This is a genomic window from Actinomadura sp. 1N219 (assembly GCF_044326405.1).
GTDB lineage: Bacteria > Actinomycetota > Actinomycetes > Streptosporangiales > Streptosporangiaceae > Spirillospora.
The window spans coordinates 54,887-152,796 of sequence record NZ_JBIRAY010000016.1 but is presented as its reverse complement, the minus strand read 5'-3'; the positions used below and the strand labels follow the sequence as shown (position 1 = coordinate 152,796).

89 protein-coding genes, 1 tRNA gene and 1 pseudogene (1 of these 91 cut by a window edge) are annotated in these 97,910 nt (G+C 70.8%); 48 read left to right on the top strand and 43 right to left on the bottom strand.

Annotated features, from left to right (window positions below; all coding sequences use genetic code 11):
- Window positions 1-91: 91 nt before the first annotated feature.
- From ACH35V_RS36220 to ACH35V_RS36205, 4 genes are all read right to left on the bottom strand, one after another.
- Window positions 92-165 (bottom strand) — tRNA-Met (locus tag ACH35V_RS36220).
- Window positions 166-215: 50 nt separating this feature from the next.
- A complete protein-coding gene (locus ACH35V_RS36215) occupies window positions 216-1,262 on the bottom strand; it encodes a PDZ domain-containing protein (RefSeq protein ID WP_395979383.1) in 1,047 nt (348 codons plus the stop codon).
- A 27-nt stretch (window positions 1,263-1,289) separates the two neighbouring features.
- Window positions 1,290-1,721, bottom strand: a complete 432-nt coding sequence (locus ACH35V_RS36210) for a molybdenum cofactor biosynthesis protein MoaE (protein ID WP_395979382.1) — start codon at window positions 1,719-1,721, stop codon at window positions 1,290-1,292.
- A 10-nt stretch (window positions 1,722-1,731) separates the two neighbouring features.
- Window positions 1,732-2,277: a PPA1309 family protein gene (locus ACH35V_RS36205; protein ID WP_395979381.1), complete on the bottom strand. Its 546-nt coding sequence runs from the start codon at window positions 2,275-2,277 to the stop codon at window positions 1,732-1,734.
- 107 nt (window positions 2,278-2,384) lie between these two features.
- Here ACH35V_RS36205 and ACH35V_RS36200 point away from each other — a divergent pair, with 107 nt between their 5' ends.
- Window positions 2,385-5,303: a UPF0182 family protein gene (locus ACH35V_RS36200; protein ID WP_395979380.1), complete on the top strand. Its 2,919-nt coding sequence runs from the start codon at window positions 2,385-2,387 to the stop codon at window positions 5,301-5,303.
- A 50-nt stretch (window positions 5,304-5,353) separates the two neighbouring features.
- On the opposite strand, the gene ACH35V_RS36195 is transcribed toward ACH35V_RS36200, so the two are convergent.
- Entirely contained in the window at window positions 5,354-6,436 is a 1,083-nt protein-coding gene (locus tag ACH35V_RS36195; protein ID WP_395979379.1) for an NAD-dependent epimerase/dehydratase family protein, read from the bottom strand.
- An 89-nt stretch (window positions 6,437-6,525) separates the two neighbouring features.
- On the opposite strand from ACH35V_RS36195, the gene ACH35V_RS36190 reads away from it, so the two are divergent.
- Together ACH35V_RS36190 and ACH35V_RS36185 are read left to right on the top strand one after the other, a co-directional pair.
- Window positions 6,526-7,968 (top strand): zinc-dependent metalloprotease, encoded by a 1,443-nt coding sequence (locus ACH35V_RS36190; protein ID WP_395979378.1) that lies wholly within the window; start codon window positions 6,526-6,528, stop codon window positions 7,966-7,968.
- Window positions 7,969-8,155: 187 nt separating this feature from the next.
- Window positions 8,156-8,719, top strand: coding sequence for an NUDIX hydrolase (locus ACH35V_RS36185; protein WP_395979377.1), 564 nt, complete (start codon window positions 8,156-8,158; stop codon window positions 8,717-8,719).
- On the opposite strand, the gene ACH35V_RS36180 is transcribed toward ACH35V_RS36185, so the two are convergent.
- The 3 genes from ACH35V_RS36180 to ACH35V_RS36170 all read right to left on the bottom strand — a co-directional run bounded on the left by ACH35V_RS36180 (window position 8,701) and on the right by ACH35V_RS36170 (window position 10,815).
- On the bottom strand, window positions 8,701-9,363 hold the full coding sequence (locus tag ACH35V_RS36180; RefSeq protein WP_395979376.1) for a hypothetical protein: 663 nt from the start codon (window positions 9,361-9,363) through the stop codon (window positions 8,701-8,703). The two genes, ACH35V_RS36185 and ACH35V_RS36180, sit on opposite strands and share 19 nt — an antisense overlap.
- Window positions 9,360-9,893, bottom strand: coding sequence for a M48 family metallopeptidase (locus tag ACH35V_RS36175; protein ID WP_395979375.1), 534 nt, complete (start codon window positions 9,891-9,893; stop codon window positions 9,360-9,362). The genes ACH35V_RS36180 and ACH35V_RS36175 overlap by 4 nt, the downstream gene beginning before the upstream one ends.
- 133 nt (window positions 9,894-10,026) lie before the next feature.
- The gene (locus tag ACH35V_RS36170; protein ID WP_395979374.1) at window positions 10,027-10,815 is read right to left on the bottom strand and encodes an enoyl-CoA hydratase/isomerase family protein; all 789 of its coding nucleotides are present in this window, start codon (window positions 10,813-10,815) and stop codon (window positions 10,027-10,029) included.
- Between the two features lie 175 nt (window positions 10,816-10,990).
- On the opposite strand from ACH35V_RS36170, the gene ACH35V_RS36165 reads away from it, so the two are divergent.
- Window positions 10,991-12,322 carry an ABC1 kinase family protein gene (locus ACH35V_RS36165; protein WP_395979373.1) on the top strand — a complete coding sequence of 444 codons (1,332 nt, stop codon included), beginning with the start codon at window positions 10,991-10,993 and terminating at the stop codon, window positions 12,320-12,322.
- 280 nt (window positions 12,323-12,602) lie between these two features.
- Here ACH35V_RS36165 and ACH35V_RS36160 read toward each other — a convergent pair whose 3' ends face one another.
- The 5 genes from ACH35V_RS36160 to ACH35V_RS36140 form a co-directional block, all read right to left on the bottom strand.
- A complete protein-coding gene (locus tag ACH35V_RS36160) occupies window positions 12,603-12,881 on the bottom strand; it encodes a WhiB family transcriptional regulator (RefSeq protein ID WP_395979372.1) in 279 nt (92 codons plus the stop codon).
- A 122-nt stretch (window positions 12,882-13,003) separates the two neighbouring features.
- Window positions 13,004-13,321 carry a hypothetical protein gene (locus ACH35V_RS36155; RefSeq protein WP_395979371.1) on the bottom strand — a complete coding sequence of 106 codons (318 nt, stop codon included), beginning with the start codon at window positions 13,319-13,321 and terminating at the stop codon, window positions 13,004-13,006.
- Window positions 13,322-13,737: 416 nt separating this feature from the next.
- Window positions 13,738-15,558, bottom strand: a complete 1,821-nt coding sequence (locus tag ACH35V_RS36150; protein WP_395979370.1) for an alpha/beta hydrolase — start codon at window positions 15,556-15,558, stop codon at window positions 13,738-13,740.
- Window positions 15,559-15,792: 234 nt separating this feature from the next.
- Window positions 15,793-16,656: an acyl-CoA thioesterase II gene (gene tesB, locus ACH35V_RS36145; protein WP_395979369.1), complete on the bottom strand. Its 864-nt coding sequence runs from the start codon at window positions 16,654-16,656 to the stop codon at window positions 15,793-15,795.
- A gap of 61 nt (window positions 16,657-16,717) precedes the next feature.
- Window positions 16,718-18,784: an ATP-dependent DNA helicase UvrD2 gene (locus ACH35V_RS36140; RefSeq protein ID WP_395979368.1), complete on the bottom strand. Its 2,067-nt coding sequence runs from the start codon at window positions 18,782-18,784 to the stop codon at window positions 16,718-16,720.
- A gap of 147 nt (window positions 18,785-18,931) precedes the next feature.
- Between ACH35V_RS36140 and ACH35V_RS36135 the strand changes: the two genes are divergently transcribed.
- Entirely contained in the window at window positions 18,932-19,213 is a 282-nt protein-coding gene (locus ACH35V_RS36135; protein ID WP_395979367.1) for a mycoredoxin, read from the top strand.
- Between the two features lie 42 nt (window positions 19,214-19,255).
- Here the strand turns inward: ACH35V_RS36135 and nudC are convergent, their stop codons facing one another.
- The 3 genes from nudC to ACH35V_RS36120 form a co-directional block, all read right to left on the bottom strand.
- Window positions 19,256-20,170 (bottom strand): NAD(+) diphosphatase, encoded by a 915-nt coding sequence (gene nudC, locus ACH35V_RS36130; RefSeq protein WP_395979366.1) that lies wholly within the window; start codon window positions 20,168-20,170, stop codon window positions 19,256-19,258.
- Between the two features lie 112 nt (window positions 20,171-20,282).
- The gene (locus ACH35V_RS36125) at window positions 20,283-21,674 is read right to left on the bottom strand and encodes a dipeptidase (RefSeq protein ID WP_395979365.1); all 1,392 of its coding nucleotides are present in this window, start codon (window positions 21,672-21,674) and stop codon (window positions 20,283-20,285) included.
- A gap of 136 nt (window positions 21,675-21,810) precedes the next feature.
- Window positions 21,811-22,422, bottom strand: a complete 612-nt coding sequence (locus tag ACH35V_RS36120; protein ID WP_395979364.1) for a metal-dependent phosphohydrolase — start codon at window positions 22,420-22,422, stop codon at window positions 21,811-21,813.
- A gap of 157 nt (window positions 22,423-22,579) precedes the next feature.
- Here ACH35V_RS36120 and ACH35V_RS36115 point away from each other — a divergent pair, with 157 nt between their 5' ends.
- The 4 genes from ACH35V_RS36115 to ACH35V_RS36100 are packed head-to-tail and all read left to right on the top strand — an operon-like array spanning window position 22,580 to window position 28,045.
- Window positions 22,580-23,734 (top strand): siderophore biosynthesis protein, encoded by a 1,155-nt coding sequence (locus tag ACH35V_RS36115; RefSeq protein WP_395979363.1) that lies wholly within the window; start codon window positions 22,580-22,582, stop codon window positions 23,732-23,734.
- The gene (locus ACH35V_RS36110; protein WP_395979362.1) at window positions 23,731-25,308 is read left to right on the top strand and encodes an IucA/IucC family protein; all 1,578 of its coding nucleotides are present in this window, start codon (window positions 23,731-23,733) and stop codon (window positions 25,306-25,308) included. The genes ACH35V_RS36115 and ACH35V_RS36110 overlap by 4 nt, the downstream gene beginning before the upstream one ends.
- Window positions 25,299-26,972 (top strand): IucA/IucC family protein, encoded by a 1,674-nt coding sequence (locus ACH35V_RS36105; RefSeq protein WP_395979361.1) that lies wholly within the window; start codon window positions 25,299-25,301, stop codon window positions 26,970-26,972. Before ACH35V_RS36110 ends, ACH35V_RS36105 begins: the two co-directional genes overlap by 10 nt.
- The gene (locus ACH35V_RS36100) at window positions 26,969-28,045 is read left to right on the top strand and encodes an alanine racemase (protein WP_395979360.1); all 1,077 of its coding nucleotides are present in this window, start codon (window positions 26,969-26,971) and stop codon (window positions 28,043-28,045) included. The genes ACH35V_RS36105 and ACH35V_RS36100 overlap by 4 nt, the downstream gene beginning before the upstream one ends.
- 8 nt (window positions 28,046-28,053) lie before the next feature.
- On the opposite strand, the gene ACH35V_RS36095 is transcribed toward ACH35V_RS36100, so the two are convergent.
- On the bottom strand, window positions 28,054-28,884 hold the full coding sequence (locus ACH35V_RS36095; RefSeq protein WP_395979359.1) for a maleylpyruvate isomerase family mycothiol-dependent enzyme: 831 nt from the start codon (window positions 28,882-28,884) through the stop codon (window positions 28,054-28,056).
- Entirely contained in the window at window positions 28,881-29,537 is a 657-nt protein-coding gene (locus ACH35V_RS36090; RefSeq protein WP_395979358.1) for a hypothetical protein, read from the bottom strand. Before ACH35V_RS36090 ends, ACH35V_RS36095 begins: the two co-directional genes overlap by 4 nt.
- Before the next feature lie 144 nt (window positions 29,538-29,681).
- Between ACH35V_RS36090 and ACH35V_RS36085 the strand changes: the two genes are divergently transcribed.
- On the top strand, window positions 29,682-31,298 hold the full coding sequence (locus ACH35V_RS36085; protein WP_395979357.1) for an AMP-binding protein: 1,617 nt from the start codon (window positions 29,682-29,684) through the stop codon (window positions 31,296-31,298).
- 22 nt (window positions 31,299-31,320) lie between these two features.
- On the opposite strand, the gene ACH35V_RS36080 is transcribed toward ACH35V_RS36085, so the two are convergent.
- The 7 genes from ACH35V_RS36080 to ACH35V_RS36050 all read right to left on the bottom strand — a co-directional run bounded on the left by ACH35V_RS36080 (window position 31,321) and on the right by ACH35V_RS36050 (window position 42,237).
- On the bottom strand, window positions 31,321-31,629 hold the full coding sequence (locus ACH35V_RS36080; protein WP_395979356.1) for a hypothetical protein: 309 nt from the start codon (window positions 31,627-31,629) through the stop codon (window positions 31,321-31,323).
- 59 nt (window positions 31,630-31,688) lie between these two features.
- Window positions 31,689-32,468 (bottom strand): class I SAM-dependent methyltransferase, encoded by a 780-nt coding sequence (locus tag ACH35V_RS36075; RefSeq protein ID WP_395979355.1) that lies wholly within the window; start codon window positions 32,466-32,468, stop codon window positions 31,689-31,691.
- A gap of 79 nt (window positions 32,469-32,547) precedes the next feature.
- Window positions 32,548-36,063, bottom strand: a complete 3,516-nt coding sequence (locus ACH35V_RS36070; protein WP_395979354.1) for an ATP-dependent helicase — start codon at window positions 36,061-36,063, stop codon at window positions 32,548-32,550.
- A 128-nt stretch (window positions 36,064-36,191) separates the two neighbouring features.
- Window positions 36,192-39,305, bottom strand: a complete 3,114-nt coding sequence (locus ACH35V_RS36065; protein ID WP_395979353.1) for an ATP-dependent helicase — start codon at window positions 39,303-39,305, stop codon at window positions 36,192-36,194.
- Between the two features lie 173 nt (window positions 39,306-39,478).
- Window positions 39,479-39,793 carry an MGMT family protein gene (locus tag ACH35V_RS36060; protein WP_395979352.1) on the bottom strand — a complete coding sequence of 105 codons (315 nt, stop codon included), beginning with the start codon at window positions 39,791-39,793 and terminating at the stop codon, window positions 39,479-39,481.
- Window positions 39,794-39,811: 18 nt separating this feature from the next.
- Complete coding sequence (locus tag ACH35V_RS36055) at window positions 39,812-41,455, bottom strand: S8 family peptidase (RefSeq protein WP_395979351.1); 1,644 nt, start codon at window positions 41,453-41,455, stop codon at window positions 39,812-39,814.
- Window positions 41,456-41,466: 11 nt separating this feature from the next.
- Window positions 41,467-42,237 (bottom strand): hypothetical protein, encoded by a 771-nt coding sequence (locus ACH35V_RS36050; RefSeq protein ID WP_395979350.1) that lies wholly within the window; start codon window positions 42,235-42,237, stop codon window positions 41,467-41,469.
- Window positions 42,238-42,621: 384 nt separating this feature from the next.
- Here ACH35V_RS36050 and moeZ point away from each other — a divergent pair, with 384 nt between their 5' ends.
- Complete coding sequence (moeZ, locus tag ACH35V_RS36045) at window positions 42,622-43,803, top strand: adenylyltransferase/sulfurtransferase MoeZ (RefSeq protein WP_395979349.1); 1,182 nt, start codon at window positions 42,622-42,624, stop codon at window positions 43,801-43,803.
- 64 nt (window positions 43,804-43,867) lie between these two features.
- Window positions 43,868-44,263 carry a nuclear transport factor 2 family protein gene (locus tag ACH35V_RS36040; protein WP_395979348.1) on the top strand — a complete coding sequence of 132 codons (396 nt, stop codon included), beginning with the start codon at window positions 43,868-43,870 and terminating at the stop codon, window positions 44,261-44,263.
- Here the strand turns inward: ACH35V_RS36040 and ACH35V_RS36035 are convergent.
- Window positions 44,260-44,523 carry a hypothetical protein gene (locus tag ACH35V_RS36035; protein ID WP_395979347.1) on the bottom strand — a complete coding sequence of 88 codons (264 nt, stop codon included), beginning with the start codon at window positions 44,521-44,523 and terminating at the stop codon, window positions 44,260-44,262. The genes ACH35V_RS36040 and ACH35V_RS36035 overlap by 4 nt on opposite strands.
- Before the next feature lie 220 nt (window positions 44,524-44,743).
- Here ACH35V_RS36035 and ACH35V_RS36030 point away from each other — a divergent pair, with 220 nt between their 5' ends.
- Both ACH35V_RS36030 and ACH35V_RS36025 read left to right on the top strand, forming a co-directional pair.
- On the top strand, window positions 44,744-45,607 hold the full coding sequence (locus tag ACH35V_RS36030) for a helix-turn-helix domain-containing protein (protein WP_395979346.1): 864 nt from the start codon (window positions 44,744-44,746) through the stop codon (window positions 45,605-45,607).
- Window positions 45,604-45,855, top strand: a complete 252-nt coding sequence (locus ACH35V_RS36025; RefSeq protein WP_395979345.1) for a DUF397 domain-containing protein — start codon at window positions 45,604-45,606, stop codon at window positions 45,853-45,855. The genes ACH35V_RS36030 and ACH35V_RS36025 overlap by 4 nt, the downstream gene beginning before the upstream one ends.
- Window positions 45,856-45,941: 86 nt before the next feature.
- Here the strand turns inward: ACH35V_RS36025 and ACH35V_RS36020 are convergent, their stop codons facing one another.
- The 4 genes and pseudogenes from ACH35V_RS36020 to ACH35V_RS36005 all read right to left on the bottom strand — a co-directional run bounded on the left by ACH35V_RS36020 (window position 45,942) and on the right by ACH35V_RS36005 (window position 51,448).
- Complete coding sequence (locus tag ACH35V_RS36020; protein ID WP_395979344.1) at window positions 45,942-46,295, bottom strand: hypothetical protein; 354 nt, start codon at window positions 46,293-46,295, stop codon at window positions 45,942-45,944.
- A gap of 56 nt (window positions 46,296-46,351) precedes the next feature.
- Window positions 46,352-49,573, bottom strand: coding sequence for an RHS repeat-associated core domain-containing protein (locus ACH35V_RS36015; protein WP_395979385.1), 3,222 nt, complete (start codon window positions 49,571-49,573; stop codon window positions 46,352-46,354).
- Window positions 49,574-49,666: 93 nt separating this feature from the next.
- Window positions 49,667-49,990 (bottom strand): annotated as a pseudogene (locus ACH35V_RS36010) (DUF6531 domain-containing protein); the annotation flags it as partial.
- 999 nt (window positions 49,991-50,989) lie between these two features.
- The gene (locus ACH35V_RS36005) at window positions 50,990-51,448 is read right to left on the bottom strand and encodes a MarR family winged helix-turn-helix transcriptional regulator (RefSeq protein WP_395979343.1); all 459 of its coding nucleotides are present in this window, start codon (window positions 51,446-51,448) and stop codon (window positions 50,990-50,992) included.
- Between the two features lie 51 nt (window positions 51,449-51,499).
- Here ACH35V_RS36005 and ACH35V_RS36000 point away from each other — a divergent pair, with 51 nt between their 5' ends.
- A complete protein-coding gene (locus ACH35V_RS36000) occupies window positions 51,500-52,606 on the top strand; it encodes an ABC transporter substrate-binding protein (RefSeq protein WP_395979342.1) in 1,107 nt (368 codons plus the stop codon).
- A 100-nt stretch (window positions 52,607-52,706) separates the two neighbouring features.
- Window positions 52,707-54,158 carry an APC family permease gene (locus ACH35V_RS35995; RefSeq protein ID WP_395979341.1) on the top strand — a complete coding sequence of 484 codons (1,452 nt, stop codon included), beginning with the start codon at window positions 52,707-52,709 and terminating at the stop codon, window positions 54,156-54,158.
- 13 nt (window positions 54,159-54,171) lie between these two features.
- Here the strand turns inward: ACH35V_RS35995 and ACH35V_RS35990 are convergent, their stop codons facing one another.
- Window positions 54,172-54,861 (bottom strand): sulfotransferase family protein, encoded by a 690-nt coding sequence (locus ACH35V_RS35990; RefSeq protein ID WP_395979340.1) that lies wholly within the window; start codon window positions 54,859-54,861, stop codon window positions 54,172-54,174.
- A 100-nt stretch (window positions 54,862-54,961) separates the two neighbouring features.
- Here ACH35V_RS35990 and ACH35V_RS35985 point away from each other — a divergent pair, with 100 nt between their 5' ends.
- From ACH35V_RS35985 to ACH35V_RS35945, 9 genes are all read left to right on the top strand, one after another.
- Complete coding sequence (locus tag ACH35V_RS35985) at window positions 54,962-56,485, top strand: class I adenylate-forming enzyme family protein (protein WP_395979339.1); 1,524 nt, start codon at window positions 54,962-54,964, stop codon at window positions 56,483-56,485.
- A gap of 98 nt (window positions 56,486-56,583) precedes the next feature.
- Window positions 56,584-58,158 (top strand): NAD(P)-binding domain-containing protein, encoded by a 1,575-nt coding sequence (locus ACH35V_RS35980; protein ID WP_395979338.1) that lies wholly within the window; start codon window positions 56,584-56,586, stop codon window positions 58,156-58,158.
- Window positions 58,159-58,160: 2 nt separating this feature from the next.
- Window positions 58,161-59,228 (top strand): alpha-hydroxy acid oxidase, encoded by a 1,068-nt coding sequence (locus tag ACH35V_RS35975; protein ID WP_395979337.1) that lies wholly within the window; start codon window positions 58,161-58,163, stop codon window positions 59,226-59,228.
- On the top strand, window positions 59,222-60,610 hold the full coding sequence (locus ACH35V_RS35970; RefSeq protein WP_395979336.1) for a cytochrome P450: 1,389 nt from the start codon (window positions 59,222-59,224) through the stop codon (window positions 60,608-60,610). Before ACH35V_RS35975 ends, ACH35V_RS35970 begins: the two co-directional genes overlap by 7 nt.
- Window positions 60,582-61,913 carry a cation:proton antiporter gene (locus ACH35V_RS35965; protein WP_395979335.1) on the top strand — a complete coding sequence of 444 codons (1,332 nt, stop codon included), beginning with the start codon at window positions 60,582-60,584 and terminating at the stop codon, window positions 61,911-61,913. Before ACH35V_RS35970 ends, ACH35V_RS35965 begins: the two co-directional genes overlap by 29 nt.
- 131 nt (window positions 61,914-62,044) lie before the next feature.
- Window positions 62,045-62,731: a response regulator transcription factor gene (locus tag ACH35V_RS35960; RefSeq protein WP_395979334.1), complete on the top strand. Its 687-nt coding sequence runs from the start codon at window positions 62,045-62,047 to the stop codon at window positions 62,729-62,731.
- Between the two features lie 11 nt (window positions 62,732-62,742).
- Window positions 62,743-63,735, top strand: coding sequence for a sensor histidine kinase (locus tag ACH35V_RS35955; RefSeq protein ID WP_395979333.1), 993 nt, complete (start codon window positions 62,743-62,745; stop codon window positions 63,733-63,735).
- A 99-nt stretch (window positions 63,736-63,834) separates the two neighbouring features.
- Window positions 63,835-64,137: a hypothetical protein gene (locus tag ACH35V_RS35950; protein WP_395979332.1), complete on the top strand. Its 303-nt coding sequence runs from the start codon at window positions 63,835-63,837 to the stop codon at window positions 64,135-64,137.
- Between the two features lie 124 nt (window positions 64,138-64,261).
- Window positions 64,262-64,780: a hypothetical protein gene (locus ACH35V_RS35945; protein ID WP_395979331.1), complete on the top strand. Its 519-nt coding sequence runs from the start codon at window positions 64,262-64,264 to the stop codon at window positions 64,778-64,780.
- A gap of 58 nt (window positions 64,781-64,838) precedes the next feature.
- On the opposite strand, the gene ACH35V_RS35940 is transcribed toward ACH35V_RS35945, so the two are convergent.
- On the bottom strand, window positions 64,839-65,753 hold the full coding sequence (locus tag ACH35V_RS35940; protein ID WP_395979330.1) for a Ku protein: 915 nt from the start codon (window positions 65,751-65,753) through the stop codon (window positions 64,839-64,841).
- 112 nt (window positions 65,754-65,865) lie between these two features.
- On the opposite strand from ACH35V_RS35940, the gene ligD (ACH35V_RS35935) reads away from it, so the two are divergent.
- From ligD (ACH35V_RS35935) to ACH35V_RS35900, 8 genes are all read left to right on the top strand, one after another.
- Window positions 65,866-66,840 carry a non-homologous end-joining DNA ligase gene (gene ligD, locus ACH35V_RS35935; protein ID WP_395979329.1) on the top strand — a complete coding sequence of 325 codons (975 nt, stop codon included), beginning with the start codon at window positions 65,866-65,868 and terminating at the stop codon, window positions 66,838-66,840.
- Between the two features lie 27 nt (window positions 66,841-66,867).
- Entirely contained in the window at window positions 66,868-67,776 is a 909-nt protein-coding gene (gene ligD / locus ACH35V_RS35930; protein ID WP_395979328.1) for a non-homologous end-joining DNA ligase, read from the top strand.
- Window positions 67,777-67,902: 126 nt separating this feature from the next.
- Window positions 67,903-69,237 carry a dihydrolipoyl dehydrogenase family protein gene (locus ACH35V_RS35925; RefSeq protein WP_395979327.1) on the top strand — a complete coding sequence of 445 codons (1,335 nt, stop codon included), beginning with the start codon at window positions 67,903-67,905 and terminating at the stop codon, window positions 69,235-69,237.
- Between the two features lie 38 nt (window positions 69,238-69,275).
- Window positions 69,276-69,491, top strand: a complete 216-nt coding sequence (locus ACH35V_RS35920) for a hypothetical protein (protein WP_395979326.1) — start codon at window positions 69,276-69,278, stop codon at window positions 69,489-69,491.
- A gap of 224 nt (window positions 69,492-69,715) precedes the next feature.
- Window positions 69,716-70,345 carry a TetR/AcrR family transcriptional regulator gene (locus ACH35V_RS35915; protein ID WP_131968069.1) on the top strand — a complete coding sequence of 210 codons (630 nt, stop codon included), beginning with the start codon at window positions 69,716-69,718 and terminating at the stop codon, window positions 70,343-70,345.
- Window positions 70,346-70,477: 132 nt separating this feature from the next.
- Window positions 70,478-70,711, top strand: a complete 234-nt coding sequence (locus ACH35V_RS35910; RefSeq protein ID WP_395979325.1) for a DUF3107 domain-containing protein — start codon at window positions 70,478-70,480, stop codon at window positions 70,709-70,711.
- A gap of 128 nt (window positions 70,712-70,839) precedes the next feature.
- A complete protein-coding gene (locus ACH35V_RS35905) occupies window positions 70,840-71,157 on the top strand; it encodes a GlsB/YeaQ/YmgE family stress response membrane protein (RefSeq protein WP_395979324.1) in 318 nt (105 codons plus the stop codon).
- 450 nt (window positions 71,158-71,607) lie between these two features.
- Window positions 71,608-73,179 (top strand): DEAD/DEAH box helicase, encoded by a 1,572-nt coding sequence (locus tag ACH35V_RS35900; RefSeq protein WP_395979323.1) that lies wholly within the window; start codon window positions 71,608-71,610, stop codon window positions 73,177-73,179.
- 78 nt (window positions 73,180-73,257) lie between these two features.
- Here the strand turns inward: ACH35V_RS35900 and ACH35V_RS35895 are convergent, their stop codons facing one another.
- Window positions 73,258-73,938, bottom strand: coding sequence for a glycerophosphodiester phosphodiesterase (locus ACH35V_RS35895; protein ID WP_395979322.1), 681 nt, complete (start codon window positions 73,936-73,938; stop codon window positions 73,258-73,260).
- 69 nt (window positions 73,939-74,007) lie between these two features.
- On the opposite strand from ACH35V_RS35895, the gene ACH35V_RS35890 reads away from it, so the two are divergent.
- The gene (locus ACH35V_RS35890) at window positions 74,008-74,889 is read left to right on the top strand and encodes an alpha/beta fold hydrolase (protein ID WP_395979321.1); all 882 of its coding nucleotides are present in this window, start codon (window positions 74,008-74,010) and stop codon (window positions 74,887-74,889) included.
- A gap of 116 nt (window positions 74,890-75,005) precedes the next feature.
- The gene (locus ACH35V_RS35885; protein WP_395979320.1) at window positions 75,006-75,842 is read left to right on the top strand and encodes a helix-turn-helix domain-containing protein; all 837 of its coding nucleotides are present in this window, start codon (window positions 75,006-75,008) and stop codon (window positions 75,840-75,842) included.
- A 54-nt stretch (window positions 75,843-75,896) separates the two neighbouring features.
- Here the strand turns inward: ACH35V_RS35885 and ACH35V_RS35880 are convergent, their stop codons facing one another.
- Window positions 75,897-77,096 carry an ROK family protein gene (locus ACH35V_RS35880; protein ID WP_395979319.1) on the bottom strand — a complete coding sequence of 400 codons (1,200 nt, stop codon included), beginning with the start codon at window positions 77,094-77,096 and terminating at the stop codon, window positions 75,897-75,899.
- A 79-nt stretch (window positions 77,097-77,175) separates the two neighbouring features.
- Here ACH35V_RS35880 and nagA point away from each other — a divergent pair, with 79 nt between their 5' ends.
- The gene (nagA, locus tag ACH35V_RS35875) at window positions 77,176-78,348 is read left to right on the top strand and encodes an N-acetylglucosamine-6-phosphate deacetylase (RefSeq protein WP_395979318.1); all 1,173 of its coding nucleotides are present in this window, start codon (window positions 77,176-77,178) and stop codon (window positions 78,346-78,348) included.
- A 65-nt stretch (window positions 78,349-78,413) separates the two neighbouring features.
- Window positions 78,414-78,620, top strand: coding sequence for a DUF397 domain-containing protein (locus tag ACH35V_RS35870; protein ID WP_395979317.1), 207 nt, complete (start codon window positions 78,414-78,416; stop codon window positions 78,618-78,620).
- 212 nt (window positions 78,621-78,832) lie between these two features.
- On the opposite strand, the gene fxsT is transcribed toward ACH35V_RS35870, so the two are convergent.
- The gene (gene fxsT, locus ACH35V_RS35865; protein ID WP_395979316.1) at window positions 78,833-81,025 is read right to left on the bottom strand and encodes an FxSxx-COOH system tetratricopeptide repeat protein; all 2,193 of its coding nucleotides are present in this window, start codon (window positions 81,023-81,025) and stop codon (window positions 78,833-78,835) included.
- 672 nt (window positions 81,026-81,697) lie between these two features.
- On the opposite strand from fxsT, the gene ACH35V_RS35860 reads away from it, so the two are divergent.
- From ACH35V_RS35860 to ACH35V_RS35845, 4 genes are all read left to right on the top strand, one after another.
- Window positions 81,698-83,218, top strand: a complete 1,521-nt coding sequence (locus tag ACH35V_RS35860) for a serine/threonine-protein kinase (protein ID WP_395979315.1) — start codon at window positions 81,698-81,700, stop codon at window positions 83,216-83,218.
- Window positions 83,219-83,323: 105 nt separating this feature from the next.
- Window positions 83,324-83,638: a hypothetical protein gene (locus ACH35V_RS35855; protein ID WP_395979314.1), complete on the top strand. Its 315-nt coding sequence runs from the start codon at window positions 83,324-83,326 to the stop codon at window positions 83,636-83,638.
- 42 nt (window positions 83,639-83,680) lie between these two features.
- Complete coding sequence (locus ACH35V_RS35850) at window positions 83,681-84,361, top strand: class I SAM-dependent methyltransferase (RefSeq protein ID WP_395979313.1); 681 nt, start codon at window positions 83,681-83,683, stop codon at window positions 84,359-84,361.
- Window positions 84,362-84,369: 8 nt separating this feature from the next.
- Window positions 84,370-85,428: a hypothetical protein gene (locus ACH35V_RS35845; RefSeq protein WP_395979312.1), complete on the top strand. Its 1,059-nt coding sequence runs from the start codon at window positions 84,370-84,372 to the stop codon at window positions 85,426-85,428.
- Window positions 85,429-85,445: 17 nt separating this feature from the next.
- Here ACH35V_RS35845 and ACH35V_RS35840 read toward each other — a convergent pair whose 3' ends face one another.
- Window positions 85,446-85,949 carry an Imm21 family immunity protein gene (locus ACH35V_RS35840; protein WP_395979311.1) on the bottom strand — a complete coding sequence of 168 codons (504 nt, stop codon included), beginning with the start codon at window positions 85,947-85,949 and terminating at the stop codon, window positions 85,446-85,448.
- Between the two features lie 166 nt (window positions 85,950-86,115).
- On the opposite strand from ACH35V_RS35840, the gene ACH35V_RS35835 reads away from it, so the two are divergent.
- The 4 genes from ACH35V_RS35835 (at window position 86,116) to ACH35V_RS35820 (ending at window position 89,126) form a co-directional block, all read left to right on the top strand.
- Window positions 86,116-86,307, top strand: coding sequence for a DUF1059 domain-containing protein (locus ACH35V_RS35835; protein WP_395957123.1), 192 nt, complete (start codon window positions 86,116-86,118; stop codon window positions 86,305-86,307).
- A 156-nt stretch (window positions 86,308-86,463) separates the two neighbouring features.
- The gene (locus ACH35V_RS35830; RefSeq protein ID WP_395979310.1) at window positions 86,464-87,282 is read left to right on the top strand and encodes an alpha/beta fold hydrolase; all 819 of its coding nucleotides are present in this window, start codon (window positions 86,464-86,466) and stop codon (window positions 87,280-87,282) included.
- A 110-nt stretch (window positions 87,283-87,392) separates the two neighbouring features.
- Window positions 87,393-88,133, top strand: a complete 741-nt coding sequence (locus tag ACH35V_RS35825; protein ID WP_395979309.1) for a sporulation protein — start codon at window positions 87,393-87,395, stop codon at window positions 88,131-88,133.
- Between the two features lie 75 nt (window positions 88,134-88,208).
- Window positions 88,209-89,126 carry an oxygenase MpaB family protein gene (locus ACH35V_RS35820; protein ID WP_395979308.1) on the top strand — a complete coding sequence of 306 codons (918 nt, stop codon included), beginning with the start codon at window positions 88,209-88,211 and terminating at the stop codon, window positions 89,124-89,126.
- 26 nt (window positions 89,127-89,152) lie between these two features.
- Here the strand turns inward: ACH35V_RS35820 and ACH35V_RS35815 are convergent, their stop codons facing one another.
- From ACH35V_RS35815 to ACH35V_RS35800, 4 genes are read right to left on the bottom strand one after another with little or no spacing between them, the layout of a single operon-like run.
- Window positions 89,153-90,055: a RecB family exonuclease gene (locus ACH35V_RS35815; RefSeq protein ID WP_395979307.1), complete on the bottom strand. Its 903-nt coding sequence runs from the start codon at window positions 90,053-90,055 to the stop codon at window positions 89,153-89,155.
- Window positions 90,056-90,057: 2 nt separating this feature from the next.
- Window positions 90,058-90,765, bottom strand: a complete 708-nt coding sequence (locus tag ACH35V_RS35810; RefSeq protein ID WP_395979306.1) for an MBL fold metallo-hydrolase — start codon at window positions 90,763-90,765, stop codon at window positions 90,058-90,060.
- A 10-nt stretch (window positions 90,766-90,775) separates the two neighbouring features.
- Window positions 90,776-91,672 (bottom strand): PHP domain-containing protein, encoded by an 897-nt coding sequence (locus ACH35V_RS35805; RefSeq protein ID WP_395979305.1) that lies wholly within the window; start codon window positions 91,670-91,672, stop codon window positions 90,776-90,778.
- On the bottom strand, window positions 91,665-92,312 hold the full coding sequence (locus ACH35V_RS35800; RefSeq protein WP_395979304.1) for a DUF6758 family protein: 648 nt from the start codon (window positions 92,310-92,312) through the stop codon (window positions 91,665-91,667). The genes ACH35V_RS35805 and ACH35V_RS35800 overlap by 8 nt, the downstream gene beginning before the upstream one ends.
- Window positions 92,313-92,395: 83 nt before the next feature.
- Between ACH35V_RS35800 and ACH35V_RS35795 the strand changes: the two genes are divergently transcribed.
- Window positions 92,396-92,785, top strand: a complete 390-nt coding sequence (locus ACH35V_RS35795) for an NUDIX hydrolase (protein WP_395979303.1) — start codon at window positions 92,396-92,398, stop codon at window positions 92,783-92,785.
- Here the strand turns inward: ACH35V_RS35795 and ACH35V_RS35790 are convergent.
- Both ACH35V_RS35790 and ACH35V_RS35785 read right to left on the bottom strand, forming a co-directional pair.
- Window positions 92,780-94,138: a type II CAAX prenyl endopeptidase Rce1 family protein gene (locus tag ACH35V_RS35790; protein ID WP_395979302.1), complete on the bottom strand. Its 1,359-nt coding sequence runs from the start codon at window positions 94,136-94,138 to the stop codon at window positions 92,780-92,782. The genes ACH35V_RS35795 and ACH35V_RS35790 overlap by 6 nt on opposite strands.
- A 93-nt stretch (window positions 94,139-94,231) precedes the next feature.
- Complete coding sequence (locus ACH35V_RS35785) at window positions 94,232-95,152, bottom strand: HpcH/HpaI aldolase/citrate lyase family protein (RefSeq protein WP_395979301.1); 921 nt, start codon at window positions 95,150-95,152, stop codon at window positions 94,232-94,234.
- Between the two features lie 39 nt (window positions 95,153-95,191).
- On the opposite strand from ACH35V_RS35785, the gene ACH35V_RS35780 reads away from it, so the two are divergent.
- Window positions 95,192-95,695, top strand: a complete 504-nt coding sequence (locus ACH35V_RS35780) for a hypothetical protein (protein WP_395979300.1) — start codon at window positions 95,192-95,194, stop codon at window positions 95,693-95,695.
- 37 nt (window positions 95,696-95,732) lie between these two features.
- On the opposite strand, the gene ACH35V_RS35775 is transcribed toward ACH35V_RS35780, so the two are convergent.
- The gene (locus ACH35V_RS35775) at window positions 95,733-96,638 is read right to left on the bottom strand and encodes an RNA polymerase sigma-70 factor (protein WP_395979299.1); all 906 of its coding nucleotides are present in this window, start codon (window positions 96,636-96,638) and stop codon (window positions 95,733-95,735) included.
- 87 nt (window positions 96,639-96,725) lie between these two features.
- On the opposite strand from ACH35V_RS35775, the gene ACH35V_RS35770 reads away from it, so the two are divergent.
- Window positions 96,726-97,910: the 5' portion of a magnesium transporter MgtE N-terminal domain-containing protein gene (locus tag ACH35V_RS35770; protein WP_395979298.1), read on the top strand. Its footprint extends 123 nt past the window's final position; 1,185 of the gene's 1,308 nt are visible here — the first part of the coding sequence; the start codon lies at window positions 96,726-96,728; the stop codon falls past the right edge of the window.

The window sequence follows — 97,910 nt, the reverse complement described above, 5'->3', positions numbered from 1 at the left end:
CCGGGGGGCCCGGGGGGTCGTCCCCCCCGATAAACGGCGAAGGGTCCGCGGGGAAGGGCGCAAAGCGCCCGACCACACGGACCCAGACCAGTAGCGGGGGCAGGATTTGAACCTGCGACCTCTGGGTTATGAGCCCAGCGAGCTACCGAACTGCTCCACCCCGCGGTGATGTTTTGAGTCTATGGCATGGGGCGGGGTGCTGCGAACGGGGCGGGTCATTTGCAGGTGGGGATGTCGCCTTTGCCGGTGGTGAGGGCGTTGATGGCCTGGACGGTGCCGTGGAGGGTGTCGGCGCGGATGAGGCGGAGGCCGTCGGGGCGGGAGGCGGCGGCGTCGGGGCAGTTGTCCTTGGGGGTGAGGAAGACGGTGGCGCCGGCTTTGCGGGCGGCGATCATTTTCTGCTGGATGCCGCCGATGGGGCCGACTTCGCCTTTGGCGGTGATGGTGCCGGTGCCGGCGATGAAGGTGCCCTGGGTGAGGGAGCCGGGGGTGAGTTTGTCGATGATGGCGAGGGAGAACATGAGGCCGGCGGAGGGGCCGCCGATGTCGCCGACGCTGATGTCGATTTTGAAGGGGAATTTGTACTGGTCGGAGATGACGACGCCGACGGCGGCGCGGTCTCCGTTGGGGGTGGCGACGGTTTTGAGGGTGGTGGTGGCGGGCTTGCCGGCGCGGGTGTAGCCCAGGGTGACGCTGTCGCCGATCTTGTGTTTGGCCATGGTGCCGGTGACCTGGGCGACGTTGGTGACCTTGGCGCCGTCGACGGTGGTGATCTCGTCGCCGGTCTTGAGGACGCCGTCGGCGGGGCGGCCCTTCTGGATGCCGTCGACGACGACGCGGGTGGTGACGGGGATGCCGAGTTCGTGGAGGGCGGCGGCTTCGGCGCTCTGCTGGGAGTCCTGCATCTGGCGGGTGTTCTCTTCGTCGACCTTTTTGGGCGACTCGTCCTCGGGGAAGATCGTCTCTTCGGGGACGATGGCGGTGTCGCCGGCGATCCAGCCGCGGAGGGCGGTGAAGAGGTCGATGCGGCCGCCGGGGCCGCCGCGGTAGGTGACGGTGGTGAAGTTGAGGTGGCCGCCGTCGGGGTAGGTCTGGCGGCCGTCGATCCTGATGAGGGGCTGGCCCTTGTCGTTGGTGCCGAGGGTGTTGCTCGTCGGACCGGGCATCAGCGCGACGTACGGGACCGGCATGGCGGAGCCGATGATGGCGAGCACGATGACTATCACGCTCGCGGCGGTGAGCGTGGCGGCACGACGGGACATGTCCGAAACTCTATGCGGTCGGGGCGGTCAGCACGCGCCGACCCATTCGTCGCCGCCGTCGGCGAAGGTCTGGTGCTTCCAGATGGGCACGTTGGCCTTGAGGTCGTCGATGAGCTGCCGGCAGGCGGCGAACGCCTCGGCGCGGTGGGCGCAGGACGCGGCGGCGATGACGGCGAGGTCGCCGACGCGCAGGTCGCCGACGCGGTGGACGGCGGCGAGCCCGTGGACGGGATGGTCGGCGGCGACCTTCTCCATGACGGCGCGGAGCTGCTGTTCGGCGCCGGGGTGGGCGCTGTAGTCGAGGCCGGTGACGGTCCGGGCGTGGTCGTGGTCGCGGACGGCGCCGACGAACACGGCGATACCGCCGGCGCCGGGTGCGGCGACGGCGGCGAGGACCTCGTCCACGGACAGGGGCTCGTCGCGGACGCCGATCAGCCTGATCACGCTGTCGTGGCTCACGTCAGGCAGGCTACCCACTGGCCGGCTCGCCCGGTTCGTCCGGTTCGAAGGTGGCGGCGAGGGCCTCGGCGAGGGCGGGGACGAGGTCGGGCCCGGCGAGGACCTCGTCGTCGGTGTCGTGGCGGCGGAGCCGGAGCGCGGAGTGCCGGGCGCCGTCGCGGAGCACGCCGACGATCATGCGGACGTCCTCGCGCTCGGGGTGGGACGCGGCGAATTCGGCGGCTTCGGCGTCGTCCTCGGGGATGTCGGCTTCGGCTTCGGGCGGCAGGACGACGCGTTCCATGACGAGGGCGCAGCCTTCGACCGTGTCCGGCCAGGCGATGGTGGCGAGGGCGTCCTCGACGGCGTCGCGGTCGGGAAGGGCGGGCTGCTCCAGCGCGGCGAGGGTGTCGGCGTCGGGCGGCAGGCCGAGCTGGTCGGCGAGGTCGGGCTCGGCCTGGCGAAGTTCGGCGCTGCGGACGAGGGCGTAGAGTCGGGGCGCGGCGTCCCAGCCTTCTTGCGCCGAGTGGCGTTCGAGGTCCAGGACGACTTCTTCGAGGAGGCTCACGGGGCCCATCTTTCCCCCATTCGGCGCATCGACATGCGGGAACCCCCGCGCCAGTCGGTAAGTTGCTTCTACAGCACCGGCGGGCGCCGGTGGCGAGATCTCGATCGGAGGGGTCAGTGACCTTCCGTACTCCCGGCTTCGGGCGCCGGCTCGGTACCGGACGGACGCGGCTGGTGCTGCCTTCTCTGGTGACGCTCGCGGTGCTCCTGATCGCGTTCATGGTCTTCACGGCGACCTACACGAATCTGCTGTGGTACGACTCCATCGGCTTCTCGAAGGTGTACACGACGCAGCTTCAGGCGAGGGTGGCGCTGTTCTTCGGGGCGGGGCTGCTGATGATGCTGCTGGTCGGCGCGAACGTGGCGGTGGCGTACCGGCTGCGTCCCGCGTACCGGCCGCTGTCGGTGGAGCAGCAGGGCCTGGAGCGGTACCGGGCGGTGATCGATCCGCGCCGGCGGCTGATCGCGTGGTCGCTGCTGGGGCTGCTCGGGGTGCTGACGGGGTCGTCGGTGGCGGGCCAGTGGCCGGTGTGGCTGGCGTTCCTGAACCGGACGCCGTTCGGCGTGAAGGACCCGCAGTTCCACAAGGACGTGTCGTTCTACGTCTTCACGTATCCGTTCCTGCGGCTCATCATCGGTGTGGTCTTCGCGATGGTGATCCTGTCGATCCTGGCCGCGGTGATGGTGCACTACCTGTACGGGGGGCTGCGGCTGCAGGGGCCGGGCGACAAGGCGAGCCCGCCCGCGCGCGCCCACCTGTCGGTGCTGTTCGGGCTGTTCATCTTGTTGAAGGCGGTCGCGTACTGGTTCGACCGGTACGGGCTGGTGCATTCGGAGCGCGGCGTGACGACCGGCGCGTCCTATGCCGACGTGAACGCGCTGCTTCCGGCGAAGACGATCCTCATGATCATCGCGCTGCTGTGCGCGGCGATGTTCTTCAGCAACCTGCTGCGCCGCGGGATGATGCTGCCGGGCGTCGGGTTCACGCTGCTGGTGCTGTCGGCGATCCTGCTCGGCGGGGTGTATCCGCTGCTGATCCAGCAGTTCCAGGTGAAGCCGGACGAGCTGGCCAAGGAGCGTTCGTTCATCCAGCGGAACATCCAGTTCACCCGGCAGGCGTACGGCGTGGACGGCGCGAAGGTCGTCCCGTACGGGTCGCAGCCGGTGACGGACAAGACGAAGCTGCAGCAGGAGGCCGACCAGCTCGGCGGGGTGCGCGTCCTCGACCCGGCCGTGGTGGGCGAGACGTTCCAGCAGCGCCAGCAGATCAGGCCGTTCTACCGGTTCCCCGACACGCTGGACGTGGATCGCTACGAGGTGGACGGCAAGCCGATCGACACGATCGTCGCGCTGCGCGAGCTGTCCGGGGCGCCCGCGGCGCAGCGGAGCTGGGTCAAGGACCACCTGGTGTACACGCACGGCTACGGGTTCGTGTCCGCGTACGGGGACCGCTTCGCCGCCGGCAACGAGCCCGACTTCATCACCAAGGACATGCCGGTCTCCCCCGAACAGAAGATCAAGGTGGCGAAGCCGGAGATCTACTTCGGGGAGCGGTCGCCGCGGTACTCGGTGGTCGGCGGGCGCGGCCAGCAGGAACTGAACTACCCGGACAACAGCAAGACGGGGCAGCAGAACAGCACCTACGACGGGGACGGCGGCGTCCCGATCGACTCGTTCCTCAACAAGCTGCTGTTCTCGGCCAAGTTCCAGGACAAGAACCTGCTGCTGTCCGGCGCGATCAACCAGAACGCCAAGATCCTCTACGACCGGTCGCCGCGGCAGATGGTGCAGAAGGCCGCGCCCTGGCTGACGCTGGACGGCGACCCGTACCCCACGGTGGTGGACGGCCGCATCCTGTGGATCGTGGACGGCTACACGACGTCCAACAGCTACCCGTACTCGGAGGAGATGAGCCTCGGCGACGCGACCCGCGACACGATCACCGACACGCGTTCGGCGGTGGCGCGGCAGGCCGACGACCACATCAACTACATGCGGAACTCGGTCAAGGCGACGGTGGACGCCTATGACGGCTCCGTGCACCTGTACCAGTGGGACGAGAACGACCCGATCACGAAGACGTGGATGAAGGTGTTCGACGGGACCGTCCAGCCGCGGTCGTCGATCCCGCCCAAGTTGGAGGCCCATTTCCGCTACCCGCAGGACCTGTTCAAGGTGCAGCGGAAGATCCTCACCCAGTACCACGTGACGGACCCGTCGGCGTTCTACAACGGCGAGGGCTTCTGGGAGGTGCCGGAGGACCCGTCCGCGAAGAACCGGAGGCAGCCGCCGTACTACCAGAGCCTGCGGATGCCGGGCCAGGACGCCAAGTCGTTCTCGCTGACGACGGTGTTCAACCCCCGGGGCAACCCGCAGCTCGCCGCTTTCATGGCGGTCGGGTCGACGCCGGGCCGCGACTACGGGCAGATCCAGATCCTGCAGATGCCGCGCAACGCGCAGCCCGCGGGGCCCGGCCAGGTGCAGAACTCGTTCGAGACGGACACGCAGGTGAAGGCCGACCTGTTCGCGCTGAGACAGGGCGGCACGAAGACCGTGGCGGGCAATCTGCTGACGATCCCGTTCGGCGGCGGGCTGCTGTACGTCGAACCCATGTACACGAAGGCGTCGGGCGGCAAGGAGAGCCAGCCGTACCCGATCCTCGGCAAGATCCTCGTCCGGTACGGCAACGGCATCGCGGCCGCGGACACGCTGGAGGACGCGATGAAGCAGATCCTCGGCACCGCGTCCGCGGCGCCGCCGACGCAGACGCCGCCGGCCCCGGGCGGGCAGCAGCAGCTCAGCGCCGCGGCGCAGAAGGCGATCGCCGATCTGCAGACGGCCGTGAAGGACTACGAGGACGCGCAGAAGAAGGGCGACTATCCGGGCATGGGCGACGCCTGGAAGCGGATCAAGGACGCGCAGGCCGCGCTGGCGGCGGCGGGCCAGGCCAAGCCGGCGACGCCGAGCCCGTCACCGAGCCCGACCGGGACGCAGACCGGGTCCCCGAGCCCCTCCGGCTCGCCGCCGGCGAGCTGATCCCGCCGAGCCCGGGCCGGCCTCGGCGGCGGGCCCGGGGGCGCGCCGGGTCAGCGGCGGCGTTTGCGGGCGCGGCGGATGGCGGCGGCCGCGCCGATCGCGGCGACGGTGGCGCCCGCGGCGGTCGCCATCGTGGCCTCCTTGCCGCCGACGCGGCGTCCGACGACGGCGTGCCGCCCGGCGGTCTCCTCCATCACGGCGCGCAGCGCGGCGGCGTTGTCGTACAGGGGTTTCCAGCCGGCGGCGCGGAGCCGCGCGCAGTCCACGACCCACGGGTAGGCGACGTAGTGCAGGTCGGTGGCGGGCGCGGGCGTCATGCCGAGCCGGTGCAGCCGCTGCGCCATCCCGAAGGTGAGCGCGGCGGGCAGCTCGAAGCTCCGCTTCCCGGTGATCTCGGTGACCTCGTCGGGGCCGAGCCAGCCCTCGCAGCCGACCGTCAGGGGGCCGGTGACGTCCTCGGTGACGACGACGTCCAGCGCGGCCGCGAGGTCCTCGATGTGGCAGAACTGCCAGCCGGGCGTGCTGCCCTTGACCGACAGCAGCCGCGGCGCCTCGAAGTGCCGGGTGATGACGGTGTCGATGCCGGGCCCGGCGAGCGCGGCGGGACGGACGACGGTGACGTCCAGCCCGGGGTGGGTGACGGGCGCGGTCGCGGCCAGCTCCTCCATCTCCAGGTAGTCCCCGGCGATGGACGTGCTGGCCTCGGCGAGCAGCGGCGCGTCCTCGTGCAGCGGGACCTCGTTGCCGGGCTCGGCCCCGTACACCATCGCGGACGTGACGAGGACCACCCGGCGGACCCGGGCGGCGGCGGCCGCGGTGACGACGGTCTGCGCGCCGCGGACGTTGTGGGTGCGGCGGTCGCGGGGGTCGACCTCCGGGGAGCTCTCGACGTCCAGGTTGACGATCACGTCGACGTCCGACAGCCGGTTGGACAGCAGCGGGTCGCGGATGTCGACGACGCGCCAGGTGACCCCGGGCACGTCGCCGCGGTGGCCGTCGATGGCGACGACCTTGCGGATCTCCTGCCGTTCGGCGAGCCGGGCGGCCAGCAGCCGCCCCGCACCGGAGGCGGCGCCGGTGACGGCGACGACCGGGCCCTTGCTACGCCGAGGGCGAACCTTGCCCGTTGCCACGGGGGTGCCCCCTTCCTTGTGTACGCGACCTTGCCGGGACCGGCTAACGTTGCGGATATGAGCCCATCATGCATCCCAGGGGCAAACCGATGAGTGACAACCCGTTCGGCTTCAACCGTCCAGGCGACGGCGACGACGACGACCGGCCCCAGGATCCATTCAAGGGCATGGGCGGCGACATGGCCCAGTTCGCCGACATGCTGCACCGGTTCGCCGACATGATCGGCGGCCAGGGTGCGGGCGGCGACGCCGGCGGCCCCCTGAACTGGGATCTGGCCAAGAACATAGCGCGGCACCAGGTGGTGGAGCAGGGCGACCCGTCGGTCGTCGACAGCGAGCGGCGCCAGGTCGAGGAGGCGCTGCGCCTGGCCGACCTGTGGCTGGACGAGAAGACGACGCTGCCCGCCGGGATCCGGACGCCGCGGGCGTGGAGCCGGTCCGAGTGGATCGAGCAGACGCTTCCGGTGTGGGCGAAGGTGTGCGACCCGATCGCGGCGCGCATGGTCGAGTCGATGGGCGGGGCTCTCGGCGGTGCGGGCGGCGACATTCCCGCTGACATGCAGGCGATGGCTGGCCCGCTGATCGGGATGGTCAAGCAGATGGCGGGCGCGATGGTCGGCGGGCAGGCCGGGCAGGCGCTCGGGGCGCTGGCCCGCGAGGTGACCGGCTCCGCGGACGTGGGCCTGCCGCTCGCGCCGAGCGGCGTCGGGGCGCTGCTGCCCGCGGGCGTCGAGGCGTTCGGCTCGGGCCTGGAGGTCTCCGGCGACGAGGTTCGCCTGTATCTGGCGCTTCGGGAGGCCGCCCACCAGCGGCTTTTCGCGCACGTCCCGTGGCTGCGCTCGCATCTGCTGGGCGCGGTCGAGGAGTACGCGCGGGGCATCACCGTCGACCTGTCGGGCATCGAGCAGGCCGTCCAGGGCCTCGATCTGTCCAACCCGGAGGCGATCCAGGAGGCGCTCGGCGGCGAGATCCAGCTCCAGCCGGAGGAGACGCCGCGGCAGAAGGCGGCGCTGGCCCGGCTGGAGACGGCGCTCGCGCTGGTCGAGGGCTGGGTCGACACGGTCGTCAACGAGGCGGCGGAGGGGCGGCTGCCCGGTTCGGTGAAGCTGGCCGAGGCGGTGCGGCGGCGCCGCGCGACGGGCGGCCCGGCGGAGCGGACGTTCGCGACGCTCGTCGGCCTGGAGCTGCGGCCGCGGCGGCTGCGCGAGGCGGCCGGCCTGTGGCGGACGCTCACGGAGGTGCGGGGCACGCAGGGCCGGGACGCGATCTGGGACCACCCCGACCTGCTCCCGACGTCCGACGACCTCGACGACCCGGACGGGTTCGTCCACGGCCGCGACGAGATCGAGGGCCTGTCCGACCTGGACCTGTCGAACCTCACCAAGGCCCCGGACGAGAACGAAGCCAAGAAGCCCGACGAGAAGCCGGCCGAGAGCGAAGCCAAGAAGCCGGACGAGAAGCCGGACGAGAAGCCCGACGACGAAGACGAGGGCGAACACGGCGGCTCGGGCGACGGCGGGCCTCGCGCATGAGCCTGTCGCGTGAGTCGCACGGGTCGCCGGTGTCGCGCGTGAACGGCTGCCGGTACGGGCCCGGCTCGTCCACGAGGGCGATCAGGCGCCGGGTCGCGCGGGCGAGTCTGTGCTGGCAGCGGCCCGTCGATCAGGAGCGTCGTCGCCGCCATCCCGTCAACTCTCGTTACCCGCGCGTGGGACGCACGTGACGCAGGGCGTCCCGCGAGGCGCTTTGTACGAGGACGCCGTGCGGGTCCTGTCGTCGTGGGAGGCGCCCGACGCCGGGCAGGAGGACGTCCGGCTCGGTTTCCTGCGGCATCTGGAGGAGTACCCGGCGGACGGGATGTGGCGGGAATGCGCGGCGGGGCACATCACCGCCAGCACCGCCGTTCTCGACGCGTCCAGGGGCCGCGTGCTGCTGACCCTGCATGCGAAGTTCAAGCTGTGGTTCCAGCTCGGCGGGCATTGCGAGCCCGGCGACGCGACGCTCGCGGGCGTGGCGTTGCGGGAGGCGACGGAGGAGTCGGGCATCGGGGATCTGCGGCTGCTGCCGGGGCCCGTCCAACTCGACCGGCACGCCGTCCGCTGCCACCCGGACGGGACGTGGCATCTGGACGTCCAGTACGCGGCGATCGCCCCGGCGGACGCGCGGCACACGGTGAGCGACGAGTCGGACGCCCTCGCCTGGTTCCCGGTCGACGGCCTCCCCGAGCCGACCGACGACGCCCTCCGGCGGCTCGTGGCGCGCTGTCAGGAACTCAGCGGGTGACCTTCGAGGAGGGCGCGAGTGTTCTCCCAGCCCTCCAGCCCAGGATCGAGGAATCGCAGGTCAGAGGCGGTGCGGAGGCGGTGCCAGCCGGGCCCCTGCGGGACGAGGCCGGGACGCGGGGCGGCGGCGCGGAGCCGGGCCAGCGCGTCCGGCGTGTCGAGATCGACGTCCTGGAGCGCCGTGGCGAGCCAGCCGGGCAGCGGCAGCCGGGCCGCGAGCGCGACGAGACGACCGCCGGCGCGATCGTCCGATTGGGCGGGGCAGGCGGCGGCCGGGGCGTGGCCGAGGGCGCGGAACAGCTTGCCGATCAGCAGCGGCGGCAGGTCGGGGGCGTCCGGCGCGACCAGCGCGGCCGTCCCGGCGCCGAGCGCGTGCAGCGCCGCGAACGCGCCCGCGAGCGTCGGCTCCCGGACGATCGGGGTGCCGGGCCAGGTCACGGCCTCGGCGTCCGGCTGGTCGGGCGGGTCGAGGACGAGCGCGGACGTCACCAGTTCGAGCCCGGCGACGACCTCGTAGGTGTCTTCCAGCAGCGCGAGCCGGAACGCGCGGGCGTCGACGCCAGGCGGCACGTCCAGCGGGCGACCGGGCAGGGAGAGCACGGCGGCGAACCTCGCCGCAGCGCCCGGGTCGGGCGGGTGGGTCACCCGGCGACCTCGTGCGGGAAGTCGTCCCCGTGGTGGACGCCGTCGTCGGCGACCTCGTCGTCCGGGGCGTCCGCCTCAAGGGGCAGGTGCGCGGCGGCGGCGACGCCCTCAAGGTAGCCGCGGGCCCGGTCGGCCTTCGGGTAGTTGCCGACCAGCTCCCAGAAGTCGGCGCCGTGCCCCGGAATGAGCAGGTGCGCCAGCTCGTGGACGAGGACGTAGTCGACGACCCACCCCGGCATGCCCCGCAAGCGGGTGGACAGCCGGATCGTCCCGTCGTCGGGGGTGCATGATCCCCAGCGGGTGCGCTGGTTCGCTACCCAGCGGACGCTGGTGGGGTCGGCGCGGCCGTCCAGGTAGCGGCGGGACAGCTCCCGGGCCCGCGACTGCAGGTCGGCGTCGCTGGGCCGCCGGCGGCGTTCCCTCTCTTCGAGCCGCTCCAGGATGGTCGCGATCCACTGTTCCTCTTCGGCCTTGCTCAGCCTGGACGGAACCATCACCACCACCTTGTCGCCATCTCGGTAGGCGGACACGGTTCGCCGGCGCCTCGCGCTGCGACGGACCTCAACGTTAGGGGGCACGCCTGAACCGTACTCGAAAATTTGCCTCCACCACAGGGGGTGTTTGACGTCGTCGCAGGTCAGGGGGTCTGTTTTTGACCGACGTTCACTCGCCGGTGAACCGCGGGACGCGCTTGTCCCGCTGCGCCGCGAGCCCTTCCAGCATGTCCCTGGACGACATCGTGACGGGCTGGGCGAGCGACTCCCAGCGCAGCACCGCCTCCATGTCGCCGTGCCCGCCGCCGGAGAGGGCCGCCTTGGTGAGCCGGGTGGCGATCGGGGCCTGCGCGGCGACCCGGCCGGCGACGGTGAGCGCCTCGTCCAAGACCTCGTCGCGGGGCACGGCCTTGTTGACCAGGCCGTATCGCTCGGCTTCGGCGCCGGTGACGACCCGGCCGGCCAGGAGCATCTCGCGGGCCAGCGGCAGCCCGGCGACCTCGGGGAGCAGCCAGGTCGCGGCCATGCCGGGGTGCAGGCCGAGCGCGGTGAACGGGGCGAGGAGCTTGGCGTCGGACGACGCGTACCGCAGGTCGCAGGCCAGCGCGAGGCACAGCCCGGCGCCGACGGCGTGCCCGTTGACGGCGGCGATCGTCGGGACCTCCAGGGCGCGGATCGTCAGCCAGGTCCGGTAGAAGGCCAGCATCCGGTCGCGGAGGGCGGGGACCGCGACGTCGCCCGTGTCCGCCAGCCAGGACAGCTCGCCTCCGGAGCTGAACGCGCTGCCCGCGCCGGTCACGACGACGCAGCGCACGTCCCGGTCGCCGCGCAGGTCCTCGATCGCGGCCCGCCAGGCCGCGGTCATCTCGTCCGACATCGCGTTGCGGCGGTCGGGGTCGTTCAGCGTCAGGACGGCGATCCCGTCCGGACGGCGTTCGGCGAGCAGCGGTTCGGGCATGGCCCGCACCGTACCGCGACGCCCGTCCGGCACCCGCCCGCGGGCCGGGCCGCGGCGTGAGAAAGCGCACACTTACCGCGTCGCCGCAGGTCAGCTCGTTCCACGGTTCTTGACTCCGGCGATACTTGCGGGTGGTTGTGGCGTGAACGACAGTCGATCACCGAGAATGGTCGGCGTGAGCGATCTTCCCCGCCGCGCGGTGACGCGGTCAGCAAAGCTGGCGTCCCTCCCCATCGGCTTCGCTGGGCGCACCGCGCTCGGGATGGGGAAGCGGACGTTCGGCCGCCCGGCCGAGACCGTCGCGCTGGAGATCCAGACGCGGACCGCCGAGCAGCTGTTCAAGGTGCTCGGCGAGCTCAAGGGCGGGGCGATGAAGCTCGGCCAGATGCTGTCGATCTTCGAGGCGGCGCTGCCGCCGGAGATCGCCGGCCCGTACCGCGCCACGCTGACCAAGCTGCAGGAGGCCGCTCCCCCGCTGCCGGTCGCGACCGTCCACAAGGTCCTCGCCGAGTTCCTCGGGGACGACTGGCGCGACTATTTCGAGTCGTTCGACGACCAGCCGGCCGCGGCGGCGTCCATCGGCCAGGTGCACCGCGCCGTCTGGCACGACGGCCGTCCGGTCGCGGTCAAGGTGCAGTATCCGGGCGCCGGGAAGGCGCTGATCAGCGACTTCAACCAGCTCGCGCGCCTCGGCCGGCTGTTCGGCGTGCTGATGCCCGGCCTGGACGTCAAGTCGATGCTCGCGGAGCTGCGGGAGCGGGTGGTCGAGGAGCTCGACTACACGATCGAGGCCGAATCCCAGACGATCTTCCGGGACGCCTACGACGGGGACCCCGACTTCTACGTCCCCGAGGTCATCGCGCAGAACGGCAACATCCTGATCAGCGAGTGGATGGACGGCACCCTCCTCTCGAAGATCATCAGCGAGGGTGATCAGGAGACGCGGAACCACGCGGCCCTGCTGTACTGCCGCTTCCTGCTCTCCGGGCCTAAGCGGTGCGGGATGCTGCACGGCGACCCGCATCCCGGCAACTTCCGGCTGCTGGCGGACGGCCGGCTCGGCGTGCTCGACTTCGGCGCCGTCGACCGCATCCCCGGCGGCTTCCAGCGGCGGCTCGGCCTGCTGCTGCGCATCGGCACGATGGCCGACATCGACGAGGTCGAGGACGCGCTGCGCCGCGAGGACTTCATCCGCGAGGGCGTGGAGATCGACGCCGACTCGCTGCAGGCGTTCCTCGCGCCGATCACTGAGCCGTTCGTGACCGAGACGTTCAATTTCAGCCGCGAGTGGCTGCGCGACATGGCGGCCAAGGTGACGGACCTGCGTCCGGGCAATGTGGTGCGGCAGCTCAACCTGCCGCCCGACTATGTGATCATCCACCGGGTGCTGTCGGCGGGCACCGGCGTGCTGTGCCAGCTGGAGTGCGAGATCCCGGCCCGCGCCGAGTCGCTGAAGTGGGTCCCGGGTTTCGCCGACGACGAGGACGGCGAACTCGTCTCAGGCTGACCGGCGGGCAGTCATATATAGCCGCTGACCGGCGGGAAGACTTAGCGGAGCCCCGCGCATTGATGAGAGGCGCGGGGCCCCGCTTTTCGCGCGTCCCGGTGAGTGGGCCACCTTGGACGCGCTCCAGACGCCCGCAGGGAGGCGATCGTCCGCCAAACCATCCAAGAAGGGCGGACGACGGCCTGCTACCAGCGCGGGCGGGTTCGCCCGACGGCCCGGAGGCGCGGTCCCCATGCGGGGGCCGCGCCTCCGGGGTCGGCGGGAGCCGGCGGAGCCGGCATCAGACGGACACTTCGTCGGGCCGCGGGTGCTTGCGCGGGCGGCCACGCGGCCGCTTGCGCGGGACGATCACGCCGCGGACGAACAGCTCGCCGCCCCAGACGCCCCAGGGCTCCTTGCGCTCAAGCGCCCCGGCGAGGCACTCCTTCAGGAGCGGGCACTCCAGGCACAGGGCCTTGGCGAGCTCGACGTCGGCGGGAGCCTCGGCGAAGAACAGCTCCGGGTCGGTCCGGCACGGAAGAGTGAGGTCCTCCTCGCTTACTGCGAGTGCCCCCTGCATCACAGTCACCCTTGTTCCTCTCGTTGGATCTCAACGGGCGTGTCGGTGGGTTGTCCTGGGCAAAGAAGAAGGCCGCGGATCCGGTGTCTGGATCCGCGGCCTGGGGGCTTGCCGGTGTGGTGCTAAACCGGTTGCCTCCAGGGGTACGGACCCGACAGGTCACCCGTGACGGTGACGCCCACGTGGGCCGTGGCCGGAGCCTGGACGGTCATGTCCTCGAGAAGGTGGCCGAAGACACTGCGTCCCTGGTCCTGGATTCGCTGCTCAAAGCTCAGTTCGCGCAGTTCACGCAGATTCAGGCCGCGCTTGCCGCGCGGGTCGCGTAGGTCGCGCGGTCGCGAGCCGGACGCGTTCGCATAGGCGGACGGCGCGACGGGGATCGAGACGCCAGGGCAGGCGGCGGTCCAGGACGACGCGGATTTCATCAACGTGTTGCTCACCGGACTGCACACCACCCTTCTGGCTTCTCGGGGCCGCACCGGCGGATTCAAGATCCGCACCGGCGGGCCGGTTGATTGCTCGCGATCGAGCGTACGGGGCGTCCGCCGAATCAAGCAAGGCATTTTTGACCTGCGGTTTTGTGGGTGAGTTCACCCTTTTCCCGCGGAACCCGCGACGCCTGGCGAGCGTCGGAGACTCTCGGGATGCCCGTACGAATTGATCATTCTACCCGCCCCCGCGCCGCTTCCGCCGTACCCCGCCGGGCCGGATCCGGCCGCCCGCCCGGTTCGTCCGCCCTCGTCCGCCCGGCCGCCCGGGCTCGTTCGCCCGAGGTCGTCCGCCCGCCGGGATCCGTTCGCCGGACGAGCGGACCGCGACGCCGGGTGGGGGCGGCCCGGCGTCGCGGTCGCTCAGGTCACCGGGTCCCGAGCAGGATGGACGGCGGCACCCGCGTCGCCACCGGCGGCAGCTCGGTGCCCTGCCCGGCGGCGCCCGGCCGGGTCGCCATCGCGCTGGCGTCCGCGGCGCCCCGCGTGTCGAGCGCCAGTGCGGGCTCCGGCTCGAACGGCTGGATGTCGCCCACGCACACCGTCCCTGCGGGCGGCAGCGCGCCGCGGACGAGGTAGTCGTCGACGGCGCCCGTCACGCACGTGGAACTGCCGTAGGCGGTGTGACCCCAGCTGTTGCTGGACAGCAGACGGCTGCCGGGCAGCAGTTTGCTGGACGACACCGCGTCGTTGTAGTTCGTGGCCGGGTCGTAGTAGTTCCCGACGAACAGGACGGGAGCGTTCGTCCGCCGGTTGAAGGGGCCGGTGTAGGCGTCCTCGTCGCGGACCGTCCAGGAGTCACCGGCGCACTGGACGCTGCTCCAGCCCCACGCCCGTCCGAAGTATGGCGCGCGCTTGTCGGACGCCGCCGTCAGCGCGGGCCAGTTCCCGGCCTTCTTCGGGTGCAGCCCGTCGGTGCAGACGACGCTGCTGAACGCGTCGAGCCAGTTGTCGTAGGGGAAGTCCTTGGCGAGGACCTTCTCGGCGGCGTCCTGCTGCTGCTGGACCTTGGCGCGGCGCTCCGCGATACGCGCGGCGAGTGCCTTGCGCGCCGAGGCCGCTTCAGCCTTCTGCGCCGCCGACGAGGCGGGCGAGGTCGCCTTCCACAGGTCGGTGAGGATCAGGTCGATGAAGAAGTAGCCGCCCGGGCTGTACAGCTCGCCGAGCATGAACGCGACGAGGTCGGCGTAGGTGACCTTCAGGCCGTCGATGTCGGCGGGCTTCGCCTTGAGCCGTTCGGCGAGGACGCCGAAGTTCTTGACGGGGTCGCCGAACTCCGCGAACGCGCACGCCTCCTTGCCCGCCTTGCCGCAGCGGACGAGGATCTCCCGCAACGCCTTGTAGGCGCCGTCGGCGGATCGCAGCCGGTCGTCGAGGATCTGGTCCTGCGTCTTCTTGGTGCCGGTCCAGGAGACCGGGTTGATGATGCCGTCCACGGCCACGGCGCGCATCCGGTCGGGGAACATGTTGGCGTAGTACTGGCCGAGCGCCGAACCGTAGCTGAAGCCCAGGTAGGTCAGTTTCTTGTCGCCGACCGCGCGGCGCAGGACGTCCATGTCGCGCGCGACGTCCGCGGTGGACATCGCGCCCGCCAGCTTCTTGCCGGTGGTGGAGCAGCCCTTGCCGAGGGCCGTCGCGGACTTGATGTAGGCCGCCTCCTGCTTGGCGCCCACGGGGAAGGCCACGTCCAGCCCGGTCAGCGCGAGCGCCTGCTCCTTGGTGGACTTGAAGCAGGCGACGTTGTCGCTGAAGCCGATGCCGCGCGGGTCGAACCCGACGACGTCGAAGCGGTCGAGGACGTCCGGGCCGAGGAAGTCCGGTGCCTGGAGGGCCATGCCGGTGCCCTGCCCGCCGGGCCCGCCGGGGTTGACGAACAGGCTGCCGACCCGCTTCTTGGCGTCGCGGGCCTTGACCCGCAGGACGGCGACCTCGGTCGTCGCGCCCTTCGGGTCGTCGTAGTCCAGCGGTAACCGGACGGTCGCGCATTCGGCGGTGCCGTAGCACGGGTACCAGCCGAGTTTCGGCGTGGGGACGCCGTCCACGCGTTTCTTCTCGGCCGGGCTCGTCGTGTCGCCGGCGGGCGCGGCCCGGACGGCGGGGGCGCCGGGATCGGCGAGGGCGGTGACGGCCAGGGCGGGCACGAGCGCCGCGGCGGCGCCGACGGCGAGAATGCTGCTTCTCAGGCGCATGCTTTTCCCTTCTGGGGGGAGCAGTGCCACTCCGCGCACACGGCGGATTGGTCCCCTGATCCTTGTGCCGCGCCTCTCGCAGCGTGATCCACCGGCAGACCCCTCATGCGGTCCCGCGGATCAAACCCCAGGAGGATTGACGCGCGCCGCGATCGCTGGTTCGGCAGGCCCGGAGGCCGCGGCGCGCGGCGGCACGGGCGCGGAAGCCGGGACGGCGGCGCTGTCCTGTTCCGGTCAGTCGCCGGTGACCCGGATCAGGCCCTCCTGCATGACGGAGACGACCAGCTCCCCGGAGCGGGTGAACACCTGGCCGCGGGCCAGGCCGCGGGCGCCGCCGGCGAACGGCGTGTCCTGGTAGTACAGCAGCCAGTCGTCGGCGCGGAACGGCCGGTGGAACCACATCGCGTGGTCGAGGCTGGCGCCCATCGTCTGCTTGTCGCCCCAGGTCAGCCCGTGGTTGAGCAGGACGGTGTCGAGCAGCGTCATGTCCGAGGCGTACGTCATCAGGCACACGTGCAGCAGCGGGTCGCCGGGCAGCTCGCCGTCCACCTTCAGCCAGACCTTCGACTCGGAGGTGACGAGCGACGGGTCCTTCGCCGCCTCCCAGGACAGCGGCGTCGCGTGCCGGATGTCGAACGGCCGCCGGGTGACGAACTCGCGCGCGGCGACCTCGCCGAACAGCGGCGTCATGCGGGTCAGGCCGTCGGGGAGCGTCTCGGGGGCGGGCGCGTCCGGCATCGCGGCCTGGTGGTCGGGGCCGTCCTCGACGATCTGGAACGACGCCGACAGCGTGAAGATCGCCTTGCCGTGCTGGACGGCCACGACGCGCCGCGTGGTGAAGGAGCGCCCGTCGCGGACCCGGTCGACGGTGTAGACGATCGGGACGAGCGGGTCGCCCGGACGGATGAAGTAGGCGTGCAGCGAATGCACGGGCCGGTTCACCGGGACGGTGCGTCCGGCCGCGACGAGCGCCTGCGCCGCGACCTGCCCGCCGAAGACCCGCTGCCGCCGCTCGTCGGACGTGCGGCCGCGGAAGATGTCGTTCTCGATCTGTTCGAGATCCAGCAGGTCGAGCAGCGCCTTCAGCGATTCCTTCACGGCGGCCAGTCTTCCCTATCGGTTCGCGTGATCGGGGTCACGGCATCGGCGTCCCGGCGGCTCAGCAGCCGCACAGGGTCAGGACGGCGTCGCCGTAGCGGTCGAGCTTCACCTTGCCGATGCCGGGGATCCGGGCCAGATCCTCCATCGACTCGGGGCTGTGCTCGGCGATCGCCTGGAGTGTCGCGTCCGTGAACACGACGTAGGCGGGGACCTTCTGCTCCGCCGACACCTGGGCGCGCCATTCCTTCAGCGCGATGAGCAGCTCCTCGTTCAGCTCGGACGGGCAGTCCTCGCAGCGGCCGAGCTTGCGTTCGACGGCGGCGGTGAGCGGGCGCCCGCACACCCGGCACGGCTGCGGGCCCTTGGCGGCGCGGCGCTTCGTCCGGTCGGCGCGGACCGGGGTGTGCGTGGTGGTCTTGCCCGTCAGCCCGCTCAGGAACCGGGACGGGCGGCGGTGCCGCGCCCCGCCCGGCGACCGCGACAGCGCCCACGACAGCGACAGGTGGACGCGCGCCCGCGTGACCCCTACGTAAAGCAGCCGCCGCTCCTCCTCGACCTGCGCGGGGGTCTCGGCGTAGACGATCGGCAGCGTTCCGTCGACGAGCCCTACGAGGAACACCGCGTCCCACTCCAGGCCCTTGGCGGCGTGCAGCGACGCCAGCGTGACGCCCTCCAGCGGCGGCGCGTGCTGCGCGGCGGCGCGTTCCTCCAGTTCGGCGACGAAATCGGCGAGGGCGGCCTTCGGGTTGTCGGCGGCCATGTCCTCGGCGAGCTGAGCCAGCGCGGCCAGCGATTCCCAGCGCGCGCGCGCCGCGCCCGCCCCCTCGGGCGGCTGGTCGGAGAACCCGGCACCGGACAGGACGTGCCGGACGGTCATTATCAAACCCGTCCCGTCCGTTTCGGCGTCGGCGCCCGCCCGCGCCGCGCCGCGCAGCCGCACCACCGCTTCGCGCACTTCGGGCCGCTCGAAGAACCGTTCCGCGCCGCGCAGGACGTACGGGACGCCCGCCGCCGCCAGCGCCGCCTCGAACGTCTCCGACTGCGCGTTGATCCGGTACAGGATCGCGATCTCCCGCGCCGGGACGCCCTCGTCGATGAGCTTGCGGGCCCGCCGCGCCGCGTCGTCGGCCTCGGCGACCTCGTCGTCGTACTCGTTGAACAGCGGCTCGGGCCCGGGCTCGCGCTGGGCGACCAGCTCCAGCTTGTGCCGCCCGCTCCCGGCCTGCTCCATCACCCCGTTCGCCAGCCGGACGACCTGCGGCGTCGACCGGTAGTCGCGGACGAGCCGGACGACCTTCGCGTCCGGATGCTCGCGGGTGAAGTCGAGCAGGTGCGACGGGGACGCGCCGGTGAACGAGTAGATCGTCTGGTTCGGGTCGCCGACGACGCAGAGGTCGTCGCGGTCGCCGAGCCAGGTGTCGAGCAGCATCTTCTGCAGCGGGTTGACGTCCTGGAACTCGTCCACGACGAAGTGCCGGTACTGCTCGCGGACCTGGTTGGCGACCTCCCGGTGCTCGGTGAGGACGGCCGCGGTCAGCTCCAGCATCCCCTCGAAGTCGAGCAGGTTGCGCTCGCGCCTGAGCTGCTCGTACATCGCGTAGACGCGGGCGACGTCCACGACCTCGGCGGGCGCCCGCCGGCCCGCCTTGACGGCTGCGGCCGGGTAGTCCTCGGGGCGGTGCTGGGTGACCTTCGCCCATTCGATCTCGCTCGCGACGTCGCGCAGCTCCGTCCGCCCGAGCGACAGCCGGCACGCCCGCGCCGCGTCCGCCACCAGCCCGATCTTCGAGTCGATGATCTTGGGCGGCTCGCCGCCGACGACGCGCGGCCAGAAGTAGGTGAGCTGGCGCAGCGCCGCCGCGTGGAACGTCCGCGCCTGGACGCCGGGCGCGCCGAGCAGCCGCAGCCGGCTCCGCAGCTCCCCCGCCGCCCGCGTTGTGAACGTCACGGCGAGCACCCGCTGCGGGGACACGACGCCGGTCAGCGTGGCGTACGCGATCCGGTGCGTGATGGCCCTGGTCTTGCCCGTCCCGGCGCCCGCGAGCACGCACACCGGCCCCTGCACCGCCTCGGCGACCGCCCGCTGTTCGGGGTCGAGTCCCTCCAGCACCGACTCAGTCGACATCCCCCCATACTCGCAGCCCGCCCCACCCGTATCGCCACTACCGCCGCCTGTGGATAAGCAGGTCCGTGGATGAGCGGAATGCGCAACGCCTGCCTACTGTTCTGCGATAAGCGGATCGGACGAGCGACAGAGGGAGACGACGCAGCGATGGCGACGCCGACGACCGACCGGGCCAAAGACCCGACCGGCCAGCTCACCATGTACACGACGTCCTGGTGCGGTTTCTGCCGGCGGCTCAAGCGCCAGCTCGCCCGCGACGGCATCGAGATGCTGGAGATCGACATCGAGCGCGACCCCGCCGCCGCCGACTTCGTCATGAGCGTCAACGGCGGCAATCAAACCGTCCCGACGATCGTCTACCCCGACGGCACGGCCGCCACCAACCCGAGCGCGAAGGCGGTCAAGGCGAAGCTCGCGTCGCTCACCTGACCCGCCGCGCCCGCCGCGCGGTCAGACGCGTTCGCCGTGCGGTCAGAAGGGCGGCATGTTCGGGAGGTCGGTGCCGTACCAGCGCATGATGAGTTGGGCGGCTATCGACAGGGGGCCTGGGGCTACCAGGTCACCGTTTTCGATGGAGGTGCGGAGTTCGTCTCGGGTGTACCAGGCGGCGTCGAGGATCTCCTCCGGGTCGGGACGCAACGGGACGTCGCCGTCCGTCCTGGCGGTGAAGCCGAGCATCAGGCTCTGCGGCAGGGGCCAGGGCTGGCTGCCCAGGTAGCGGACGTCCCGGACGGGCAGCCCGACCTCCTCCCGCACCTCCCGCGCGACGGCCTGCTCCAGGGACTCGCCCGGCTCGACGAAGCCGGCGAGGATCGAGCGGCGGTCCGCGGGCCACTGCGGGCCGCGGGCGAGCAGGATCCGGTCGGCGTCGTCGGTCACCAGCATGATCACGGCCGGGTCGACGCGGGGGAAGTGCTGCGAGCCGTCCTCGGGGCAGACGCGCATGTGCCCGGCGGACGCCGTCCGCGTCACGGCGCCGCAGCGCGGGCAGTGGCGGTGCGTCCTGTGCCAGTGCTCCAGCGCCACGACGTGCGTGATCAGGCCGGAGTCGCGGTCGCCGAGGAGCGCGCCGACGCGGCGCAGCCCGGCCGGTTCCGCCCCCTCGATGGCGGGCAGCGGGCCGGACGCCCCGAAGTACACCGTGCCCGACTCGTCCTCGCCGAGGAGCCAGCGGTCGCCGTCCGGCGCCTGCTCGGGCGGGACGAGGACGAGCGCGGGGCTCGGCTCGTACGTCACGAGCGACCGGCCGTCCTGGACGACGACGACGCGGCTCCCCTGGTCGGCCCACGCGGCGTCCAGCCACGCGTCGTCGCGGCGGTTCAGCGCGACGCGGTCGAGGGTTCCGCGCGCGAGCGCCAGCCATTCCAGGGGACCGTCGTCCACCATCCGCCAAGCCCCCGATCACTCGTCGTCACACGCCGTTCCAGGGGAGCATCGTCCACCCCGCCCTTTTCCGGCAACCCGGCCCGGTTTCCGGCGACCCGGTCCGGTGCGGCTTTCAGCGCAGCGCGGTCGCGAATTCTTCCCACATGTACACGGCGGCTTCGGCGCCCTTGAGGAGCAGCGGGATCTCGACCTTCTCGTTCGGCGCGTGGATGCGGTCGCCGTTCAGGCCGACCGCGACGAAGACCAGCGGCGCTTCCAGGATGTCGGCGAGGTCGGCCTCGGGGCCGCTGCCGCCCTCGCGGGTGAACAGGATCTGGGTGCCGAACGCCCGCTCCATGGCGCGGCGCGCGGCCTTGACGCCGGCGGAGTCGATCGGCGAGAAGCACGGCCGGACGCCGCCGCCGCCGAGGCGCACCTCGGCTTCGATGCCGGGCGGGGTCCGCTCGGCGACCCACGCCTCGAACGCCATCTGGACTTTGCGGGGTTCCTGGCCGGCGGCGAGCCGGAACGTGACTTTGGCGTGCGCCTCGCTGGGCACGATGGTCTTTCCGCCGGCGCCGGTGTGCCCGCCCCACATGCCATTGATTTCAGCGGTGGGACGAGCCCAGATCCGTTCGAGTGTGGTGTAGCCCTTCTCTCCGTACGCGACGCGGCTTTCGCCTGCGGCGCGCAGCCATTCGTCCTCGTCGAACGGGAGGCGCGCGAACAGTTCGCGTTCTTCGTCCGTCAGCGGGACGACGTCGTCGTAGAAGCCGGGGAGCGTGACGCGTCCGTCTGCGTCGTGCAGGCCGGCGAGCAGTTCCGCCATAGCGTGGAGCGGATTCGGCACTGCTCCGCCGAACGAGCCCGAATGCAGGTCGTGGGACGGGCCGCGCAGCGTGAACTCGACGTCGGTGAGACCGCGCATGCCGGTGCACATGGACGGGACGTCGGCGTCCCACATGGTCGTGTCGCTGATGACGATGGCGTCGCAGTCGAGCCGCTCCCGATGGGCGCGGAGGAGTTCCGCGAAATGCACCGAGCCCGATTCCTCCTCGCCCTCGACGAGCAGCTTGATCGTCACGGGCGGGGCCTTCCGGCCGGACGCGGCGAGCCCGGCGCGGAGCGCGAGCATGTGGAAGAAGATCTGCCCCTTGTCGTCGGACGTGCCGCGCCCGATGAGCCGGTCGCCGTCCTCCACGGGCTCGAAGGGGGCGGTGTCCCACTCGTCCAGCGGTTCGACGGGCTGGACGTCGTGGTGCCCGTAGACGACGACCGCGGGGGCGTCCGGGTCTTCGGCGGGCCATTCGGCGTACACGGCGGGCAGGCCCGGGGTCTCCCATATCTCGACGGTCGGGAAGCCCTGGCCGCGCAGGTATTCGGCGAGCCATCCGGCCGACCTCCGGACGTCCCCGGCGTGCGCCGGGTCCGCGGAGATGGACGGGATCGCCAGCCACTCCTTGAGGTCGGCGACGAACCGGTCCCTGCCGGCTTGGATGTACGCGACTACGTCGTTCACCTGCATGCCCCTTCGCATGTCGTGCTGTCAGGCAAAGTCTCGTCCGGCCGGGGTTTTCGAGCGCCGCGTGCACGGGCTTCCAGGGGACGAGAAACTCACAGTAAAGGATCCCGTTGCCTAGGTCGCGGCCACGCCTTGATCATCATTGACGATTCAGGAGCGTCAGTTCTGTGAGGATGTTCTTGCGTGCGTGTTGTTCGTAGCGTTCGTGGGCTGTGGGCGTGCGGAAAAGTTTCGGGAGGGCGAGTAGACCGTTGAGCACTTCGGCGCGTCCGGCGCGGAAGAACTCCTCGGGGACGAACGCGTACTCCTCGCGGACGGCGGCCGCATAGGCGGCGTATCGGGCGGGGTCCGAGCCGAGGATCGCGAGGTCGGCGTCGCACAGGACCTGGCCGTCGCGGTCGTCGTCGGCGGGCGCGTGCGTGGCGGTCAGCTCGACCAGGCGGACGACCTGCTCGACGTCCGCCGCCGGGAGGTCGGTGTCGGCGAGCATGCGGGCGGCGAGGCGGGCGCTGCGCTCCTCGTTGTCGGCGCGCTCGGGGTCGTAGACGGCGTCGTGGAACCAGGCCGCGAGGCGGACGGTGCCGGGGGCGTCGGCGTGGCCGGCGAGTTCGTCCACAAGGTCGAGGACGGCGGTGAGGTGCTCGCGCGTGTGGTAGCGGCGGTGCGGCTCGCCGTAGCGGTCGTTCAGCTCCGTCCCGATGTGCCGGGTGTGCGGCCCGGCGAGCGCGACCCACCGGTCGACGAGGTCCATATCCCCATCCTGGCCGATCGGGGTCAGGACACGCGATGTCGTCGTCCTTGCCCATGCGGACCGGCCCCGCCAGTATGGTTACCGCGAGTTAGGCAAGCCTTACCTCACTGACCGTTGTGGCTCACGCACTGGACTCACGCACTGGAAAGGCCGATCCGTGGCCGCCTCTCTCTACCTGGCCGCCGGGAAGACGACCGACTCGGTGACGCACGGTTTCCTGCCCGCCGCCGCGCGTCTGGGCCTGGACGTGACGCTGCTCACCGACCGTCCTGCCGCCCATGCCGGGACGCACGACGGACCGATCGTCCAATGCGACGTCTTCGATTTCCGGGAGGTCGTCGCGGCGGTCGACGGCGTGCCCGCGGCCATCTTTTCCAACAGCGACTTCCTACAGGTGCCTACTGCACTGGCCGCTGCCTATTACGTGCTTCCGGCCAAGGACTGGCGTGCGGCGACCCGTGCGAAGAACAAGTCGCTGATGCGCCGCCATCTGGCGTCCATAGACCCGGTCTTCTCGGCGGACGCCCGTCATGTGCCGGAGGACGCGCCGTTTCCGCTCGTCCTGAAGCCGCGCGAGGGCGTCGCCAGCGAGGACGTGTTCCTCGTACGGGACGCTTTGGAACTGGCCACGCGCGTGGACGAAATCACTGCGCGCCGGGACGACCCGCTGGTGGCGGAGGAATACCTTCCCGGACGTCTCCACACGCTCGAAACGCTCGGTGATGGGCGGGAACTGCGCGTCCTCGGCTCGTTCCGGACGACGCTCTCTCTGCCTCCCTTTTTCGTGGAAGAGCGCCTGGAGTGGGCTGCTCCGCCGCCGGAAACCGCGCAGGTCCTTGAGCAGCTCGACGCGCTCGGCATCGGATTCGGGGCCTGCCACACGGAGTTCGTCGTCCACGAGGGACGCGCGCACATCATCGAAGTCAACTACAGGCTGATCGGCGACCACTGTGACTTCCTCTTAGCCGACCTCTTGGGCGTGCCGCTGTTCGAGCAGACCCTGGCCGTCCATCTAGGTGAATCCCTCGGTAGCTGGGACGGCCGGGACGGCCCCAGTCAGCGGCACGCCATCGCTGAGCCGGTGATCGCCGATCGCTCCGGCACACTGACGGCCGCCCCCGGTTTACTGCAGATGGACGACGGCCCAGTGCGGCTCTCGTATCGCCCTCAGCGCGCGGTGGGAGATGCCGTCGCCGTCACCCGCACGAACCGCGACTACCTCGGCACCGTCCGCGCCATCGGCCCCGGGCCGGACGAGGTGAACGCCGCCTTGGCCCGCTTCCGCGCCGCCCACGACTGGACGATCACGTGACCGGCCATGACATCGAGGGCTCACTGGCCGCCCGGATTCTGGACGCGCTCCTGCGCGAGAACTATGCGGGCCTGCGCCGCTTCATCGATCAAAGGGTGCTGCGGCTTCCCCACCGTTCCGTGCGCCTTCTGCAAGCGTGTCCTGCCTTCCTGTCTGAATTCGTCGTGGACCCTGCACAGAAACTCAGGCTGAGCGACGTTTTCACCGCCGTCCGCACCGTGGCGGACCCGCGGGACGACACCGCCGCATTCGAGCGGGAATGCCTGGACGCGCTGGCGACGACCAAGCTCCACCTCGACGCGCGGCCGGCGGTGCACCGGCGGCTGGCCCGCCTTCCGGACGAGCTGCGCACGGGCCCCGGGACGTTCTACGAGACGCTCGCCGCCTACAACGACCATCCGGTACATCCGACCGGGAGGACCCGCGCCGGGCTGTCTATGGCCGATCTGAGCCGCTACGCGCCCGAGTTCGCGCCGTCGTTCCCGCTGCGCTGGGCTGCGGTGCGGAATCCGGAGCTCGCGGGGTCGCCGCCCGGCTGGTGGCCGGACCCATCCGACGTCGGCCTGGCCCCGGGGTGCGGCGTGCTGTTCCCCGTCCACCCGCTGGCGGTGCGGCAGGTGCGCGAACATCCCGGAGCTACTCTCGCGCCCGACCCCTACCTTCAGGTCGCGCCCACCCTCTCGATGCGGACCGTCGCCGCCGCGCCGCTCGACCACCTGAAGATGCCGGTGCCGACCGCCACGCTGGGCCTCCGCAACCGCCGCACGATCGTGCCCGGCACGCTCCTGGACGGCGCGCTCGTCGAACGCCTTCTGCGCGACGTCCTACAGCGGGAACCGGCGCTGCCCGTCCTTCTCGCCGACGAGCAGACGTACGGCCATGCGCAGGATCCTCTGCTCGGCTATCTCGTGCGGCGTTTCCCGCCCGAAACGGCACGTGCGCACGTCGTCCCTATAGCGGCGCTGCTGGCGGAGGCTCCCGACGGCGGCTACGTAGTCGAACGGTGGGACGTCGAGTCTCTCTTCGACGCCTACCTGTCGGCGCTGTTCTCCTGGAACGTCACGCTGTTCCGGTACGGCATCGCGCTAGAGGCGCACCAGCAGAACGTTGCACTGGTGCTGGGTGATGCCCCGCCGCGGCTTCTGGTCAAGGACAACGACGGGGCGCTCATCAACACGTCCAGGCTCCGCGAGCGGCTCGCTCCGTCCCCCGGCGCGGACCCGCGCGACCTCATCGACCGCCGTATGACGACCAGCGACGACGAGGCGCTCGCGCGCGTCTTCGTCACCATCACGCTGCACCTGTGCGCCGCAGCGCCCGCGTTCGGCCTGGCCGAGCGCGGGCTGCTCCCCTGGCGAACCGGTCTCGCGCTGATCCGCGAACGGCTGGACGACGCGCTCGGCCCTGGCGACGCCTTCCTGCGCTCCCGCACGCTGGACGCCGACGCCCTGCCGGGCAAGGCCATGGTCACCGCCGGAACCCTCGTCGACAAGGCCAGGACAGGCGCGGCCGACATCAACAAGCACTACGGCCCGCCAGGCCCCAACTACCTACTGGACGCGACTTGCCCGTAATCGGAACCGCACCCGCCGCCGTCACCGCCGACTCGGCCGAGTTCGCCGGAGAGGCGACCTCCACCGCGCTGCTCAACTGCCTGATCCGGGAGGTGTGCGCGCCCGAGGAGCAGGTCTGGCAGGACGGCGCCCAGCTCGTCGCACGCCTGCCCCGCGCGGGGGTCGTGCTGCGCACGGGCCTGGCCCGTCCACCGGTGGGCGCGACCTACCGGCTGGCGCCGCCGTACGAAGAGCAGCGCGGGGACGACTGGATCCAGCTCTCCTGGAACAGGCTGGCGAATCTGGTGGCGGGTGAGCTGGAACTGGCGACCGGCCGTCCGAACCCCGAATTCCTCGTCCAGGTGGACGGCAGCCATACGGCGCTGGAGGCGATCATCGCCGCGCGAGGCGAATCTGAATACGATCCCTACATCGACCCTTACATCGGCCCCTACATCGACTCTGAACAATCTCTGGTGGCGGGTCACCGTTTCCACCCGTCGCCGAAGTCCCGCCAGGGTTCGCCGACTGACTGGCTGCAGTACGCGCCCGAGGCCAGGGCTCGTTTTCGTCCGCTGTGGCTGGCCGTCCCGGAACATCTCGTCGCCGAAGAGGGAACTCCAGAGGCGTTCGCATGTCTGGAGACCTACGGGCCCCGCATTCCGCAGGGCCGGAAACTGATTCCCGTCCATCCGTGGCAGTTCTCTCTGCTGGCGGACAATCCCGTTCTGCAGGAGGCTCTGGCGCGGGGTTTGTTGGTCAACCTCGGTCCGTCTGATGCGGAGGCGGTGCCGACGTCGTCCGTACGCACGGCGTACCTGCCGGACGCCGACGTGTTCTGCAAGTTCAGCCTGGACGTGCGCATCACCAACTGCGTCCGCAAGAACGCCTGGTACGAGCTGGCCAGCGCGGTAGCCCTGAACGACCTGCTGCCGCCCATCTTCAGAAAGCTGAACTCCACGCTCCTCGCAGAGCCCGCGTACCGCAGCGTCACACTCGCCGACCGCCGTCTGTACGAGGGCCTCGGGGTGATCCTTCGCGAGGGCGTAAAGACCCTTCCCGGCACACCGCTCCTTGCGGGCGCCCTAGCCGACCCCTACAACACGTTCCTCGCAGACCTGCCCGCCCTAGCGACCCCGGACGGCGCCGAAGCCTGGTGGGACGCCTACGTAGCCCACGTAGCGCCGCCGGTCCTGAGCGCCTACCTCGACCACGGCATCGTCTTGGAACCCCATCTTCAGAATGTCCTCATCTGCGTGGACGGCGAGGGCATGCCCATCCACACCGCGTTCCGCGACCTGGAAGGCACGAAGCTCACCGCGGGCCGCTGGGACCTGACGCACCTTCCGTCCCGGGTCGCCGAAAGCCTCACCTATGCCCCCGACCGGGGCTGGAACCGCGTCGTCTACTGCCTCTTCGTCAACCATCTGACCGAGATCGCGGCCGCGATAGCCGACCTCCACCCGCTCCTTGAGAAAACGCTCTGGCGAACAGCGAGAAGCCATTTCACCGTCCATGACCGCCATCCCCAGATGAGGGCCCTGCTGGCCGGAGTGCCGCTGCCCGCCAAGGCGAACCTCCGGACTCGCTGGTCCCGGTCGGCCGACCGCGGCGCGACCTATGTCACCGTCCCCAACCCGCTCGCCACCGTCCCCAACTCGCTCGCCGCGCCCCGACCGCTATGAAGGAACACGCCCTCAACCTCGACAGCTACCCGGCCTACATCTACGACCTCGCCGGCCTGGAATCCCATATCAAGTCCATTCGCGCCGCCCTTGGCCCGACGGAACTCTTCTACGCCGCCAAGGCCAATCCCGACGCCGAGATCCTGCGGACCATCGCGCCCCATGTGGACGGCGTCGAGGTCTCGTCCGGCGGCGAGCTCACCCACGTCCGGGAGACACTGCCCAAAACTCGCATTGCCTTCGGCGGGCCCGGGAAAACTCCGCAAGAGTTGTCCCTCGCGCTCCACGCCGACCGCATCCACGTGGAAAGCCCGAGCGAGCTGATCCGCCTCGCGGCCGAGGGCTTCGCGAACATCCTCCTCCGCGCGAACCTCCCGCTGAACACACCGGACGCCGCCCTGACCATGAACGGCCCGTTCGGCATGGACGAGGACACCCTCAACGAATGCGCCTATCTACTGGCGGACAACCCTCAGCTCACCCTCCGCGGCATCCACGCCCACCTGGCGTCGGGCCTGGACGCTCCAGCCCTGCTCGACATCGCCGACCAGATATCCGAATGGGCGCTCCCCTGGCTGAAATCCCTCGGAGTGACCAATCCGGAACTGAACGTTGGCGGCGGCATGGCGGTCGATTACACGTCCCCCGATTCGCGCTTCAACTGGCAGGCCTACGGGACGGGCCTGAGCCTCATCCCCGCCAAGGTCCGCGTCGAACCCGGCCGAGCGATAACCGCCTATCACGGCTGGTACGTCACCGACGTCCTGGACGTGAAGACGACCCGCGGCGAGACCTACGTCATCCTGCGCGGCGGCACCCACCACCTGCGGACTCCGGTCACAAAGGGGCACGACCAGCCCTTTCTGGCCCTCACCGCACGCGGCCAGAAAGTCCCGGCCACCCTGGTCGGACAACTGTGCACACCGAAGGACGTCTTCGCGCGCAACGTCCTCGTCCCGTCCCTGATCCCCGGTGACATCATCGCGTTCACCATGGCCGGCGCCTATGCCTGGAACATCTCCCACCACGACTTCCTCATGCACCCGAAACCGGCGTTCCACTACATCCGCTGATCCGGGCGTCAGCCGGGGTGAATGATCGACACGATCTGCAGGGCCGCCTCTCCGAGCGCCCGATCACCTTCAATTCGAGAGCGCTCGATGGCGCGAGCAGGCGTGATGCCACGCGTGCACAACCGCCAAGCCTTGTCAGAGTCGATTTCGATCAGCGCATCAGGCGTGCCGCCGGTTTCTCGCCGCAGTTCCCACCGCTCGCCGCCGCGGACGCAGGCCCAGCCTCCGAACCCGGTAATGACCATCTGAACGACCGTTCCCTCCGGCGCTGGAATGTCCCGCATGGTGTGCGGCAATGCCCGCATGAAGGTATCGAGGACGGGTTCGAGATAGCGCGGTTCCGTGAGCCCTGGCCGTCCGGTGGCGTCGCAGATCTGCTGGTGGTGCGTCCAGTACTCGCTGAAGTCGCGGGCGGCGTCCAGCCACACGGGATGCGAATCCGGACCGGCCCAACTGACCGAACCGCCGACGGCGTCCATATCGACGGTCTGCCAGAACTCCACGACCTGGTCACCGACGGACGAGAGCAGGTCCACCAGGAGAATCGGGCTGAGACGCCGCGCGTCCGTCACCCATTCGTCGTTGATGCGGTCGATGAACTCGGGAAACGGTTCGTCCTCCCGGGGTTGGAGCGTCACGAACCGATCCCGCAACATTGACAAACGGCCCACGTGGTCGCCGAGCACATGGGTGGCGACGTCCTTGACGTCCCATCCCGGGCAAACGGTCGGCCGCGTCCATTCATCGGCCGTGAAATCGCGCAGCAGGTCGATGAAGGCGGCCTGCTGACCCGCGAACAGCGCGCGTACGTCGATCGGCGGGCCGAGCCAGGCGCTCATCCGCGCGGCGCCCCGTGCCAGCGCCAGGACGTGAGGCGCGGACGGCCGGGGAGGTCGGCGCGGCCAGTGGCCCAGAGCAGGGCCGGCCACGGGTCGGTGTCGCGCGGGGCGTCCGGGAACAGCCGTCCGAGCACGCGCGCGCACAGCCCGGCGGGCGGCTCCCACGCCAGGCCGAGGCCCTCCGCCAGGTCATGGGTGTGGACGAGGGTCTCCACCACGCCCATCGCGGCGAAACCCTCCGCGTCCGACGCCCCGAACCCGTGATGCGCGCGGACGTCCGGCGGCGTGACGCGCACCATGGCCACGAGCAGCCCACCGCACGCCTCCAGCACCTGCAGAAGCCCGCCGGGCCCGGCCTCACGGTTCGCGTGGACGGCGTTCGCGGGCCCACCGGGCCGCCGGGCCTCCCACACGAACGGCACCTCGCCGTCCATCGGCGGCGCCTTCGGCCCCAGCTGCGCCGCGTACGCGAAGAGGTCGTCGCTCAGATGCTCCACGGTCTCCCAGCAGTCCCATTCGAGGGACCCGGCCTTGGCGTCCCATGCCTCCGGCGGCGCCTTTCGAAGGGCGGCGACGGCGAGTTGGACGGCCAGGTCGAGATCGTCCGCGGTGACGGAATCGACGGCATCGACGGAATCGGATGGACGCGGCATGATCCGACACTACCCAGCCGGTCCGCGCTCCCGGGAACCATTAATTCGGGGGAAGCACACCCCATATCTCACGGAAAGCCGGGTATGTCGTGTGCCGGGACTCGTCCGCGCGGGCGACGGGTCTTCGGAGGAGAGACGGACGCCGTGCTGCTGCTCGACCGGATGCGTAGCTTCGCGACCCTTGGACTGCGGGCGACCCGCGCCGTCCGCGACGTCGGTGCCCTGCACCCCATGCGACCGGACAGAGCAGCGCGCCTGCTGCTCCCGTACATGCGCTTCGGGCCCGTTCCCGCGACGATCGGCGCGATGGCGGCGCTGCGCTTCCCCGGCCGGACGGCGCTGATCGACGAACGCGGAACGCTGTCGTACCGGGAACTCGACCAGCGAGCGGCGTCGCTTGCAACCGCGCTCCGCGACCGCGCGGGCGGTGACCGGGTCGGCGTCCTGTGCCGCAATCACCGAGGATTCATCGAGACGGTTCTCGCCGCGTCCCGCCTGGGCAATGACGTTGTGCTGCTCAACGCGGACTTCTCCGCCACGCAGCTGGGTGACGTCGCCGAACGCGAAGGAATTGGCCTGCTCGTCCACGATGAGGAGTTCGGCCCGACAGTCGACAACTCCGGATTCAACGGACAACGCCTCATAGCCTGGACGGACGGCGACCCACACGAGCCGTCCAACACGATCGATGCGCTAATGGCCAGCACGCCGGCAGAGCCGATCGCTCCAGAGCAGACCAGCCGCATAATCGTCATGACCTCCGGAACCACCGGAACGCCGAAAGGCGCAAGGCACGATCTGTCGATTTCGTCGTTGCTGCCTGCGGCGCTCAGCCATCTCATGCGCGTTCCGGTCCGGTCGGGCGCGCCCATCGTGATCGCGCCGCCGCTTTTCCACATCCTGGGTTTCGCCTATGCGACGGTCGGGCTCGGCATGGGGATGCCGCTCGTCCTGTCCCGCCGTTTCGACGCGCGGAAGACGCTGGAAACGATCGCCGCCTGCGAGGCGGAGGCGCTGGTGGCGGTGCCGGTGATGCTCCAGCGCGTCCTCGATCTGGAGGAGACGCCGGGAACGCCGTCTCTCCGCGTCGTCGTGTGCGGCGGTTCGGCGCTGCACCCGCATTTGTCGGACGCGTTCATGGGCAGGTTCGGCGACATCCTCATCAATGTGTACGGGGCGACGGAGACGGGCTGGGCCACGATCGCGACTCCCGACGACCTGAGAAACGCACCCGGCACGGTGGGGAAACCGTCCTTCCGCCTCACCATCAAGATTCTGGACGAGAGCGGGCGCGAATTGCCCGCCGGGGAAATCGGCGAGATCTACACCGGAGGCGGAGGCGGCCTGCGGTTCGCGGGATACACGGGCGGCGGCGGCAAACGGGTACAGGACGGCCTGACGAGCACCGGCGACCTCGGGCATTTCGATGAGGCGGGACGCCTGTTCATCGACGGACGCGCCGACGACATGATCATCTCGGGCGGCGAGAACGTGTTCCCCGGCGAGGTCGAGAGCCTGCTCGGCGGCCATCCGGACGTCGCCGAGGTGACGGTGACCGGCGTGGACGACGAGAGGTTCGGCCAGCGGCTCGCCGCGCACATCGTCCGGAACCCCGGAGCGCAGATCACCGAGGACGACGTCAGGGCGTACGTGAGGGAGCACCTGGCCCGCTACAAGGTCCCGCGAGACGTCAGGTTCGTCGAGGAACTGCCGCGCACCAGCACCGGCAAGGTGAAAGCGAACGCCCTGAACAACGACTAGCTAGCAGCACAACCCGCACGCGTCAGGCGGCGCCGGGGCGGGTCTTGGCGGCCATGCAGATGCGGGCGAGGTCATTGAGGGCGTCGGCGCGGCGTTCGTCCAGGGGACGGCGGTCGCCCGGGGCCGCCTCGGCGAGGGTGTCGATGACCAGGGAGAACACGGGCCATTCGGCGGGGCCGATGGCGCCCTGGAAGTCGACGCCGTCCTCCAGGTCGTCCACGTCGAGGTTGCGGGCGAAGGTGGCGAGGGCGGCCTCGGCCGCGACGACGCCGATGCGCATCGCCAGCGCGGCCGGCTCGCGTTCGAGGGAGCGCACGTTCTTAGAACCCATGTTCGACAACCTAGACCACACCGGTGACATTCGTCGAACGTTTGATCGAATCTCGAAACCTATTCGGCGATCGACTGCTGGAAGAGGTAGGAGTGCGTGAAATGCAGGACGCCGTCCGGCTTGCTGGGGCGCATCCCGGTCGCGGGGCCGCCCGCCAGCTCGTCCTCCAGCTCCCGCCTGATCTGGGCGGCGGCGTCGTCGGGCGTCTGCGAGAGCTCCAGCCACGGATCGAGCGGGCGGACGTGATCGAACCGCTCGGCGCGCTTCACCTCGGCCCCCGCCGCCGTGACCAGCTCCGCGATCTGCGATTCCGTGAGGACCGTGCCGTGGGACGGGTCGCGGAGCCGCTCGATCCGGTCGGGGTCGCCGTCCAGCCCGTCCGGACGGGCCAGATCGGCGATGATCAGCGCCGCGCCCGGCCGGCTCACCCGGACCATCTCCCCCACGACCGCCGCCGGGTCGGCGACCTGGTGCAGCGAGAAGCGGGTGACGACCAGCGTGAACGACCGGTCGACGTAGGGCAGCGCGGCGGCGTCGCCGCGGGTGAAGGTGACGTTCGTGAGGCCCGCGTGGTCGGCGCCGCGCTTGCCCTCGGCGAGCATGGCCGGGGTGAGGTCGAAGGCCGTCACATGGCGGACGCGGCGGGCGATCGCGCGGGACACGATCCCGGTTCCGGCGGCGACCTCCAGCACGACGTCCTCAAGGTCGAGTTCCGGTTCCATGAACCGGACGAGCCGGTCCAGATGGAGGGTGAACGCCGTGTTCAGCCAGGGGTCGGCGAATCCCGCGGCCTGCTTGGAGAACTCCCGTACGACCTTGTCGTCATGCGTCACCGTCACGTCGCCTCCTCGGATGGTTGCCCGGATCATCCCCGAAACCACGCACGGTGAACAGGGGTCGGCGTGACACAACGGCGGCTCAGGCGGCTGGGACGGTCTCCAGCAGGGCGGCGAGCCCGTCCGCGTCCAGTAGGTCGGCCGGTCGGACGGTGACGTTGGCGCTGACGTAGTGGAAGGCCGCGCTGACCTGGCCGACGTCCACCCCGGCGAGTTCCGCCCACGCCATCCGGTACGCGGCGAGCTGCACCGACGCGAACCGTGCCTCGTCCCCGGACGGCGGCGAGCCGGTCTTCCAGTCGACGACCTCGTACCCGCCGCCGCCCGCCCGGAAGACGGCGTCCATGCGCCCGCGGATCAGCCGGTCGCCGATGACGGTCTCGAACGGCACCTCGATGTCGAGCGGCTCCCGCGACGCCCACTCCGACTCCTCGAACCGGGAGCGGAGCCGCGCGAGCTGCGCGTCGTCGGCGGCGCCCTCGTCGGCCGCGCCGGGCAGCTCGTCCGGGTCGAGGAGGCGCTGCTGCCCCCAGCGGCTCTCCAGCCAGGCGTGGAACGCGGTGCCGCGCCGCACGTACGGGGCGGGCGGACGCGGCATCGGGCGGCGGATCTGCCGGGCCAGCGCCGCCGGATCGCGGGCCAGCGACACCAGCGACGACACCGACAGGTGCGCGGGCAACTCGACGACGAGCCCGTCGCCGCCGCGTCCCCGGTCGCGCTCGGCGAGCAGCAGTTCGACGTCGCGCGCCCACGCGGTCATGCGGCCCCGGTCGGCGTCGGACAGCCCCTCGTGCCCGGCCCAGTGCCGCGTCCGTCCGGCGATCTCGTCCTCGACCATGCGGGCGGCCTCGACCACGGCCTCGTACCGTTCGCGGGACGTGGCGTCGGAGCCGCCGCGGTCACCGAGCGCGATGGGCCACTGCGCCTCGTCGGGGTCGGCGAGCAGCGGATTCGCCGTGCCCTCCTCCGGCGGGTCGGCCCACACGGCGACGGACCCGGCCCCTGCCATGCAGGTCGCGCGGATCTCCTCCAGGAACGGCGACGGCCCCAGCGGGCGTCCTGACGCACCCCACCAGTAGCCCGTGGCGATGAGCAGGGTGGACGCGCGCGTCACCGCGACGTAGGCGAGCCGCCGTTCCTCACGCAGGTCGCGTTCGGCGCAGGCGTCGTCGAAGGCGGCGAGGTCGTCCTTCTCCAGCCCGTTCAGCGGCGGCAGGTCGGCGCGGTCGCCGCGCAGCATGAACGGCAGGACGCGCGGGTTCGCGGTCCAGCGGGTGGCGTTCTGCGGCGGCGACGGGAAGATCGACCCCTTGGCCGGGGCGCCGTTCTTCTGCGGGACGGACGACAGGCCGGGAACGACGACGACCGGCCATTCCAGGCCCTTGGACGCGTGGACGGTGAGGAGTTTCACGCTGTTGGTCTCGCCAACCCGTCCGGCCTCCAGCCCGAACTCCTCCGTCTCGGCGGCCTTGAGGTAGGCGAGGAACGCGCCGAGCGTCGGGTCTTCGGCGTCCCCGGCGAACGTGGCGGCCGCGTCGATGAAGGCGTCGAGGTCGGCGCGGGCGGTGACGGGGTCGAGTCCGGACCGGGCGGCGACCTCGATGTCGAGGCCGAGCGCGCGTTCCACCTCGCTGACGAGGTCGGGCAGCGGGAGGCCGACCTGCCCGCGGAGCATGCGCAGCTCGTCGCGGAGGCGGCGGAGCCGCGCGCGGCCTTCCGGCGAGTAGGCGTCCGGCGGGCCGAGGTCGTCGAGCGCGTCGACCAGGCTCCCGGTCTCCTGGTTCAGCTCGCTGACGAGCTGCCGCAGCGGATCGTCCCCGGTCTCGGCGGCCTCGGCGGCCTCGGCGGTGCCGCCGGTCTCGGCGGTGCCGCCGGTGTCGGCGGTCTCGGCGGTGTCGGACGGAGGCTCGTCCGGCGGGGTCTGCTGTGGCTGTGCGGTTTCGGGCGGTGTGATGTCGCGGGCGGAGTCCTGGGCGAGGGTGCGGGCGCGGCGTCCGAGGGCGACGAGGTCGCGCGGGCCGAGGCGCCAGCGCGGGCCGGTGAGCAGCCGCGCGAGGGACGCGCCCGCCGTCGGGTCGTGCATGACCCGCATCGTCGCGACGACGTCCTGCACCTCGGGGACGGTGAGGAGCCCGCCGAGCCCGACGACCTCGACCGGGATGCCGCGCGCCTCCAGCGCCCGCCTGATCAGCGGGAACTGCGACCGCTTCCGCGCGAGGACGGCGATGTCGGCGTACTCCAGCGCACTCTCCGGCCCGCCACCCGCCGGAGGGCCGCCTGCGGGCGAGCCGCCGCCTGCCGGAGGGCCGCCTGTCGGAGGGCCGCCGCCTGCCGGGGGGCCGCCGTCCGGGGGCGTTTCGGGGTCGGCGGCCATGAGCCCGGCGATGCGGGCGGCGATGCGTTCGGCCTCGTCCTCGACGGTGTCGAACAGCGCGCATTCGACGCGGCCGCGCCCCTCTCGACCTGCACCGGGGATGAGCCGCGGCACGGATTTCGTCTCCGCCCGCAGCTCCTCCTGGATCTTGGCGGCGGCGTCCAGGATCTGCTCGCCGTTCCGGAACGACCGGCTGAGCTGGACGACGGGCGCGGGCACGGGACGTCCCCCGGCGATTCCGGCCTGCGAAGGAAAGTCGTACGCGAACCGCAGCAGGTTCCCCGCGCTCGCGCCGCGCCACCCGTAAATGGACTGGCACGGGTCGCCGACCGCCGTCACCGGATGCCCGCCCGTGAACAGCGACTTCAGCAGGACGAGCTGCGCCTGCGACGTGTCCTGGTACTCGTCCAGCAGGACGACCGAGAACCGCGACCGCTCGATCATCCCGACCTCGGGATGCTTGTAGGCGATCCGCGCCGCCAGCGCCATCTGGTCGCCGTGGTCGATGACCTCGCGGTCGGCCTTGGCGCGCCCGTACGCCTCGATCAGCGGCATGAGCTGCTCGCGGACGGCCTGCTTGGCGAGGATGTCGCGCTGCGCCTTGAGCGGCTTCTTCACCACGGCGAACCGTTCGTCCAGCCATGTCCCGACCTTGCGGACGTCGTCGGCCGTCCGCAGATGCTCCGACAGGTCCCCGGCCAGTTCCATGACGGCCTTCGTCACGGTGTCGGGCTGCCATTCGATGCGGTCCATAGGCCCGTGGTAGGCGTCGACGACGCGCGAGCAGATCTGCCAGGCGACGGCCGGTGAGATCAGCCGCATCGTCGGTTCGAGCGCCTCGCGCAGGGCGTGGTCGCCGAAGAGCCGCGCGGCGTACGAGTGGTACGTCGACACCATCGGCTCGCCGTCGAACAGCGCTTCGCCGCCGAGCCGTTCCAGCTCGTCCCCGGGCAGCACCTCGCGCAGCTTGTCGAGCCGTTTCCGGACGCGGATACCCAGCTCGGCGGCGGCCTTCCGCGTGAACGTGAGGCCGAGCACGCGCTCCGGCCGGACGAACCCGTTCGCGACCAGCCACACCACGCGCGCGGCCATCGTCTCGCTCTTGCCGGACCCGGCGCCCGCGATCACCGCCATGGGCGCCATCGGCGCCTCGATCACCCGGGCCTGCTCCTCCGTCGGCTCCGGGATCTCCAGCAGCCGGGCCAGCTCTCCCGGCGTGATCACCCCACTCCCCCCGAGCTGTGCGTCAACGTGCCCGCCCTCGTCAAGGCGGACGGATCAGCAGGAGCGTACAGAACCCGCCGCCGCTAGTCGCCGACCTGGCCGTGGCTAGTCGCCGATCGGGCCCGTGGCTAGTCGCCGACCTGGCCGCCTTCGTCGTGGACCGGGCAGCAGGAGCGTACGGGGCACGTCCGACACTTGTCGTTGGCCCTCGCTTGGAAGACCTCGCCGGCCATTCCGGTCGCGACGATCTCGACGAGCTTCTTGGGCCATTCGGGGTCGTCGTCCTCGGACGGCGGCGGCTGCTCCTGCTCGCGCGCCTTGGCGGTGAACGCGGCCTTGCCGACCTGGACGAGCTTGGCACCGCCGGGCTCGATCAGCCCGTGCCGCTCGAACGCGCCGAGCATCACCGCGTACTGGTAGACGCCGAGCTGCGGGTGGCGCGCCAGGTCGTCCTTGGGGACGGCGGTCGAGGACGTCTTGATGTCGATGATGACGGCGCGGCCGTCCTCGTCGCGTTCGGCGCGGTCGATGCGGCCCTTGATGACGACGCGGCCGAGGTCGACCTTGAACGACTCCTCCAGCGCGACGACCTCGTTGGGGTTGTCGCGGTGCCACGTGAGGAACTTGTCGACCATCCGGCCGGCCTGCTCGCGCTGCTTCTCGGAGTACCAGGAGCTGCGGAATTCGAGGTCGTTCCAGATCTCGTCCAGGCGTTCGGCGACGTGGACCTCGCTGACGCCGTCGTCCGCGCCCGCCAGTTCGGCGACCGCATGGATGACCTTGCCCATGGTGCTGTATTCGTTCGGCCCGCCTTCCTGCGCGCCCACCGCGGATGCGAGCAGCCAGCGCAGCCCGCACGTCGTGAACGCCTCGACCTGGGACGGGGAGATCGTGATGGGCTCGTCCTCGGCGAACGCGGGCCCGGAGTCAGACAGGGCGGTGATGGCGTACCAGTTCTCGGGTTTCGCACCGCGCACGCCCGCGCGCGCTAGGCGCGCCAGGTGTCCGGCGGCGGCGCGCCGCAGCGGTTCCGGACGGGACGGGTCCGCGACCACGGAACGGAGGTCTGCGACCAGCGCGGACAGCGAAAGCCACCGAGTCTTCTCGTCCAGTTGCGATTGCTCGATGGCGCCTGGGAGGAGTTCGTTCAGGAAGCGTGACGGCCGTTCCTCGGTGTCGTCCCCACCCACGGCCGTGACGACGAGCCGTTTCCGGGCTCGGGTGACGGCCACGTAGAACAGTCGGCGTTCCTCGTCCAGCATTTTGGCCGCCATGGACGCACCGGCCGCAGCGTCGCCTTCTGGCTCGGCCCCTGCGGCGTGCTCGACCAGCTCTTCAATACCGAGCAGTGAGCCACGGAGGCGTACGTCCGGCCAGACACCCTCCTGGACGCCGGCTACTACGACCACGTCCCATTCCAGTCCCTTGGAGCGGTGCGCAGTAAGGATCCGGACGGCTTCGCCCTCCGGCGCCTGTTCGGCCAGAGTGTCACCGGCGATTTCCTGGGATGCGATGTTGTCGACGAACAATTCAGGCCCCGCCTGGGGAAGCCGGTCGACAAATCGTGCCGCATGGTCGAACAGGGCGACGACGGCGTCGAGGTCACGGTCGGCTGCCGCTCCGCGCGTCCCGCCCTTGACGCTCTGCTCCAGCAGCACGTCCGCTTGCCCGCTCTCCTGCCAGACGGCCCACAGCACGTCCTCGGCACTGCCGCCGTCGTGGACGCTGCGTCGCGCTACATCGATGAGGTGCGCGACCCGTTCGGCAGGCGCTCGCACCCTTTCGTGGACGAGCACAACTTCGCGCGGGTCGTTCACCGCCGCGACCAGAAGCTCCCCTAGGGGACGCTGCCCTCCCGACAATTCCTCCAGGTCGCGCAACGCCCTCTTCAACCGACGCATGGCCAACGCGTCGGCGCCGCCTAGCGGGCCCGTCAGCAGGTCTTCTGCAACGACCTCGTCCAGGAAGCCTTTCTTCAACGCCGCCCTTAGCAGAACGAGGAATGGACGAACGGCGGGCTCACTGATGAGGGGAACTTCGTCTCCCGCCACCACCACGGGCACTCCGGCCTGGGCGAGAGCCCGTCGCAGCACTGGGACCTGCCTTACGGCGCTGCGCACGAGCACCGCCATACGCGACCAGGGAATGCCGTCCAGGAGATGTGCGCGGCGCAGTTCGTCCGCGACGAGCGCCGACTCCTGGCTCTCGGAGTCGGCGATCACGGCGCGCACCTCGCCGTCTTCCAGCTCCTCCACGGGACGCAGCGCGCGATGCTCGGCCGCCCCCGCCGACCCGGCGGGCAGGCGCCGGGCGATCCGCCGCGACGCCGCCAGAATCTCGGGCCCCATCCGGCGGCACGTCTGAAGCGCCACGACCGACGCGGGCTCGCCGTCCAATGTCTGGAATCGGTTCGGGAACTCTTGGATGCCGCGCACGTCGGCACCACGGAACCCGTAAATGGACTGATCCGGGTCACCGACGACGATGAGATCACGGCCGTCACCGGCGAGGTAATGCAGGAGGGCTTCCTGCGCAGGGTCGGTGTCCTGATATTCGTCCACGAACACGATGTCGTAGGCGTCCTGCTCCCGGATCCGTACTTCTTCGTCCGCGAGCATGCGTGCGGCCACGTGAATCAGCTCGCCGTAGTCGTACGTCGGGACGGGATCGAGCGCGAACCGATCCGCATACCGCTCCATGAATTCGCCTATTGCAGGCCAGTCATCACGTCCGCGCATACGTCCGAGCGCAACGAGGTCTTCGCCGAAGACATCCCGCTCGACCGCGCGCAAGGTGAAGTCACGCAATTCTTCGGCGAACCCACGCGTAGCCAGAGCGGCCCGCAGTCGTTCCGGCCAGCCACGGGCGCCGTCCGCCAGTTCGCCCTCCAGGAACCGCCGCACTTCCAGAAGCTGCTCCGGCCCAGACAGCAGGCGAGGCGCTTGCTCTTCGTCCAGGACGGCGTCCCGGCGGAGCAGCGCGTAGGCGTAGCTGTGGAAGGTGAGCGCCAGGGGCGTGCGCGTCGTCCGGTGCAAGCGGCCGGTGATCCGCTGCCGCAGCTCCCCCGCCGCCTTGCGGCTGAACGTCAGGACGAGGACGCGCTCCGGGTCCACGCCGCGGTTCTCGATGCGGTCGACGACGGCCTCGACGATCGTGGTCGTCTTCCCGGTGCCCGGCCCCGCCAGCACGAGCATCGGCCCGCCGGCATGCTCCACCACCCGCCGCTGCTGCTCGTCGAGCACGGGCGGGACGCTCCGCGCGGGACCCGCGCGGCGCACGAGACGGTAGGAAGCAGACGGCACAACAGTTCATTGGAACAGATCACCGGGGCGGTTCTGACCACAACGCACGCATGTCGCCCAAGAAACACCGCGCGGCGCGAGGCGGCGGACGCGTCAGGACCGGTCAGGACGGGTCAGGACGGCTCCGGCCCCATCCAGCGGGCGCGGGACATGTCGACGCGGCGGCCGTCCGGGCGCAGCGGCGTGCCCTCGGCCCGGTACTGCTCGTGCGCCTCGATCTCGTGGCCGCTCGGCGGGCTGCCGTCCGCGCGGATCACCCGCCACCACGGCACGGCGCCCCCGTACAGGGACATCACGCGTCCGACCTGCCGGGGCCCGCCCCGTCCGACCAGCTCGGCGACATCGCCGTAGGCGAGGACGCGACCGGGCGGGATCCGCTCCACCGCGTCCAGGACGGCCTCGGCGTACTCATCGGGTTCAGACCACATCCGGCGATTCTCGCGGTCTCAGGGAGGCGGCAGGGGCGGCAACGACCCAGGCGGCGGCCCCGACGACCCGGGCCGAGACTCAGACCCCCACGGCGGCGGCTCGGACGGCCCAGAGGGCCCGCTCGGCCCATGCGGCCCGTTCTGCCCATGCGGCCCGTTCCGCCCATGCGGCGGTGGACCATTCGGCCGGGGCGGCGGCGGACCGCCCGGCCCGGATGACGGCGCTGAGCCCGGCGCGCCGCCGTAGGGCGGAGGATGCGGCGAGCCACCCTGCGGCCGCCCAGGGGACGAGAACATGCGGGGACCGGCACCCATCGGCGAACCCATCGCCGAGCCGGGGCCCGGGCCTGGGCCCAGCGGCGGACCACCGGCGAGCCGGGGATGGCGGCGGCGGAACGTGATCGCGATCGCGGCGGCCGTGACCGTCCCGCCGATCCCGGCGAGCACCAGCCCGATGATCAGCGGCTGGACCCAGCCGGGCCGCTCGATGACCTCCACCGGCTCGGGGTCCTCCTCCCCGAAGCGCTGCCCGGACGACTTGCCCGCGGACTTGCCGGACAGAGCGGACGAGGCCAGCGCATCGGCCGCGGACAGCGCACGGGACGCGTGCACCTCCCCGAACCCGATGTCGGCGTTGTAGCCGCCGGACGGCGCGTGCCGCGCGCTCTGGATCAGCGCCTGCGAGACCAGCGACGGCGCCATCTTCGGGTGCTTGGCGCGGATCAGCGCGGCGATACCGGACACGAGCGCGCTGGAGTCGCTCGTCCCGCCGCTGGAGAAGTACTGGCCGCCCGGGGACGCGACGGGCACGTCCACGCCGGGCGCGGACAGCAGCACCGAGTAGTTGCGGTTGGAGAACGGCGCGCGGGCGTGCCCGGGCTCCGTCGCGGCGACCGCGATGACGCCCGGATAGGACGCCGGGTAGGAGTAGGGCGCGTATCCCTCACCGTCGAGGGCGCCCGGGTCGTCGCCGTCGTTCCCGACCGCGGACACCACGACGACGCCCTTGCGGATGGCGTATCCGATGGCGGCGCGCTCGTCCGGGACCTCCTCGTCCTTGCCGAGCGAGAGGTTGATCACGTCGGCGCCGTGGTCGGCGGCGTAGCGGATGCCGCGCGCCACGGCGACGTCGGCCCGCTCGGACGTCCGGTAGCGGCGGAAGCTCTTGTCCTCCGGCTCGCCGATCGCCCGGATCGCGAGGATGCGGGACTCCGGCGCGATCCCGATGATGCCCGACCCGCCCCCGGCGCCGTGGCCGTGGCCCGCGATCAGCGACGCCATCCCGGTGCCGTGCTGCCGCACCGGCCTCGTCCCGGCGTCGATCTCGGCGAGCATGTTGGGCCCGGTGGTGACCGAGCCGGCGAGGTCCGCCTGACGCGGGTCGACGCCGGAGTCGACGACCGCGACGGTCACGCCCTTGCCCTTGGTGATCCGCCACGCGGCGTCCATGCCGAGCATGTTCAGGATGGGCTTCTGCCGGTCGCGGACGACGTCGGCCTGCGCGGGGACGGGCATCAGCCACGTCCCGGCCACCGCCGCCGCGAACACCGCCCCCGCCACTCGCCTCCGCCGCGCCCCGGTCGGCGTCGGCCGCTCCGGCCGCTCCGGCCGCGCGGAGGCCGGCGGGGTCCGCCGCATCCCGCCCGCCTGGCGCCCTGGCATCCGCGCTCCCGTCAGCATTCCCACTCGGGTTCGTCGCAGTCCGGCAGGGACTTGGCGGCCAGCGACCGCGCGATCTCGTGCCCGACCTGCGGCGCGAGCGCGAACGGCTCGCCGGGCCTGGCCTTCTTGATCGCCGCCGCGGGACGCCCGTCGGTCTGGCCGGACGTCGTCAGCACGATGTACGGGCCGCCCCGATCGATGGTCCGGTCCTGCCGGGCCTCGTCGTTGAACCGGGCGGACGCCGTCCCGGGGAAGGGCGCCGCGTGCAACGCCGGACGCACCGCGCCCCGCCCGTCCAGCCGCTGCGAACCGGGCAGCTCCTTGTACGCCTTGTCGGCCGTCCACGGATCGGGGAACGCCACCACGCCGACGGTGACGACGATGCCCTGCAACTGATCGACATACGTGGCGCGCAGTACGGCCCGGCACCCATGCCTGCCGATCGTCCTCGCGATCTCCTCGTCGACCGCCTGCGAGCAGGCGACATCGGGGACGATCCCCATCCGTGTCGCGTACTCGCTGTGGCCCGTCTGGGGGCGGTAACTGACCTGCTCAGGGAAGATGCGTCCCGCGGGCCAGGCCTGCCACCGGCGCGCCACCTCCTTGTTCGCGGCCAGCTGCAGCTCGGCGCTGGTGGGGTCGCGGGTGAGCGCCGTCCACGCGCCGGTGAGCGAGACGGCGGTGGTGACCAGGTAGCAGCAGGCGACGACGAGCGCGACGATCATCCACTGCCGTCCGCGCAGGCCGAGCACCGTCACCGGCGGCGGCCCCGGCGGACCCATGTGTTGCATGCCGGGCGGACGACCGGGCGCACCGTACATCCCGGGAGGCCCGGGAGCGTACGGCCCGGGAGGCCCGTACGGCCCGGGTGGCCCGGGACGCCCGCCAGGGGGCATGCCAGAGGGCCCGGCGGGCATGCCGGGCGGACGGCCGGCGGGCATGCCGGGCTGCTGCGGGGGCCGCGGCGGGTGCGGCTGCTGGGAGGGGGGCAGGAACGCCACAACAGCCAAGATTATCGTTGCTTCACGACATTCCGCCCTGACATTGCAGTGAGGAGACCGTCCAGGGCGCCGGAAGCCCGGGAATGACCCAGCGCATGGCAAGGTTGTGCGGTGAGAGGACGAAGACGTCCCGCCCTAACACGCGTCAGCACAGGAGCACCCACCGTGTCGTTGCCACCTCTGGTCGAGCCCGCAGCGGAGCTCACCCGCGACGAGGTCAACCGCTACTCGCGGCACCTGATCATCCCCGATGTGGGCATGTCCGGGCAGAAGCGCCTCAAGAACGCCAAAGTCCTGGTCGTGGGCGCGGGCGGCCTCGGCTCCCCCGCCCTCCTCTACCTCGCCGCCGCCGGCGTGGGGACGCTCGGCGTCATCGACTTCGACGTCGTGGACGAGTCCAACCTGCAGCGGCAGATCATCCACCGCCAGTCGTCGCTGGGCAAGCCGAAGGTGGAGTCGGCCGCCGAGACCGTCCGTGAGATCAACCCGCTGATCGACGTGGTCGTGCACAACACCGCGCTCGACCGCGACAACATCATGGACATCTTCTCCGGCTACGACCTGATCGTGGACGGCACCGACAACTTCGCGACCCGCTACATGGTGAACGACGCCGCCGTCCTCCTGGGCAAGCCGTACGTCTGGGGTTCGATCTACCGCTTCGACGGCCAGGCGTCCGTGTTCTGGGCCGAGCACGGCCCGTGCTACCGCTGCCTCTACCCGGAGCCCCCGCCGCCCGGCATGGTCCCGTCCTGCGCCGAGGGCGGCGTCCTGGGCGTCCTTTGCGCGTCGATCGGCTCCATCCAGGTGAACGAGGCCATCAAGCTCCTCGCCGGCATCGGCGAGCCCCTCGTCGGCCGCCTGATGATCTACGACGCCCTGGAGATGTCGTACCGCTCGGTCAAGGTCCGCAAGGACCCGGAATGCCCCCTGTGCGGCAAGAACCCCACCCAGACCGAGCTCCTCGAAGACTACGAGGCGTTCTGCGGCGCCGTCTCCGACGAGGCCGCCGAGGCCGCGCAGGACTCCACGATCACCGTCCTCGACCTCAAGGCCATGCAGGACCGGGACGACGACATCTTCCTGGTGGACGTCCGCGAGCCCAACGAGTACGAGATCGTCTCGATCCCCGGCGCGACCCTCATCCCGAAGGGCGAGTTCCTGAACGGCTCGGCCTTGGAGCGCCTCCCGCAGGACAAGAAGATCGTCCTGCACTGCAAGTCGGGCGCCCGCTCCGCCGAGGCCCTGGCCGTGGTCAAGAACGCGGGCTTCTCGGACGCCGTCCACGTAGGCGGCGGCGTCCTGGCCTGGGTCAACCAGATAGACCCGTCCCAACCCACCTACTAAGCCAACCGAGGCCCCGAACCCACCACCACCGGGTTCGGGGCCTTCGCACACCCGACGGGACGACATGGCCGACGAGGACGTAATCCGCTCGTTCTACACAGCCCGCAGCAACGGCGATACCCAAACTCTCCGCGAACTGCTCGCCCCCGACGTCCGCTGGCACGAACCAGGCGACGAGGACTACTCAGGCACCCACCAGGGCCGCGAAACCGTAATCACGTTGCTGGACGACCTCCAGCGCGTAACCAACGGAACCTTCGCCCTAGAACCCACAGGCTTCCTAACCACCCACGAGCACGTAGTAGCGAAAATCCGCTGGTCGGCCCGACGCGGCGAAACCCGCGTCTCAGGCAACGAAATCGCGATCTACCGCATCACGGCCAGCAAGATCGCCGAAGCCTGGTTCCACGTAGACGGCTACGACCCCGAAGCCCTGACCGAGGTCTTCGCCCTCCGCTAGGACACCCAGACAAGCTCCGAACACAACCTCCGCGACGCGCTCTCCGGACTGATCCACCGACCGAACCCGCTGCCCCGCGCCGCGACGGTCGCCGCCGCCCCACCCGGCAACGCGATCCCGTACGCCACGACCTCCCGGACGACCTCGTCGTCCTCGTCAAGGTCCTCCCGAACCAGCATGAACAGCCGCGGCACCTCGCTCGTCCCCTCTCTCGCCGCGTGGTAGACAGGCATTAGTTCGGATTCGTGGACGTCATCCATCCGGGTGCTCCTCTCCGAGCGACGGCCGGGACGGACGCAGCCGCCAAGCATCGCACCGTCCCGGCCCTTCTCTGCTGCTGGTGTGACAGCTCCACAACCTCGCGGTCGCCCGAACTGCCCCATTTCTCCCGCTACTCTCTGCGAGATTACTGACACCATCGGTATACTCACACGCCTCGCCTGGTTCCACAAGATGTGGCGAGGACACAAGTTGTGGAGGATGATCACGATGGCCGCACCGCGCTGGGTAACGCTGCGCGCCCAATGGTTGGGCCAACAGCTGCGGCAGCTACGTGAGGCAAACGGCCTTCTAGTCAAGGATGTCGCCGAGTACCTGGAACGTGACCCCGGCACCGTGAGCCGTTACGAGACCGGTGTCTATCCGGTTCGCCACCCCGAATTGCTCAAGCTGCTGGACCTCTACGGAGTCTCCGACGAGCACCGCCGCTACACCCTGCTCAAGCTGAGCGAAGAGGTGTGGCAGAAGGGCTGGTGGGACGGCTACGCCCCCGACTTGGCGGACTGGTTCAGCGACTACATCTGGCTGGAGTCGCGCGCCGACGCCATCCAGATGTTCGACAACGTCTTGATGCCCGGGCTGCTCCAAACCGAGGACTACGGCCGGACAGCGATAACCACCGCTTCCTGGGACGGCACACCTGAGTACGTCCGCCGGATGCTGGAGGTGCGGATGACCCGGAAGGCGGTCCTCGCACAGCCCGAACCACCCCACCTGACGGTGATCCTGGACGAGGCGGTCCTACGTCGCCCGGTCGGCGGCCCGGCCATCTTCGCCGCCCAACTGCGACACGTGCTCGACTGTGCGGCCCGGCCGAACATCGAGGTCAGAGTCCTGCCCTTCAGTGCAGGAGTCCACCCCAGTCCGACCGGCGCCTTCAAGATCTTCACGATGCCCGACCCGTTCCCGCTCATCGCCCACGCCGAAACACCGCAGGGCAGCGTCTACATCGAATCCCCCAATTGCACCCGCCTGGTCGAGACATACGATCGACTACAGGCACTGACGATCGACCCAGACGAGTCGACTCGGTTGATCTCGTCTCTGGCGGAGGAGTTGCAATGAGCAAGAGAAAGGCGCGCGAGGCCCTGAGCCCGTCCGACCGGGAACGCGTCGCCTGGCGCATCAGCACTTTCAGCGACAACGGCGGCGGCAACTGCGTAGAAGCAGGCCCCCTCACAGACGGCACCGACCGCGTGGCCGTCCGCCACAGCCGCCGCCCCGACGCCGAAGCCATCGTCTACACCCGCGCTGAATGGGAAGCTTTCCTAGCAGGCGTCCGCAACAACGAATTCGACTTCTTCGCCAAGTAGGCGCCATGGACGCCTCTGCCCAGGGCCGCAGGCGCGGCATCGGCAGATCCGTGAACCTGATTATTGCACGCCTGAAAGCCTCGTGCTCATACGTACGACCATACGGCGCGATAGTATCTCAGATCATTCGTGTGCACTATCGCGGCGTCACGCCCAAAGTGTTCGAGGGCTTCGTTGACGAGCCGATCGCCCTCGGCGCGTGCGGCTTCAGTTTCGTACGTGCCGTCAGGAATGAAGATCTCCGGCGTCCGCTCACCTCCGAGCGCCATTCGAATGCGATCGACCATACCGTCCGGAATACTGGAGAGAAGGTAGAGAAGGTCATCGGATCCGTCGGTATTCTCCCTGGAACCGATGACTCGGAAGTGCCACTCGGAAGGGGGGTGAGAAAGTGCGACGACCCCCTCTCGGGCATGGTCATACCATTCGAATATCACCATCGCGCGGAGGGAAATCTCATCCTCCCGCGTACTGGCCAGAGTCTGGGCTCGTCTAGTCATCTTCTGCTGCGTCCAAATAGCTGGTTGAACGACCGCGCCGCGTCTGAGGTCACAGGCTTCGGTAGGACCAACGTATGATGATTGGGGTCATTCCTCGTAGGAGTATGGACCACGTCGAACCCTGCCGCCTTGATCTGTCCGCGTGTCGCCGTCACCGCGTCTTCCGGGTTTCTGGACAATCTGGCGTTTGACTCGGGTGTAGTGACCGACACGCCATGTGGAAACCTGCCGCTCGGATGGTCTCCGGCAGCTTGAGCTTGACTGGAAAGTCTCCCCGTGCTCTCCCAACTAGTCCCTCTTCGGACGAAGACGTCATCATCGCTGGGACCGGTCGACTGACTGCTCGTCGACTGGCTGCCACTGTAGTTCTGGGGAGTGAGACCAAGGGGGTCAAGCCAGGTGGTGGGGTTGGAAACGTACGCGTGGGGGTTCGGTTGGGGCTCCACGCCCAGGGGGTCTGGGGCGGTGTATCCGGCCGCCACCGGATCGTAGTAGCGGTGATAGTTGTAGTGAAGGCCGGTTTCGGCGTCGTGGTACTGGCCCGGCAGGCGCAGGGGGCAGGGCGGTGGACGGTCCGGATTGCTCGCGCCCCAGATGGTCAGGGCGGTGGAGATGACAGCGCCGGTCGGGTCGATGAGTTCGGTGGGTGTGCCGACCAGGTCGGTGATGATGGCGTGGAACTGCTGATCGATCCACTCTTGGGGCGCGGTGGCGGCGGGTTGGCGTCCGGTTTGTGTGAGGGGCGTGTGGGTGTCGGGCTGGTAAGTCCAGGTGGTGATGCGGGGGACGTGGTCTTGGGTGTGGATGTGGTGGGTTTGTTCGGCTAGGCGGGTGCCGTCCCAGGCGTAGGTGTAGGTCTGCAGGAGGGTGGTGCCGTCGGGGGCGTACTGGTGTTTGGCGATGCGGCGGCCGAGGGGGTCGTAGTGGTAGCGCCAGTGAGAGCCGCCAGGGGTTTGAGCGGTGGTGAGGCGGTCGTCGGCGTCCCAATGGAATCGCCAGACGCGGCGTTGGCCGGAGAGAGTGACGCGCTCGCGCAGGATGACACGACCCTGGGCGTCGTGTTCGTAGCGAGTGCGTCCGGCGCGGCGGATGAGGGTGCCCCTGTATTCGCGGACCCTGGGATCGCTCCGGTCGTCGGCTGCCGAGTGGTCGGCACGGGTGAGATTGCCCGCGGCGTCGTAGGCGTAGCGCTCCGTCCAGCCTTGGGCTGTGACAGCGGTGATGCGACCAAGGGGGTCGAGCGTAAAGTCGCGGTCGCCGGAGAGCCGGTCGGTCAGGCCGGTGAGGTTGCCGTCGGGACGGTAGGCGTAGGTGCGATGCTGCAGCAGCCGGGCCTGGTCTGTGTCGGGCGTGGGAGCGCCCCAGAGGGTTTGGGCGGTGAGACGGCCGTTGGCGTCCCACTCCTGAGACAGAGCGGTGGTTGCGCCGATGCGGCGGCCTGTCTCGCGTCCGGCGGGATCGTGGGAGAAGGTGAGGGTGTGGCCCCCGGTGGTGAGCCGGGTGGGAAGGCCGGTGGGGGCGTAGGCCCAGGCGGCCTCGGCACCCGACGGAGTGCGGCGTGTGAGGACGCGACCCAGAGGGTCGCGGGCGTAGGCGGTGGTGGTCCCGTTGACGGTCTCGGCAGTGATGCGGCCGACCGGGTCGCGGTATAGCCGAAGGTCGACGTCCGGGGCAGCGGCGTGGACGAGGTGGCCCATCGAGTCGTAGGTGTAGGCGGTGACCTGGTCGCCCTTGTTCTTTTCGAGGACGTTGTCGAATGGATCGCGCGTGTAGGTGACCGTCTGGCCCGCGCCGTTGGTGCGAGCGACCAGGCGTCCGGCGGCATCGCGACCGTAGGTGACGGTGCGGCCGTTGAAGTCGGTCTCGCTGGTCAACCGCCCGGCCTCGTCGTAGGTGTAGGTCCAGGACAGGCCAACGTCATTGGTGACGGCGGCGAGCCGACACTCGGCGTCGTGGGTGAAGGCCAGGGACGATCCGTCTGGACGTGTCAACACGGAAGGCACGTCCAGGGGTCCGTACTCCGTGCGGGTGGTCTGCCCGTTCGGGTCGATGTGCTCGGCCATGTTGCCTTCACCGTCGTAGCGCCACCGCTCGGTCGTCCCGTCCGGTCGCGTAATCGACGCGGGCCGTCCTTCGACGGTCCAGGTGAGCGTGGTGCGCGCGCCGGTCGGGTCGGTGTAGGCGGTCAGCCGGCCGAGCGCGTCGTAGGTGCGGTGGGAGGCGGCGCCGGTCGGATCGGTGATCGTGATCGGCAGTCCGGCGTCGTTGAGCTCGGCCCGGGTGGTGTGGGCGAGCGCGTCGGTGACCGACAGGAGGCCGCCGCGCTCGTCGTAGGTGAAGGCCGTGACCGCCCCGGCGGGGTCGGTCTCGGCGGTGACATTGCCGCGCTCGTCATACCGCCAGTGCCATTGAGACCCGTCCGGCCGGACCCGGCGGACGGGCGCGTTCAGCTCGTTGAACTCGGTCGTGCTGGAGGCGCCGTCAGGGTAGGCGATGCCGGTGAGGTTGCCGCGATCGTCGTAGGTGAAGCGGGTGGTGTGCCCGAGCGGATCGGTGCGCGAGAGGAGGCGGTCGTACTCGTCCCATTCGGAGCGGGTGACGTTGCCGAGCGGATCGGTTTCCTCGACGATCTGGTCGAGCTCGTTGTACCGATGTGTGGTGGTGTGGCCCAGGGCGTCGGTGACCAGGGTGCGGTGGTTGTCGCGGTCGAAGTTGAACGTCGCGTTCAGGCGGCCCTCGGAGCCCTCCCCGCGGAAAGCGCGGCCCTGCTCGTCGTAGGTGTAGCGATACCAGTGCCCGTTACGGTCCACCCAATCGGTAAGCCGGTGTTCGTCGTCATAGCTGAAGCGCTGTGGAACGTTCGAGGAGTCGTAGACCTCGGTCAAGTCACCAGCGTCGTCGTAGCCGAACCGGACCAGGACCGTCCCGTCCGGGGTGCGCAGCGCGGTGATGCGGCGGTCGCTGGTATCGGTCGGGGCGGTGTCGACCAGAATTCGGTAGCCGCCCGAATGGCGCACCTCGGTCAGGATCTGGTCCTCGTACACCAGGTCGATGCGGTTGCCGTTCCGGTCGGTGATGGCCGTCAGCGGCAGCCGCGACCAGCCCGTCTCCTCACCCGGCGGCGGGAAATGCAGTGTGCGTCCCGAATACGGGTCGGCGAGGACGTAACCGCCGTCGGAGGTGAGGGTCAATGGATGGCGTGGCCCGGCGCTCGGCATGAACGCGACGTTCGGCAGCAGGTATTGCGGATATGTGCGGACGGTCGCGTCCGCGCCGAGGAAATGCACGCCCTCGCTGTCGAGTTCGAGGGCCTGGTCGAGGGTGGAGCCCCAGGACGGGCCGAACCCGCCGCCCACCCGGTACGAGGAGATGTGCGTCCGCTCCAGAAGCAGCGGGAGGACGCCCGGTAGGGACACGTCCACCTGGGACAGCAGCACGTCCCCGGTGACGATGCTGATCGGGTCGCCGCCCTTGGGAGTCGACTCGGTGGGACGCGCCTGCGACTGCGGGTTTCCGTTCCGGCGGCCACCGTCACGGGGACGCCCTCGGCCGCCAGGGCCACGGCCGTTCGGCCTCGGGCCTCCCCCGCCACCACGTCCACGCCCCTTGGGGAGCCGGAAGAGGTCTCCGGCCATCCTCCCGAAAACACCACGGGCCGCCCCGCCGCCCCTACCGCCTCGCCGTCCACCGGGACCTCCGCGCCTACCCACGGGCAACAGCCGTCCGACGAGTTACCGACACAACAACCCCCAATAAACGCATCAGCGCAGGTGAGGTTAAATGGCAGCCAGATATCGCGGGGATGATCAGATGCTAACATCACCTTCAGACCGAAACCCAAAGGGACATTTCAAAATAAGGGTTTCGGACGTCAGGAATTGCCGTAGGCGAGGAAGGTCACCGTTGCGCGGCGGCCAATGCCGATCACGGCACAGTCAAGCATGTGCCCGGTGACCGGGCTCGATGTGAAGCCCTCGCAAATACCCCACATTGCTCCACCACCGAGCCTTGGGCTGCAGACAGCGGATGACGTTCTCAAGAACCGGACGGCGGTTTCTGGCGTCCATGGCCCGCAATCTGCACCAAAGGCCGTCTCCGTCGCACAGCGCTCACGTCAACGGAAACAGCGCTCCGGCCAACTCTTCGACAGTGCCCGGCCGTGTCGGTTCAGCATTTCGAAAAGGACCTCGGTCGAATGACGGGTCAAATATCACGGGATACAGGAGTTCGGCGGGAGACAGGTCGGGATCACTCCCGACCCGAACCCGAAGATACTGATGCTCATCGTTGCCCAACGGGGCGAGTAGCTCCCGAATTCGCCCTGCGGTACTCACGGCGGCGACGGTACCAGAGAACAAAGCGCTCCAGGCCGGCCTTTCCAGCCGCACCTTGCCGGTCGACTCGCTGCCCGAGTGCGCGCTCTGTTCCAGCAGGATCAGATCCGCGAGCCGTCCACGGAAGTGGGATCCGCCGGACGTCTCGGCGTTCGCCGAACGGCGGCAAGGGAGATCAGGAGGACGAGGGCGGATACGAGCGCCGGCAGAGCTTGCCTTGAGCGAGGAGGTCTCTGAAAGATCCGGGTGGCTGCCGCCGGTGGTGAGCGGAATTGTGCGGTCGGGAGGCTGGGGCGGGCTTCAGGAGATCAGGCGTGGGGTGTTCGCGAGGTGCGTCAGGAGGGTGGTCAGGGCTTGGATCGTGTCCTGGCCGTGTTTGGTGGTGAGAGTTTGTTCGTGGGTGCGGGCCAGGGATTCCAGGCGGGCCAGTTTGGTGCGGCCCAGGTCTGAGACGTGGACGGAGACTCGGCGGCGATCGCGGGACGACTGGGAGCGGTAAAGGTAGGCCGAGTCGGCCAAGGAGTCGACGATTCGGGTCAGGGTGGGGTGCGGGATTTCGACTATGACCGCTAGTTCGCCCATTGAGATGTCGTCGGCTCGGGCCAGGGTGCGCAGGACGCGCCATTGCTCGACGGACGTGTTCTCCTCGTCGAGGAAGGCGCTCAGGTCGCGGGCCAGGGCGCGTTGGGTGCGGGTGAGGAGGTCGACGAGTTCGGTGTTCGCCGTCCGGTCCAGAGCCGTGTCGTGTCGCTCGGCCACGCTTTGCCCTCCCTCGCCCGGCCGCCCTGCCGAGAGCATACTTGCCAGGTCATGGACGGTTCGGTGGTACTGCGGGACAGCGCGGAGCTGTTGGTCTCCGGGCCGGACGCCTCGGTGCTGCGGTTGGGGTTGCTGCTGCCGTTGTCCGGGCCGCTTGGGCTGACCGGGCCGTCCGGGCTGAGTGCCGCGTGGCTGGCGGCGTCCGAGGTCAACGCGGCCGGGCTCGGGGTCGAGCTGGTGCCGGTGGACGCCGGACGCGCCCCGGAAACGGTGGCGGCGGAGGCGCGGCTGCTGGCGGACGCGGGGCTGGTGGACGCCTTCGTCGGGTTTCACACGAGTGATGTGCATCAGGTGCTGGATGTTGCGTTGGGCGGGCGGGTTCCCTATGTATTCACGCCTCCGCATGAAGGGGGGTTGCGGAGAGAGGGTGTGGTGCTGCTCGGGGACGAGCCGGCGCGGCAGATCGGTCCGGCGGTGCGGTGGTTGAGTGAGCGGCTGAGGCTGCGGCGGTGGGCGTTGGTGGGGAACGACTACATCTGGCCGCGGTCGGTGCATCGGGCGGCCTCGCGGGTGGTTCGGGCGCTGGGTGCGGACGTGGTTTACGAGCGGCTTGTGCCGTTCCCGTGGACGGACGCGGAGGCGGGCTTTGAGCGGGTTGTGGAGGAGCTGCGGCAGACGGGCGCCGAGGCCGTGCTGCTGAGTTTGGTCGGGCGGGATCTCGCTGTTTTCAACCGGGTGTTTTCCGCGTCGCGGCTTGCGGGGCGGGTGGTGCGGCTGTCGGGGGCGCTGGAGGAGAACGTGCTGCTGGCCGGGGGTGGGGACGACACCGGGGAGCTGTATTCGGCGATGCGGTCGTTCGCCGGGCAGGGGGACGAGCGGCGGATCGCGCTGGCGGAGCGGCATCGGGCGGTTTTCGGGCCGAATGGTCCCGTGCTCGACGCCTACGCGGAGGGGTGTTACGACGGCGTCCATCTGCTGGTGGCGCTCGCCATCGGTGGTGTGCTGAGCGCGCGGCGGGCCGGCGCGGCGTCCGAGCGGCTCCTTGCGGGTGCCGAGGATTTGCAGGGCTGGGCGTGCGCGCCGCTGGGGCCGCCGCGGACGGGCGGCTATCTGGCCAGGGCGGACGGCCTCGACCTGACCGTGATCACCCGGCTCTGAGGTCTTTTGGCGTAAAAGCTTTTCATTTGAAAAGAATGATTCTAGGCTGCGCGCTGGATCCGCGGGGTTCCCGGCACTCCTCGCGGCGAAGGAGGACACCGTGACCGTCGAGGAAGCGCGGCCAGAAGGCCGAGAAGGTCCTGAGAGCATCGAGCGCTACGGCTACAAGCAGGAGCTGCGGCGGTCGCTCGGGTTCAAGGACCTGGTGGTCTACGGCCTGGTCTTCATGGTGCCGATCGCCCCGTTCGGGATCTTCGGCAGCGTCTTCCAGGGCTCGGGCGGCATGGTCGCGCTCGCGTACGCGGTCGGGATGCTGGTCATGCTGTTCACCGCGGCGTCGTACTGGCAGATGGCGCGGGCGTTCCCGATGGCCGGGTCCGTCTACACCTATGCCGGACGCGGCATCACCCAGCCGGTCGGTTTCCTCGCCGGGTGGATGATCTTCCTCGACTACGTGCTCGTGCCGGCGCTGCTGTACCTGATCGCGGGCGTGGCGATGAACTCGCTCGTGCCGGACGTCCCGGTGTGGCTCTGGCTCGTCGGCTTCGTCGTCCTCAACACGGCCGTCAACTTCTTCGGCATCGAGATGACCGCGCGGATCACCCGCATCATGCTGGTCGCCGAGCTGATCGTCCTGGCGATCTTCCTGGTGGTGGGCGTCGTGGCGCTGGCCCAGGGCAAGGGGCACGACGGCGGCAGCTTCACGCCGATCTTCAACGACGAGACGTTCTCGTGGAGCCTGGTGTTCGGGGCCGTGTCGATCGCGGTCCTGAGTTTTCTCGGGTTCGACGGCATTTCGACGCTGGCGGAGGAGAACCGCGAGTCCGCCCGCGCCATCGGACGGTCGATGGTGGCCGCGCTGCTGCTGGTCGGCGTGCTGTTCATCGTCCAGACCTGGGTGGCGTCGCTGCTGGTGGAGGACCCCGGCAAGCTGATCTCGGAGGGCGATCCCGAGGGCACCTCGTTCTACGACGCCGCCGACGTCGCGGGCGGGGTCTGGCTCGCCAAGCTCACCGCCGCGGCCACCGCGATCGCGTGGGGCTTCGCCAACTCGCTGGTCGCGCAGGCCGCGACGTCCCGGCTGCTGTACGCCATGGCGCGGGACCGGCAGTTGCCCGGCTTCCTCGCCAAGGTGGACGCCAAGCGGCAGGTGCCGGTGAACGCCACGCTGCTGGTCGCCGTCATCTCGCTGGCCCTCGGGCTCTACATGGAGCAGCGGGACGACGGCATCACGCTCCTCAGCTCGCTGGTCAACTTCGGCGCGATGACGGCATTCCTGACGCTGCACGTGTCGGTCGTCGTCCATTACGTGGTGCGGTCGAGAAGCCGGAACTGGTGGGCCCATCTGATCGTGCCGGTGGTCGGCTTCTGCTTCCTCGGCTACGTCGTCTACAACGCGGACGTCGCCGCGCAGGAGCTCGGGTTCATCTGGCTCGGCATCGGCGTCGTCGTGCTGATCGTGCTCCTGGCGATGCACCGCCGTCCGACGCTGGCGGGCATCGCGGGCGACGGCGACAAGGTCAAGGACGATGACGGGGGTAAGGAAGGCTGACCCCGCGACGCGGTCAGCGGCCGCGGAGGATGAGGCGTGCCAGGCGGCGGGGGCGTTTGCGGTGCCAGGCGGCGCGCTCGTTCGACTGCGGGAACGGCTCGTCCGGGACGGGGACGCCGAGGAACGCGCACAGCGGCTCCCAGCCCTCCGCGACGTCGAAGACCAGCAGCCGCCCGTCCGGGATCGCGGCCTTGACCTCGGCGATGTGCCGGTCGAAGACGTCGAGGACGTGGTCGCGGTCGTCGATGCGCCCGCCGAACACCCGGTCCATGACCGTCGCACGGGCCATGCGGGGATAGAGCGCGAAGTCCGGCGACCGCCGCCTGACCAGCCACCGGACGATCCTCCGCCGCAGCGGCAGCCGACGCCGTTCCGCCAGGGCGCGGGCGAAGATCGTGGACGCGACGCTGTCGTACCACCGCTCCGGATCGCGGACGGTCAGGACCACCTTCGCGTCCGGATAGTGGTCGGCGAGTTCCCGCCAGTAGGACGAGGCGGGCCAGTCCAGCGCCGACCGGTATCCGGCGAACACGTCGTCCCAGTCAGCCGCCTGCCCCTCGCCGATGTCGAGCCATTGCCGGACGCGGCGCGGCTCCGCGATGACGGCCGACATGTGGTAGCAGGGGCCGAAGTCGAGCCGTTCCAGGGCCGCCTTCAGGGAGGCGGTGCCCGTCCTGCCGAAACCCGCGCCGATCACCTTCATAGCGTCTCCATCCGAACGTTCTTCTGATCGGCCTCTGATCCTCGCCGCCTACATTTGCGATGGACGAACCGCATTGTGGGCGTAATCGAGGAGTCGGGCAATGAGTCTTTTTCCGGGGTCCCTTCTTGACGCGCTGCGCGAGTCGCCGGGCACGGCGGCGTTCGAGCATGCCGGACGGGTCGTCTCCCGGGGCGAGTTGCTGCAGCTCATCGGCATGCTGGCGACCGGTTTGAAGGACGCGGGGCTCGGTCCGGGCGACGGACTCGCGGTCCGCACGTCCGTCTCGCCGGAGGCGTTCGCCGCGCACATCGCCGCGCACGTGGTCGGCTGCCGCGTCGTCGGCGTCCGGCCGGGGTACGCCGCCGGGCAGCTCGCGCACGTGCTCGGAATGGACGTCGAGGCCCTCCTCGTCGATCCGGAGACCGCGTCGCCCGTTCTCCTGGAAGCCGCCGGTCCGATGCCCATCCTGTCGCTCGGCGGGACGGGCTACGGGGCGCGCAACCTCCTGGACGGCCCGGATACCGCGACGCTCGACATCACGGCCCGTCCCGACGACGTGGCCCTGCTGGCGTTCACCAGCGGCAGCACCGGACGTCCCAAAGGCTGCGCGGTCACCTACCGGGCGTTGAGCGAGCACTGGGCGTGGCAGCCGCGCGTCTGGGGCCCCGTCGCCGCCGGGTTCGCCGCGGCGTTCGAGCGGTACATGCTGTTCGGGACGCTGGCCAGCATGGTCGTGTTCGAGTTCGTCGCGCCGTGCCTGCTGGGCGGCGGCACCGCCGTGATCCCCGAGGACGACGGCCGCCCGCCGTTCCCGTACGCGATCGAGCGCTACGGGATCACCGGGTCGATCGTGACCGTCCCGCGCCTGGGGCAGATGCTCGACGTCCTGCGGAAGGACGGCGGCGACGTGAGCAGCCTCCGCGCGCTGATGGTGTCTGGGTCGCCGCTCGGCCCGCACCGGCTGGCGGAGGCGGTGGAGCGGCTCGGACCGGTCGTCTACAACGGGTACGGGCAGACGGAGGCGGGCTCGGTCTCGATGCTGACGCCCGCCGACATCGCCGCGGGCCGCCTGGCGTCGGTCGGACGTCCGCACCCGGGTGTCGAGATCAGCGTCCGGGACGACGACGGCGAGGAGATCGCCCAGGGGCGGACGGCTGAGATCCACGTCCGCAGCCCGTACATGATGACGCGCTATTGGAACGACCCAGACGAGAACCGCGACACGCTACGCGACGGCTGGGTCCGCACCCGCGACCTCGGCCATCTCGACGCGGACGGCCACCTCCACCTCGACGGACGCACCCGCGAAGCCGTGATGGTCAACGCGATGGTGGTGTACGCGGGCCCGATCGAGCGCGTGCTGGCCGGGCATCCGGACGTCGCCGAGGCGTACGTGGTCGGGGCCCCGGACGAGCGCACCGGCGAGGCCGTCCACGCCTTCATCATCCCGACGTCAGAACCATCTCCGGACGGCATCGCGTTGAAGGAGATGGCCGCGCTCGTCCAGGACGAGCTCGGCGAGGACAGCGTCCCGCAGACGATCACGGTCGTGGCCGCCGTGCCCGCCGACGCGAGCGGCAAGCCCGACAAGCGAGCACTCAGAGCCATCGTCCACGAGCACTGAGGGCCATCGTCCACGAGCGTTTCTGATCAACCTCTGAGATTCGCCGCCTTCACTTGGGTTGACCGTTCAATCACATCGTCGTCGTGGTGGAGGGTGTCGTGGCGAACCAACCCCTGGACTACCTGGTCATCGGTGCCGGGCCGGCCGGCCTGCAGCTGGGCTACCTCCTCAAGAAGGCCGGGCGGAGGTATCTGATCCTGGAGGCGGGTCCGGCGCCCGGCATGTTCTTCCGGACGTTCCCGCGCCACCGCCAGCTCATCTCCAGCAACAAGAAGCACACCGGGACGGACGACCCGGAGCTCAACCTGCGGATGGACTGGAACTCGCTGCTGTCCGACGACCCGGAATTGCTGTTCACCCGCTATAGCGACCGCTATTTCCCCGCCGCCGACGACATGGTCCGCTATCTCAGCGACTTCGCCGAGCGCTGCGAGCTCGACATCGCCTACAACACCCGGGCCGCGAGCATCACCAAGGACGGCCAGGGCCGCTTCCAGGTCATCGACGATCGGGGCGAGACCCGGACGGCCGAACGGCTGGTCATCGCGGCGGGCTTCACCCGCGCGAACGTCCCGCCGATTCCGGGCATCGAGACCGCCGACCTTTACGGCGACCATTCCACCGACCCGGCCGAGTACGTGGACAAGCGCGTCCTGATCCTGGGCAAGGGGAACTCGGCGTTCGAGACGGCGGAGAACCTGATCGAGTCGGCGGCGGTGATCCACGTGGCCGGGCCGCGCTCCCTCAGATTGGCGTGGCGGACGCATTTCGTCGGCCACCTGCGCGCCGTCAACAACAATTTCCTCGACACCTACCAGCTGAAGTCGCAGAACGCGATCCTGGACGGCGAGGTCCGCCGCATCGAGCGGCGGCCGGACGGCGGCTACCTCGCCACGGTCGCGTTCACCCGTGTGGACGAGGTCACCAAGGACATCCCGTACGACCGGGTGATCGTCTGCACGGGGTTCCGCGTGGACGCCTCGGTGTTCGGCGACGGCTGCCGTCCGGAGCTGACGATCAACGGCCGGTTCCCCGCGCTCACGCCCGCGTACGAGTCGGTGAACGTCCCCGGCCTGTTCTTCGCCGGGACGCTGACGCAGTCGCGCGACTTCAAGCACGGGACCAGCGGCTTCATCCACGGCTTCCGCTACGGCACGCGCGCGCTGCACCGCATCATGGAGCACCGCTACCACGCCGCGGAGTGGCCTGGTCAGAAGCTCGGCACCGACCCGAAGGAGCTCGCGGCGGCGGTGCTGGCCCGGGTCAACCGCAGCTCGGCGCTCTGGCAGCAGTTCGGCGTGCTCGCCGACATGATCGTCCTGGACGACGCGGGCGGCGCCCGCTACCTGGAGGAACTGCCCGCCGACTACCGGGACGCGCCCGTCTCCGCAGCGGGGCGCGGCGGGTTCTTCACGATCACGCTGGACTACGGGCCCGACCACGACAAGATCGACCCGTTCGACGTCTCGGTCGCGCGGATCAGCCAGAGCGACTCCGGCAACGCGCACGAGGGCCACTACCTGCATCCGATCGTCCGGCATCACCGGGACGGGGCGGTGACGGCCGTCCACCACGTCACCGAGAACCTGGAGAACGAGTGGACGTCCGAGGACGTCCACGCCGAGCCGCTGCGGGCCTTCTTCGCGCGGCAGACCGCGTCCACCCCGGTCTGACCATGCCGCCGTCAAGCCCCCGGCCGGGCAGCCTGCGGGAGTTCGAGGCCGCCGCCCGCGAGCGCCTCGATCCGGTGCACTACGACTACTTCGCGGGCGGCGCGGGCGACGAGGTCACGCTGCGCGCCAACGAGTCCGCGTTCGGACGGCTCGCACTGCTCCCCCGCGTCCTGCGCGGCGCGGAGAAGCCGGAGCTGGGCGTCACGCTGCCGGGCGGGAGCGCGTCCATGCCGGTGCTGGTGGCGCCGACCGCGTTCCACCGGCTCGCCGACCCCGAGGGCGAGCGGGCCACCGCCCGCGCGGCGGCCGCCGCAGAGACGATCATGATGGTGAGCATGGCCTCGACCGTGGCCGTCGAGGACGTGGCCGCCGCCGCGCCCGGGGCCCGGCTGTGGTTCCAGCTCTTCGTCCAGCCGGACATGGCGTTCACCGAGACGCTCGTCCGGCGGGCGGAGGCGGCCGGGTGCGGCGCGCTGGTCGTCACGGTCGACTCGCCGGTCCTCGGCACGCGCGGACGGGACGTGCGCAACGGATTCCACGACCTCCCCGACGGCCTGTGCTGCGAGAACATGCGCGACGGCGGGCGCGTCCGCCCGATCGAGTTCTCCCCCGCGATCTCCTGGGACCACATCGCGCGGCTCACCGGGATGACGTCCCTTCCGATCGTGCTCAAGGGCGTCCTGCACCCCTCCGACGCCCGGACGGCGCTCGACCACGGCGTGTCGGCGCTGATCGTCTCGAACCACGGCGGTCGGCAGCTCGACACGGTCCCGGCCACCGTCGACGTCCTGCCGGAGATCGTGGCCGCGGCCGGCGGCGCGGCGCCGGTGCTGCTGGACGGCGGGGTCCGGCGCGGCACCGACGTGCTGAAGGCGCTGGCGCTCGGCGCCGCCGCGGTCGCGGTCGGACGTCCGGTGGTCTGGGGCCTGGGCGCGGACGGCGAGAGGGGCGCCGTCCGCGTCCTGGAACTCCTGCGGGCGGAGGTCGAGGAGGCGCTGGCCCTGTGCGGGGTCGCGTCCGTCCACGACCTGGAGCCGGGCATGGTGCGGCGGCTGAGGCGGCCATGGTGACGGCGCTGATCGCGGTCGCGGCGGTGGCCGTCGTGCTGAGCCTGCCGTGGTGGCTGCCCGGCCGGATCGTGGCGCTGCGCGGACGCCTGTTCGCCCGCATCAACGGCGACGAGGGTATCGCCGTCCCCGGAGACCTGATCGGCGTGGAACGCTTCAGGGAGGTCTACGGGCACCCGGCGGCGGGCGGCCGGAGCAGGGGCGCCGCGCTGTCGGACCTGTTCTGGTACTGGCTGTCGCCGGGCGCGTACGTCCACCAGGAGCATCTGGAGGCGGGCGAGCGCTACGACGAGGTCGCCCGGACCACGCGGCGGTACCTCGCCGTCCCGCGCGCGGAGGCGGAGGAGCTGGCGCACCGCTGCGTCACCCGCGTCCTGCGCGAACAAGCCCCGCGCGGGGACGCGGCGCGGCTGGTGCGGCTGCGCGACCTGATGATGCCGGTCTGGGCCGAGTTCTACTACGAGCTGGTGTTCGGCGAGCCCTGCCCCCGGACGGCCCGCGACCTGATCGTCGGGAACGCGGACGACGTCGTCACCGCGCTGAAGTGCTGCGGGCTCCGCCACATGGGCCGCCGCCACCGCCTGACCCGCTACCTCGCCGGGCGGCTGGACGACGTCCGCCACCCCCTCCCGAACGGCCTGTCGGACGAGGAGCGCGCCTACTACCTGCAAGGGACGTTCTTCAACACGGCCGTCGTGCAGATGTCGGAGGCGATGGCGCACCTGCTGATGGTCCTCGCGCGGCACCCGGACGCGGCGGCGACCGCGCTCGCCGGCGACGACCGCGCCCTCGACGCGGTGATGCAGGAGGCGATGCGGCTCTACCCGCTGTTCGGCGTCGCGCACCGCATCACCACCGGCGACATCGACCTCGACGACGGGACGTCCATCCCCGAGGGCTCGGTGCTCTGCTTCGGATATCCCGAGTTCCACCGCGCCGGATTCGCCGACCCGGGCCGTTTCGACCCGGAAAGGTTCCACGACGGACCGGCCGCCAAGGACCTGAACCACATCCCGTTCGGCATCGCCGCGAACCGGCCCTGCCCGGCGTGGCGGCTCGCGCCGATCACGATGCGGGTCGCGGCGCGGGAGGTCCTGCGCCGGTACGCGCTCGCGTCGTCGGCCGCGCACACCAGGTCCATGCCCAACCGGGGGCCGTGCCTGCTCGTCCCCCGCCACGCCCCCCTCGCCCGCCGTCCCTGGACGCACCGGGCCGTGCTGCTGTTCATGTGGGCGCGGGACCGCGCCGAGGACGTGTGGCGCAGCCTCGTCCAGCTCGTCCTCGGCACCTACATGGTGTGGGACGCGCGCCGGCAGCGGCTCTGCGAACGCCATTTCGCCCAATTGGAGACCAGCCATGCTTCCTCTCACAGCTGCACCCGCTGAGGCACTCGCGGCGGCGCCCGTCGATCCGAACCTCGACCTTGCGCTGAAGGTGCTGCCCGCCCTCATCGTCATCCTGCTCGCCGCTGCCGTGTGCGGGCGGCTGGCGCGGACGGTCGGCCAGCCCCGCGTCCTCGGCGAGATGGTCGCCGGCGTCCTGCTGGGCCCGACGCTGTTCGGGCAGGTGTGGCCGGAGGCGCAGGAGAAGGTGTTCCCGGACGAGGTCGTCCCGATCCTCTACATCCTCAGCACCGTCGGGCTGACCCTCTACATGTTCCTCGTCGGCGCGGGCCTGGACCACGGCGCCCGGACGCAAGGCGAGGGGCGGCGCGCGGGCTTGCTGGCCCTGTCGGGGATGCTGCCGTCGATCGTGCTCGGCTTCACCGTCGGCGCGATCCTGTGGGGCACGCTCTCGCGCGACGACGTCGGCCGGTGGGAGTTCGCGCTGTTCGTCGGCGGCGCGCTGTCGCTGACCGCGTTCCCGATGCTGGCCCGGATCCTGTACGAGCGGGGTCTGGAGAACTCGCCGCTCGGACGGCTTTCGCTGCTGGCCGCGTCCATCGACGACGCGGCGGCGTGGTGCCTGCTCGCCGTCCTGTCGGCGTGGCATCTCGGCACGGGCTCGGGTTCGGCGCTGCGCACGATCGCGCTCGCGGCCGTGTTCGCGGCGGTGATGCTGCTGGTGGTCGCGCGGGCGCTGCGCCCGCTGGGACGGGAGGTCGCCAGGACGGGCACGCTCAGCGCGACCGGGCTGTACATCGTCGTGATCGTGCCGATGACGGCGGGCTGGATCACCGACTGGATCGGCGTGTACTCGGTGTTCGGCGGGTTCATCGCCGGGCTCGCCATGCCCCGCGACGCGGCGTTCCGCGAGGCCCTGCACGCCCGGATGATGGGCGTCGTCTCGACGCTGCTGCTGCCGGTGTTCTTCGCCTTCTCCGGCCTGAACACCGAGCTCGCCGGCATCACCGGCGGCACGATGCTGCTCGCCTTCCTCCTGATCATGACGGCGGGGTTCTGCGGGAAGTACTTCGGCTGCGCGTTCGCGATGCGCGGGCTCGGGTTCGGGTGGCGCGACTCCTACGCGGTCGGCGGGCTGATGAACGCACGCGGCCTGATGATCCTCATCTTCATCAACATCGGGCTGGCGCAGGGCATGATCACCCGGGAGCTGTTCGCGATGCTGGTGCTCGTCGCGGTGATCACGACCGCGGGCGCCGTGCCGCTCTACCGGCTGGCGCTGCCGGAGCGGCTGGAGCGCGAGCTCGTCCCGGACGAGAAGGAGCCCGCCGCGCAGGCCGCCTGACGGCCGGGGCGCACCCCCGAAGGCGCTCACCCCAAGACGAGCACAGGGCCTCTTCGGTTCAAATTTAAAGAAAATTGTCCAATACTGTCCGGACTCTGGTCGCCCGGCGGCGGTGGTGGGAGCGTTGGACCGTGGCCGATCCAACGGGCCCCGGCGACCCGCCACGCCGGCTGTTGATCGTCGAGGACGACCGCGAGCTCGCCCGGATGCTCGGCGGCCTGTTCGCCGAGCAGGGATACTCGGTCGACCTCGCGGCCGAGGGCCAGCGCGGGCTGCATCTCGGGCTGAGCCGGGACTACGACGCACTGATCATCGACCGCGGGCTGCCCGTGCTCGACGGCGTCGAGCTGCTGCGCCGCCTGCGCGGGCGGGGCATCACCGCGCCCGCGCTCGTGCTGACCGCGTACGGGTCGCTCGCCGACCGGGTCGCCGGGCTGGACGCGGGCGCCGAGGACTACCTCGTCAAGCCGTTCGAGATCGACGAGCTGCTCGCCCGCGTCCGGGCGCTGCACCGCCGGCATCTCGACCGGGCGCAGGTGCTGCCGCTCGGCGCGGGCCGGCTCGACCCGCGGTCCCGGCTCGTCAGCCTGCCGACCGGCGAGCACGTGGAGCTGTCCGGACGCGAGGCGCGGCTGCTGATGGCGCTGGCGACCCGTCCCGCCCAGGTGCACACCCGCGCCTCGCTGCGGCAGCGGGTGTTCGACGAGGCCAGGACGGAGTCGATCGTGGACACCTACGTCTACTACCTGCGCGTCAAGCTCGGCGCGGACGTCGTCCGCACCGTGCGGGGCGTGGGCTACCGCCTGGGCAAGCTGTGAACGGGCACGCCGTGAAGGGCCGGCTCGCGCGGAGGCGGGACGCGAACCGGCCGGTTCTCGATCCGGACCGGCGGCTGCTGGCCAGGGCCCGCCGCCGCGTCGCCGTCCAGCTCGCGGCGGCCGCCGTCCTGCCGCTCACCGCCCTCGGCGCGATCGCCTACCGCCGGGCCGCGGCGGCCCGCCTCGACGCCGCGGCCCGGCGCAGGCTCCGCCGGAGACTCGCCGCCGCGGAGGCCGCGGGCCTGCCCGTCGCGCTGCTGGCCGGGCACGCGATCGCCCGCCGGACGTTCGCGCCCCTGGAGGACGCCCTCGCCCGCCGCCGCCGGTTCGCCGCGGACGTCGGCCACGAGCTGCGCGCCCCGCTGACCCGCCTGCACACCCGCGCGCAGCTCGCCGCGCGCCGCCTGCGGGCCGGGACGGACGCCGCCGCCGACGTCGACCGGCTCGTCACCGGCACCCGCCAGCTCGGCGAGATCGTCGAGGACGTGCTGGTCTCGGCCCGGCTCGGCCGCTGCCCGGCCGGGCTCGCCCCGGTCGACCTCGGCGCGCTCGCCGGCGAGCTGGCGGCGGCCGAGTCGGCCCGCGCGCTGGAGCGCGGCGTGACGATCGACGTCGGCCGGGACGGCGGGCGGCTCGTCGTCCGGGGATCGGAGCCGGCGCTGCGGCGAGTGCTGTCCGCGCTGGTCGACAACGCGCTCCGGCACACGCCTTCGGGCGGCCGGGTCCAGGTGACGGTGCGCCGCACGCGAGCGGCGGTGGAGCTGACCGTCCGCGACGACGGCGACGGCTTCGACCCGCGGGACGCCGAGCGCCTGTTCCGCCGCTCCGCCGACCGCCCGCCGTCGGACGGCCCGTCCGACGGCTCGGCCGGATTCGGCCTCGGCCTCGCCCTCGCCCGCGAGGTCGTGGACGGCCACGGCGGCACCATCAGCGCGGACGGCCGTCCGGGGGCCGGCGCGGTGTTCACCGTCCGCCTCCCGGCCGCGCCGCACGGGTTTTCGTAAACCGCTTGTGATCTCCCTCACCCGCCGGGACACTGAATTCAATTCCACTCCCCCGCGCCGTTTCGCGCATTTCTCGTTCACGCATTTCTTGGAGGCATCATGTCCGCGCAGGTGATCACCGATGCGGAGGAGGCGCTCGGGCATCTGGAGCACCTCACCGCCGAGCTGCGCTCCCGCGGCTGGACGGTCGAGGTGGCCGCACCGCACGACCGCCGTCCGTCCGCGATCGTCGCGGACCCGCGGACGCCGGCCCTGAACGAGAGCGTCATCGCCACCCCGGAGCGGCCGGACGGCGGCTGGTCCTACTTCTACGCCTGGGGCGAGCGGATCGCCTCCTGCGCCGACCCGGCGGCCGCCGCGGCCGCGCTCGGGCGCGTCCTCGCCGCCCGCCGCGACAACTGATCCGCTCGTCGCACCGGCACGGCCTCTCGCAGACGGGCGGGGTGAGATCCCCCGCCCGGCGGGCATGATCGTGAGTCACCGATCAGCGCTCCCGCAAGACTCCCGCAACCCGGAGAGGATCGTCATGCGACCATCCGTCCGCGCCGCCGTCCCGCTGGCGGCGGCAGGCGCCGCGCTCGTCACGCTCGCCGCCCCCGCCCTGTCGGACGCGGGCCTGGACAAGATCGAGGTCGACGGCCCGACCTACGTCTACGACCAGGCGTTCAAGGACGTCAAGACCAAGATCACCGTCATCCGCGACGAGAACACGACGAGCGTGCTCCTGCGGGCGACCGGATTCCCGGCGGCGGCCGCCGGGAAGGTGTTCGGCGTCCACGTGCACGTGAACCCGTGCGGGCCCAAGGGCGAGGACGCCGGGCCGCACTACATGAACCCCGACGGCTCGCACGACCTGCCGATGGAGCAGATGGAGATCTGGCTCGACGTCACGGTCGCCAAGGACGGCACCGGCCACTCCGGCGACATCGTCCCGTGGCGGGTCGCCGAGAAGGCGGCCGGCTCGGTCATCGTCCACGCCCAGCCCACCGACCCCGCCACCGGCGGCGCGGGCGCGCGGAACCTCTGCACCACGGTGCCCTTCTGATTCTGAGGAACGGCGCCCTTCCGAGGACTCGCGGCCGCGAGGAGGGGCCTGCGGCGGGTCAGGCCGACTTGCGGCCGCGGCCCTTCGCGGGCTCCTTCTTCGTCCCGGACCCCGACCCGGACCCCGACTTCGAGGACGACGACTTCCGCGCCGCGGGCTTCTTCTCCGCCGACCCGGCCGCCTTCCCCTCCTTCTCGCCGCGGCTCTTCTTCGCCGCCTCGACGCTGGCGCGCAGCGCGCTGAGCAGGTCGGCCGCGGGCTCCTCCGCGGCCTCCTCGGCCGGACGGGCCACCTCCCGGCCCTCGACCTTGGCGTCGATCACCGCCTGGAGCGCCTCCCGGTAGGCGTCCTTGTACTCCGACGGGTCGAACTCGCCCTCCATCGACTCGATCAGCGAGGTCGCCATCGAAAGCTCCTGCTTGCGGACCTCGATGTCCTCGTCCAGGAACGCGAAGTCGGGGGTGCGGACCTCGTCCGGCCAGAGCATGGTCTCCAGCACGAACACGCCCTCCCGCACCCGCAGCGTCGCCAGCGACTCCCGCTGCCGGATCGCGATCTTGACGATCGCGACCTGCCCCGAGCTCTCCAGCGCGTCCCGCAGCAGCACGTACGGCTTCGCGCCCTGGGCGTCGGGCTCCAGGTAGTACGACTTCGCGAAGTAGATCGGGTCGACCTCCTCCTGCTCCACGAACTGCAGGACGTCGATCCGGCGGCTGGACGACAGCGGCAGCTCGGCGAAGTCGTCGTCGGTGAGCACGACCATCTCCCCGCTCGGCAGCTCGTACCCCTTCGCGATGTCGGAGTACGGCACCTCCTCGCCGTCGGCCGTGCACACCCGCTTGTACTTGATGCGCGCCCCGTCCTCCCTGTGCACCTGGTGGAAGCTGACGTCCCGCTGCTCGGTCGCCGAATACAGCTTCACCGGTATCGTCACCAGCCCGAACGAGATGGCGCCCTTCCAGATACTGCGCATGACCAGTCCTTACCCAGTGCGTTCAGGCCCCTAGCCTCGCAATCGCGTTCGATTTGCGCCACATCAGACCCTTGATCCTTTTCTGCGGGGCGGGACCGGGTAAGACGCCGGTATGACCATGCCGTGGCCCGTTGAGCCGATGATGGCCGCCACCGGGGACCTCCCCTCCGACGGCGAGAAATGGGGTCTGGAGCTGAAGTGGGACGGCGTCCGCGTCCTGTCGAACGTCTCCGCCGACGGCGTCCGGGCGGGCGGCCGGCGCGGCGGCGACGTCACCAGCCGCTACCCGGAGCTGTCCGCGCTCGCCGATCTCCTGCCCGACCACGACGTGATCCTCGACGGCGAGGTCGTCGCCTTCGAGGACGGCCGCCCCAGCTTCGAACGCCTCCAGCGCCGGATGCACGTGGCCCACCCCGACCCGAGGATGATCCGCGAGGTCCCCGTCAGGTACGTCGTCTTCGACATCCTGTACCTGGACGGGCACCTCCTCTACGACATGCCGTACTCCCAGCGCCGAACCCTGCTCGCCGACCTGGACCTCGCCGGGACCGGTCCGGTCGAGGTGCCCCCGTACCTGCACGGCGGCGACACCGGCCAGGTGAACGAGCTGCTCGCCTTCACCCGCGAGCAGCACCTGGAGGGCCTGCTCGCCAAGCGCCTGAACTCCTTGTACCGTCCCGGACGCCGCGTCGACTTCTGGCGCAAGGTGAAGAACTTCATGACACGCGAGGTCGTCGTCTGCGGCTGGAAACCCGGCAAAGGGCGGCGGGAAGGCGGCGTGGGCTCGCTGCTGCTCGGCGAGTACGACGTGAAAGGCATGCTCGGCTTCGTCGGGCATGTCGGCACCGGTTTCTCCGACCGCGCCCTGGACGAGCTGTACGAGACCCTCTGGCCGCTGCGCCGTCCGACCAGCCCCTACGACGAGGCCGTCCCGCGCGAGTTCGCCCGCGACGCACAATGGGTCGAACCGCACCTCGTCGGCGAAGTCGCCTACAGCGCCCGCACCCGCGACGGCCGCCTGCGCTTCCCGTCCTGGCGCGGCCTGCGCGACGACAAGGACCCTCTGGAGGTCACCAGTGAACAGTGACCGGAGCGGCGCACCCGGGACGCGCCCGTGAACGCGAAACGGACGCCCGTGGAGGTCGACGGACGCAAACTCTCACTGTCCAACCTCGACAAGAACCTCTATCCGGACTTCACCAAGGGCGAGGTCATCGACTACTACGCCCGCATAGCCCCGGTGATGCTCCCCCACCTGAAGGACCGCGCCGCCACCCGGATCCGCTGGCCGGACGGCGTCGACGGCGCCAAGTTCTTCGAGAAGAACGCGCCGTCCCACACGCCCGACTGGGTGCGGACGGCGACGATCCCGACCCCCGGCAGCTCCACCGGACGCGACACGCTCGACTTCGTCGTGGTCGACGACCTGCCGACGATCGTGTGGTGCGCCAACCTCGCCGCGCTGGAACTGCACGTCCCGCAGTGGAAGGTCGGGCCCCGCGACAAGGTGCACAACCCCGACCTGATCGTCTTCGACCTGGACCCGGGCGCCCCGGCCACGATCGTGGAGGCGTGCGAGGTCGCGCACCTGCTCCGCGACCTGCTCGCCGAGGACGGCCTGGAGTCGTACCCGAAGACGAGCGGCAAGAAGGGCCTGCACCTGTACGTGCCGATCAAGGAGCCGGCGAACGCGGAGCGGACGTCGGAGTACGCCAAGGCCGCCGCGCAGCGCCTCGCCGAGGAGCATCCCCGCCTCGTCGTCGCGAAGATGGTGAAGCAGCTGCGCAAGGGCAGGATCTTCGTCGACTGGAGCCAGAACAACCCCGCCAAGACGACCGTCGCCCCCTACTCGCTGCGCGCGACGAGCCGTCCGTCCGTGTCGACGCCCGTCACGTGGGACGAGCTGGGCGCCTGCCAGAACGCCGCCGACCTGACGTTCGGCCCCGCCGAGATGCTCGACCGCGTCCACGAGCGGGGCGACCTCCTGGAGCCGCTGCTCAACGACCGCCAGCCCCTCCCCTGAGACACCTTCGCTGAGCGCCGTTGGCCCACGTCGAACGCCCTAAGTGGTCGAACCGGCACTCTCCGCCGCCGGATTCCGCCACCATGTCATGAGGGGGACACCACGCGGCCGGAAGGGAAGAGGAAGTTGGCGCAGAACCACTACGACGCCGTGGTGCTGGGCGGGGGGACGGCGGGCGAGCTGGTGGCGTCCGGCCTCGCCCGCGCCGGCCGGGACGTCGCGCTCGTCGAGAACCGCCTGGTCGGCGGGGAGTCGCCGTACTTCGCGTGCGTGCCGTCCAAGTCGCTGCTGCTGTCGGCGCGGCGCGGCGAGACCTGGGAGATGGCCGTCGCGCGGCGGGACGAGCTGACCGGCCGCCGCGTCGACGACCCCGCCGTCGCCCGCATGGCCGAGGCGGGCGTGACCGTGCTGCGCGGCCGGGGCCGCGTCCTCGAACCGGGCCGGATCGAGGTCGACGGCCCGGTGAACGGCGGCGTCCACGGCTACGGCGACCTGATCGTCTGCACCGGCAGCGAGCCGGTGATCCCGCCCGTCGACGGCCTCGCCGACGTCCCGGTGTGGACGAGCGACGAGGCGCTGTCCGTCCCGGACCTGCCGCGCCGGCTGGTGATCCTCGGCGGCGGCCCGGTCGGCTGCGAGATGGCGCAGGTGTACGCGGCGTTCGGGTCGCAGGTGTCGGTGATCGAGGCGTCCGGGCGGCTGCTGACCGCCGAGGCGCCGTTCGCCGGGGAGGTGCTCGCCGACGCGCTCCGCCGGATGGGCGTCGACCTGCGGCTCGGCGCCGCGCTCGCCAACGTCGAGCGCAAGGACACCGGGCTGCGGCTGTGGCTGTCGGACGGCGGCACGCTCGACGCCGACCGCATCCTCGTCGCCGCCGGGCGCCGTCCCCGCGTTGAGGGCCTCGGCCTGGAAGAACTCGGCATCAAGGTCTCGCCCGGCCAGGGCCTCCCGGTGGACGGCACATGCCAGGCTCAATCAGAAGCAGGGGGTGTGTGGGCGGCAGGAGACGTCACCGGCGTCGCGCGTACCACGCACGCGGCCCGCTACCAGGCGCGGGTGGCGCTGTCCAACCTCCTCGGGCAGCACCGCGAAGCCGACTACCGGGCGATCCCCCGCGTCGTCTACACCACGCCCACCGTCTACTCCGTGGGCGTCACGCCGACGCGGGCGGCGGAACTCGGCATAGACCTGCTCACCGCCGGGTACGACCTCGCCGCGACCGCCCGGGCGGCGGTCGAAGCCGACGAGCGCGGCCGGGTGGAGCTGTACGCCGACCGCTCCCGCGGGCTGCTGATCGGCGCCGCCGCGGCCGGACTCAACGCCGAGGAGTGGATGAGCGAGATCGCGCTGGCCATCCGCGCGGAGACGCCGCTGAGCCTGCTCGCCGACGTCGTCCACGCGTTCCCGACCTACGGCGAGTCCGTCGAGGCGCCGCTCCGGGAACTGGCCGGGCACGTGTGAGGCAGCCCCCCACATGGACGCTTGAGGAGGACCCGCTGATGAGCGAGACCGACGATCTGGAACCGCCGGCGCCCGACGAGGCCGCGGGCGAGGTCCGCGAGGCCAACGAGGCGGACGCCGCCGAGCAGCGCGCCGCGCTCGACGAGGACGAGGGCCCGCGGGAGTGGTTCGCGCAGGTCCCCGACGACGTCAACGAGGCGGACGTGGCCGAGCAGCGCCGCGAGGTCCGCCTCGACGAGGACGACTACCGCTGACGCCGTCCGGGCGGCCGTACGGGTGGCCGTCCGGCTGACGAAGTCGCCCGAAGATCGGGGTGGGGATGCCCCCGCCCCTTCGCCGGAAATACACTGACCTGCGTGAAGGAACGTCGGCGGGCTTTGCCCGTGACCGGCGGAGTTACTCACGCGTAGGATGAGGGATTGTTCCCGCGCGGCGGACGCCCCCATCCGCCCGCACACATCGGTGATCGGAGAGTGTGGTGACCGCGACCCCGGACGCACGCCCCCGCGGCACGAGGCTGCCGCGGCTGGCGCGCCGCAGGCAACTGCTCGGCGCGGCCCAGGAGGTGTTCGTCGCGCAGGGGTACCACGCTGCCGCGATGGACGAGATCGCCGAGCGCGCGGGCGTCAGCAAGCCCGTGCTCTACCAGCACTTCCCGGGCAAGCTGGAGCTGTACCTGGCCCTGCTGGACGAGCACGCCGAGGCCCTGGTGAAGATCGTCCGCGAGGCGCTGGAGGCCACCACGGACAACAAGCTGCGCGTCCAGGCGAGCATCCGGGCCTTCTACGACTTCGTCGCGGGCGAGGGCGAGGCGTACCGGCTGGTCTTCGAGTCCGACCTGCGCAACGTCGCGCCCGTCCGCGCCCGCGTCGACCGCGCCAACCAGCAGTGCGCCGAGATGATCGCCCAGGTCATCGCCGAGGACACCGACGCGCCGAGCGACGAGGCGCACCTGCTCGGCATGGGCCTGGTCGGCATGGCGGAGGTCAGCGCCCGCTACTGGCTGTCCCAGCACCGCGCCATCCCCAAGGACACCGCCGAGAAGATCATCGCCCGGCTGGCCTGGCGCGGCATCTCCGGCTTCCCCCGCGCCGGCGACAACACCTGACCCCGGGCCGCTCCGGCCGGGCGGTTTCACCCTGGGCCGAACCCCGTGACGGCGCGCCGGGCCGTCCGCGTGCGAACATCGAGACGGGCCCGCCGGTGGTCGGCGGGACGTGATGGACGACGGGAGCAACGCGTGCAGGTTCGCATCGGCGTGCAGAACGTTCCGAGGGAACTCGTGGTCGACACCGGGCAGTCGGGCGACGAGGTGCAGGCCGCGCTGGCCGACGCGCTCTCCGATCCGCACGGGGTGTTCGTCCTCGTGGACCGCCGCGCCGGACGGGTCGTCATCCCCGCCGAGCGGGTCGGCTACCTGGAGATCACCGAGGACGAGCAGCGCAGCGTCGGCTTCGGCACCCAGTACACCTGAGTACGCCGGAGTACGCCTGAGCGGTTCCGCGCCACCCGGCCGGGTCTTGACCAGCCCTTTGTTTGATCCCGGCACCCGGGGCACATCGATCTCCGACCACGGGCCATCGGCCCACGGAAAAGGAATGGATGATCGACATGCTCACGACGATCCTCTGGTTCATCGTCGTCGGTGCCGTCATCGGAGCCCTGGCACGGCTGCTCGTGCCCGGACGCAACCCGATCGGCGTCCTGCTCACGGTGCTCGTCGGCATCGCCGGCGCCATCGTCGGCGGGGTCATCGCGGACGCGCTCGGCGCGGGCGCCTTCATCGCCTTCGTGTTCGCCGTCCTGATCGCCGCGCTCGGCGTGGCCGCGCTCACGTCGGCGAACACGCGCGGCATCGGCCGGCGTAAAGGCCCGCTCGCCCGGCGCCACGGCTGGCGCCCCCGCCGCCGCACCTACTAGGCCCTGGAGAGGCCGCCCCCGCGCGGCCGCCAGGCCGCCCCGACGCGGCCGTTCAACTGAATCGACGAAGCCGGAGGCCCCCGCACGCGCGCTGCCAGCGGGGGCCTTCCCCTTCCCCGGACGCGCCGATGTCCGGAAGTGGCCGCCCGGCGGGCGCCGCGGCCAGGCCGTCCGCCCGCTCCGCCCGCGGCGAGAACGCCCTGGCGGGCAAGCCGCGGAATAGATCAAACCATGCAAACGTTGGGTACTGTGATCGGCTATTGGTGTATGCAATCAACGGTCGGTACACTGCGTCGCGGAGTGTGACCGCACGCAGCCACAGCGAGTGACTGCTTTCGACCCCTGACTGCGGTCGCCGGAACATTTTGAGCAACGGCTGGTCCCTCCCGCGCGAGCGCGCGGCCAGGAGAAGAGCGATCGGCGGGCACGCCCTGACGGCGTCGCCCTCCGATGGGCCGCGCCGCACCCGGGAGCGGAGACCCCGCATATTGGAGGCTGAAAGCCCTGACTACCTTTCGTGAACTCGGGGTCGTCCCCGAGATAGCAGATGCCCTTGAAGCGGAGGGCATCGTCCAAGCGTTCCCCATCCAGGAGCTCGCCCTGCCGATCGCGCTGGGCGGGCACGACATCATCGGCCAGGCCCGTACGGGCACCGGCAAGACCCTCGCGTTCGGCGCCGCGCTGCTGCAGCGCATCGAGCACGGCGGGCGCGCCCCGCGCGCCCTCGTCGTCGCGCCGACCCGCGAACTGGCCCTCCAGGTCACCGACGACCTCCTGGTCGCCGGCGGCAAACTCGGCTCCCGCGTGCTGTCCGTCTACGGCGGACGCGCGTACGAGCCGCAGATCGGCGCGCTCCGCGAGGGCGTCGACGTCGTCGTCGGCACGCCGGGCCGGCTGCTCGACCTCGTCAAGCAGAAGCACCTCGACCTCTCCAAGGTCGAGATCCTGGTGCTGGACGAGGCCGACCGCATGCTCGACCTCGGCTTCCTGCCGGACATCGAGCGCATCATCGACCGGATCCCGGCGCAGCGGCAGACGATGCTGTTCTCCGCGACCATGCCGGGCGAGATCGTGTCGCTGTCGCGCCGGTACCTGACCCGTCCCACCAACGTCCGGGCCGAGTCGCACACCGAGTCGGACGCGACGCCGCAGGTCGTCCAGCACGTCTTCCAGGCCCACCAGATGGACAAGCCGGAGATGCTGGCCCGCCTTCTGCAGGCCGACGGCCGTGGCCTGACCATGGTCTTCTGCCAGACGAAGCGGGCCTGCGACCGGGTGGCCGCCGACCTCGCACAGCGCGGCTTCGACGCCGCCGCCGTGCACGGCGACCTCGGGCAGAGCCAGCGCGAGCGGGCGCTCCGCGCGTTCCGCAACGGCAAGATCGGCGTGCTGGTCGCCACCGACGTGGCCGCCCGCGGCCTCGACGTCGACGACGTCACCCATGTCGTCAACTACGAGTGCCCCGACAGCGCCGACACCTACGTGCACCGCATCGGCCGGACCGGCCGCGCGGGCAAGGAGGGCGTCTCCGTCACGTTCGTCGACTGGTCCGACATCACCCGCTGGAAGCTGATCAACGGGACGCTCGGGCTGCCGTTCGCCGACCTGGAGGAGACGTACTCGACGTCCCCGCACTTCTTCGCGACGCTCGGCATCCCCGAGGGCACGAAGGGGCGCCTGCCCGCGGAGCTGCGGAACGGGCGCGCCGGGCTGGACGCCGAGGAGCTGGAGGACATCGGCGAGACCGGCAAGGTCCGCAGCCATGTCCGCGACCGCGATCGTGATCGCGACCATGACCGGGAGCGCCCGCGGCCTCGCCGCCGCAAGCGCAACCGGTCCCGGACCCGCGCCGGCAAGCCGGTGGAGGGGACCGCGTCCGAATCGGAGGCGCCCGCGGCGGACGACAACGTCGTCGACGCCGTCGCCACCGAGCGCAAGCGCAGCCGCGGCCCGCGCCGCCGCACCCGCGCGGGCAAGCCGTCCGCGCCCGCGGCCGACACCGCGGAGTCGCAGACCGCATAACCGATGGAGCCGACCGCGAGACTCTCCGCTCAGTCTCGCGGTTTTCTCTTGCCCGCGCTCGCGGGTGGCCGGGCCGCCCTAGCCGTCGCGGAGCTTGAGCGCCGTCGCCGGATGGTCGGTGACGAGGACGGCGACCCGCGGATCGCGCAGGAACCGCTGCATCACGGGCTCGGCGTTGACCGTCCACACCATGGCGGGAATCCCGGCGCGGCCGCACTGCCGCAGCACACCCACGCGGGCCAGCCGGTAGTTGACGGCGACCATGTCGGCTCCGGCCTTCCGGATGAGGCGCAGCGGCGCGAAGTCGTGCGCGACGCCGCGTTCCCACAGGTTGCGTCCGACCGACAGCGCCGTCCGGACGCCAGGGAAGCTCTTCTTGATCTCCACGAGCGACAGCACCTCGCGGGTGGTGACGACGAAGCCGTCCCGCCCGAACGCCTCCACGGCCAGCGCCACGGTCTCGTGCTCGCAGCCGCGCTCCTTCAGGTCCAGGTGACCCTGCGCGCGCCCGCCGATGATGTCCATGGCCTCGCTGACCAGCGGGATCGGGCGCGGCGACAGCTCCTGCGCCCGCGCGTAGCTGAGGCGTTTCAGGGGCAGGCCGGCGAGGTCGGGATCATGATGGACGACGAGCCGCCCGTCCCCCGTCCGCCGGATGTCGATCTCCACGTACTCGGCACCGGACTCGACGGCCTCGGTGAGGCCCGTCAGGCCCGCTTCGTCGCGGCGATGCGCGGAGACGGCAGGCTTCGGACGCACCCTGCGACGCTATCACCGCAAGATTTTCACCACGGTCCCGCTCTGGCGCATTGACTATGGTGGTCACCTGTGAGTACGCCCCGGTTCCTGAAGCTGCCCCCCGGCGTTCGCCGGACGACCATCGAGACGTCCCGCGGCCCGTTCGCCGCGCTGGAGGCCCTCCCGGGATCCGGTGTGCCCGAACGCCGTCCGGCCCTCCTCGTCCCCGGCCTCACCGGCAGCAAGGAGGACTTCCTCGCGGTCCTGCAGACCCTCGCAGCGTCCGGCCGCCGCGTCGTGTCGATCGACATGCGCGGGCAGTACGAGTCCATCGGCCCGGACGACGAGTCCGCGTACACGAGGGCGGCGCTGGGCGAAGACCTCACCGCCCTCCTCGAAACGCTGGGGCCCGACGACCCCGTCCACCTGGTCGGGCATTCGTTCGGCGGGCTGGTGAGCCGCGAGGCGGTGCTCGCCGACCGGGTCCGCCCGGCGTCGCTCACGCTGATGAGCTCGGGCCCGTCCGCCGTCACCGGCCAGGCCGCCACGAAGGCCCAGTCGCTGCGCGACTTCGTCCCGCAGCTCGGCATGCAGGCGATCTGGGAGATCGCCCTGGAGCCCGACTACACCGGACGCGGCCTCGAACAGGAGATCGTCGCCTTCGTCAAGGCCCGCACGCTCGGCAACTCCGAGACGGGCCTCGCCCGCATGGCCAACGAGATCCTCACCGCCCCCGACCACGTCGAGGACCTCGCCAAGCACTGCGCGGACACGAGCCTGCGCACCCTCGTCCTCTACGGCGAGGACGACGACGTCTGGGACCCGGCCGCCCAGGCGGCGATGGCCGAGCGCCTGAACGCGTCCAAGGTCGTCATTCCCGGCGCGGCCCATTCCCCCGCCTGGGACGCGCCCGAAACCACCGCGACGGCCCTGACCTCGTTCTGGAACCAGGCGGAACACCCCTGCCGGTGAGGAAAAGGACGAAGACGTGATCACCCTCCGCGACGATCCCCGCGTCTTCCAGCATTGACCACGGTCGGCTACGGGAAGACTGCGCGCTGAAGCCGGATTCGGCCTAGGCTGGGCGCATGCCGGTGGATTACCGAGCCCCCAACATCAACGCCCGGAGCCTAGGGCAGCACCTGCGGAAGATCCGGGAACTCCTTGACCTGTCCTACCTGGACGCGGCGTCCCACCTCGGCCGCAACGCCGACTGGCTCGCCCGCGTGGAGACGGGCTTCGGCCAGGTCACGCCCGCCGATGTCGGCGAGATCCTGGACGCCTACGGCGTGCCGCGGAAGATCCGCGACGTCCTGGTCGACCTGGCCTCCCGCCCGGACGGCCCGCCCTGGCTCGCCCGGCACGTCGGCCGGCTGAAGGCGCTCGTCCGCGACATCTACACGGTCGAGTCGGAGTCCTCGCTCGTCCACACGTTCGGCATCGCGCGGATGCCGGAGCTCGTCCGCTGCGAGGAGTACGCCCGCCTGGTCTTCGGCTACCACCTGCCCAGGCTGGACGTGGAGCAGGAGCTGGACCTGCTCCGCAACCGCCAGCAGCACCGCCCCGGCGGCCTGCCCCGGACCCTCGAGGTGATCCTGGACGGGTACATGCTGGAGCGCCACGACGGCCCCGCGGACGTCATCCACGCCCAGTTCACCCACCTGCTCGACATCTCCGGCGACGGCCGGTCGACCGTCCGCGTCATCCCCACGTCCACCGGCGTCCACGCGGGCCTGCACGGCTCCTTCGACGTGCTGGAGTTCCCCGACGTCACCGACCGGATCTCGATCGTCTACACCGCCCTCGGCATCGACGCGTCCCCGGTCGACCTCTGGGACACCTGGAAGAAGCTGGAAGAGGTCGCCCTCTCCCCCGAAGACTCCCGCGCCCTCCTGGAAGCCCACCGCAGCGCCCTGAACCGCTAGCCCCCAGCCGCAACGCCACCGGTCTCGCCGAGGCTGCCTCTGCTGGCCTCGGCTTCAAGACGAGTCGGCGGGCATGACCGTGCGCGGTTCTCGGAGCAGCGAGGCGAAGGCCCTTTCGGCCGCGCCCACGAGAGCGGCGTCTCGGAGCTCACCCGTGACGATCTCGATGTGGCCGGTGCGGGCGACGACGGACGATGCCATCAGCCCATCGCGCACAAAGTCCTCGGCGGCCCGGTAGAGGTCGGCCAGAAAGCCCATGAGCACCACGCGTTCTGGAGCGAGCGTGTTGACGAGGCTGGTCAAGCCAGTGACCAGGTGACCGGCGGTGACGCGGACCGCCTCCCGCGCGGCGCGGTCACCGGCCGCGGCGCCGTCGAAGATCTCGGCGACGGTGTCGCCGCGGCCGCCGTCATGGCGACGTCCGGCGGCGCGGGCCAAGGCACGCGCGTCGGCGTACATCTCCAGGCAGCCGCGTGCGCCGCAGGGGCATCGCAGGCCCCCCGGCTCGACGATGATGTGGCCGGCCTCCAAGGCGTATCCGGCGCCGGTGAGCTGCACGCCCGCGTCGATGAACCCGCCGCCGACGCCGACGCGCTCGCAGTTCAGGGCCAGCATGCTCGTGGCATCGCGTCCGACCCCGTAGCGGAACTCGGCCAGGACGGCCAGCGTGCTGGCTCGTCCCACGGCGATGGGGAGGCCGGACGGCACCATCCCGGCCAGGCGCCGCGCCAGCGGTACCTCGTCCCAGCCCAGATGCAGGGAGGACCGGACGAAGCCATCGGATTCCCTAATGAAGCCGGGCATCGCGATACATACCCCGACGCATCGGCGATCGGTCTGGAGCACGGCGTCGGAGACCGCCTCGGCCAGTACCGGCATCAGGACGCCGGGGCCCGTCTCGGCCCCGCGCAGAATACGCTCGCGAACGTGGCCGACCCCGCGATCGAGACCGACGAGGCCGACCGTCACCCGGTCCGCGCTCAACTGGACGGCGACGGCCACGGGCCCGTCGGGATTCACCTCGACGACGGGAGACGGCCTGCCGCGTCCGGCCGGGACGCCGGAGGAGCCGCGCAGCGGTTCGCCGACGCGGACCAGCTCCAGCGCCGTCAGGTCGCCCAGAGCGGCGCCCACCGCGCTCGCGGCCAGCCCGAGCTCGGCCGTGACCGCCGCGCGGGTCAGCGGACCAGACCGATGCAGCAGCGTCAGGACGCGCCCGGCCGCCGTCCCGCCGTCATCGCCGACCCCACCCAAGAGACCCCCTAGATTTTTTTCTTTAAGAGAAGATAATCTCAACCTCGGCAGATGAACAACACCCAGCAGGGGGACGACCATGATCCTCGCCAACGCCCGCGTGGTGACACCCGACCGGCTACTGGATCCCGGATGGGTCGCTCTGGACGGTCGCCGGATCTCGGCCGTGGGTGCCGGAGATCCACCGCGGTCGGCCGACGGCGAGGTCCTTGATCTCGGCTCGGACTACGTGCTGCCCGGATTCGTGGATCTGCACATGCACGGCGGCGACGGCGCTCAGGTGACCACGGAGGATCCGCAGGAGATCCTGCGGGCGATCGCATTTCACCGCCGTCATGGAACCACACGCACGCTGGCCAGCCTCGTCACCTCACCGGTCGAGGAGATGGCGGCCGCGGCCCGCACGGTGGCCGCCCTGATGCGCTCGTCCGACCCGCTGCACCGGTCGATCGCCGGAATCCACCTCGAAGGGCCGTTCCTCAACCCGAACCACCGGGGCGCCCATCACAGCGACTACGTCCTCGCACCGGACGTCATGGCGCTGCGGCACCTGCTCGCCAGCGGCGACGGCACCGTCCGCACCGTGACCCTCGCCCCCGAACTGGACGGCGGGATGGACCTCGTCCGCGAAGTCGTCGCCTCGGGCGCGGTCGTGGCGGTGGGGCACACCGACGCCAGCTACGACGAAGCGCACCGGGCTTTCGAGGCCGGCGCCACCATGGCCACCCACCTGTTCAACGCGATGCGGCCGTTCCACCATCGAGAACCGGGCCCGGCCGGTGCCGCACTCACCCACGACGACGTCACATGCGAGCTCATCAACGACGGCGTCCACTTGCACAGCGCGACCACACGTCTCGCCTTCGCCGCCGCGGGCGCCGACCGCATCGCCCTGGTCACCGACGCCACCCCGGCCGCCGGAGTGAGCGACGGACAGTTCAACCTGGGACCGTTGCCCGTCCTCGCCCGCGACGGCAAGGTCACGCTGCTGGACGGCGTCACCAACGCGGGCAGCACCCTCACGATGGACCGCGCGCTACGACATGCCGTGAGCTGCGTCGGGATCCCGATCACCCAAGCCGCCGTCGCCACCGCCACCACACCGGCACGCATGCTCGGCCTGGGGCAACAAACCGGGTCCATCGAGCCCGGCAAAGACGCAGACCTCGTCGTCCTAACGCACGACTTGCACGTCCGCACGGTCATTTCCTACGGCACGGTCGTCCACGGAACACTGCCCGAACACGGCTGATCCCACCGGCTCACCGATCGGTGGAGTGAGCAGAGGCGTTCACCACGAAAGCGGACGAGCCATGGGTGCCGTCCCACGCGACACGGTCGGAGTACCACCAGGCTCCGTCGCGGTCTCGCCATTCCGCTGATTTGGCACGGCGGTGTGCGGACGAGGCGGTGGTGTTGGCGCGGGACTCCAAGGATCCGGACGGGCCGGCGCTCGGCTTCGGGGCCGAAGCTTGGGCCGCCTTCCTCACCACCGTGAAGACCGGCCAACTAGACCGACGCTAGACGTTCCGTGGGACGACCCCTCACTTCCACACAACGTCCAGGTTCGCCCGCACCATCTTGGTGAGCGAGTGATCGCCGCCCATCACCCGCTTCCGATCGGTCAAGGTCTATTTCGTAACGGGAACACACGACGAGTTGCGCAAGTAGGTGCCCTGGTCCGTCTCGCTGGCTTGCCGCCATCGCTCGCTCAAAAAGTCCTGAAGCCGACGACGTCACCGCCGAGGATACCTTCCCCGGACTGCCTGCAGATTTGCACGAACCGACATTGTGAAAGGGTGATCGCTTTCTAGTACTCGCTCGCAGTCAACGAGAGTCTGCTCGTACAGCCGGATCGCCCGACCCAGATCACCCACCATCTCGTATGCGTGAGCTAGGTTGCCGCGAGAGCCCAGGGTGTGGGGGTGGTCGTGGCCCAGCACCCGCTCTCGGGCACTGAGATTCTCCTCAAACAGAGGAATGGCGCGGATTAGGTCCCCGACCATCAGGTAGCTCCGGGCAAGGCTATTGCGCGAGCCGAGGGCGGTGGGGTGATCCGCCCCCAAAACGCGCTCCTCAGCAGCCAGGATCTTCACGAAGAGCGGGAGGGCGTTAACCAGGTCCCCAGCCGATTGATATGCGTGGGCAAGGGTGTAGCGAGCGGCCAGTGTGTTTGGGTGGTCAGGCCCGAAAACCCGCTCGAGGTCCACGAGAGCCTGCTGAGACAAGGGGATAGCGCGGACCGTATTCTCGGCCGCCATATAGCCCCTAGCAAGATTGTGGCGCGAGATCAGTGTTTCGGGGTGGTCAGGCCCGAGAATCCGCTCAAAGTCCGCGAGAACCTGCCGGAACAGCGTGACGGCGCGGGCCACATGCCCTTCCAGCATGTGTCCCTTAGCCAGGTCACTGCGGGAGATCAGTGTGTCGCGGTGGTCAGGCCCGAGAATCCGCTCAAAGTCCGCGAGAACTTGGCTAAACAAGGGGATGGCGCGGGCCGAATTCCCGGCCGACTGATGGGCTCTAGCAAGGCCATTGCGCGAGGCAACGGTTTCGGCGTGGTCGGTGCCAAGCACGCGCTCAAAGGTCGTGAGCGCATGCTGGTGGTAGGTGATGGCGCGAGCGGAGTCGCCCTGGTCACTCAGGAACAGACCGGTCCTGTCGAGCAGCCGAGCGGTAGTCGCAGTGCTGGTGGTGGGTGAGGCGAAGCTGGTGAGGGCATCGATGTGAGGCACGAGAGTGCGCCACAGCGGCCAGCCTGTAGGGGCCCCGTAGTCGGTGGGGACCGCCTCTTTGAGGAGCCGAGTGGCGTAGCCGCGAGCGTGGTCGATGTCGGTGGCGTGCCGGTGGGGGTCGTCGGGGTCGGGGGTACGCGCGACGGCTTGCACCAGGCGGTGCACGGTGATGGTGTCGGCGTCCAGCGTGATCATGTTGTAGGCGGCCAGATCCCCCAGCGCGGTGGCGATCTGGACTGGATCGCTGAGCGGGGCGAGCAGGCGGCGAGGGATGTCCGCGGGAGCCCACCACGCCAGAATGCGCAGCACGTCCCCGGTCAGCGGTGCGGTAGCGGCCAGATGATCCAGGGTGACGCGCCAGATCCGGGCGATTGTGCGTTGCGGGTCAGCTCCGCGAGCGGTCTGGTCGTACAGCGCGGCCGGGTCAGTACGCAGCAGCTCCAGATAGGCCCTTGGGGACAGATGAGTCTGGCGAATGTAGGCACCAGCCTGTTTGACGGCAAGTGGCAGATAGCCCAGCTCGGCACACAGCTCGGCGACACCGTCCAGATCAGCGGCCGGGCGGCCGCTGGCGGCGATGCGGGCGAGTAGCTCCTGTGACTCGGACGCACTGAGCACGTCCAGCTCGATCAACGCCGGAGCGAGGTCGTACCACCCTTCCCGCAGCCGACTCGTGACCAAGAACCGGCCGCTGGGCGCACTGGTCACAAGTTGGGCCACATCGGCGGGATTGGTGACGTTGTCGAGCACGACAAGCCAGCCGGTGTGCGCGGCCAGCCATCGCTGCGCCCAGGCAGCCTGCTCCTCTTGTGCAATCGCGCCCGGCGTGCTGCGGGTCATTTCGGGCACCAGCATCCTAGCCAGATCTGCCAGGCCGGAAGTGACCGCCGCCATCGAATCGGCGGTGATCCACCAGGTCAGGACATGTGCGTCAGCGTGGCGGTGTGCCCACTGGGCGGCCAGGGCACTCTTGCCCACGCCGCCCAACCCGTGCACCGCCTGCACTACTACCCCGCCCGGGTCCGCCAGCGCGGCGTCCAGCTCGGCCAGTTCGTCGTTCCGTCCGACGAACATCGTCGTGCGGAGTGGCAGCGTCGGCGGCGTCCATGCCGGTGGTTCCACCTCTTCAGGGCGCGGGAGCGGCGCCGCCTGATACACGTTCGTGGACGAGTTGACGATGTTGCCGCCTGCGGCCATCGACCCGACGCCCGGGGCTTCAACCCGCTGGCCGCGCTCCTCGTCGTCCCGTGCCGGCTCGCGTGGAGATGGGCTGCCTCGCCCGCGCCTCATGGCGTCGCCGGGTCCTCGCCTGTGACTTGGGTGTGGGAGTCGTCTACATCATCCCCGGCGGCGATCGCGCCGAGCCCTGACGCGCTGACTCCCTGATCGGTATCCGGGCCTGGTGGGGTCGGGGCACCTGCGGAGGGTCGTGTCACCTTGGTCGAGGATCCCTTTACCGAGCCGCCTGCGGCGATGGCGCCGTCGCCGGACGCCGACACTCGGCCTGGGCGTGTCGGGTCCGGGTCTGGTGTCGCGCGGTACGTCAGCCATGCGAGCAGGCCAGCGCCGGTCACCACGGCTGCCACCGCCGCCGCCACCCATGCCACACCCCATTGCTGGGTCAACATGCCCGTGGCTACGCTCACCACCGCGCCGACCACCACACCCGCTGCGGCCGCGACCGCCTGACGACCCTTAGCGTTCACTACGTCTCCCGCAAAGCCGACCCGGGCGCCGCGCCCGCGTTACTCCGAACTCCGATTGTTACGCGTTTTCCACTGACTCACCGATGCTTCGCCGGCACTTGGCCGTAATCGTCCAATGGAATGGACATCGGCGCCTTGATCGCGGCTAAGCTCCTTGATCGCCATGAAACCGCTGATCGATACCGATCCCGCAGAAATTGGCGGCCATCGGCTGCTGGCCAGGCTCGGTGCCGGCGGTATGGGTCAGGTGTACCTCGGCGTCGGCCGGGACGATCGGCTGGTCGCGGTCAAGGTCGTCCTCGACGGGCTCAACAGCCCCGACATCCACGCCCGGTTTCGTCGCGAGGTGCGGACGGTCGAACGGGTCGACAGCCCGTTCGCGGCCCGGCTGGTCGCCGCCGGTCTCGACGTATCGCCCGTCTGGCTGGCCACCGAGTACGTGCCGGGGCCCACGCTCAAGCAGGCCGTCGAACGGTCGGGGGCGCTCCCCGCAGAGACCTGCATGCGGCTGCTGGCCGCCCTGGCCCAAGGGCTGGCTGAGCTGCACGCCCAGGGCGTCCAGCATCGGGACCTCAAGCCGGGCAACGTCATCCTCGCCCCGGACGGTCCCCGGTTCATCGACTTCGGCATCGCCAGGGGCGACGGGCAGACCCAGATCACCAGGACCGGCGGGCTCGTCGGGACGCCCGGGTTCCTGGCGCCGGAGGTGATCGAGGAGGCGGCGCCGGTCCCGGCGTCCGACGTGTTCTCGCTGGCCGGGACGATCGCCTACGCCGCGACAGGGCGGCCGCCGTTCGGGAGCGGAGCGCTTCAGGCGGTACTCCACCGGACGCTGAGCGGGACGATCGACCTCGACGGGGTACCGGTCGAACTCGCCGATCTGGTCGAGATGTGCGCCGCGAAGGACCCGGCGGCGCGGATCACCCCGGACCGGCTGGCCCGGCTGACCGCAGGTCCACCGATCGCGGAGGACACCTGGTACCGGCGCGTGGCCCGCTCCACCCCGGCCGCTCCGCGCAGCCTCGCCGAGGCGATCGCGGCCGGGCTCGCTCCCGCCATCGTTCCCGCGCCGTCCAGATCCCGCGGCGCCCGTCCCGTCTTCGCGGGGCTCGGCGGGCTGGCGGTCGTCCTGGCGGGGGCACTGGTGGTCAACCTGCTGACCGGTGGCGGGCGGCTGCCCGGCGGTCCGGGTCCGGCGTCGAGCGCCCCCAAGACCGCGAAGGGCGGCGTGCCGGCGACCGTCGACATCCGGCTGCCCGGTAATCCGGACTACTTCTACTGGGATCCGGCCAAGAAGTCGTGCCAGCAAGCCCGCGCCCCGGTCGACGACCCGCCGCGCGACTTCCGTGTGGTGGCCCCCGCCACGGCGAAAAGGCGCGGATCAGTGAAGATCCAGTTCCTGATCGAGCGGGTCGGGCCTCCCGATTCCTACTATCTTGCGGCGGGTGTTTGGCCCGCGGGTTTGGGGTCGTCGGTCCCGCTGGGGCAGTTGTCCAAGCCTTTCCTCATCCCGAAGGACAACTGGAAGAAGACGCTCGAGTACCCGGCCGATTTCCGATACATGAACGGCCCAGCATGGGAGCTGTCCTCCGCGCCTGGACACTGGATCGTGATCGTCTACCACGTCCGGCCCGACGGGAGCGCCGCCTATATCGACTGCACCGGTTTCGTAGTGGAAGGCTAAACGCTCGGGGATTCTCCTGTGAAATTGACAAATCGATGGTTCTGGAGAGGGCTCTGCATAGGCGCGGCGGCCTTCAGCGTCCTGGGCGCGTTGACTTTCAGGACGATGGACATCCTTGGAGATCGGGCGATCCGCGCCACGCAGCGAGCATGCGAGGTGAACCCGTCGTCAGCGCAGTGGACGAAAGGATTTCCTTTCATAGTCCCGGTGTCCGCGCTGTTGGCATTGTTGCTCGCGCTGGTCTTAGCTCTTGCCGTGCTGGTCGGCGCACCGAAGTCACCCGCCTGGACCAAGGTGGTCAGCGGATGCGCGCTTTGCCTGGCCATCCTCTTACTGTTTCCAACCGCATTGATCGTCGATGAGTACGACAACTACCCTGGTGCGGATGTCTCAACTCTTAATGGTCCGTGTAGCCCTTGAGCAGATCGCCTAGCGAGGAGTGGTTGCGTTACGGTGGCGGGCATGGGACTGGACGTCGAGACAGCGTTAAGGGAACAGATCGCCTACTACCGGGCTCGGGCGCCGGAGTACGACCGGGAGTACGCCGAGCGGAGCGATGACATGCGACTCCTGTTGCCGGTGTTCAACGAGTTTCCGATCGCCGGGGACGTCCTGGAGCTCGCCTGCGGCACCGGGCAGTGGACGACGCTTCTGACTCCCCGGGCGCGCTCCCTGACCGCCGTCGACGCGGCTCCCGAGACGATCGCCATCGCGCGGGAGAGGGTCGCGCCCGCGCAAGTCGAGTTCGTATGTGCTGATTTGTTTGGCTGGCGTCCGGGGCGACGGTACGACACGGTCTTTTTCGCCTTCTGGCTCTCGCACGTCCCGCCGAGTCTCTCGCCTCGCTTCTGGCAGATCGTGGCGGAGGCTCTCGCCCCCGGCGGCAAGGCCGTCTTCATCGACAACGGGCCTGGCGAGGCCGCGATCGAGGAGATTCTGGCCGGGGACGACGTTCCCGCGGTCCGCCGCCGGCTGGACGACGGCAGCGAGCACCGGGTCGTGAAGGTGTTCCACGAGGCCGACCAACTCGTCCGGGACCTGGACGGGTGGGGCTGGACGGCCGACGTGCGGCCGGTCGGCTCCAACTTCATCGCCGGGGTCGCCGAGCCGGTGCGCGGAACCCGGATCGCGCGGGACCGATGAGTCGGCGCGTGTCGTCGACCTGGCACACGGCCCGGCCGCACGGGGCCATTCTCGGGATCACGGCCGGTGATGCGGGGGCGATGCCGCCGGTGTCCGGCTGGGCTGCGGCGACCGGCCAGGCAATATTCATCAGGGTCGCCCAGGAGGTCAGGGAGCACTTCGTCAGGTTCGAGCTGTGGGACGGCGAGCCGCCCCCGCCGCCGCACGATTCCCCGCCGGAGACCGAGGAGACCTTCACCATCGACATCCCCACCGGGAGGCTGGCGTTCCACGGACGGCGAGGGCTCGTCCGGAACGTGTTCGCCGTGCGTCCCGGCCGGTATCACGCACGTGTCGCCGGACGTCAGCGCGAACTGGCCGCCCGAGGCGGGAACTTCGACGGACTGGAGTCCTACACCGTCCAACTGTGGCCGGAGAGCGTGGACGGCGCGAGTGGGCTCATCGCGGCCGCGCAACGGGTGACAATGACCGGTTACGGCATATTCGCCTTCTACGACGAGGGACTCCACGGCCCCGAGCCCGAAACCTCCTTCGGCTGGTTCTCCGCGGCGCGCAGCGCGGTGCACGTCCGCCCGATGTGCGAGCTGCCGGAACCCGGTATGCGGTTCGAGCTGTGGAGCGACGCTCCGCCTCCCGACGTCACCGACGCCGGGGACGAGCCGGAGGTGCAGACCCGGTTGAGCTTCCACGCGAAGCACGGGTCGATCGGGATGGAGGGCATCGCCGCCGGGGCCATGCCGGAGGTGTTCGAGCTGCCTCCCGGCTGGTATCACCTCCATCTGCTCGGTTACCGCCGCAGTGTCATGCCCGCCATCGAGAAGGACCTGTACGCCCGCAACATCGAGCCCGGCGATGAGGAGTGGGAGCGTGCCGAGGGCGTCGAACGGTACGTGGCGAGGTTCTGGCCTGATCAGGAGGCCGGACGCCACGCCGCGGAGGAACGGCCGCCGGAGCGCGACGAGCGTCTCGAAGGCATTCGCGCCTGGGCGATGGAGCGGGGCCTGGCGGTCAACGACTCAGGGCCGCTCCCCGCCGCGATCGTCGCCATGTACGACGCCACTCACTAAGGCTCGTCCACGGGTCACTAGGGCTCGTCCACGGGGTCGAGTTGGACGAGGATCATCCAGTTCCGTCCCTCCTCTACGTAGGTCGCGCGGACGTTGTAGCGGGACGGGGGAAGGTCGATCACCAGGTGGTTGCCGGGTTCGAGGGCCGAGCCGGGCCAGGCGGAGTCGATCAGGACGACGGGGCCGTCCACGTCCCAGACCAGGTGTTCCTCCCAGGGGGCGGTGCGGACGACCTTCCTGGCGGCGGCGACGAGTTCGGCCGCGGAGTCGGCCGCCGCCCAGCGGAGGAGGAGGCGTTCTTCCGGGAGGTAGGCGGTGGTGGCGGGCTCGTCGCCGAGGACGAGGCCGTCCAGGGCGCCGACCGTGACGAGCCCGATGTAGCCCTCGACCGAGCAGGCGCGGCCGTAGTCGCCCCAGGTCTCGACGGGGCCGTCGTCGTCGTCCGTCGCGCCGCCCCAGTGCGCGAGCTGGGACGCGGGCGCCAGGAGCAGCGGCCCCCCGCCAGACTCGATCCAGTCCACCGATCCGCCTCCCTTCACCCAGCCGCGCCACCCTACGCCCCCGCTCCGACATTTCCGCATAACTTCCTTCTGACCTGGGCCTATGCAACGATGAAAGGGAGTTGCGATAGCGGTCGGCGCCGCGGAGTCGCTCTCTCCTGCGGGCCGGCCGGGAGGGGAGAACGCCATGCGGAAGGTTGCCGACTGCCGGGAGACGCCCAGCGAGATGAACTGCACGCTCACGATCAGCGGCGAGGAGGACGAGGTCGTCCGCGCCGCCGCCGAGCACGCGGCGTCGGTGCACGGGCACGACGACACGCCGGAGTTCCGGGAGGAGATCCGCGGCATGCTCAAGGACGAGCAGCCCGCCATGCACTGACCGACCGGCCATGCACTGACCGACCGGCATGCACTGACCGACCGGCCATGCACTGACCGACCGGCGATGAACGGGTCGCCGTCTCGGCGATGAGTTCGGACGGGTTCGCGGGTCTGTACCTCGAACTCGTGAACCGTTCATTCGCCGGGAGGATTGATGACAGCTGTTCCGTCCACGCTGCGGGTCTCCGACGCGCGGTTGCACTACGAGGTGCGCGGCAGCGGGCCGCTCGTGGTGCTCGCCGGTGCGCCCATGGACGCGGAGGCGTTCGAGCCGCTGGCCGAGCTGCTCGCCGCCGACCACACCGTCCTCACGACCGATCCCCGGGGCATCCGCCGGAGCCCGGTCGACGATCCAGCGCAGGACTCGACGCCGCCGCTGCGCGCCGCCGATCTCGCCGCGCTCATCAAGCACGTGGACGCGGGACCGGCCGTGGCGCTGGGTTCCAGCGGCGGGGCGTGCTCGGTGCTGGCGCTCGCGCAGGCCCATCCGGAGCGCGTCCGGGCGGTCGTCGCGCATGAGCCGCCGCTGGTCGAGCTGCTGGACGACCGCGACGAGCTCCACAAGGGGACGGACGATCTGGTCGCCACCTACCTCGACGGCGACGTGCTCGGGGCGTGGGGGAAGTTCATGGCGCAGGCGAACATCCAGCTGCCGCCGGGCGCGCTGGAGCACATGTTCGGCGGGGACCGCGATCCGCGGCAGGTCGCCGACGAGCGGCGCTGGTTCGAGCACGAGCTGCGCGAGACGACGTTCTGGAAGCCCGATCTCGCCGCGCTGACGTCGGCGGGGACGCGGGTCGTGGTCGGCATCGGCGAGAACTCGGGCGGGGAGCTCTGCGACCGGGCGTCCAGGGCGCTCGCGGGCGCGCTCGGCGTCGAGCCCGTGCTGTTCCCCGGCGGGCACATCGGGTTCACCGAGGACCCCGCCGCGTTCGCCGTCCGGTTCCGCGAGGTGCTGGACGCGATCGGCTGACTTCTCCCGCCGTGGCCGGAAGTGGCGGTTTGGCGTGGAAAGCGGTTCGGCGGACGCCCCAGACCCTACTCTGGGGCGTCCGCTTGGGACCGTTCCGGAGGTAGGCGCACATGGCGTTTCGCACGATCCTCAGCACGCTCGGCATCAACGCGCCAGAAGTCACGACGATCCTGGAATCGGACGAGGTCACGCCCGGCGGAACCCTCCACGCCAAGGTGACCGTCAAGGGCGGCGGAGCCGGCGTCAGGATCGAGCGGATCGCCGTCCAGCTCGTCACCCGGGTCGAGGCGGCGGAGCCGACCGAGAAGAGCTGGGACAACCCGGGGGTGGTCGCCTCCCAGGCCCTCCCGGCCTTCGACCTTGCGGCGGGCGAGGGCCGGGAGCACCGGCTCGCGATCGAGGTGCCGTGGGAGATGCCGATCACGCACGCCCAGGGCCGGAGGATGCGCGGGACGCGGGCCGCCGTCCGGACGATCCTGGAGATCGACAACGCGGTCGACCGGGGCGACTTCGACGAGATCGCGGTGCGCGCGCTGCCCGCCCAGGACCTCTTCTTCGGCGCCTACGAGGCGCTCGGGTTCCGGCTCGACGAGGCCGAGGTCAAGACGGGGCGGGTCAACGGCGGACGGAACCAGACGTCGAAGTTCTGGCAGGAGCTGGAGTTCTTCTTCCCCGCGGAGTACGGGCGCGGCACGAACGCCCAGTTGGAGACGGTGTTCATCGCCCGTCCCGACTCGCTGGACCTGATCACCGGTCCGCACGGCCCCTACCCGTTCGACTACGCGGGCCTGACGCACGACCAGTGCGTGAAGTGGCTGGACGAGCACTGCCGATCCATCTGGCAGAACTGAACCGACCCGGGGGCGGTGTCGCGGGACGCCAGAAGTAATGACACACTTACGTGAGTTTGTCTCACGGAGGTGTGCATGCCCGCGACCGTCCAGCCCCCCGAGAGCGTCACCTGGCGCGTCCACATCGACCGGTCCATGTGGGTCGGCGGAGTGCGGAGCCTCATGCTGCAGGCGCTGCACCCCCTGGCCATGTGGGGCGTCTGGCAGAACTCCAACTTCCAGGACGACCCGTTCGGACGGCTCCAGCGCACCGCCGACTTCGTCGGGATCGGCACGTTCGGGAGCCCGGAGGAGATCGAGAAGGCGGCCTTCCGCGTCCGGGAGATCCACCGGAGCCTGCGCATCCTCAACCACGACACGGGCAAGAAGGAACGCCTCGACCAGCCCGAACTGCTGCGGTGGGTGCACTGCGCAGAGGTCTACTCGTACCTGGAGGTGGCGCGCCGCGCCGGGCTGCCGCTCACCGGCGCGATGGCCGACAGGTATCTGGACGAGCAGCGCCGGTCCGCCGCGTTCGTCGGGTTGCACGCGGAGGACGTGCCCGGCAGCGTCGCCGAGATGGAGGCGTACTTCGCGGAGATGCGGCCCCGACTCCGGGTGACGGACGAGGCCGCGGCCACCGTCCGATTCCTGATGTGGCCGACGATGCCGGAGAACCTCAAGTTCCTCGCGCCCGGAAAGCCCGGCTACTTCCCGTTCGGCGCGCTCTGCTACTACACGCTGCCGGACTGGGCCCGCCGGATGTACGGGGCGCTGCCCGAAGTGCCGCAGCCGGCGGCGACGGCGGCGCTCAGGTCGTTTCGCCTGGCGATGAACTCGATGCCGGAGCGGCTGCACGACTACGCCTTCGCCAAGAACACCCGCGAGATGCTGGGACGCGCCCGGCAGCGGCTCGCGGCGGACGGCTACGACGTGAGCAAGGGCCTCTACGGGCTCCGCGACCCGCGCCGCTGGCCGTCCGGCACCCAGAACGCCCTCGCCACAGCCTCCTGACCGGCCCGCCCCAGGGCCCGGCACAGCTAGGCGACGTCTACAGGCAGGGCGGACCAGGGGTCCTTGCGTGGGGCCGCCTCTTGGCCTTCCGGGCAATGGCGCGCGAAGTCGCACCACGAGCACAAGTTGCCCGGACGGGGCGGGAACAGGTCGTCGTGCGGGGCGTGGTCCACCCGGATCGCCTCGGAGCCCGCGGCACGCGTCTCGCCGCGGCGGGGCTTCGGGACCCGGGCGCGGTACGTCTCGTCCGCCTCGGCGGCCTCAGCGGCGATCGACTCGGCGCGGCGGATGTGGCGGGCCAGCGACTCGTCGGTGTGCTCCCACGCCGCGACCTCGCCGGACGGGAGATGGTGCAGCTCGACGCGGCGGCAGGGGCGGCGCAGCACGCGGGACGAGGCGACGGCGTAGATCGCCAGGGCCAGGGAGCCCCGGGCGTCGTCGGCGGTGAGGACGTGCCGTCCCGTCTTGTAGTCGACGACGACGAGCTCGGCGCCGCGGGCGTCCAGCCGGTCGATGCGGCCCGACACGGCGATGCGGTCGGTGCGGGTCGCGACGGTGCGTTCCACGCCGAGCGGCTCGTCGTACGGGTCGAGGCCCGCGACGTAGCGTTCGGTCATGTCGCGGGCCCGGTCGCGCCATTCGGCGGACTGGGCCTCGTCGCGGAAGCCGTCCGTCAGCCAGCCCCGGGCGAGGAGCCGTCCGGCCGCCTCGGGGGTGCGCTCGTGGACGGGCAGCCGCCACCACCCCGCGAGCGCGTTATGGACGCTAGCGCCCACGCTGTTATGCGCCCACGGCGGACCCTTCGGCGGCATCGGACGATCCAGATACGTCATCCGGTAGCGCCGCGGGCAGTCCAGCCACGCGTTGAGCCGTGACGGCGTGCACGTGTACAGCCGCCGGGGCATGCCCTCTAAGCCGAGCTGCTCCACCGCTAGTCGTCGGACTCCTGCGCCAGCGAGCCCCACGTCTCCCAGCGGGCGTCCTCCTCGCCGACCGTGGTCTCCTCGCCCTGGCCGGGCAGGACCTTCAGGTCCTTCGGCAGCGGGGTCAGCAGCGCGCCGATCGAGTTGAGCTGCTTGCGCAGGTCCTCGTAGACGCCGCCGATGGAGCCGGGACGGCCGCGGTGCAGCGTGTCGCCGGAGAGCAGCGAGTCGAGCTGCTCGCTGATCACGCAGACGCTGCCGGGCGTGTGGCCGGGGGTGTGCACGATGTCCAGCTGCGCGCCGGCGATCTCGAAGACGCCGCCGTCCTCCAGCCAGATGTCGGGTTCGAGGGAGCGGAGCGCCTTGGCGTCGTCCTCGTCGTCCTCCTCCTTGGCGAGGCGGGCGAAGTACTCGCGCCACAGCAGCCGGTCGGCGCGGTGCAGCGCGATGGGAGCCCAGTTCTCTTCGTCCTCCTCACCGGCGGCGGCGACTTCGAGCACCGCGTTGAGGTGGTGCTCGTTGCCGTCGGTGAGCAGGACGGCCATGACCTCGCGGTCGCCGACCTCGCTGAGGATGGCCTCGGCGTCAAACGCCGGGTCGATCACGATGACCTCGTCGTCGTCGCCGACGATGTAGGTGTTGTTCTCGACGTCGTACTCGGTGTCGTCCAGGGTCAGCTTCCCCGACGTCACAACCTGTTCGATGCGCGCGTCCACGCAAGGCACCCTACCGTGCTTCGCGACCCCGATCCGGCACACGGAGATCACCGCCGGACGCGCCCGCGATGAGCTGCGCGAACGCCTCCGGCCCGGTCGTCTCGGAGCCGAGCCGGTCGCCGGTCGGGGCGCCGTGGTCGTCGCTGGACCCGGTCGCGGCGAGGCCCAGCGCGGCGGCGAGCCCGCGGAGGCGGGCGCGGTCCTCGGGGACGTGGTCGGGATGGTCGGCCTCGATCCCGGCGAGCCCGGCGGCGGCGAGCCGCTCGATCACCTCGTCGGAGAACACGTACTCGCTGCGCCGCGCCCGCGGATGCGCGAGGACGCACACTCCCCCGGCCGCGCGGACGAGCCCGATCGCCCGCACCGGGTCGAGTGCGTAGCGCTCGACGTAGGCGCGGCCGCCCTGCGCGATCCACTGCTCGGTGAACGCCTCGTCGTGCGTCTCGATCGCGCCCGCCTCGATCATGGCCCGCGCGATGTGCGGACGTCCGACCGCCTCGCCCTTGGCCAGCGCGCGGACCATGCCCCAGGTGACGTCGACGCCGAGGCCGCGGAGCCGGTCGACCATGCCCTGGGCCCTGATCAGCCGGTCGTTCCGGATCCGGGCGAGCTCGGCGGCCAGTTCGGGCTCGTCCGGGTCGAACAGGTAGCCGAGGAGGTGGAGGCTGCGGCCGTCCTCATGGCACGACAGCTCGATTCCGGGGACGAGGGTCAGGCCGTCCGGCAGCGCGGCGGCGGCCTCGTCCCAGCCCGCGACGGTGTCGTGGTCGGTCAGCGCGAGGACGTCCAGCCCGCGCTCCCGCGCCCTCCGGACGACTTCGGCGGGCGGCCGGGTGCCGTCGGACGCGTCGCTGTGGCTGTGCAGGTCGATGCGCATCGCGTGAGTCGCCTCGCTCGTGTCAGTCATCGAGGCGGGGGCTGTGGGCGCCGTACGGGAGGTCGATCTCCATGCCGGGTTCGCGCAGGTCGAGGAGGTTCTGGCGCTGCAGCATGAGGACGCCGGCGTCGGCCGGCCACAGCGCCGCCCACAGCCAGTCGCCCATCGCCTCCCCGACGTAGACGGCGCGGTCGGCCCTCTCGCCGACCGACCACATTGGCACCGTGTGCCCGCAGGTCGCCGCCGGGCCGCTGATGTCGAGCTTCACGTGCGGGGGGCTGCCGTCGAACACCTCGCCGGGGTCGGCGCCGTCCAGGCCCGCGTAGTGGGCGCCGAGGCCGACGCCGGGCTGCTCGGCGATCAGCACCAGGTCGGCGGGTCCGCTGACCAGCCCCGGCCCGGACGCGGCCACGGCCGTCGCCCGCGCGCCCGAACGGTCGTCCCCGACCGTGGCGAAGCCCGTGACGAGCCAGCCCAGCGGAAGGGGCCAGGGCGTCCAGACGGGGACTCTCGTGTCGCGCAGCACGGCGGCCAGCCCGTCCGGGCCGGGTCGCTTGGACGGCTGCCTCGGCAGGACGGCGCCGTGCACGCCGCAGATCCAGTCGCTCGACCAGAGTCCCGGGGCCTGCACGGGACCCGCGCATCGCGGGCAGGTGGGCTCCGCCCTCATGACTACCCACCCTGCGCGGCGACGTCCGGGTTCGTCAAGTTCGGCCGGGTCCGCCCCTGGGCAAGGAGCGGCAATATGGGGGCATGCGGGTGCGATGTGTCGGTGGGATCGTCCGGGACGAGGACGGGCGGCTGCTCATGGTGCGGCGGGGCCGTCCGCCGGGCGAGGGTCTGTGGTCCATCCCGGGCGGACGGGTCGAGCCCGGCGAGGACGACCCGGCGGCGGTCGCGCGGGAGCTCAAGGAGGAGACGGGCCTGGACGTCGTCGCCGGCGTGGAGATCGGGACGGTGGAGCGCCCGGGGCCGGGCGGCGTCGTCTACGAGATCCACGACTACGCGGCGACCATGGTCGGCGGGGAGCTCCGTGCTGGGGATGACGCGTCCGAGGTGCGGTGGATCTCGCCGGAGGAGCTGCGGCACCTGCCCGTCACGGACGGGCTGCTGGACGCGCTCGTCCTGTGGGGGCTGCTATGAGATCGAGGTCGACTGGGGCTCGGCGGTGACGGGCACGTCGTCCTCGTCGTCCGGGCCGGTCGTGACGGTCTGGACCCGCATCCGCCGCGCCAGCCAGACCACGGCCGCCGCGTACAGCGCCATCGGGACGACGTCGGCCACGACGACCTGCCACGGGACGCCGCCCTGCTCGATGTCCAGCTCGCCGACCGCCGCCGGGAGCAGGAACGCCATCAGGTTGTTGAACACGTGCAGCGCGATGCCCGACTCCAGCCCGCCCGTCTTCACGGTCAGCCACGCGGCGATCGCGCCGAAGGCGAAGATGTCGAGGATGCCCCAGCCGGTGTAGCCGTGCCCGGACGTGAACAGCGCCGAGCCGACGACGATGCCGGGCCACGGGGTGCGGAACACGACGCTGAGCGCGAGTCCGACGCGCCGCTTGGCCTTCTCCAGCGTGCAGGCGCCCACGGCCTGGAGCATCCAGCCGCGGAACACGTACTCCTCCGCCGTCGCCTGGAACGGCACCAGCAGGACGATCACGATCGCCGGGAGGATGAAGTCGCCCCAGCCGACCCACTGCTCGTTCCCGTCGGACTGGTCGTCCAGGGAGACGCCGGCCAGGATCGACGTCCCGTACGACACGACGCAGAACAGGATCGCCAGGCCGGAGCACGCCAGCATCCAGCGCCAGCGGAGTCGTCCGGCGACCGACGACAGCGTGCCGGGACGCCGCCGCTGGATCCCCCACGCCGCGAACAGCGCCACGGGCAGGAACACCGCGAGCGCCGCCAGGTTGAACGCCAGGTCGGCCGTCTCGTCTCCGAAGATCGAGTCCGACTCCGGCCCGGACGACTCGGGCAGCTCGCCCGTCGCCGCCACCCGGACGATCATTCCGACGATCATGAGGCCGAGGGCCAGGCTCATGCCGGCGGCCGCGATCACCAGCGTCCCCACCAGCGGCCGCCACCACCGGTGCACGTCGGTGCGCGCCAGCCGGTGGAACGGGCTCCCCTTGGGCGCGTCCACCTTCCAGTCCCGCTTCACCGGCGGCGGGCCGTACCCGCCGTACGCGCCGTACTCCTGCCCATAGGGACCGGGCGCGTAGGGGCCCTGCGGGTAGGGCGGCTGGGCGTAGGGAGACTGCGGTTGCTGAGGCGCGCCGTACTGCTGCCCCCATGCGGGCGGTTGCTGCGGATGCTGCGGGAACGCCTGTTGCGCCTGTTGCGGTTGTTGCGGCTGTTGCGGCTGTTGCGGCTGTTCTGGTGGGCGCGGCGGCTGCGGGGGCTGCTGCTCGGCGGGTGGCTCTGGTGATCGGCCGGTGGGAAGGTCGGGGTCGAGCGGGGCCCAGCCTTCGGCGTCCCCTGGTTCTGACACGTGCGACCCTCCCGTAATGCCTCGCCTACGTGGGACGAATCGTACGGGGTGTCAGTTCCCCGGTGGCGCATCTCCAAGCGCCGCGCCGCAGGACTACGGCGTGCGGGTCATTCCGGCGGCGCGGCCCTTCGCGGCGACGACGAGCGCCATCTTGCGGGACGCCTCGTCGATCATCTCGTCGCCGAGCCGCGCGGCGCCGCGCCCCTCGACGTTCACGGAGTGCTCGTAGGCGTCGAGAATCAGCTCGGCGCGGTCGTAGTCGTCCTGGGACGGGGCGAACACCGCGTTTCCGGCCTCGATCTGCGTCGGGTGCAGCACCCATTTGCCGTCGAAGCCGAGCGCGGCGGCGCGCTGCGCGACCCGCGTGAACGCGTCCACGTCCTTGATGTTGAAGTACGGCCCGTCGATGGCCTGCAGGTCGTGGGCTCGGGCGGCGATCAGGATCCGCATCAGGATGTAGTGGTAGGCGTCGCCCTCGGTGTAGCCGGGCGGCTGCTCGCCGACGACGAGCGTCTTCATGTTGAGGGACGCCATCAGGTCGCCCGGCCCCAGCACGAGCGACTCCAGCCGGGGCGAGGACGCGGCGATCGCGTCGATGTTGACCATGCTGCGGGCGTCCTCGATCTGGGCCTCGATGCCGATGCGGCCCGCGGGCAGGCCCACGGCCTGCTCGATCTGGGTGAGGAGCCGGTCGAGCCACTGGACGTGCCCGGCGTCCTGCGCCTTGGGCAGCATGATCGCGTCGAGGTTGGCGCCGGCGCCCTCCACGACCTCGATCACGTCCCGGTACGCCCAGTGGGTGTCCAGGTCGTTGATCCGCACCACCCGCGTCTTGCCGGTCCAGTCGCCCTCGTTCAGCGCGGCGACGACGAGTTTGCGGGCCTCCTCCTTGGCGGACGGCGCGACGGCGTCCTCCAGGTCGAGGAGGACCTCGTCGGCGGGCAGGCCCTGCGCCTTCTCGATGAAGCGGGGGTTGCTGGCAGGGACGGAGAGGGTGGTTCGTCGGGCGCGCATGGCCCGGATGCTATCCGGGCGATGTGAGACCCTCTCCACATGGGTGAGCTGAACGCGGCGCTGGTGGAGGAGGCGGCCAAGAAGTCGGGGCTGCTGTGGCTGGACCTGCCCGGCCTTCCGCAGCCCAGGGCCGCCTGGCATGTGTGGCACGAGGGGTCGGCGTACGTGCTGACCGGCGGCGAGGGCGAGCAGCCGCTGCCCGGCCTGCCGGACGCCGCGCGGGTGACGGTGATCCTGCGCAGCAAGGACAAGGGCGGGCGGCTGCTCACGTTCGCCGCCGACGCCGAGGTCGTCGAGCCGAGATCCGAGCTGTGGGACGCCGTGACGCCGATGCTGGCCAAGGACCGGCTGAACGCCCGGTCCCACGAGGGCCAGGTGGAGCGGTGGACGACCGAGTCGTGGATCGTCCGGCTCACCCCGGCCGAGGAGGTCGTGGAGGCGGCGGAGGAGTACGCGACGGTCCGTCCCGTCCCGACGCCCGCGACGACGGCGGGGCCGCCGCCGCGCCTGTTCGGCGGCAAACGCCGCCACGTCGACCGGTAGCCGCCGCCACGCCGCCCGGCGGCGAGGACCGCGACGGTCACATCGGCAGGTGGCGGCCCGCCGCGATGGCGGCCAGCTTGTCGGGGTTGGCGACGAGGTGCACGGCCCGGACGTGCTCGTCCTCGTCCAGCTCCACGCTGATCGTGCCGATGGGGCGGCCGTCCGGGCCCTCCACGACGAGGGCGGGCTCGCCGTTGAGGTGGACGCCCCGGATCCGCATGTCCTCGGGCTGGACGCCCGCGTAGGGCTGGCCGGTGACGCCGGTGAGCCAGCGGGCCACCTTCCGGTCGCCGTGGATGACGCGCAGGGCCGCCCTGACCTTGCCGCCGCCGTCCGTCCAGAGCGTCACGTCGGGGGCCAGCACCTCCATGAGCCGGTTGATGTCGCCGCCCAGCACCGCCTCCAGGAAGCGCTCGGTGGCGGCCCGCCGCTCCGTGCCGCCGGCCTCGAAGCGGGGCCGCCGCGCCTCCACGTGCTTGCGGGCGCGGGTGCCGAGCTGCCGCACCGACGCCTCCGAGCGGTCCAGCGCCTCCGCGATCTCGGCGTAGGGGTAGCCGAAGACCTCCTTGAGGACGAAGACCGCCCGCTCCAGCGGGCTCAGCGTCTCCAGCACGACGAGCATCGCCATCGACACCGACTCGGCCAGCTCGGCGCCCTCGGCGGCGACGTCCGGCGAGGTCAGCATCGGCTCGGGCAGCCACGGCCCGACGTAGGTCTCGCGCTGCACCCGCGCCGACCGCAGCCGGTCGAGCGCGACGTTGGTGGTGATCCGGACGAGGTACGCCTTCGGGTCGGCGACGCTCCCCCGGTCGGCCGCGGACCAGCGCAGCCACGCGTCCTGGACGGCGTCCTCCGCGTCGGCGGCCGTGCCCAGCATCCGGTACGCGACCGCGAACAGCAGGCCGCGGTGCTCCTCGAACGGCTCCGTCATCACGTCGCTCACGGTCCTCAGCTTCTCACGAGGTCTCGCGCCCCGTATCACCCCCCTTTGTCCCGGATCAGCGGGTCGATCATGGGTAGTGTCCGGACCATGAGCGGAGCTCCGACGCGGGTGTTCATCGCCCGGCTCGCGGGCGTCGCGGTGTTCGACCCGGCCGGTGACCAGGTCGGACGCGTCCGCGACGTGGTGGCCGCGCTGCGCCTGGCGCCGCGGCCGCCGCGGGTGCTGGGGCTGGTGGTGGAGGTCGCGGGGCGCCGCACCGTGTTCCTGCCGATCACGCGCGTGACGGTGTTCGAGGCGGACGCGGTGATCTTCGACGGGCGGCTGAACGTCCGCCGGTTCCAGAAGCGCGAGTCGGAGACGCTCGTCATCGGGCAGATGCTCGACCGGACGGTCCGGTTCCGCGACACCGGCGAGCCCGTCGCCGTCGTCGACGTCGCGATGGAGCCGACCCGGACCCGCGACTGGCTGGTCGGCAAGGTCGCCGTCCGCCGCCGGACGGGGCGTGGACTCCGCAAACGCGGGGAGAGCCTCGTCGTGAACTGGGACGACGTCGAGGGGTTCTCCGCCGTCGAGCACGGGCAGGGCGCCGCCGGGCTGATCGCCGCGTTCGAGCGGATGAAGCCCGCCGACCTCGCCAACATCATCCACGAGCTGCCGGAGAAGCGGCGCGCGGAGGTCGCCGTCGCGCTCGACGACGAGCGGCTCGCCGACATCCTGGAGGAGCTGCCGGAGGACGACCAGATCGAGATCCTCGGCAAGCTCGGCGTGGACCGGGCCGCCGACGTCCTGGAGGCGATGGGCCCCGACGACGCCGCCGACCTGCTCGGCGACCTGCCCACCGAGCAGCGGGAGCAGCTGCTGACGCTGATGGAGCCGCACGAGGCGGCGCCGGTGCGGCGGCTGCTGACCTACCCGGACCAGTCGGCGGGCGGGCTGATGACGACCGCGCCGGTGGTCGTCCCGCCGGACGCGACCGTCGCCGAGGCGCTCGCGCTGATCCGCCGCCCCGACATGAACCCGGCCCTCGCCGCGCAGGTGTACGTGTGCCGGCCGCCGACCGCGACGCCGACCGGCAGGTACCTCGGCACCGTGCACTTCCAGAAACTGCTGCGCGAACCGCCGCCGACGCTGGTCAGCGGCATCGTGGACGCCGAACTGGACACGCTCCGGCCGACCATGTCGCTGGAGGCCGTCGCGATGTTCCTGGCCACCTACAACCTCGTCGCGGGGGCCGTCGTGGACGAGAACGGCCACCTGCTGGGGTCGGTGACG

Excerpts from the sequence above, each read along its gene's own strand:
- ACH35V_RS36120 (WP_395979364.1), bottom strand. The coding sequence starts at position 22,422 with ATGGACCTCGTCGACCGGTGGGTCGCGCTCGCCGGGCCGCACACCCGG.
- ACH35V_RS35780 (WP_395979300.1), top strand. The coding sequence starts at position 95,192 with ATGGGTGAGCTGAACGCGGCGCTGGTGGAGGAGGCGGCCAAGAAGTCG.
- ACH35V_RS36050 (WP_395979350.1), bottom strand. The coding sequence starts at position 42,237 with ATGGGTCCGCCGGGGCCGCCGCCGGTGACGGTGCTCGGCCTGCGCGGA.
- ACH35V_RS36035 (WP_395979347.1), bottom strand. The coding sequence starts at position 44,523 with ATGGATGACGTCCACGAATCCGAACTAATGCCTGTCTACCACGCGGCG.
- ACH35V_RS35785 (WP_395979301.1), bottom strand. The coding sequence starts at position 95,152 with ATGCGCGCCCGACGAACCACCCTCTCCGTCCCTGCCAGCAACCCCCGC.
- ACH35V_RS36150 (WP_395979370.1), bottom strand. The coding sequence starts at position 15,558 with ATGCGCCTGAGAAGCAGCATTCTCGCCGTCGGCGCCGCCGCGGCGCTC.
- ACH35V_RS36015 (WP_395979385.1), bottom strand. The coding sequence starts at position 49,573 with ATGCCGAGCGCCGGGCCACGCCATCCATTGACCCTCACCTCCGACGGC.
- ACH35V_RS35825 (WP_395979309.1), top strand. The coding sequence starts at position 87,393 with ATGGCGTTTCGCACGATCCTCAGCACGCTCGGCATCAACGCGCCAGAA.
- ACH35V_RS35940 (WP_395979330.1), bottom strand. The coding sequence starts at position 65,753 with ATGCGCAGTATCTGGAAGGGCGCCATCTCGTTCGGGCTGGTGACGATA.
- ACH35V_RS35795 (WP_395979303.1), top strand. The coding sequence starts at position 92,396 with ATGCGGGTGCGATGTGTCGGTGGGATCGTCCGGGACGAGGACGGGCGG.
- ACH35V_RS35885 (WP_395979320.1), top strand. The coding sequence starts at position 75,006 with ATGCCGGTGGATTACCGAGCCCCCAACATCAACGCCCGGAGCCTAGGG.
- ACH35V_RS36055 (WP_395979351.1), bottom strand. The coding sequence starts at position 41,455 with ATGCCAGGGCGCCAGGCGGGCGGGATGCGGCGGACCCCGCCGGCCTCC.
- nagA (WP_395979318.1), top strand. The coding sequence starts at position 77,176 with ATGATCCTCGCCAACGCCCGCGTGGTGACACCCGACCGGCTACTGGAT.
- ACH35V_RS35855 (WP_395979314.1), top strand. The coding sequence starts at position 83,324 with ATGGACATCCTTGGAGATCGGGCGATCCGCGCCACGCAGCGAGCATGC.
- ACH35V_RS36040 (WP_395979348.1), top strand. The coding sequence starts at position 43,868 with ATGGCCGACGAGGACGTAATCCGCTCGTTCTACACAGCCCGCAGCAAC.
- ACH35V_RS36000 (WP_395979342.1), top strand. The coding sequence starts at position 51,500 with ATGGACGGTTCGGTGGTACTGCGGGACAGCGCGGAGCTGTTGGTCTCC.
- nudC (WP_395979366.1), bottom strand. The coding sequence starts at position 20,170 with ATGGTGGACGACGGTCCCCTGGAATGGCTGGCGCTCGCGCGCGGAACC.
- ACH35V_RS35945 (WP_395979331.1), top strand. The coding sequence starts at position 64,262 with ATGCGACCATCCGTCCGCGCCGCCGTCCCGCTGGCGGCGGCAGGCGCC.
- ACH35V_RS36100 (WP_395979360.1), top strand. The coding sequence starts at position 26,969 with ATGAAGGAACACGCCCTCAACCTCGACAGCTACCCGGCCTACATCTAC.
- ACH35V_RS36160 (WP_395979372.1), bottom strand. The coding sequence starts at position 12,881 with ATGCAGGGGGCACTCGCAGTAAGCGAGGAGGACCTCACTCTTCCGTGC.
- ACH35V_RS36140 (WP_395979368.1), bottom strand. The coding sequence starts at position 18,784 with ATGTCGACTGAGTCGGTGCTGGAGGGACTCGACCCCGAACAGCGGGCG.
- ACH35V_RS35900 (WP_395979323.1), top strand. The coding sequence starts at position 71,608 with ATGGGCCGCGCCGCACCCGGGAGCGGAGACCCCGCATATTGGAGGCTG.
- ACH35V_RS36025 (WP_395979345.1), top strand. The coding sequence starts at position 45,604 with ATGAGCAAGAGAAAGGCGCGCGAGGCCCTGAGCCCGTCCGACCGGGAA.
- ACH35V_RS35985 (WP_395979339.1), top strand. The coding sequence starts at position 54,962 with ATGAGTCTTTTTCCGGGGTCCCTTCTTGACGCGCTGCGCGAGTCGCCG.
- ACH35V_RS36190 (WP_395979378.1), top strand. The coding sequence starts at position 6,526 with ATGAGTGACAACCCGTTCGGCTTCAACCGTCCAGGCGACGGCGACGAC.
- ACH35V_RS35970 (WP_395979336.1), top strand. The coding sequence starts at position 59,222 with ATGGTGACGGCGCTGATCGCGGTCGCGGCGGTGGCCGTCGTGCTGAGC.
- ACH35V_RS35975 (WP_395979337.1), top strand. The coding sequence starts at position 58,161 with ATGCCGCCGTCAAGCCCCCGGCCGGGCAGCCTGCGGGAGTTCGAGGCC.
- ACH35V_RS36215 (WP_395979383.1), bottom strand. The coding sequence starts at position 1,262 with ATGTCCCGTCGTGCCGCCACGCTCACCGCCGCGAGCGTGATAGTCATC.
- ACH35V_RS35965 (WP_395979335.1), top strand. The coding sequence starts at position 60,582 with ATGCTTCCTCTCACAGCTGCACCCGCTGAGGCACTCGCGGCGGCGCCC.
- ACH35V_RS35830 (WP_395979310.1), top strand. The coding sequence starts at position 86,464 with ATGACAGCTGTTCCGTCCACGCTGCGGGTCTCCGACGCGCGGTTGCAC.
- ACH35V_RS36135 (WP_395979367.1), top strand. The coding sequence starts at position 18,932 with ATGGCGACGCCGACGACCGACCGGGCCAAAGACCCGACCGGCCAGCTC.
- ACH35V_RS36205 (WP_395979381.1), bottom strand. The coding sequence starts at position 2,277 with ATGGGCCCCGTGAGCCTCCTCGAAGAAGTCGTCCTGGACCTCGAACGC.
- ACH35V_RS36030 (WP_395979346.1), top strand. The coding sequence starts at position 44,744 with ATGATCACGATGGCCGCACCGCGCTGGGTAACGCTGCGCGCCCAATGG.
- ACH35V_RS36080 (WP_395979356.1), bottom strand. The coding sequence starts at position 31,629 with ATGGGTTCTAAGAACGTGCGCTCCCTCGAACGCGAGCCGGCCGCGCTG.
- ACH35V_RS35860 (WP_395979315.1), top strand. The coding sequence starts at position 81,698 with ATGAAACCGCTGATCGATACCGATCCCGCAGAAATTGGCGGCCATCGG.
- ACH35V_RS36020 (WP_395979344.1), bottom strand. The coding sequence starts at position 46,295 with ATGGTGATATTCGAATGGTATGACCATGCCCGAGAGGGGGTCGTCGCA.
- ACH35V_RS36060 (WP_395979352.1), bottom strand. The coding sequence starts at position 39,793 with ATGTGGTCTGAACCCGATGAGTACGCCGAGGCCGTCCTGGACGCGGTG.
- ACH35V_RS35820 (WP_395979308.1), top strand. The coding sequence starts at position 88,209 with ATGCCCGCGACCGTCCAGCCCCCCGAGAGCGTCACCTGGCGCGTCCAC.
- fxsT (WP_395979316.1), bottom strand. The coding sequence starts at position 81,025 with ATGGCCGCAGGCGGCAACATCGTCAACTCGTCCACGAACGTGTATCAG.
- ACH35V_RS35950 (WP_395979332.1), top strand. The coding sequence starts at position 63,835 with ATGTCCGCGCAGGTGATCACCGATGCGGAGGAGGCGCTCGGGCATCTG.
- ACH35V_RS35850 (WP_395979313.1), top strand. The coding sequence starts at position 83,681 with ATGGGACTGGACGTCGAGACAGCGTTAAGGGAACAGATCGCCTACTAC.
- ligD (WP_395979329.1), top strand. The coding sequence starts at position 65,866 with ATGACCATGCCGTGGCCCGTTGAGCCGATGATGGCCGCCACCGGGGAC.
- ACH35V_RS35835 (WP_395957123.1), top strand. The coding sequence starts at position 86,116 with ATGCGGAAGGTTGCCGACTGCCGGGAGACGCCCAGCGAGATGAACTGC.
- ACH35V_RS35905 (WP_395979324.1), top strand. The coding sequence starts at position 70,840 with ATGATCGACATGCTCACGACGATCCTCTGGTTCATCGTCGTCGGTGCC.
- ACH35V_RS36095 (WP_395979359.1), bottom strand. The coding sequence starts at position 28,884 with ATGAGCGCCTGGCTCGGCCCGCCGATCGACGTACGCGCGCTGTTCGCG.
- ACH35V_RS35800 (WP_395979304.1), bottom strand. The coding sequence starts at position 92,312 with ATGAGGGCGGAGCCCACCTGCCCGCGATGCGCGGGTCCCGTGCAGGCC.
- ACH35V_RS36090 (WP_395979358.1), bottom strand. The coding sequence starts at position 29,537 with ATGCCGCGTCCATCCGATTCCGTCGATGCCGTCGATTCCGTCACCGCG.
- ACH35V_RS36125 (WP_395979365.1), bottom strand. The coding sequence starts at position 21,674 with ATGCAGGTGAACGACGTAGTCGCGTACATCCAAGCCGGCAGGGACCGG.
- ACH35V_RS35805 (WP_395979305.1), bottom strand. The coding sequence starts at position 91,672 with ATGACTGACACGAGCGAGGCGACTCACGCGATGCGCATCGACCTGCAC.
- ACH35V_RS35990 (WP_395979340.1), bottom strand. The coding sequence starts at position 54,861 with ATGAAGGTGATCGGCGCGGGTTTCGGCAGGACGGGCACCGCCTCCCTG.
- ACH35V_RS35920 (WP_395979326.1), top strand. The coding sequence starts at position 69,276 with ATGAGCGAGACCGACGATCTGGAACCGCCGGCGCCCGACGAGGCCGCG.
- ACH35V_RS36170 (WP_395979374.1), bottom strand. The coding sequence starts at position 10,815 with ATGCCCGAACCGCTGCTCGCCGAACGCCGTCCGGACGGGATCGCCGTC.